This is a genomic window from Ruegeria sp. D7, assembly GCF_056534355.1.
This window is the reverse complement of record NZ_JBQFPG010000004.1, coordinates 284,292-386,249: the sequence shown is the minus strand read 5'-3', so window position 1 is coordinate 386,249 and position 101,958 is coordinate 284,292. Positions and strand designations below refer to the sequence as shown.

Annotated in this window: 102 protein-coding genes (1 of these 102 cut by a window edge); 40 read left to right on the top strand and 62 right to left on the bottom strand. The window is 58.0% G+C overall.

Annotation, left to right across the window (positions count from 1 at the left end; all coding sequences use genetic code 11):
- Positions 1-99: 99 nt before the first annotated feature.
- From ACRZ9U_RS08980 to ACRZ9U_RS08955, 6 genes are all read right to left on the bottom strand, one after another.
- Positions 100-642, bottom strand: a complete 543-nt coding sequence (locus ACRZ9U_RS08980) for an RSP_2648 family PIN domain-containing protein (protein ID WP_170402974.1) — start codon at positions 640-642, stop codon at positions 100-102.
- Positions 639-1,841, bottom strand: a complete 1,203-nt coding sequence (locus tag ACRZ9U_RS08975) for an RSP_2647 family RNA methyltransferase (RefSeq protein WP_170402977.1) — start codon at positions 1,839-1,841, stop codon at positions 639-641. The genes ACRZ9U_RS08980 and ACRZ9U_RS08975 overlap by 4 nt, the downstream gene beginning before the upstream one ends.
- Before the next feature lie 41 nt (positions 1,842-1,882).
- Positions 1,883-2,155: a hypothetical protein gene (locus ACRZ9U_RS08970; RefSeq protein WP_170396636.1), complete on the bottom strand. Its 273-nt coding sequence runs from the start codon at positions 2,153-2,155 to the stop codon at positions 1,883-1,885.
- Complete coding sequence (locus ACRZ9U_RS08965; protein ID WP_170402980.1) at positions 2,142-4,934, bottom strand: [protein-PII] uridylyltransferase family protein; 2,793 nt, start codon at positions 4,932-4,934, stop codon at positions 2,142-2,144. The genes ACRZ9U_RS08970 and ACRZ9U_RS08965 overlap by 14 nt, the downstream gene beginning before the upstream one ends.
- Positions 4,931-5,320 carry a nuclear transport factor 2 family protein gene (locus ACRZ9U_RS08960; protein ID WP_170396632.1) on the bottom strand — a complete coding sequence of 130 codons (390 nt, stop codon included), beginning with the start codon at positions 5,318-5,320 and terminating at the stop codon, positions 4,931-4,933. The genes ACRZ9U_RS08965 and ACRZ9U_RS08960 overlap by 4 nt, the downstream gene beginning before the upstream one ends.
- Before the next feature lie 112 nt (positions 5,321-5,432).
- Positions 5,433-6,356 carry a hypothetical protein gene (locus ACRZ9U_RS08955; protein WP_170402983.1) on the bottom strand — a complete coding sequence of 308 codons (924 nt, stop codon included), beginning with the start codon at positions 6,354-6,356 and terminating at the stop codon, positions 5,433-5,435.
- A gap of 347 nt (positions 6,357-6,703) precedes the next feature.
- Between ACRZ9U_RS08955 and ACRZ9U_RS08950 the strand changes: the two genes are divergently transcribed.
- The 5 genes from ACRZ9U_RS08950 (at position 6,704) to ACRZ9U_RS08930 (ending at position 10,539) form a co-directional block, all read left to right on the top strand.
- On the top strand, positions 6,704-7,126 hold the full coding sequence (locus ACRZ9U_RS08950) for a DUF2852 domain-containing protein (RefSeq protein ID WP_170402986.1): 423 nt from the start codon (positions 6,704-6,706) through the stop codon (positions 7,124-7,126).
- 65 nt (positions 7,127-7,191) lie between these two features.
- A complete protein-coding gene (locus tag ACRZ9U_RS08945; RefSeq protein WP_170402989.1) occupies positions 7,192-7,623 on the top strand; it encodes an RDD family protein in 432 nt (143 codons plus the stop codon).
- A gap of 74 nt (positions 7,624-7,697) precedes the next feature.
- Positions 7,698-8,522, top strand: coding sequence for an arginyltransferase (locus ACRZ9U_RS08940; protein WP_170396602.1), 825 nt, complete (start codon positions 7,698-7,700; stop codon positions 8,520-8,522).
- 6 nt (positions 8,523-8,528) lie between these two features.
- On the top strand, positions 8,529-8,936 hold the full coding sequence (locus ACRZ9U_RS08935) for a VOC family protein (RefSeq protein WP_170396600.1): 408 nt from the start codon (positions 8,529-8,531) through the stop codon (positions 8,934-8,936).
- A 244-nt stretch (positions 8,937-9,180) separates the two neighbouring features.
- On the top strand, positions 9,181-10,539 hold the full coding sequence (locus ACRZ9U_RS08930; protein WP_170402992.1) for a dicarboxylate/amino acid:cation symporter: 1,359 nt from the start codon (positions 9,181-9,183) through the stop codon (positions 10,537-10,539).
- A 53-nt stretch (positions 10,540-10,592) separates the two neighbouring features.
- On the opposite strand, the gene ACRZ9U_RS08925 is transcribed toward ACRZ9U_RS08930, so the two are convergent.
- From ACRZ9U_RS08925 to ACRZ9U_RS08915, 3 genes are all read right to left on the bottom strand, one after another.
- Positions 10,593-12,947, bottom strand: a complete 2,355-nt coding sequence (locus ACRZ9U_RS08925; RefSeq protein WP_170396596.1) for a TRAP transporter large permease subunit — start codon at positions 12,945-12,947, stop codon at positions 10,593-10,595.
- 17 nt (positions 12,948-12,964) lie between these two features.
- Entirely contained in the window at positions 12,965-13,891 is a 927-nt protein-coding gene (locus tag ACRZ9U_RS08920) for a TRAP transporter small permease subunit (protein WP_170396594.1), read from the bottom strand.
- A 117-nt stretch (positions 13,892-14,008) separates the two neighbouring features.
- Positions 14,009-15,091 (bottom strand): TRAP transporter substrate-binding protein, encoded by a 1,083-nt coding sequence (locus ACRZ9U_RS08915; RefSeq protein WP_170396967.1) that lies wholly within the window; start codon positions 15,089-15,091, stop codon positions 14,009-14,011.
- A 246-nt stretch (positions 15,092-15,337) separates the two neighbouring features.
- Here ACRZ9U_RS08915 and ACRZ9U_RS08910 point away from each other — a divergent pair, with 246 nt between their 5' ends.
- Both ACRZ9U_RS08910 and ACRZ9U_RS08905 read left to right on the top strand, forming a co-directional pair.
- A complete protein-coding gene (locus tag ACRZ9U_RS08910) occupies positions 15,338-16,771 on the top strand; it encodes a cache domain-containing protein (RefSeq protein WP_170402995.1) in 1,434 nt (477 codons plus the stop codon).
- On the top strand, positions 16,771-17,418 hold the full coding sequence (locus ACRZ9U_RS08905) for a response regulator transcription factor (protein WP_170402998.1): 648 nt from the start codon (positions 16,771-16,773) through the stop codon (positions 17,416-17,418). The genes ACRZ9U_RS08910 and ACRZ9U_RS08905 overlap by 1 nt, the downstream gene beginning before the upstream one ends.
- 74 nt (positions 17,419-17,492) lie before the next feature.
- Here the strand turns inward: ACRZ9U_RS08905 and ACRZ9U_RS08900 are convergent, their stop codons facing one another.
- Together ACRZ9U_RS08900 and ACRZ9U_RS08895 are read right to left on the bottom strand one after the other, a co-directional pair.
- On the bottom strand, positions 17,493-17,879 hold the full coding sequence (locus tag ACRZ9U_RS08900) for a bleomycin resistance protein (protein WP_480885860.1): 387 nt from the start codon (positions 17,877-17,879) through the stop codon (positions 17,493-17,495).
- Positions 17,880-17,922: 43 nt separating this feature from the next.
- Positions 17,923-18,768 carry a HalD/BesD family halogenase gene (locus ACRZ9U_RS08895; RefSeq protein ID WP_170403004.1) on the bottom strand — a complete coding sequence of 282 codons (846 nt, stop codon included), beginning with the start codon at positions 18,766-18,768 and terminating at the stop codon, positions 17,923-17,925.
- 425 nt (positions 18,769-19,193) lie between these two features.
- Between ACRZ9U_RS08895 and ACRZ9U_RS08890 the strand changes: the two genes are divergently transcribed.
- The 3 genes from ACRZ9U_RS08890 to ACRZ9U_RS08880 all read left to right on the top strand — a co-directional run bounded on the left by ACRZ9U_RS08890 (position 19,194) and on the right by ACRZ9U_RS08880 (position 22,611).
- Positions 19,194-20,945 carry an acetolactate synthase 3 large subunit gene (locus ACRZ9U_RS08890; RefSeq protein ID WP_170403007.1) on the top strand — a complete coding sequence of 584 codons (1,752 nt, stop codon included), beginning with the start codon at positions 19,194-19,196 and terminating at the stop codon, positions 20,943-20,945.
- A 69-nt stretch (positions 20,946-21,014) separates the two neighbouring features.
- Positions 21,015-21,575, top strand: a complete 561-nt coding sequence (gene ilvN, locus ACRZ9U_RS08885; RefSeq protein WP_010442156.1) for an acetolactate synthase small subunit — start codon at positions 21,015-21,017, stop codon at positions 21,573-21,575.
- Between the two features lie 340 nt (positions 21,576-21,915).
- Positions 21,916-22,611 carry a helix-turn-helix domain-containing protein gene (locus ACRZ9U_RS08880; RefSeq protein ID WP_170404700.1) on the top strand — a complete coding sequence of 232 codons (696 nt, stop codon included), beginning with the start codon at positions 21,916-21,918 and terminating at the stop codon, positions 22,609-22,611.
- Here ACRZ9U_RS08880 and ACRZ9U_RS08875 read toward each other — a convergent pair.
- From ACRZ9U_RS08875 to ACRZ9U_RS08845, 7 genes are all read right to left on the bottom strand, one after another.
- The gene (locus ACRZ9U_RS08875) at positions 22,608-23,405 is read right to left on the bottom strand and encodes a DUF2189 domain-containing protein (protein ID WP_170403010.1); all 798 of its coding nucleotides are present in this window, start codon (positions 23,403-23,405) and stop codon (positions 22,608-22,610) included. The genes ACRZ9U_RS08880 and ACRZ9U_RS08875 overlap by 4 nt on opposite strands.
- A gap of 28 nt (positions 23,406-23,433) precedes the next feature.
- Positions 23,434-24,831 (bottom strand): amidase, encoded by a 1,398-nt coding sequence (locus ACRZ9U_RS08870; protein ID WP_170403014.1) that lies wholly within the window; start codon positions 24,829-24,831, stop codon positions 23,434-23,436.
- Positions 24,832-24,949: 118 nt separating this feature from the next.
- Positions 24,950-25,657, bottom strand: a complete 708-nt coding sequence (locus tag ACRZ9U_RS08865) for a M50 family metallopeptidase (protein ID WP_480901612.1) — start codon at positions 25,655-25,657, stop codon at positions 24,950-24,952.
- Positions 25,658-26,785, bottom strand: a complete 1,128-nt coding sequence (gene prfB / locus ACRZ9U_RS08860; RefSeq protein ID WP_170403025.1) for a peptide chain release factor 2 — start codon at positions 26,783-26,785, stop codon at positions 25,658-25,660.
- 89 nt (positions 26,786-26,874) lie between these two features.
- The gene (locus ACRZ9U_RS08855) at positions 26,875-29,361 is read right to left on the bottom strand and encodes a PBP1A family penicillin-binding protein (protein WP_170403028.1); all 2,487 of its coding nucleotides are present in this window, start codon (positions 29,359-29,361) and stop codon (positions 26,875-26,877) included.
- Positions 29,362-29,456: 95 nt separating this feature from the next.
- Complete coding sequence (locus tag ACRZ9U_RS08850) at positions 29,457-30,677, bottom strand: N-acetylmuramoyl-L-alanine amidase (RefSeq protein ID WP_170403031.1); 1,221 nt, start codon at positions 30,675-30,677, stop codon at positions 29,457-29,459.
- A 66-nt stretch (positions 30,678-30,743) separates the two neighbouring features.
- Positions 30,744-31,907, bottom strand: a complete 1,164-nt coding sequence (locus tag ACRZ9U_RS08845) for an aminotransferase class I/II-fold pyridoxal phosphate-dependent enzyme (protein ID WP_170403034.1) — start codon at positions 31,905-31,907, stop codon at positions 30,744-30,746.
- Between ACRZ9U_RS08845 and ACRZ9U_RS08840 the strand changes: the two genes are divergently transcribed.
- The 3 genes from ACRZ9U_RS08840 (at position 31,906) to ACRZ9U_RS08830 (ending at position 35,139) form a co-directional block, all read left to right on the top strand.
- Positions 31,906-33,291: a M48 family metalloprotease gene (locus tag ACRZ9U_RS08840; protein WP_170403037.1), complete on the top strand. Its 1,386-nt coding sequence runs from the start codon at positions 31,906-31,908 to the stop codon at positions 33,289-33,291. The two genes, ACRZ9U_RS08845 and ACRZ9U_RS08840, sit on opposite strands and share 2 nt — an antisense overlap.
- Positions 33,288-34,046: a DsbA family protein gene (locus tag ACRZ9U_RS08835; protein ID WP_170396556.1), complete on the top strand. Its 759-nt coding sequence runs from the start codon at positions 33,288-33,290 to the stop codon at positions 34,044-34,046. Before ACRZ9U_RS08840 ends, ACRZ9U_RS08835 begins: the two co-directional genes overlap by 4 nt.
- 67 nt (positions 34,047-34,113) lie before the next feature.
- Entirely contained in the window at positions 34,114-35,139 is a 1,026-nt protein-coding gene (locus ACRZ9U_RS08830) for an agmatine deiminase family protein (RefSeq protein ID WP_480901609.1), read from the top strand.
- Between the two features lie 6 nt (positions 35,140-35,145).
- Here ACRZ9U_RS08830 and ispG read toward each other — a convergent pair whose 3' ends face one another.
- From ispG to hemA, 3 genes are all read right to left on the bottom strand, one after another.
- Positions 35,146-36,267, bottom strand: coding sequence for a flavodoxin-dependent (E)-4-hydroxy-3-methylbut-2-enyl-diphosphate synthase (ispG, locus tag ACRZ9U_RS08825; RefSeq protein ID WP_170396552.1), 1,122 nt, complete (start codon positions 36,265-36,267; stop codon positions 35,146-35,148).
- Positions 36,268-36,337: 70 nt separating this feature from the next.
- Entirely contained in the window at positions 36,338-37,552 is a 1,215-nt protein-coding gene (locus tag ACRZ9U_RS08820) for a helix-turn-helix domain-containing protein (protein WP_170403043.1), read from the bottom strand.
- 130 nt (positions 37,553-37,682) lie between these two features.
- The gene (hemA, locus tag ACRZ9U_RS08815) at positions 37,683-38,906 is read right to left on the bottom strand and encodes a 5-aminolevulinate synthase (RefSeq protein WP_170403046.1); all 1,224 of its coding nucleotides are present in this window, start codon (positions 38,904-38,906) and stop codon (positions 37,683-37,685) included.
- A gap of 302 nt (positions 38,907-39,208) precedes the next feature.
- Here hemA and ACRZ9U_RS08810 point away from each other — a divergent pair, with 302 nt between their 5' ends.
- Entirely contained in the window at positions 39,209-40,594 is a 1,386-nt protein-coding gene (locus tag ACRZ9U_RS08810; protein ID WP_480901607.1) for a dipeptidase, read from the top strand.
- A 135-nt stretch (positions 40,595-40,729) separates the two neighbouring features.
- Here ACRZ9U_RS08810 and lpdA read toward each other — a convergent pair whose 3' ends face one another.
- Entirely contained in the window at positions 40,730-42,124 is a 1,395-nt protein-coding gene (lpdA, locus tag ACRZ9U_RS08805; RefSeq protein WP_170403052.1) for a dihydrolipoyl dehydrogenase, read from the bottom strand.
- 212 nt (positions 42,125-42,336) lie between these two features.
- Between lpdA and ACRZ9U_RS08800 the strand changes: the two genes are divergently transcribed.
- Positions 42,337-42,771: a hypothetical protein gene (locus ACRZ9U_RS08800; protein ID WP_170403054.1), complete on the top strand. Its 435-nt coding sequence runs from the start codon at positions 42,337-42,339 to the stop codon at positions 42,769-42,771.
- Here ACRZ9U_RS08800 and ACRZ9U_RS08795 read toward each other — a convergent pair.
- From ACRZ9U_RS08795 to ACRZ9U_RS08780, 4 genes are all read right to left on the bottom strand, one after another.
- A complete protein-coding gene (locus tag ACRZ9U_RS08795) occupies positions 42,768-43,346 on the bottom strand; it encodes a DUF924 family protein (RefSeq protein ID WP_170396541.1) in 579 nt (192 codons plus the stop codon). The two genes, ACRZ9U_RS08800 and ACRZ9U_RS08795, sit on opposite strands and share 4 nt — an antisense overlap.
- Before the next feature lie 107 nt (positions 43,347-43,453).
- Positions 43,454-44,725, bottom strand: coding sequence for an MFS transporter (locus ACRZ9U_RS08790; protein ID WP_170403056.1), 1,272 nt, complete (start codon positions 44,723-44,725; stop codon positions 43,454-43,456).
- Between the two features lie 106 nt (positions 44,726-44,831).
- Positions 44,832-45,878, bottom strand: a complete 1,047-nt coding sequence (gene queA / locus ACRZ9U_RS08785; protein ID WP_170404706.1) for a tRNA preQ1(34) S-adenosylmethionine ribosyltransferase-isomerase QueA — start codon at positions 45,876-45,878, stop codon at positions 44,832-44,834.
- Between the two features lie 44 nt (positions 45,879-45,922).
- The gene (locus ACRZ9U_RS08780; RefSeq protein ID WP_480901604.1) at positions 45,923-49,306 is read right to left on the bottom strand and encodes a YhdP family protein; all 3,384 of its coding nucleotides are present in this window, start codon (positions 49,304-49,306) and stop codon (positions 45,923-45,925) included.
- Between the two features lie 68 nt (positions 49,307-49,374).
- On the opposite strand from ACRZ9U_RS08780, the gene ACRZ9U_RS08775 reads away from it, so the two are divergent.
- The 4 genes from ACRZ9U_RS08775 to ACRZ9U_RS08760 all read left to right on the top strand — a co-directional run bounded on the left by ACRZ9U_RS08775 (position 49,375) and on the right by ACRZ9U_RS08760 (position 52,734).
- Entirely contained in the window at positions 49,375-49,836 is a 462-nt protein-coding gene (locus ACRZ9U_RS08775) for a peroxiredoxin family protein (protein WP_170396533.1), read from the top strand.
- 85 nt (positions 49,837-49,921) lie between these two features.
- Positions 49,922-50,740, top strand: coding sequence for a ferritin-like domain-containing protein (locus ACRZ9U_RS08770; RefSeq protein ID WP_170404710.1), 819 nt, complete (start codon positions 49,922-49,924; stop codon positions 50,738-50,740).
- A 178-nt stretch (positions 50,741-50,918) separates the two neighbouring features.
- Positions 50,919-52,244: a DUF5930 domain-containing protein gene (locus ACRZ9U_RS08765; RefSeq protein WP_170403063.1), complete on the top strand. Its 1,326-nt coding sequence runs from the start codon at positions 50,919-50,921 to the stop codon at positions 52,242-52,244.
- Positions 52,234-52,734 (top strand): bactofilin family protein, encoded by a 501-nt coding sequence (locus ACRZ9U_RS08760; RefSeq protein WP_170396528.1) that lies wholly within the window; start codon positions 52,234-52,236, stop codon positions 52,732-52,734. The genes ACRZ9U_RS08765 and ACRZ9U_RS08760 overlap by 11 nt, the downstream gene beginning before the upstream one ends.
- A 175-nt stretch (positions 52,735-52,909) precedes the next feature.
- Here ACRZ9U_RS08760 and ACRZ9U_RS08755 read toward each other — a convergent pair whose 3' ends face one another.
- The gene (locus tag ACRZ9U_RS08755; RefSeq protein ID WP_170403066.1) at positions 52,910-53,275 is read right to left on the bottom strand and encodes a cupin domain-containing protein; all 366 of its coding nucleotides are present in this window, start codon (positions 53,273-53,275) and stop codon (positions 52,910-52,912) included.
- A gap of 239 nt (positions 53,276-53,514) precedes the next feature.
- On the opposite strand from ACRZ9U_RS08755, the gene aqpZ reads away from it, so the two are divergent.
- The gene (aqpZ, locus tag ACRZ9U_RS08750; protein ID WP_170403069.1) at positions 53,515-54,204 is read left to right on the top strand and encodes an aquaporin Z; all 690 of its coding nucleotides are present in this window, start codon (positions 53,515-53,517) and stop codon (positions 54,202-54,204) included.
- A gap of 52 nt (positions 54,205-54,256) precedes the next feature.
- On the opposite strand, the gene ACRZ9U_RS08745 is transcribed toward aqpZ, so the two are convergent.
- Positions 54,257-54,805, bottom strand: coding sequence for a peptidylprolyl isomerase (locus ACRZ9U_RS08745; RefSeq protein WP_170403072.1), 549 nt, complete (start codon positions 54,803-54,805; stop codon positions 54,257-54,259).
- The gene (locus ACRZ9U_RS08740) at positions 54,798-55,304 is read right to left on the bottom strand and encodes a peptidylprolyl isomerase (RefSeq protein WP_170396522.1); all 507 of its coding nucleotides are present in this window, start codon (positions 55,302-55,304) and stop codon (positions 54,798-54,800) included. The genes ACRZ9U_RS08745 and ACRZ9U_RS08740 overlap by 8 nt, the downstream gene beginning before the upstream one ends.
- A 135-nt stretch (positions 55,305-55,439) precedes the next feature.
- Here ACRZ9U_RS08740 and ACRZ9U_RS08735 point away from each other — a divergent pair, with 135 nt between their 5' ends.
- From ACRZ9U_RS08735 to ACRZ9U_RS08710, 6 genes are all read left to right on the top strand, one after another.
- Positions 55,440-56,630: a phosphoglycerate kinase gene (locus ACRZ9U_RS08735; RefSeq protein WP_170403074.1), complete on the top strand. Its 1,191-nt coding sequence runs from the start codon at positions 55,440-55,442 to the stop codon at positions 56,628-56,630.
- Between the two features lie 130 nt (positions 56,631-56,760).
- Entirely contained in the window at positions 56,761-57,060 is a 300-nt protein-coding gene (locus ACRZ9U_RS08730) for a septum formation initiator family protein (RefSeq protein ID WP_170403077.1), read from the top strand.
- A 172-nt stretch (positions 57,061-57,232) separates the two neighbouring features.
- Complete coding sequence (pdhA, locus tag ACRZ9U_RS08725; protein ID WP_170396516.1) at positions 57,233-58,222, top strand: pyruvate dehydrogenase (acetyl-transferring) E1 component subunit alpha; 990 nt, start codon at positions 57,233-57,235, stop codon at positions 58,220-58,222.
- Between the two features lie 15 nt (positions 58,223-58,237).
- Positions 58,238-59,611 carry a pyruvate dehydrogenase complex E1 component subunit beta gene (locus ACRZ9U_RS08720; protein WP_170396514.1) on the top strand — a complete coding sequence of 458 codons (1,374 nt, stop codon included), beginning with the start codon at positions 58,238-58,240 and terminating at the stop codon, positions 59,609-59,611.
- Positions 59,611-59,871 carry a hypothetical protein gene (locus ACRZ9U_RS08715; protein ID WP_170403080.1) on the top strand — a complete coding sequence of 87 codons (261 nt, stop codon included), beginning with the start codon at positions 59,611-59,613 and terminating at the stop codon, positions 59,869-59,871. Before ACRZ9U_RS08720 ends, ACRZ9U_RS08715 begins: the two co-directional genes overlap by 1 nt.
- Position 59,872: 1 nt before the next feature.
- Positions 59,873-61,174: a pyruvate dehydrogenase complex dihydrolipoamide acetyltransferase gene (locus tag ACRZ9U_RS08710; RefSeq protein WP_170403084.1), complete on the top strand. Its 1,302-nt coding sequence runs from the start codon at positions 59,873-59,875 to the stop codon at positions 61,172-61,174.
- Positions 61,175-61,246: 72 nt separating this feature from the next.
- On the opposite strand, the gene cysE is transcribed toward ACRZ9U_RS08710, so the two are convergent.
- A complete protein-coding gene (gene cysE / locus ACRZ9U_RS08705; RefSeq protein ID WP_170396508.1) occupies positions 61,247-62,056 on the bottom strand; it encodes a serine O-acetyltransferase in 810 nt (269 codons plus the stop codon).
- 86 nt (positions 62,057-62,142) lie between these two features.
- On the opposite strand from cysE, the gene ACRZ9U_RS08700 reads away from it, so the two are divergent.
- Positions 62,143-62,481, top strand: a complete 339-nt coding sequence (locus ACRZ9U_RS08700; protein WP_170396506.1) for a TraR/DksA C4-type zinc finger protein — start codon at positions 62,143-62,145, stop codon at positions 62,479-62,481.
- On the opposite strand, the gene ACRZ9U_RS08695 is transcribed toward ACRZ9U_RS08700, so the two are convergent.
- From ACRZ9U_RS08695 to ACRZ9U_RS08615, 17 genes are all read right to left on the bottom strand, one after another.
- Positions 62,462-62,758: a DUF7742 family protein gene (locus ACRZ9U_RS08695; RefSeq protein WP_170403088.1), complete on the bottom strand. Its 297-nt coding sequence runs from the start codon at positions 62,756-62,758 to the stop codon at positions 62,462-62,464. The two genes, ACRZ9U_RS08700 and ACRZ9U_RS08695, sit on opposite strands and share 20 nt — an antisense overlap.
- A 2-nt stretch (positions 62,759-62,760) precedes the next feature.
- Positions 62,761-66,741: a baseplate multidomain protein megatron gene (locus ACRZ9U_RS08690; RefSeq protein ID WP_170403091.1), complete on the bottom strand. Its 3,981-nt coding sequence runs from the start codon at positions 66,739-66,741 to the stop codon at positions 62,761-62,763.
- A complete protein-coding gene (locus tag ACRZ9U_RS08685; RefSeq protein WP_170396502.1) occupies positions 66,741-67,181 on the bottom strand; it encodes an NlpC/P60 family protein in 441 nt (146 codons plus the stop codon). The genes ACRZ9U_RS08690 and ACRZ9U_RS08685 overlap by 1 nt, the downstream gene beginning before the upstream one ends.
- Positions 67,181-68,065 carry a baseplate hub domain-containing protein gene (locus tag ACRZ9U_RS08680; protein ID WP_170403095.1) on the bottom strand — a complete coding sequence of 295 codons (885 nt, stop codon included), beginning with the start codon at positions 68,063-68,065 and terminating at the stop codon, positions 67,181-67,183. The genes ACRZ9U_RS08685 and ACRZ9U_RS08680 overlap by 1 nt, the downstream gene beginning before the upstream one ends.
- Complete coding sequence (locus tag ACRZ9U_RS08675; RefSeq protein ID WP_170403098.1) at positions 68,065-68,697, bottom strand: DUF2460 domain-containing protein; 633 nt, start codon at positions 68,695-68,697, stop codon at positions 68,065-68,067. Before ACRZ9U_RS08675 ends, ACRZ9U_RS08680 begins: the two co-directional genes overlap by 1 nt.
- Before the next feature lie 12 nt (positions 68,698-68,709).
- Positions 68,710-69,372 carry a phage tail tape measure protein gene (locus ACRZ9U_RS08670; protein ID WP_170403101.1) on the bottom strand — a complete coding sequence of 221 codons (663 nt, stop codon included), beginning with the start codon at positions 69,370-69,372 and terminating at the stop codon, positions 68,710-68,712.
- The gene (locus ACRZ9U_RS08665) at positions 69,359-69,568 is read right to left on the bottom strand and encodes a rcc01693 family protein (protein WP_170403104.1); all 210 of its coding nucleotides are present in this window, start codon (positions 69,566-69,568) and stop codon (positions 69,359-69,361) included. Before ACRZ9U_RS08665 ends, ACRZ9U_RS08670 begins: the two co-directional genes overlap by 14 nt.
- On the bottom strand, positions 69,565-69,879 hold the full coding sequence (locus tag ACRZ9U_RS08660; RefSeq protein ID WP_170403106.1) for a gene transfer agent family protein: 315 nt from the start codon (positions 69,877-69,879) through the stop codon (positions 69,565-69,567). Before ACRZ9U_RS08660 ends, ACRZ9U_RS08665 begins: the two co-directional genes overlap by 4 nt.
- The gene (locus ACRZ9U_RS08655) at positions 69,879-70,292 is read right to left on the bottom strand and encodes a phage major tail protein, TP901-1 family (RefSeq protein WP_170396490.1); all 414 of its coding nucleotides are present in this window, start codon (positions 70,290-70,292) and stop codon (positions 69,879-69,881) included. The genes ACRZ9U_RS08660 and ACRZ9U_RS08655 overlap by 1 nt, the downstream gene beginning before the upstream one ends.
- Positions 70,293-70,312: 20 nt before the next feature.
- A complete protein-coding gene (locus ACRZ9U_RS08650; RefSeq protein WP_170403108.1) occupies positions 70,313-70,726 on the bottom strand; it encodes a DUF3168 domain-containing protein in 414 nt (137 codons plus the stop codon).
- Complete coding sequence (locus tag ACRZ9U_RS08645) at positions 70,723-71,061, bottom strand: phage head closure protein (RefSeq protein WP_170403111.1); 339 nt, start codon at positions 71,059-71,061, stop codon at positions 70,723-70,725. Before ACRZ9U_RS08645 ends, ACRZ9U_RS08650 begins: the two co-directional genes overlap by 4 nt.
- Positions 71,058-71,657: a head-tail connector protein gene (locus ACRZ9U_RS08640; protein ID WP_480901599.1), complete on the bottom strand. Its 600-nt coding sequence runs from the start codon at positions 71,655-71,657 to the stop codon at positions 71,058-71,060. Before ACRZ9U_RS08640 ends, ACRZ9U_RS08645 begins: the two co-directional genes overlap by 4 nt.
- 172 nt (positions 71,658-71,829) lie before the next feature.
- Positions 71,830-73,008: a phage major capsid protein gene (locus ACRZ9U_RS08635; protein WP_170403117.1), complete on the bottom strand. Its 1,179-nt coding sequence runs from the start codon at positions 73,006-73,008 to the stop codon at positions 71,830-71,832.
- Between the two features lie 35 nt (positions 73,009-73,043).
- The gene (locus ACRZ9U_RS08630; RefSeq protein ID WP_480759188.1) at positions 73,044-73,589 is read right to left on the bottom strand and encodes an HK97 family phage prohead protease; all 546 of its coding nucleotides are present in this window, start codon (positions 73,587-73,589) and stop codon (positions 73,044-73,046) included.
- A 26-nt stretch (positions 73,590-73,615) separates the two neighbouring features.
- Positions 73,616-73,834, bottom strand: a complete 219-nt coding sequence (locus ACRZ9U_RS08625) for a GTA head formation protein, RCAP_rcc01685 family (RefSeq protein WP_170403123.1) — start codon at positions 73,832-73,834, stop codon at positions 73,616-73,618.
- Positions 73,827-74,987, bottom strand: coding sequence for a phage portal protein (locus ACRZ9U_RS08620; RefSeq protein ID WP_170403126.1), 1,161 nt, complete (start codon positions 74,985-74,987; stop codon positions 73,827-73,829). The genes ACRZ9U_RS08625 and ACRZ9U_RS08620 overlap by 8 nt, the downstream gene beginning before the upstream one ends.
- Before the next feature lie 412 nt (positions 74,988-75,399).
- Positions 75,400-75,612: a hypothetical protein gene (locus ACRZ9U_RS08615; protein ID WP_170734841.1), complete on the bottom strand. Its 213-nt coding sequence runs from the start codon at positions 75,610-75,612 to the stop codon at positions 75,400-75,402.
- 423 nt (positions 75,613-76,035) lie between these two features.
- Here ACRZ9U_RS08615 and ACRZ9U_RS08610 point away from each other — a divergent pair, with 423 nt between their 5' ends.
- Positions 76,036-76,290, top strand: a complete 255-nt coding sequence (locus ACRZ9U_RS08610) for a hypothetical protein (RefSeq protein ID WP_170396475.1) — start codon at positions 76,036-76,038, stop codon at positions 76,288-76,290.
- 73 nt (positions 76,291-76,363) lie between these two features.
- On the opposite strand, the gene ACRZ9U_RS08605 is transcribed toward ACRZ9U_RS08610, so the two are convergent.
- From ACRZ9U_RS08605 to ACRZ9U_RS08595, 3 genes are all read right to left on the bottom strand, one after another.
- Complete coding sequence (locus tag ACRZ9U_RS08605) at positions 76,364-77,734, bottom strand: DNA-packaging protein (protein ID WP_480885818.1); 1,371 nt, start codon at positions 77,732-77,734, stop codon at positions 76,364-76,366.
- Entirely contained in the window at positions 77,643-77,987 is a 345-nt protein-coding gene (locus ACRZ9U_RS08600) for a hypothetical protein (protein ID WP_039536221.1), read from the bottom strand. Before ACRZ9U_RS08600 ends, ACRZ9U_RS08605 begins: the two co-directional genes overlap by 92 nt.
- Positions 77,988-78,166: 179 nt before the next feature.
- Positions 78,167-79,054 (bottom strand): DMT family transporter, encoded by an 888-nt coding sequence (locus ACRZ9U_RS08595; RefSeq protein ID WP_170403131.1) that lies wholly within the window; start codon positions 79,052-79,054, stop codon positions 78,167-78,169.
- A 325-nt stretch (positions 79,055-79,379) separates the two neighbouring features.
- Between ACRZ9U_RS08595 and ACRZ9U_RS08590 the strand changes: the two genes are divergently transcribed.
- The gene (locus ACRZ9U_RS08590; RefSeq protein WP_170403133.1) at positions 79,380-80,639 is read left to right on the top strand and encodes a DEAD/DEAH box helicase; all 1,260 of its coding nucleotides are present in this window, start codon (positions 79,380-79,382) and stop codon (positions 80,637-80,639) included.
- Between the two features lie 113 nt (positions 80,640-80,752).
- On the opposite strand, the gene mltG is transcribed toward ACRZ9U_RS08590, so the two are convergent.
- The 7 genes from mltG to fabD form a co-directional block, all read right to left on the bottom strand.
- Positions 80,753-81,910 carry an endolytic transglycosylase MltG gene (gene mltG / locus ACRZ9U_RS08585; protein ID WP_170403136.1) on the bottom strand — a complete coding sequence of 386 codons (1,158 nt, stop codon included), beginning with the start codon at positions 81,908-81,910 and terminating at the stop codon, positions 80,753-80,755.
- Complete coding sequence (fabF, locus tag ACRZ9U_RS08580) at positions 81,911-83,176, bottom strand: beta-ketoacyl-ACP synthase II (RefSeq protein ID WP_170403139.1); 1,266 nt, start codon at positions 83,174-83,176, stop codon at positions 81,911-81,913.
- Between the two features lie 203 nt (positions 83,177-83,379).
- The gene (locus ACRZ9U_RS08575; RefSeq protein ID WP_170396463.1) at positions 83,380-84,123 is read right to left on the bottom strand and encodes a 1-(5-phosphoribosyl)-5-[(5-phosphoribosylamino)methylideneamino]imidazole-4-carboxamide isomerase; all 744 of its coding nucleotides are present in this window, start codon (positions 84,121-84,123) and stop codon (positions 83,380-83,382) included.
- A 123-nt stretch (positions 84,124-84,246) separates the two neighbouring features.
- Positions 84,247-84,786 (bottom strand): GNAT family N-acetyltransferase, encoded by a 540-nt coding sequence (locus tag ACRZ9U_RS08570; protein ID WP_170403143.1) that lies wholly within the window; start codon positions 84,784-84,786, stop codon positions 84,247-84,249.
- Between the two features lie 141 nt (positions 84,787-84,927).
- Positions 84,928-85,161: an acyl carrier protein gene (locus tag ACRZ9U_RS08565; RefSeq protein WP_008756330.1), complete on the bottom strand. Its 234-nt coding sequence runs from the start codon at positions 85,159-85,161 to the stop codon at positions 84,928-84,930.
- Between the two features lie 210 nt (positions 85,162-85,371).
- The gene (gene fabG, locus ACRZ9U_RS08560) at positions 85,372-86,109 is read right to left on the bottom strand and encodes a 3-oxoacyl-[acyl-carrier-protein] reductase (RefSeq protein WP_170396459.1); all 738 of its coding nucleotides are present in this window, start codon (positions 86,107-86,109) and stop codon (positions 85,372-85,374) included.
- Positions 86,110-86,153: 44 nt separating this feature from the next.
- A complete protein-coding gene (gene fabD / locus ACRZ9U_RS08555; protein ID WP_170403147.1) occupies positions 86,154-87,092 on the bottom strand; it encodes an ACP S-malonyltransferase in 939 nt (312 codons plus the stop codon).
- Positions 87,093-87,264: 172 nt separating this feature from the next.
- On the opposite strand from fabD, the gene ACRZ9U_RS08550 reads away from it, so the two are divergent.
- Complete coding sequence (locus ACRZ9U_RS08550; RefSeq protein WP_170403150.1) at positions 87,265-88,494, top strand: cytochrome b/b6 domain-containing protein; 1,230 nt, start codon at positions 87,265-87,267, stop codon at positions 88,492-88,494.
- A gap of 55 nt (positions 88,495-88,549) precedes the next feature.
- On the opposite strand, the gene ACRZ9U_RS08545 is transcribed toward ACRZ9U_RS08550, so the two are convergent.
- Both ACRZ9U_RS08545 and ACRZ9U_RS08540 read right to left on the bottom strand, forming a co-directional pair.
- Entirely contained in the window at positions 88,550-89,122 is a 573-nt protein-coding gene (locus tag ACRZ9U_RS08545; RefSeq protein ID WP_170403153.1) for a YceI family protein, read from the bottom strand.
- Between the two features lie 126 nt (positions 89,123-89,248).
- Positions 89,249-89,758 (bottom strand): hypothetical protein, encoded by a 510-nt coding sequence (locus tag ACRZ9U_RS08540; RefSeq protein WP_255612061.1) that lies wholly within the window; start codon positions 89,756-89,758, stop codon positions 89,249-89,251.
- Positions 89,759-90,036: 278 nt separating this feature from the next.
- Between ACRZ9U_RS08540 and rpsF the strand changes: the two genes are divergently transcribed.
- From rpsF to ACRZ9U_RS08510, 6 genes are all read left to right on the top strand, one after another.
- Complete coding sequence (rpsF, locus tag ACRZ9U_RS08535; protein ID WP_068332653.1) at positions 90,037-90,390, top strand: 30S ribosomal protein S6; 354 nt, start codon at positions 90,037-90,039, stop codon at positions 90,388-90,390.
- A gap of 27 nt (positions 90,391-90,417) precedes the next feature.
- Positions 90,418-90,645 (top strand): 30S ribosomal protein S18, encoded by a 228-nt coding sequence (rpsR, locus tag ACRZ9U_RS08530; RefSeq protein WP_005608650.1) that lies wholly within the window; start codon positions 90,418-90,420, stop codon positions 90,643-90,645.
- Between the two features lie 12 nt (positions 90,646-90,657).
- Complete coding sequence (gene rplI, locus ACRZ9U_RS08525) at positions 90,658-91,278, top strand: 50S ribosomal protein L9 (RefSeq protein WP_170396450.1); 621 nt, start codon at positions 90,658-90,660, stop codon at positions 91,276-91,278.
- 153 nt (positions 91,279-91,431) lie between these two features.
- Entirely contained in the window at positions 91,432-91,917 is a 486-nt protein-coding gene (locus ACRZ9U_RS08520) for a lytic transglycosylase domain-containing protein (protein ID WP_170396448.1), read from the top strand.
- Positions 91,918-92,195: 278 nt separating this feature from the next.
- Positions 92,196-92,897, top strand: a complete 702-nt coding sequence (locus ACRZ9U_RS08515) for an autoinducer binding domain-containing protein (RefSeq protein WP_170396446.1) — start codon at positions 92,196-92,198, stop codon at positions 92,895-92,897.
- A 119-nt stretch (positions 92,898-93,016) separates the two neighbouring features.
- Positions 93,017-93,871, top strand: a complete 855-nt coding sequence (locus ACRZ9U_RS08510) for an acyl-homoserine-lactone synthase (RefSeq protein WP_170396444.1) — start codon at positions 93,017-93,019, stop codon at positions 93,869-93,871.
- A gap of 95 nt (positions 93,872-93,966) precedes the next feature.
- Here ACRZ9U_RS08510 and tig read toward each other — a convergent pair whose 3' ends face one another.
- The 3 genes from tig to ACRZ9U_RS08495 form a co-directional block, all read right to left on the bottom strand.
- Positions 93,967-95,298, bottom strand: coding sequence for a trigger factor (gene tig / locus ACRZ9U_RS08505; RefSeq protein ID WP_170396960.1), 1,332 nt, complete (start codon positions 95,296-95,298; stop codon positions 93,967-93,969).
- A gap of 184 nt (positions 95,299-95,482) precedes the next feature.
- Positions 95,483-96,607: a porin gene (locus ACRZ9U_RS08500; protein WP_170403159.1), complete on the bottom strand. Its 1,125-nt coding sequence runs from the start codon at positions 96,605-96,607 to the stop codon at positions 95,483-95,485.
- Between the two features lie 300 nt (positions 96,608-96,907).
- Positions 96,908-98,491, bottom strand: a complete 1,584-nt coding sequence (locus ACRZ9U_RS08495) for an NAD(P)H-hydrate dehydratase (protein WP_170403162.1) — start codon at positions 98,489-98,491, stop codon at positions 96,908-96,910.
- 169 nt (positions 98,492-98,660) lie between these two features.
- Between ACRZ9U_RS08495 and ACRZ9U_RS08490 the strand changes: the two genes are divergently transcribed.
- From ACRZ9U_RS08490 to ACRZ9U_RS08475, 4 genes are all read left to right on the top strand, one after another.
- Positions 98,661-98,999 carry a P-II family nitrogen regulator gene (locus tag ACRZ9U_RS08490; RefSeq protein ID WP_170396438.1) on the top strand — a complete coding sequence of 113 codons (339 nt, stop codon included), beginning with the start codon at positions 98,661-98,663 and terminating at the stop codon, positions 98,997-98,999.
- Between the two features lie 33 nt (positions 99,000-99,032).
- Positions 99,033-100,439: a type I glutamate--ammonia ligase gene (glnA, locus tag ACRZ9U_RS08485; RefSeq protein ID WP_170396436.1), complete on the top strand. Its 1,407-nt coding sequence runs from the start codon at positions 99,033-99,035 to the stop codon at positions 100,437-100,439.
- Positions 100,440-100,567: 128 nt separating this feature from the next.
- Positions 100,568-101,215 carry an MSMEG_1061 family FMN-dependent PPOX-type flavoprotein gene (locus ACRZ9U_RS08480; RefSeq protein ID WP_170403165.1) on the top strand — a complete coding sequence of 216 codons (648 nt, stop codon included), beginning with the start codon at positions 100,568-100,570 and terminating at the stop codon, positions 101,213-101,215.
- A gap of 67 nt (positions 101,216-101,282) precedes the next feature.
- A protein-coding gene (locus ACRZ9U_RS08475; protein WP_170396432.1) for a lytic murein transglycosylase crosses the window boundary here: on the top strand, positions 101,283-101,958 show its 5' portion. It continues 119 nt past the right edge of the window; 676 of the gene's 795 nt are visible here — the first part of the coding sequence; it begins with the start codon at positions 101,283-101,285; its stop codon lies off the right edge, out of view.

The window sequence follows — 101,958 nt, the reverse complement described above, 5'->3', positions numbered from 1 at the left end:
GATAGCCGGTTGGCTTCAGCAAGGACCGCTTTGGAAACCTGCGTCATGCCTTCGGGGTCGGACAGCCAGAGTTCATGCAGCAGCCCGTCCGACCCCGAATTAAGTACTCAGGGCTTTGCCAAGGCGCGGCAGGCGGGCTTTTTTCATTAAGCTGCGCAAGGTCCATTGAGCACCGGATAGCCGGTTGGCTTCAGCAAGGACCGCTTTGGAAACCTGCGTCATGCCTTCGGGGTCGGACAGCCAGAGTTCATGCAGCAGCCCGTCCGGATCGCGCCGCTCAAGCCCTTCGTCGGCCAAAATATTCTTGGGAAAGTCCTTGGCATTGACGGTGACAATGACATCTGCCGAGCTTGTGACCGCCGTTGCGAGAACGTGGATGTCGGCGGCATCCGGCAACCATAGGCGCTGTTCAACACCGAGGTTGGCGGGTTGCTCGGCATTTGGCCAATGGGCCTGAACCAGCGCGATTTCGGCGTGCGCCTGCGCCTCTCCCTCGGGGCCGAGTTTGCGGGCAGCACGGGCCCATTCTTCGAGGATACGTGCAGACCAGACGGGCGTGAAATAACCAAGCCTCGCTGCGCCCAACAGCATCTCTCGCATCACCGTGGGATAGATGACGCAGGTATCAAGAACCGCCTTCACAGACGGTAAAACACGGCTTTGAGGTAGCCGCTTTCTGCCAGCTGCGGCAGTTGTGGATGGTCCGGCCCGGCAAAGCCAGTTCGGATCAGTTGGGCCTGTCGTCCTGCCCGTCCGATCCCACGGGATGAGGCATCGCGGAAACGGCCCAGATCAGCGGCATGAGAACAGGAGCAGAGGCCAAGATACCCGCCCGGTTTGACCAGCGGAGCCGCCAGACGTGCGGTACGCTCATAGGCGCGCAAACCTGCATCCAACGCCTGTTTCGAAGGTGCAAAAGCCGGGGGATCACAGATGACGACGTCGAACAACGCGTCCTCTTCGCCGAGTTTGGTCAGTATATCAAAGGCGTCGCCTTGTCGGGTCTGGAAACGGGCAGAAAATCCTGAGGCTTCAGCGCCCTTCGCCGCCAGTTCGAGCGCCGCTGCCGAGCCGTCAACGGACAATGCCTGTGCTGCTCCGCCCGCTAACATGGCCAGACCAAAGCCTCCGACGTGGCTGAATACATCCAGCACCTGCGCCTCGGGGTGAACCAACTTGGCGGCAAACGCGTGATTGGGGCGTTGGTCATAGAACAGGCCGGTTTTCTGCCCACCAGTCAGGTCAGCCATGTAGGTTGCGCCATTCATTGGCACTGGCAGAGGCTCATAAGGCACAGTTCCACGCAAGGTCAGATTGGTGTCGTCCAACCCCTCGAGCACACGCGTGCGCCCCGAGGCGTTCTTCAGCACTGTGTCGACCCCGGTCACCTTGACCAGCGCGTCGGTCAGTGATTCAAGATGTGCCTCAGCCCAGGCTGCGTTGGGTTGGATCACGCAGGCGTCGCCGAACCGGTCGATGATCACCCCGGGAAACCCATCCGCCTCGGCATGGATCAGGCGGTAGTACGGCGCATCGAACAGTCGCTCGCGCATCTCAAGCGCGCGGCGCAGACGGGTTTCAAACCAGTCCGCATCCAACTGCGCGCCGATATCGCGATCAAGTACCCGGCACATGATCTTCGAGACCGGATTCACCGCGACCAGAGCGATTGGCGCGCGCTTCTCGTCTTCCAGCACAGCCAAGGACCCCGGCCCGATTTTGCGGGTCCGGCGGTCGGTGACGATGTCATTGGCATAGACCCAGGGAAACCCGTGGCGCAGGCCACGCGCATTGGCCTTGGGTTTCAAACGGATACGGGGGCGATCAGCTGTGGTTGTCATGGCGCCCTCATAATCGTGAATGCGCGTGGGTGAAAGCCCCGTTAACGGTTGCGCTTGCGCCAGCCGCCACGACGCTTGGGGGCTTGGGCCGCCTGCAAACCCTCGGTCAGGACCTGCGTCATCGGATGATCAGCAGCCTGTTCCGAATAGACTGCGTGCAGGTTGGTCAGGGCCTGATTTTGGTCAAGCTCTCCGGGCAGGCTCAGCGCCCAATCCAGAAAGATGCTGCGACACTCGGGCAAGGTGATGCCTTCAATGCGATACGCCTCGCGGATCAGGCCTTTGTGGTCATTCGGATCATCACTGCGTGCCATCTTCAACCCCTCCGACAACTGCGCCAATCAACGAGGCCGCAGTGCTGTAATTGTCTTGCAACGCGGATTGCAGCTGTTCGACCTGATCGAACCCGGTCGCCCGACACAGAAAGGCCGTACCGCCTTCACCGATCTTGTCGGCCTCGATCACCTTTCCCGACAGCAGACGCGCCGCACATTGCACCGACCAGCATAAATCGTAACAACCCTTCAGGGTTTGCGCCTGCGCGACATCCAGCAGCCCGACAGCGACCGCCCCGTCCAGACCCCAGTGTACATCGCGCTGGGGCAATCCGGCCAGCAATGCGCCCGTCTCTGCCATCAGCTCGATATCCATCATGCGGCCCGGCCCATTCTTTGCGTCCCAAACGCCCGCTGGTGCTTTGGCTGCGGCCAGTCTTTCGCGCATCGCGGCCACTTCTTTCAGCACCTTCTGGTGGTCGCGCGTTTGCGACAGGAATTCAGCGCGGAAGTTTTCGATATCCTCGGCTAAACCGGCTTCACCTGCGACCACATGGGCGCGAGTCAAAGCAAGGTGTTCCCACACCCAGGCCTCATTCTGCTGATAGTTAGTGAAGCTGGCCCAGCTTGTAGCCACCGGCCCCTGATTGCCCGACGGGCGCAGACGCATGTCGACCTCATAAAGCCGTCCCTGCGACATTGGCGCGCTGAGCGCCGTGATCAGAGCCTGGGTGAAACGAGCGTAGTATGTCCGCGTTGCCAGCGGGCGAGGGCCATCGGACATGTCCTGATCCTGAGGATCGTAGATGACAATCATGTCCAGATCGGATTGCGAGTTGATGCGCCCTGCCCCAAGTGACCCCATGCCCAAAACCGCGGCGCCGCGCCCGGGCGCCGGTCCATGCTTTTTGGAGAACTGGTCGACAACGCAGGGCAGAACCGCCGCAATCACGGCCTGCGCCAGTTCGGCATATTGCTGCCCGGCCTGCGCCCCATCGATCAGTCCGCGCAGATGATGCACACCGATGCGAAAGTGCCACTCCTTGCACCAGCGACGAGCGAAATCGAGCTGTGTTTCATAGTCGCTTTCCTCTGCCAAGGCCTGCGTCAAGTCCGACTGCAAGGTCGCCTGCCCGGGCCAATCGCTGAAGAAACTGCCACCAATCACCGCATCAAAAACCGAGGCGTTGCGCGACAGATGGGTGGCGAGCGCATGTGACGTTCCAACGATATCGACCAGCAGATCGATCAGATGCGGGTTCGCCTCGAACAGGGAAAACAGCTGCACTCCGGCGGGTAATCCCGCCAGAAAACCATCCAGTGCCAATAGCGCTTCGTCGGGTTTCGCAGTTTTTGCCAATCGCGCCAGAAGTTCCGGCCTGAGCCGCTCGAATATCCGTGCACCACGCTGCGATCGAAGCGCCGGATAAGTCGGCCAGCGGGCCAGCACACCCTTGTCAAACTCAACCTCCTGAAGCGGCACGGGTGCCGCGCCTGGTCCAGGGGCGAAGAACCCTTCGGTCAGTTCGTGCACTTCGGTCAGGCGGCGGGTCAGTTCGGCGGTCAATTCGGCGCTGCTGATCCCCATCAGGCACGCGACCCGTTCGAAACCGTCCTCTGAATTTGGCACCTTATGGGTCTGTGCGTCGTGCACCATCTGGATGCGATGCTCGACCTCGCGGTGGGCGCGGTAGTGGTCAGTCAGTTTCTCTGCGACGTCTTCGGGCACCCAGCCCTTCGACGCCAACGCCGCCAGACCGGGAACGGTACCCCGGACGCGAAGGTCGGGATCACGTCCGCCCGCGATCAATTGACGGGTCTGAGTAAAAAACTCGATCTCTCGAATACCGCCCTGCCCCAGCTTCATATCGTGGCCGGGAATCGAGAGACTTCCGCCCGTTCCCTTGTTCTCGCGAATGCGCAAGCGCATGTCATGGGCGTCTTGAATGGCGGCAAAATCCAGATGCCGCCGCCAGACGAACGGGCGCAATGCATCAAGGAATCTCTGACCTGCCGCGATGTCCCCGGCGCAGGGGCGTGCCTTGATATAGGCCGCGCGTTCCCACGTGCGCCCAAGGCTTTCATAGTAGCGCTCAGCCGCTTCCATCGCCAGACACACGGGTGTGACTGCCGGGTCCGGGCGCAGTCGCAGATCGGTGCGGAATACATACCCATCCGCCGTCTTGTCGCTGAGCGTGGCACAGAAATTCCGCGTGGCGCGCACCATTCCCTGACGGGCTTCATAGAAATCATCGGGATCGAAACGGGTTTCGTCGAACAGCACGATCAGATCGATATCCGAGCTATAATTCAGCTCATATGCGCCCATTTTGCCCATCGCCAGAATGACCATACCAGCTGCGGTTTCGACATCATTCTCGGTCATACCCGGCAGCTTGCCGCGCCGGATCAGCGCAGCAATTTCGGCCTTCGCTGCCACATCTACGGCCAAAGCGCCAAAGTCAGTCAGCGCAGCAGTTACCTTTTCCAACGGCCACGCACCCGCCAGATCGGCCAGCGCCGTCAGCAAGGCCATGCGCCTCTTCGCTTGCCGCAAACCGGGTTTCAACTGATCCGACGGCAGCGCGCGCGCCGCGTCCATCACTTCCGACAATGCCTGCTCCGGTTGCTGCAACGCGTGTGGCAACCAGTTCCTTTCTTGGTCAATCAACCCTTTCAGGTAGGGGCTAGAGCCCGCAGTTCCCGCGATCAACTCCCCCTGCTCGGCAGTCAAATCGGGCAGCGCCGCGCGTGTTTCGTCACCCAGATCGGTATGAAAAGCGCGCGGCAAGCGGTTGATAACAAGAGGCTGGCTCATGACCGTTCCAGTGGTGTGTCCTGGCTGAAACTGTTGATCCAGACATCGTGACGCCGCTCCCATAGGGATGAGATCAGCATCGCCTCCCATTCCTGTGCTTCGGGGCGTAGATAATCTGCCCTGTATGAGAGCAAAACCACATCCGCCGATAAGACGCGCAACCTGGTATCGCTGAGTTCATATTGCGCCATCGTAGGCGCATCGGCGAACTGGCCAACATGATCGTCGCGGTTGGCAAAACCCGTTGGATACACGCCCAGAAAATCGGGGCTCAGAAGTGCCCGGTCGGCCTGTGCATTGCCTTCAACCAGCGCAGTCCATACCTGTTTTTCCAGCGAGAGGATCTGATCGAGTGACGGTGGGCTGGTGTTTTCAATATCTTCCATTTGCCTATGACTTGTGACGGCCGAAAATCAGATGCGGCCAGCGCACATGATCGGACAGAGTTGGCTTAGCCCTGTCCGATTGAACAGCAGAAAGGGCCTAATGTCCAAATCGTTATAGCCACTGATCCACTGGCGGCAAATCGAAAGTGAACGGATTTTCAATCCCCTGCCCGGCCAAATCCCACTCGTCATAGTGCTCGTCTTCACGAAGCTGCAAAAACACCGCCTCAAGCTGATCGTTCAAACTCACCAACTCGTCCCAGGCGTCACCCATATGAGCCTGAAACATCGCCAGTTGTTGGAACAGGCCATCTGGCAGAGGGCCAAATTCCACACTCCCCAGATTGCGAGCTGGGAAATACATATCCTCTTCAAACTCAAAAAAGCGCGACATTCCGTGGTTAAAGTCAATTTGGCCATCGAACGAGACCGCAGCAAATACTTCATAAAGACCGGTCTCATTCATTTCGAGCTCGAACGACACCTCAAAACTCAGCGCAAAATCAGAAATACCGTTTTGATGAAGCTTGCCTGCGATCTCGACGACCTCGTAATAGCCGAATGACGCCAGAACCAGATCGCCATTTGCATCGACCCCATGCACATCGAACATCTCCCCCTGTTCGCTGGCTATAGACAGATGCTGAAACTGTGCTGCTTGACCAATGTGAACGCCCTCAAATCCAAAGGCGGACCGGGCCTCGTAAGAAACAGGTATGGCCGTTCCATGCATGCTCATGGTTTCAAGCGCGACTTGCTGTGTATGGTACAGCTCCGAAATGAGCGTGGCGCTTCCGCGTGTCGCGATCTCGTGGTTCACCATCAAAAGACTGAACTCAACCTCGTGAGACCCAGCGCCCTGATACGCGCTGACCGTGCTGTCGATCATCCCGTCCCAAAACCCGCGCGGTTCGAAATCCGGCAGATCTTCTTTCCCTTCGAGATCATGGGGATCGAGGTTCAAAAAAGGCAAATCGACTTGATCAATCGATCTAGATACGCCGCCTTGCGAAGCTAGGCCTGGTTCGGTCGACAAGATGAAACTCTCCTCTGGCCCGAACGGCCAATGAGTTGTGTTCACAACATTCATTTCCGCGACCTCCCATGATTGCTCCTCGGAAAACTATGTATGCAGCCATTGCGCAAACCCTATGGAAGGGTTTGATTATTAAGCGTTCTTAATGAAACGTTTAACCGATGGGCTGCGTCGCTTGGCCTGAATTACTGAGACGCAAATCCGCCTTACCCCGCTGATTGATCCGCCCGGTTAGACGCTGGTTTCCGAAAAATGTAAATCTTTTTCACATACCCCCTTGCAACCACCTATCCCCCCTCCCATCTTGGTAATGTGAAAAGCATTTACATCCTAGCTGGAGAGAGCACATGACCGCATTGTCCGACCACGCCGTTCCCCAAAATCCGGGATGGCTGCACCGAAGCGAAGCCTGGCTTGATAGCAAGGGAAAAGGCGCCTGGATCGCCGCAATGGTCCTTGGCTTTATCTTCTTCTGGCCCATCGGCCTGGCCTTTCTTGCCTATATGATCTGGAGCAAACGCATGTTCAGCAAATCCTGCAGCCGCCGTTCGTCGTGGAACAGCCACATGAGCGCCATGAAACCTTCGGGCAACAGCGCGTTTGACGCCTACAAGGCCGACACACTGGCGCGTTTGGAGCGTGAACAGAAAGACTTTGAGGCGTTCCTGCACCGCCTGCGTGAAGCCAAGGACAAGGCCGAGTTCGACGAGTTCATGGATGAACGCGCCCGCGATAATCGTGATGACGAAAACGGCGAACAATCTGCCTAATCGTGGCTTGCCCTGTCCCCCCCATCGGGACAGGGTGTTTCTGCACAATACCCGGATTACAGTCTATGCCTCATCTGCCTGACCCTGACAGCCAACCCGAATTCTACCAATCCGTAGCGACCAAGCGCTTTTTTGCCTGGCTGTTCGACATCGCCTTTATCTCATTGCTCTGTACAGTTGCGATTCTGCTGACCTTTGGCATGGGCTTCTTCATATTGGCGCTGATCTACGCAGTCATCAGCTTTGTCTATCGCGTCGTTACCATCGCCAACGGCTCGGCCACACTGGGGATGCGCTTCATGGGGATAGAGTTGCGTGACGCCTTTGGCGCCCGAATGGATACGGGGAAAGCCATTGCACATACAGCAGGGTATTTCGTCAGCATGGCGATCCCGGTACTACAGATCATTTCGGTCATCATGATGATGACCAGCGCCCGCTGTCAGGGCCTGACCGATGCCTTCCTCGGCACCGTGATGATCAACCAGCGCGCCTAAAAACACCTGAGTGAAACACTTGGCTGCGCCAAAAACCGTTGCTATCATCGGTTCCGAGGAAATGCGGGACCTTCATGCGACACACGCTGCCAATTGCGCCACAATTCTATGTGACGGCACCCCAGCCCTGCCCTTACCTTGAGGGCAGGATGGAGCGCAAACTGTTCACCGCCCTACAGGGGGAAGGTGCGGATCAATTGAACAATTGCCTTTCGCAACAAGGATTTCGCCGCTCGCAGAACGTTCTGTATCGCCCGTCCTGCACCGACTGCGCCGCCTGTCTGTCTGCCCGTATCGATGTGTCAGCCTTTCAGCCAAGCAAAAGCCAAAAACGGGCCCACAAACGCAATTCCTACTTGATCCGACGTGCAACATCGCCCTGGGCAACGGATGAACAGTTCGACCTGTTCCGTCGGTATCTGGACGCGCGCCATGCGGATGGCGGCATGGCCGATATGGATGTCTTCGAATTCGCCGCGATGATCGAGGAAACCCCGATCCGCAGCCGAGTCGTAGAATATGCCGATCCCGAAACCGGCGAGCTGATCGCCGTCAGTTTGACCGATGTACTGGATGACGGGCTGAGCATGGTTTACTCATTCTACGATCCAGAGTTCCAGCAAAGCTCGCTGGGCACTTACATGATTCTCGACCATATCGAGATCGCGCGCGAGGCTGGGTTGCCCTATATTTATCTGGGCTATTGGGTGCCCGGCAGCCCCAAGATGGGGTACAAGGCCAAATTCGCGGGCTTGCAGGTCTATATGCAGGGTGAATGGCAGCGAATTAAAAATCCCGAGCAGTGTGACCATACGGCCCACCACCCCCTTTCGTCGGCCCCGATTGCCGAGCAGGTGGCCAACATCCAGCTGCCTGACCGCCACCCCACCAAAGGTTAATCTATCATGCGTCAGAGCCTTCATGCGGTGACGCTGGTCGTCCCGGATTATGACGCAGCGATCGCGTTCTACACCAAAGTGCTGTGCTTTACTCTGACGCAGGATATTGATCTGGGCGATGGTAAACGCTGGGTGCGGATCACGCCTCCGGGCTCGGATGGTGCTTCGTTGTTGCTGGCCAAGGCGGTGGGCGCGGAACAGATCGCATCGGTCGGCAATCAAACCGGTGGGCGCGTTGGCTTTTTCCTCGAAACAGATGATTTCTACCGCGATCACGCAGCGATGCTGGAAGCAGGCGTAGGGTTTGAAGAGCGCCCGCGCCATGAACCCTATGGAATTGTCGCCGTCTGGCGGGATCCTTTCGGAAATCGTTGGGATTTGATCGAATTTTCAGCACCTGTATCGACAAAATAAATACATTTTTTTCATCGCTTTAAACTACCTTCCGCCATGCTGCGCCCAATTGTTAAGCAATCTTAATCGACCTTCCCCCGCCCGTGTGATTGAAAGTTGACGCAAGGTCACCAAATTAGCCGCACTTCTAAACGTCCAGCCCAAACCTGAAACCCGTAGCTCAATCAGACGCTGACCGGGCTGGCTTTATCGTCGCTACGGCAGGCCTCCCACCCTGTCGCAGAGGTTCTGAAGGAGGGGGAAAATGACATATGCCGCACGCCGACTGGTTTCGGCCACGCTGACGACCCAGATTCTGGTCGCGCTCGCCTTGGGCTCGATCTTTGGTCTGGTCTTGAACTATCTCGATATCGCTGCGCTCAACGCAACACTTGTGCAGGGTGTGCTGTCCATGTTTGGGCAAATGTTCCTTAATGCACTTCAGATGCTTGTTGTGCCGCTGGTTGTGTTCTCACTGCTGTGCGGCGTTGTCGGCATTGGCGATGTCAAATTGCTGGGCCGTGTCGGAGGGCTGACCTTCGTTACCTATCTGGCCACCACCGCCTTGGCCGTGACAACTGCCTTGATCTTTGCGGGCCTCATTGGGCCGGGTACCGGATTCACGAGCCTGCATCTGGCCGGTGATAGCGTAAGCGTCGCCAACCCGCAGACCACTTGGGAAATACTGGCGAACATCATCCCAAAGAACCCGATCAACGCTCTGGCCAATGGTGAGATGCTGCAGATCATCTTCTACGTGATGGTCGTTGGTATTGCAGTGCTAATGATGGGCGGCCGCGCCAAGGCCTTTGTGGAAGGCTGCGAGTTCATGAATGAACTGGCGATGAAGATCGTCAATATCGTCATGGCCTTCGCCCCCATCGGCGTCTTCAGCCTGATTGCCAAAACCTTTGCGATGGAGGGCTTTGGCCTATTCGGACCGGTGATCGGCTATCTGACCACGATCAGCCTGACGCTGGTATTCCATCTGTGTGTCACGTTGATGGCGCTGCTGTATTTTACGACCGGGCTGAGCCCTCGGGTATTCCTGCGCAAGATGCGCTCGGCGCAGGTGTTTGCGTTCTCGACCTCAAGCTCGAACGCGACAATTCCGGCCAGCTTACAATGCGTTACGCAGCGCGTCGGTGTTGATCGTTCGGTCGCATCTTTCGGTATCCCACTGGGGGCGACGATCAACATGGACGGCACCGCAATTATGCATGGTGTGGCAACGGTATTCCTGGCCAACGCCTATGGCATTGATCTGGGGCTGAGCGGATACCTGACCGTGATCTCGATCTCGGTTCTGGCTTCGATCGGCACCGCAGGTGTGCCGGGCGTGGGGATAGTGATGCTTGCGATGGTTCTGAACCAGTTGGGTATGCCGCTGGAAGGCATCGGCATCATTCTTGCCGTGGACCGGATCCTCGACATGATGCGGACGGTTGTGAATGTCACCGGCGATGCTGTTGTCACCACTATCGTCGGGCAAAAGGTTGGCAAGCTGGACAAGGCTACCTTCGACAATCCCAATGCCGGACTTGTCGAGGCCACAGACCTAGCAATCGATCATGCCACTGAAGCGGAGTTTGAAAGGCTGACACACCCACAGCCGAATTCCTGAAAAACAAACGGAGGCCCTAATGGGCCTCCGTATTCGTCAGTCTAAGCGACAGATCAGTTCGGGATCAGGTCAGGAACGATGGTTACAATCGACGGGAAGAACCACAGGATTGCGATGCCCACAACCTGAATGATCACGAACGGTATGATGCCGCGATAGATGTGGCCAGTGGTGACCTCTTTCGGCGCAACACCCCTGAGATAGAACAGCGCAAATCCGAACGGAGGCGTCAGGAACGAGGTCTGCAGGTTCACCGCCACCATGATGGTCACCCATTTCGGATCAAACGATCCGCCATAGATCACGGGGCCCACGATCGGGATCACAATGTAGATGATCTCAAGGAAATCCAGCACAAAGCCAAGAATGAACAGCACCAGCATCACGATCAGGAAGACCGTGAATTCATTATCAAAGCTGCGCAGGAACTGCTGTATATAGTGCTCTCCACCAAAGGAAATCACCACCAGGTTCAGCAGTTGCGATCCGATCAGGATGGTGAAGACCATTGACGTCACCTTCGCTGTCTCACGCACCACCGGTGTCAGAACCCCACTTGAGAACAGCACCCAGCAACCGTAGATCAAGCCGAACAGCGCATAGAGGTAGGCCGAATAGGCGATGATGAACGCGATCCAGCTTTCAACCGAAACATTGCCCTGATTGATGCGCAGATCAAAGTTCACTCCCATCACCAGTGCGATGATCACTGCGAAGGTTGACCAGATGATCACTTTGCCCGACCGGTTCTGATCCTGAAGTTTCCGATAGGCGGCTAGCATGATCGCTCCACCCGCCCCCAGTGCCGCAGCCGGCGTAGGGTTGGTGACACCGCCAAGAATCGAACCCAACACCGCGATGATCAGCACCAGCGGTGGGAAGACCACACGGATCAGATCATTGGTCGCGCAACGGGCGGCAGCTTCTTTGCACCCATGCATTGCGAGCGCAAAAGGTATGGCGAGTATCAGGAACGTAGCCCCGGACGAAGTCGTTGGCGCTATCAGCAACACGTCGACCAACAGCATCAGCAACAGGCCAATCGCTCCGACGATCAGAGGCTGCGGCGCTTGCGACGGTGCGATTCCGCGACCCAGCACCAGTGTCAGACCCAGCAGTACCACAATCACGGCGACACCGTTGCCAATTGGCGCTGCAGCGGCGATCTTGGCCTCTTGCGCAGCAGCCAGTTCCTCTTCGCTCAGACGCTGCGCTTCGGACGAACCACCTGCTTCGTCAATCGCTTCCTGCTCGGCCACGGCCTGATCCCAGGCTGATTGCCCATGCAGTTCGATCATCGAAGCCTTACACTCTTCGGACACGTTCGTGCGCAGCGAGGCGCCCTGCCCGATATCCGTAAATGCCGAGACCGAGATGTTCTGGCTGCCAATCACTCCCGCGCTTCCCAAAAGCACCGCGCCAACAATCAGAGCAACCGGAGCGCCCAGCAGCCAGGTCAGCCCTTCCGAGCGCGTGATGGTTTCACCCGAGCCTCCCGACAATTCAACTGCCGGGGCCTTTTCCGGGTTCAACAGCGCATAGCCAAAGGCATAAAGCGCGTAGAGCAGCGCCAACATGATCCCAGGCAGCAACGCCGCCTGGAACAATGTACCCACCGAAACAACTGCAGGCTCGCCCAGATAGGTCAGCGCGTCGGTGCACCCGGCCTCAACCGCGCGCGTTTCCTGCGCGGTCGAATAGAGGTCGCCAGCCAGTGTACCTAGCAGAACGATCACGATGGAGGGTGGAATGATCTGCCCCAACGTACCCGAGGCCGCGATCACACCTGTCGCCAATTCCGGCGAATAGTTGTTCCGCAGCATGGTCGGCAGGGCCAACAGTCCCATGGTAACAACGGTCGCGCCGACGATTCCGGTCGAGGCAGCAAGGAACGCGCCCACGACCACAATCGAGACCGCAAGGCCACCGGGCAGCGGGCCAAAGACGCGCGCCATCGTGGTCAGCAGGTCGTTTGCAATTTTTGAACGCTCCAGCGTGATGCCCATCAGAACGAACATCAGCACCGCCAGCAGCGTCTCGATCGACTGCCCGGCCAGAACACGTTCGTTCATGCGGTTCACGATGAAGGAAACATTCCGGTCCAGCGCGGTTTCCCAGCCTTGTACAAAGACCGGCTCGGCGATCCTTGGCAAATCCGGGTATCGGAACACGGATATCACATCAGGTTTGACGCCAGAATTCACCACGTCGCGGTAGGCTTGCGAGCCGGTGTCGATCGCCTGGTGGATCAACAGTCCGGCACTATCCAATGCAGCGATAATCCCGAACGAAATCACCCCGGCCCCACCGATGGCAAAGGCCACGGGGAAACCCGAAAGAATGCCTCCGAAGAGGCAGAAAAATACGATAATGAGGCCTATCTCGACGCCATCAAGTCCGAATAGCATTGTCTGGTTCTCCGTCCCTAATGCGCGCCTTCGTAGGCTTCTTCACCCTCGCCAAGGCTGTCCTTGTCGAGGTATTTTCCTTCACTTTCCGGCCCTTCCACGTATTCCAGATACGAGCGATACAGGAACGCAATCGCGTGCAGGAATACCATGGCGGCAAAGGCCACCAGCAGGATTTTGAACAGGAAGTAGGCGTTGAACCCGTTGGGACTAAACCCGATGGTTTCCACGTTCCAACGCAGCGCTCGGGACTTGGCCACAAGCCTATCCAGCGTGTCACTGGCCGAGGGTTTCGGCACGATCAGGTGCCGCCACATGAAGTACCATCCATACATCCAGGTCAGAACGGCCATGGGCATCATGAACAGAACCGCCCCGCACATATCAACGACGCGTTTGGCCTTGTGACTGATGCCCGCATAAATCAAGTCAACGCGCACATGGCCGCCCTGCACGAATGTGTAGGTGCAGCAAAGGCACACAACCATGGCGTTGTAGAGTTTAAGTTCTTCGGCGAACCAACTGATATCCATTTGAAAAGGGATACCCAGCCCAAAGGACATATCCGGCCGTGTGAACACCCGCTGCATGAATACGATAACGATCTGCTGAATTACCATCAGCAATCCCGCCCACGCAAAGAAGCGTCCAGTGGTATTGGCGAAGCCCTCGAGCCCGCGCACCATTCCCCACATGAAGTTCCGATAGTAAAGACCAATGGCCGTCAGCACCAGAAACAGCGCGAAGATCACGAAGAAGAACTCGACCGACCCGCCATAATAAACAAAGCGCATGATTGCTTCTTTGTTCGACCAGTCCAGCCAGAGCTGCGGATGCGTGATGGCGTATCCGAAATTATAGAAGGCTTCGGCAATGTTCTGAATGAACCAGACCAGTCCATTCCACAGGGCGCCGAAGAACGAGATACCGTTTTCGTCCTGCATGTTGTCCCCAGGTCGCATCGGTTGCACGTTTGGTTATGACGGCATGTCCGGGCCGCTTATGTGCAACAGGAAAGGCTCCCCCGATGACGGGGGAACCGATTGCATTGAGCGGATTGCTTAGCCGCGTACGCGGTCACGCTGCGAGGTGTAGACACCCGACGACAGGTTGTTCCATGCCGACGATGCTGCCATCGACTCCATAGCGCTGTCGTGAATGCGCTTGAACAACTCATCACCCATGTTTTCGTCCAGAACTTCTTGGCTGGCTGCGCCAAACGCGTCCCAAACGCTGTCCGGGAATTCCATGACCTTGACACCACCGGCCTGCAGACGCTGCAGCGCTGCACCGTTGTTGGCCAGGAATTGTGCCAGGTTCCACTGGTGGCACTCGGCAGCTGCGATCTCGATGATCTTCTGCTGCGCGGCGGACAGGCTGTCATAAACCTCGCGGTTGGTGGCCAGCGACAGACCCGCACCCGGCTCATGGAAGCCCGCGGTGTAGTAGGTTTTGGTGATTTCCTGGAAACCCGCTTTTTCGTCAGCCCAGGGACCGATCCACTCGGTTCCGTCAATAGCACCGGACGACAGCGCCTGATACACTTCCGAACCCGGAATGTTCTGAACGGATGCGCCCAGTTTGCCCAGCGCCTTGCCACCCAGACCCGGCATGCGGAATTTCAGGCCGTTAAAGTCTTCGGGGCTGTTGATCTCTTTCGAGTACCAGCCACCTGCCTGCGCGCCAGTGTTACCGGCCAGGAAGGATTTCAGGCCGAAGATTTCGCCCAGTTCATCATGCAGCTCCATGCCGCCGGCATGGTAGTACCAGTTCACCAGTTCCTGTGCGGTCATGCCGAACGGAACAGCGGTGAAGAATGCATAGCCCGGGTGCTGACCCACAAAGTAGTAGTCTGCCGCGTGGTACATATCGGCCTGACCGGACGATACCGCGTCAAACACCTCAAAGGCACCAACCAGTTCACCGGCGGCTTTGATTTCAACGTTCAGGTCGCCATCCGACATTGTGGTAATGCTGTCGGCGCAACGCTGCGCGCTGTCGAACACACCTGCGAGGCCACGGCCCCACGAGGTGACCATAGTCAGCGTGCGCTTGCCTTGCGCATAGGCGGGCGCTGCCAGCGTGGTGGCTGCAGCGGCCGAGCCGCCCAGTGCTGATGTTTTCAGAAACTTACGACGATCCATATGAGTGATCCTCCCCTTCATATTCATTCCCCGGGTGATGCCGGGTCGATCGTTTCTAGTGCGCGTTAGCCTAGTTCCACACACATGAATGTGAATACCTACTACTACGTAGCCAGTCGGGTTTTTCCACATTCAAAAGCACAAATCCGGTTGATTTTACCCGCTCGCGCCCAAATCACTGTGGCCGAGCACTGTGTTCTTCCAAATTTTTTGCAATTTGCCGGCAGCTTGCGTATCGATTCGAACATGGGAGGAATCCGGAACCTAATCTCGCTAACCTATGCGCAAAAACTGTCGCTGGTTGCCGCAATCCCGCTGATCGCAGCGGTTGCGGCCATTGCAATGGTGGTCGCTTATGAATCGCGCGCGACCGCCGAGAGTGAGATACAGGCCCTCGAGCGCCGCCTGATCGAAGCCAAAAAAGAAGAGCTGCGTAATTACGTGACCCAGGCGCGGAACGGGTTTGCCTATATTTACGGTCGCGCCTCCCCGGATGACGAAATCGCAAAAAACCTCGTGACCCAGATTCTGTCGGCGATGATTTACGGCAAGGACGGGTTCTTCTTTGTCTATGACTATGACGGCAACAACCTCGTCAGCCCGCGCCAGACTGAATTCATCAATCGCAACTGGGCCGATCTGACCGACAGCGATGGCACCCCGATTGTGGATGAGTTCATCACGCTCGCCCGACAGGGCGCGGGCTGGCACAGCTTTATGTGGCAAAAACCATCGACCGGTGAAGAGGCTCAGATGATCGCCTATGTTGTTGGCCTGCAGGACTGGCGCTGGGTGGTGGGCACGGGTGTGTTCATCGATGACATCGTCGCCACCGTCGCCAATGCCCGGGCTGAGGTTGAGGCGCGCGTGCAGCGCACATTCCTTTATATCGGAGGCATTGTTCTGGCCGCTGTTCTGATCGTCTTTGCCTCGGGCATGTTGCTGAACTTCCGCGAACGGCGGCTGGCTGATGCCAAGCTTAAAGAACTGACACAGCGGGTACTGGACGCTCAGGAAGAAGAGCGCGGGCGCGTCGCCCGCGAATTGCATGACGGCATCAGCCAGATTCTGGTTGGCGTACGCTATGCTCTGGACAACGCCCGACGACGTCTGATCCGCGGGAATGACGAGTCGGCGCAGGAACCATTGCAAACAGGTATCGACAATCTGGCAACCGCCATCACCGAGGTTCGCCGCATCAGCCGCGACCTGCGTCCGGGTGTTCTGGATGATCTGGGGCTTGGGCCAGCGCTCAAGGCTTTGACCGACGATTTCAGTGAACGCACGGGTATTGAAACCGATTTCTCAACCGTGGTGTTCCGAAACCGATTGGATCAAGACAGCAAGATTGCCCTCTACCGTATTGCGCAGGAAGCCCTGACCAATATCGAGCGCCACTCGGGAGCAACTCGTGTTACCATTGACCTGCGAGGTCATAAGAAAGGCGCCACGATGCGGATTACGGACAATGGTCGCGGGTTGCGGAACGAACCAGGCCATGTCAGCACCGGAATCGGGCTACGAAACATGCAGGAACGGATCGAACAGCTTGACGGCACTCTACGCATCCTCTCATCGCGCGGCGGGCGCAGCGGCACCGTGATTGAGGTCAGCTTGCCGCTCAGTCATATGCTGCCACCACAGGAAGACCCAACGCCAAAACGAAAGGCCGGTATCTGATGTCCGGCTCAATCATCCGGGTCCTTATTGTCGACGATCACCCCATGGTCGCCGAAGGCATTCAGTCTCTGCTGGAAAGCTATGATGAGATCGAAGTTGTCGGCACACTTTCCAACGGACAAGAAGCTGTCGATCGAGCAACCCACCTGCAGCCGGACGTGATCCTGATGGATCTCAATATGCCCGGCCTGAGCGGGTTGAACGCCACCGAGATCATTTTAGAGCGCCTGCCCAAAACCCGCGTTCTGATCCTGTCGATGCATGACAGTCCCGAATACATCTCAACCGCGCTCAGCCACGGCGCCAAAGGCTATATCCTCAAGGACGTTCCCACCGAAGAGATCAAGCAAGCCATCGATGCCGTGATGCGGGGCGAGCGGTATCTTTGCACCGGGGCCAGCGGCTCGCTGGAGCCCAAGGACGGCAACACGCGCGAGGCGCTGACCGGCCGGGAACAGACAATCCTGCTGGAATTGGCGCAGGGTAAATCCAACAAAGAGGTGGCACTGGCGCTGGACATTTCGGTGCGCACGGTTGAGACGCATCGCAAGAACATCAAGCGCAAACTTGGCATCTCCTCCACCGCCGGCTTGACCCGCTATGCCCTGGAGCATGGCGTCCTGCAGGGCACCAGCCCCGGGCTATGACCGCAGCGCGAAACGCGCTGCCCGGCCCAACCGAAGGAGATGTGCCAACGGCACATTGAAGTCGGGCGGGAGCACTACCCGCTGCCGCGTTCACTGATATCTTCACCAAAGAACACCAAAGTCCCGTCTTCATCGAGGACATGAAATTCGCGCTGCTGATAGGGCTGATCGAATGGCGGGCGCACCCGCCCTTCAGGCAGTTCCTCCAACCCGGGGCGCAGGATTTCGAACAGGCTGTCGATTCCTTTGACGTCAACATAGAACGACTGCTCATCCCCCAATGCGCGCCCATCCTGACGCGGTGGACATTCCAATAATCGGATCGCCACAGGATCACGGCGCAAAAAGGCATAATTGTCTTGCCTGAATGTGCAGGAAAACCCAAGCCGCCGAGTGTAGAACTCAATCTGCGCGTCCAAAGAAGAACAAAGGACAAATGGTGTAAGTTGTAATATCTGCATCAAAACAGCCCTCTTCCAACCTCGGGCCCGAGACTAGCACATATCAGTCAAGCAGTTGATCACCCCGCAACCCTTCACGCTCATAATGATGCGGCAGCACACGGCCATAGAGTTGACGGGTCCGCTCCACCCCACCACACATGCCTTCGGTTTCGACAAACGAAAAGATACCAACATAGCGTTTCCGTTGTCCTTCAACCGGCGCAACCCGGTGCAAGGCATAGCGCCCCTTGAATATCTGCAGGTCGCCCGGTTGCAGTTCCAGTTGGTGTACGCCCCTCCTGCTGCCATCCAAAATCGCAGCGACGCCCTTGAAATTCTCGTCTTCACTGGTCCGCAGATTGGGTGCGTATTCGAATGCACCGCCCTCCTCGCCATTCTGGATTGCCAGCGTCACGGTGTAATTATTGGTGTCAAAATGCCACGGAAAGCCGCCTCCCTTCTCGACCACATTGATGATCACATCCGCCAAAGGGTCATCATATCGGAAGAACCGATCCTCCGGCTCGTTCAAAGCCGTGCGGATGAAAGGCATGAAACCTTCATACTCATAAATACGCCGCAGCGGGCTTGTGACAGGGAAGTTGTCAGCCGGAACAAAGGCGTTGGATCGGTCATAAAACCGTCGGATTGGATGACCGATCCCGTAACTGGGATCATCCTGCGTAAAATAGGCATTCGTGCGATTGAACGATCGATGGGCTTTGGGAGCGACGTGATCGGCCTCAGCGATCAGTTTCCCAAGGCCATCTTCGTGCACAAAGCCGGGGAGGACCGCGCATCCATCAACTTCCAGATCCCGCCTCAGGTCCGCGATCAGCTGCATGTACCCGTATGAATCAGGCCGATCGATCGGATAGCGCCCCAGATCCACAAGATCGTGCAGCATGTCTGACCTCCCGATTTAGCGCTGTTTTCACCAGCCTGCCTCAGCATCGGGCGCTGCTCTGGTCTGTTTCAGACATGGGCCTGACGCAATCAGACCACTGTTGATCACCCGATCGCCCACCAATTTGCGGCGAATTTTCGCGGATATTTCTCGACCTGCGTCATTTTGCGCAACAAAATATCAAATCCCACAAGCCCAGACTTACAATATTTTTGTATTTGCCTGTTGACGCCCCTTCCCCTCAACCATAATGTCCCTGCACGCAAAGAAGGAGCCTCTGGCGATGAAAGCGCTAGTCGTAATCGTAGGAAACACGCGCATGGGCCGGTAACGGTAAACCATAATCGAACCCATGCGCCTCCGAAAATCTCGGGGGCTTTTTTTTGGCAACACGCAAGACACATGTCGCGAACGGAGCAAAGCAGATGACACGTGAGATGACCGGCGCAAAGATGGTAGTTCAAGCCCTCAAGGATCAGGGCGTGGACACGGTATTCGGATACCCCGGTGGCGCCGTCCTACCGATCTATGACGAGATCTTTCTGCAAAATGACATCCGTCACATTCTGGTGCGCCACGAACAAGGTGCTGTGCACGCAGCCGAAGGTTATGCCCGGTCAACCGGCAAGCCGGGCGTTGCGCTGGTAACCTCGGGCCCCGGCGCGACCAATGCGGTGACCGGCCTGACCGATGCGTTGCTGGACTCGATCCCGATTGTCGTTCTGACCGGGCAGGTTCCGACCTTCATGATTGGCTCTGACGCCTTTCAGGAAGCCGACACTGTGGGCATCACGCGCCCCTGCACCAAGCACAACTGGTTGGTGAAGGATACGGACTCGCTGGCGGCAACTATGCACGAGGCCTTCCATGTGGCCACTTCCGGTCGCCCCGGCCCCGTGCTCGTTGACATTCCGAAGGACGTTCAGTTCGCCTCGGGTGAATACACGACGCCAAAACCGTCGACCTCTCACTATCAGCCAGTATTGAAGGGCGATCTGGAAGAAATCACGGAGCTTGTTGCAGCAATCGAGACCGCGAAGAAGCCAGTGTTCTACACCGGCGGCGGCGTCATCAACTCGGGCCCGGCTGCCAGCCAGCTGCTGCGCGAACTGGTGGACGCAACCGGCTTTCCGATCACATCGACCCTGATGGGGCTTGGGGCCTATCCGGCCTCGGGCGAAAACTGGATCGGCATGCTTGGGATGCATGGGCTCTACGAGGCCAACATGGCGATGCATGATTGCGATCTGATGATAAACATCGGCGCGCGATTTGATGACCGTATCACCGGCCGGATCGATGCGTTCTCGCCGAACTCAATCAAAGCCCATGTAGATATCGACCCGTCGTCGATCAACAAAGTTATCCGTGTCGACATCCCAATAGTTGGCGATGTTGCCCACGTGCTTGAGGATATTCTGAAAGTCTGGAAAGCACGCGGTCGCAAAACAGACGCTGCCAATATCAAGCAGTGGCAGGACCAGATTAACGAATGGCGCAAGGTCAACTGCCTTGCCTTCACAAACAGCGAAAAGACCATCAAGCCGCAATACGCGCTGCAACGGCTTGAAGAGCTGACGAAGAAATACGACCGCTATGTCACAACCGAGGTTGGACAGCACCAGATGTGGGCGGCGCAATATCTGGGTTTTGAAGACCCCAACCGCTGGATGACTTCGGGCGGGCTGGGCACTATGGGCTATGGTTTCCCCGCCTCGATCGGTGTGCAAATGGCACATCCCGATGCGCTGGTCATCAACGTGGCCGGTGAGGCCTCGTGGCTGATGAACATGCAGGAAATGGGCACGGCCGCGCAGTACCGCCTGCCCGTGAAGCAGTTCATCCTAAATAACGAGCGGCTGGGAATGGTGCGCCAATGGCAAGAGCTGCTGCACGGCGAACGCTATTCGCATTCGTGGTCCGAGGCCCTGCCCGATTTCGTCAAGCTCGCTGAAGCCTTTGGTGCCAAGGGTATCCTGTGTTCCGACCCGGCCGATCTGGACGACGCGATCATCGAGATGATCAATTACGACGGTCCGGTCATCTTCGACTGCGTGGTCGAAAAGCACGAGAATTGCTTCCCGATGATCCCATCGGGCAAGGCCCACAATGAGATGCTGCTGGGCGAAGCCGAAACGCAGGGCGTGATCGATAGCAAGGGGTCGGTTCTGGTTTAACAAAATTCGACTAACTTTATCGGGCGCAGGATGGCGCCCGGCTCTCTCAAGATCATGAAAGGGACATGAATGTCTGCCCTGCAAATCAAAAAAGGTGCAACCCGCCATTCTGCATATAACCTACGCCCGACATTCTCGGACGTGCAGGAACAACACACGATCGCGGTGCTGGTTGAAAACGAACCGGGGGTTCTGGCCCGCGTAATTGGTCTGTTCTCGGGTCGTGGCTATAATATTGAAAGTCTAACGGTTGCTGAGGTTGACCATACCGGGCATCTCAGCCGAATTACCATCGTCACCACCGGCACCCCGCAAGTGATCGAGCAGATCAAGGCGCAGCTTGGACGCATCGTGTCGGTCCGTGACGTGCATGATCTGACCGTCGAAGGTGCTTCGGTCGAGCGCGAGCTGGCGATCATAAAGGTTGTGGGTGAAGGCGATAAACGGGTCGAAGCCCTGCGACTGGCCGACATTTTCCGGGCCAATGTCGTCGATAGTACGCTGAATTCGTTCATCTTCGAGATCACCGGTGCACCGGACAAGATCGATGCCTTTGCCGATCTGATGCGCCCTCTTGGCTTGATTGAAATCGCCCGTACCGGAGTTGCAGCCCTGTTGCGCGGTGACTAAGCCCCATTTCCGCCCCGGGACTGAATTCATTCTCGGGGCGGCGGCCTGCTTGGCCATTGTGCCCTGCTAACCTCAAAAAGGCTTAATGCGTTCATCAAATATGAGCAACAGCATGAAAAAGATCATGCAAATAGGCTGAAAGCCTATTGATTTTGCTTATCATCAGACTAGCCTGTGACGCGTAGCGAGGCGCTTTGCAGCGCCCGTTGGGGTCAACTTTACGATTTCTGAATACTGCGCGGCCGCTGTGCCGCCGCAAACCTGTTTTTGCTGAAGATACAAACGGAAATCTGGGACAGAAGTGACCGACATCAATCGCAGCCCCGCAGAATTGCGCAGCATGTTCGGAGCCAACCTTAGGCAGCTCGCAAACAGTTATCGGTCGGTTTCAGAGCTTTGCCGCCAATTGGGTATCAATCGAACTCAGTTTAATCGCTATCTGTCAGGTGAAAGTTTTCCCAGGCCGGATGTGCTGGACCGGATGTGTCGATTCTTCGATATCGACGCGCGTATCCTGCTGAAACCTTTGGATGAAATAGAACCGGTCGCCGCTCATCCCGCATCAGAAATCATCGATCGATTTCTCGTCACCGGGTCAGAAAAAACTATGGCGACCGGATTTTATCACGCCGCTGAGGCCTCACCAAACCGACGCGAACCAACACTTCACCGGCTACTGTTTATGCGCCGCATTCGGCATTGCACCTTGCTGCGCAGCTATGAACCCTTGTCGCATATGCCGAAATGCTCCGCGCCCATGCGTGAGGTTCAGGGCATCGTTTCTCACATCGGCGGACAAGTCTGCGCATTGATGTCCCGGCCCGGCGCACAGGATTGCAGAATGATGGTTCTGAACCTTCCGCCTGAATGGGCACCTCAGGAATGGTCGGGTTATGTGTATCGGTTGGCCGGTGGCAGTGGATCCGATGTAAGACGGCTTACGCTGCATCACCTTGGGCATGATTTGTCCGCAGCACTGCAATCGGCACGAAAGGCGCACAATTCATCAGGGCCTGACTTAAACGGACAGATTTAAGAGGGTGTCGGCTGAGCAGCCCCGGACGGATCGTTGTCCAAGATCAAGCGATAAAGATGCCAGCTGGCATGCCCCAGCAAAGGCAGGACGATAAACAGACCCAGGAACCAAGGGATCATCGCCAAAAAAGTGATGATCGCGATGAAGGCCCCCCACGCCAGCATCACACCCATGTTCGCTTTGACATAGGCAAAGCTGGTGATCATCGCGGTCACAAAATCCAGCTCACGATCCAGCAGCATAGGAATCGACAGCACGGTGATCATGTACAGAATGATTGCAAATACGGCCCCGACCAGTGTGCCCAGTACCAACATGCTCAGCCCATTCGTGGTCAGGAACACCTCAAATGATGTTGAAATATTGGTCATCGTCGACAGCCCCATGAACAGGGCAAAGATCATGTGGCCCAGAAAGAACCAGAACAGAAAGATCACCACGATAATGGCGCAGATCGACGGCAGTTGCCTTCGGCTTTGCTGTATGACCACGCCGAAGATCGCACCGGGATTCAACGGCTCTCCCCGTTCCAGCCGGTGCGAGACCTCATATAATCCCACGGCAGCAAACGGCCCGATCAGGGGAAAGCCGATCGCGGCCAAAACCAGCCAGAACGACGTTCCCGTCTGCAGCGTGACCCACGCCATCAGCCACCCGGCCAGCACGTAGAAGCCCGCAAACAGAAGCCCAAAAAGCGGCGCGCGGCGATAATCCTGCCACGCTCGACGCAGTGCCTCTTTCAGTATCGCGGAATCGACGGGTTTCAGCGTCGGCACACCAAAGGGTTTGTCCATTCTTGTTTTCTCCTCCCGGGCGGTTGTTCTACATGGCGGGTCGTTTCTGAGGCCAAAGCGTTGCAGAATGATATGCCGCCCCAATCGACAAGATCCGCGCATCTGCACCACGCGGACCGAACAGCTGCATTCCCATCGGCAGCCTTTGTGGTCCGAAACCGACAGGCGCACCCAGACAGGGCAACCCTAAAAGGCTGACGGGTATCACGACCTGCATCCAGCGATGGTAGGTATCCATCCCCTGCCCCTTGATTTCGGTTGGGTACGGCGTTTCGAGCTCGAACGGCCAGACCTGCGCTACGGGCAACACCAAGGCGTCATAGTCTTCGAAAAGCTCCACCGCCCGCTTGTGCCAGTCAGACCGGTTCACACTGGCCCGGTGCACATCCATCGCGCTGAGCGCCAGGCCGCGCTCCAATTCCCATTGCGCGGTGTCTTTGAGTGACGATTTCTTCTTGGCCAAAGGCTCCAGCCCTGCGGCCACTGACCAGGAGCGCAGAGTAATCCAACTGTCCCAGATCAGGTCCGCGTCAAACGGGGGGGCAAGCGCCTCAACGCGCGCACCGCGTTCTTCGAATACGTGCAACGCATCGCGGCATAGCGCGAGGATACCCTCTTCGCACGGAAACGCCCCGCCCCAGTCGCCCAACCAGCCTATGCGCATCCCTGTCAGATCAGCCGCTTGAACGGGCGACACGCGCTCGACCTCTGTGCTTAATGGCATCCTTGGATCGGGGCCGGATATGACGTCAAGCAATAGCCCGATGTCTTCAGGGCTGCGCGCCATGGGCCCCAGAGTTGAAAGCTGATGCAGATAACTGTCCCCCACTGGCTCAGACGGAACGCGCCCCCAACTTGGCCTGAACCCGTAGACGTTGTTCCAGGCAGCCGGGTTGCGCAGGCTGCCCATCATGTCCGAGCCGTCTGCCAGCGCCAGCATTCCAGTCGCCAACGCCACTGCTGCACCGCCCGACGAACCTCCACAGGTTTTCGTGGGATCATAGGGGTTGTGTGTTGCACCATAGACAGGATTGAACGTGTGCGAACCCAGTCCGAATTCCGGCGTGTTGGTCTTACCGATCAGAATTGCCCCAGCAGCCCTTAGCCGGGCGGCCAGCAGATCGTCAGTTTGCGGCACATGATCCTTGAACAATGGCGAACCCTGTGTCGAAGTGATCCCTGCCACATTTACCAGATCTTTCACCGCTATCGGCACCCCGTGCAGCGCGCCGCGAGGTGACACGGCATCCGCCGCCCGCGCCTCGGCCATCAAAGCGTCTTCATCCCGCAGCGCGACAATCGCGTTTACCTCACCGTTCACCTGGGCGATCCGATCCAGCGTCGCGCGCATCAGTTCTGCAGCTGAAAGCTGTCGGCTGGACAAGGCGTCAAGAATGTCCGTCGCGGATGCTCTGGTCAAATCCATGCGGGTTGGTCCTTTGGCTGCTCGTCATCAGCCTAGCGACGTGCTCGGACCATTTAAAGCCACTGTTTAAATGTATCTTTTTAGATTTTCGCAAAGAAGAGCGGCGCAAGAGCGCGCATCATCTGATCCTGAGGTCGATCCGCACATTGCTGTCGCGGCCCAGCACATTCTTCAGACCAAAGACGATCATCACCAGACTAAGCACCAGCCACAACCCGCCCCACATCATGGTGGTTCCCCCGAATTCTTCAGCCAGCATATATGCATCTGATCGCAATCCCGCGCGTCGGATCGTGTCATCGAAAATGTCAAACGGAACGTAGATCATGCTGGTCAGCCCGATGACCCGTAGAATCAGATCACACAGGTTGCGGTCCAGGAACCACGCGGTGGCCAGCATCACCGCTCCACAGCCCGCGCTGAACGCCATGGCAAACGGTTCCCGGATATACAGGAGCGCAACAATCAGCATGACTCCCCCAAAGAGACCAAGCGCAGCCCGATCGGCATTGGTTCGCAGGGCGATCATCAGCAGGCCCATCCCAAGCATCAAGGACCCAAGATATCCCGCTGACAGACTGACAAACCGATTGCCTCCTCGGCCAATAACCAGACCACCTTGTTGTGGAGAGACCGAGAAACTTTCAACCGAACCACCGGTCAGGATAATGGCACCGGCATGTGAAAGCTCATGCAGGAACACAACCAGGATTTTCAACGGAAGCACCAGCATCGTGTTCCAGAACACAAACACCAACGCGACAATTGCGATCAATTGCCAGTGGCCCTTGATCAGGTTCACAGCCGAGGTCAGGGACTGCCGCAATTAGCCCTCGCCCTGCGCCTCGGACCGGCTTTTGCCCGAGACATTCAGGGCCAGTGTCGCCGCCATGAAACCATCCAGATCGCCATCCAGCACACCCTTGGTGTCCGATGTCTCGTGATTGGTCCGCAAGTCTTTGACCATCTGATAGGGCTGCAGCACGTAAGACCGGATCTGGTTGCCCCAGCCCGCATCACCCTTTGCTTCGTGGGCGGCGTTGATCTCGGCGTTTCTGCGATCCAGCTCTTGCTGGTACAGCCGGGACTTGAGCGCCTTCATGGCAATATCTCGGTTCTGGTGTTGCGATTTCTCGGAACTGGTCACCACGATTCCGGTTGGAATATGCGTGATCCGAACGGCCGAGTCCGTCGTGTTCACGTGCTGACCGCCCGCGCCGGACGAGCGATAGGTGTCGACGCGGATATCGGCCGGGTTCACCTCAATCTCTATATTGTCATCCACCACAGGATAAACCCAGACCGAACTGAACGAGGTATGACGCTTGGCCGCCGAGTCGAACGGAGAGATACGCACCAGACGGTGCACGCCACTTTCCGATTTCAACCAGCCATAGGCGTTGTGGCCAGTTATCTTGTAGGCGGCGGACTTGATCCCCGCCTCTTCCCCCGCTGTCTCGGATTGCAGTTCGACCGTATAGCCTTTTTTCTCGGCCCAGCGGACATACATCCGCGCCAGCATCGAGGCCCAGTCGCAGCTTTCCGTACCGCCCGCGCCCGAGTTGATCTCAAGGAAGGTATCATTGCCGTCCGCTTCGCCATCAAGCAGCGCCTCAAGCTCTTTCTTTGCGGCCTTGGTCTGCAGCTTTTTGATCGCTTCTTCGGCGTCGGTAACGACCTCTTCGTCCTCTTCCATCTCGCCCAGTTCGATCAGCTCAATATTGTCGCTGAGATCGGTCTTGATAGATTCGTAGGTCTCGATGGCATCGACCAGCAACTGCCGCTCGCGCATCAATTTCTGCGCGTTCTCGGGATTGTCCCACAGGTTCGGATCTTCAACACGCGCGTTGAATTCCTCCAACCGGTGCGGCGCTGTTTCATAGTCCATGCGCTGCGCCAGCAGCTCCAGCGACTTTTCGATTTCCGCCACGATATTCTGGGTTTCGGCGCGCATGGTCAGGTCCCAACTTGCTCAATCAGGTGTGCGTGATAGCAAGAGGTGCGAGGCACCACAAGACGACTGAGCCGGGAAACTTGGGCGGATCAGTAAAGCCCGCCGCCCTGCAGATCGCCCTGGCTGGCATTGGGGCCAACCGTGATCGTATCCCCGGTTGAGGTGGTCACCTGACGGCCCGAACTTGCCTCTTCAAACAACGGCAGGTCAGATCCCATCGCGAAGCCACCGTCATAGACGCGATCGATAAAACCATCCACGCCATCACGGAAATACTCGGCGACCACATATTCTCCACTCGCGTCTTCTGGCAGGCGCGCGCCGCTGAAACGGTCAATCTTGATGAAATGGCCACCCGGAGGCACCTCGAACGGGCCACCGCCGTATTTCTCGACTGCTTTTTCCATAAAGCTTTGGAACACAGGACCGCACAAGGTGCCGCCGTAGGCTCCTCGGCCCATCGGGCGCGGGCGGTCATAACCGATGTAGCAACCGGCCACGATATTTGAGGTGAAACCGATGAACCACGCATCCTTGGATTCGTTCGTGGTGCCGGTCTTGCCCGCTGTGGGCACGGGCAGGTTCACAACACGTGATGCAGTGCCGCGATCAACCACGCCCTTCATCATCGACGTCAACTGGTAGGCGGTGATGGCATCCATGACCTGGCTGCGATCGGTGAGGATCGTCGGCGATTCATCAGGCTCAAGCCAGCTAGAGTTACAATCGACACACTGGCGATCGTCATGGCGATAGATGGTCTTGCCGAACCGGTCCTGAATACGGTCAACCAGTGTGGGTTCAACCCGCTCGCCACCATTGGCGAACATCGCATAGGCAGCGACCATTTTGTACAGCGTAGTCTCTTCAGACCCTAGCGAGTTCGCAAGGAACGCCCCCATCCGGTCATAAACGCCAAACCGCTCGGCATAGCCTGCGACCACGGGCATTGTGACTTCTTGCGCCAGACGGATGGTCATCAGGTTCCGCGACTGTTCGATCCCGGTACGCAAGGGCGTTGGACCGTAAAACTTGTTCGTCGAGTTCTTGGGTCGCCACAGTCCCTGCGGTGTATTCACTTCAATCGGCGCATCCACAACGATCGTTGCGGGGCTGTATCCGCTGTCTAGCGCCGCTGCATAAACGAACGGTTTGAAGCTCGACCCGGGTTGGCGCTGTGCCTGAGTGGCGCGGTTAAACACGGTATCCTGATACGAGAACCCGCCCTGCATCGCCAGAACACGGCCCGAATTCACGTCCATCGCGACAAAGCCGCCCTGCACTTCTGGCACCTGACGGGCAGACCACTGCCCCTCTTCGCCAGCCATTACCAGAATGACATCGCCGCGTTCGAAATTGTCCTGGAAATTGCCCTGCATCCACTTGATGTCTTCGCGCGGGACGGTGCCATCTGCTGGGCCATCTTCGATACCAACGGTCAGGGATTGGTCGGCCACGTTCAGAACAACGGCAGGATACCACTGCGTCGGCAGCACCACGTCGCGGGGGATTTCCATGATCGCCAGCGCCTCGCGCCACTGTGCTTCATCCGCCAGCTTCTCCTCGGCGATGACCTCGCCTGTGCCGCGCCACCGCCCGCGAGAGCGGTCGTATTTCTGCAGCGCCGTGCGTAGGGCTTTCGCCGCTTCGACCTGCATTTCCTCATCCACCGAGGCGCGTACGGTGAAACCGCCAGTGAAGAACTCACCCTCGCCAAAATCCTCGCTCAACTGGCGTCGGATTTCGTCGGTGAAATAGTCACGCGGCGGCAGTGCAGTGCGGAAGCTTTCAAAATCCCCGTTCTGAACCGAACGCAAAGGCATCTCGACTTCGGTCTCATAGGTGGCCTGATCGATATAGCCGTTCTGCTGCATCTCGCGCAGCACATAGTTGCGGCGGTTCAGCAAACGTTCTTTCTGCCGCACAGGATGGTAGTCCGATGGTGCCTTGGGCATCGCCGCCAGCATCGCGGCTTCATGCGGGGCCAGTTCCTGCAGAGTTTTGTTGAAATAGGTCTGCGCAGCAGCGGTCACACCATAAGAGTTCTGGCCCAGAAAGATCTCGTTCATATACAGCTCGAGGATCTGTTCCTTGTCCAAGGTATCCTCAAGCCGGGTGGCGAGGATAATTTCCTTGATCTTGCGCTCGGCCCGGCGATCACCGGACAAAAGGAAGTTCTTCATCACCTGCTGCGTGATGGTTGAAGCACCACGAACGGTTTCGCCTTTAGTGCGCACTGCCTCGACCCCGGCAGCAATGATCCCACGCGGGTCATAACCCTGATGAGTATAGAAGTTTTTATCTTCCGCCGAGATAAAGGCCTGTTTTACCAGATCGGGAATTTCCTCGGACGGCGTAAACAGGCGGCGCTCCTGCGCAAATTCGTCGATCAGCTGGCCCTCACCCGAGTAAATCCGGCTGATCGTCGGTGGTTTGTATTGTGCCAATGATTCATGACTGGGCAGGTCTCGGCCATACATCCAGAACACCGCACCAACGACCAGCGCGGCCATAAAAATACCTAATGTCACGAGACTGAAAATTGCCCCGAAGAACGAAAGAATGAACCGGATCACGTTACTGCCTTTTACTCGCGATGACGCCTATATAGTGTCGCCCCCGCGCAGGGTCAAAACACGAAAGGCTACAATGGCTGTTTTGCGCCGCTGCGTCATTGTCTGATCAGAGATCGCTTCACCAGATCGTCCCGGCGCCAGTTCTCAAGCCCCTGCACAAGCCCATGCGCCATGGATGCGCGCCAGTTTGGATCAGAGATGTTCTTGAAATCGCGCGGGCTGGACAAAAAACCCAACTCAACCAGAACCGATGGGATATCTGCTGCCTTCAACACCGAAAACGACGAAGAACGTAGCGGACGCCGATTCATCGGGCCTCCCTGCTGCGTCATTCCATCCACCAGCGAGCGCGCCAGTGCGCTACTGCGTGGCACCGTCTCTTGCCGAGCCAGATCCAGCAACACATCAGCGACCTGATCGTCCGCACCGCTGAGATCAATACCTGCGATCAAATCACTCCGGTCATGCCGTTCGGCCAGCTTTTGACTGGCAACGTCTGAAGCTTCCTCTGAAAGAGTGTAGACGACCGACCCATGCGCCAGCCCTTCGGAAAGCGAATCCGCATGCAGTGAGATAAACACGTCGGCCCCGGCCTGATGTGCCAGCGAGATACGGCGTTCGAGCGAGACGAATTGATCGTCAACACGCGTCATCACCACTTCGAAACCGCCGGTACGCAGCAGCGCCTCTCGCAGCTCTCGCGCGAAGGTCAGCATCAGTGTTTTCTCATTGGTATCAGCGAATTCTGCCCCGGGATCAATGCCGCCATGCCCGGGATCCAGCATGACCCTAACCGCCCGCACACCGTCGCGCCGCGGCAGTGCCGGTGTCACTGCGGGTTCCGGCAAATCCCAGCCGGGTTGACGGGGGGCACCTGCGCTGGCTGCAAAACTGTCAAAATCAATGCCTTTCAGGTGCAGCGATAGTTGAGCAGTGCCCATCGCCTGATCAACCCGCAGATCAGCTGTTTCCACCGCCAGCGGAGCGCCCAGCTCCAACACCAGACGCGACCAACCGGGCACGTATGCCCCGAATTGAACACCGCTGATCCGGCTGGTTTGCAGGAAGGTCTCGCGGTTCAGGCCAGACCAGTCGACCTCTTGGAAATCCAGAACCACGCGGTATGGATCGCGCAGCGTGAACACGCGGTATGGCACGCCTTGAGTCAGCCCAAGTTCGACCCTTACGCCGGTATTGCCATCATCGACGATGCTGCTCTGGTCCGGAAGGACGCGTGCGAGCGCGCTGAAGTCCTGCGCGACAGCGACACCGTTCAACGCCCAGATCAGGGCGATTGCGTAGAAAATCCTGCTCATGGCCTCAAGTTATCCCGAGATCGTTTGAGGCAGAGCCTATCGCATGACGCCGCCTTTGTGAACGCTTTAGGCCGATTGCGGGATCGCACCTCGCTTGGCCATAAAACGTTGCAGCCGATCCAGTCCCTCCTGAATGTCTTCGGTCGATCGCGCATAGGAAAATCGCAGCGTCGTGTGCCCGCGCACCGGGTCGAAATCCAGCCCCGGCGTCACGGCAACCCCGGCTTTGTCGAGAATCTCGGCTGCAAATGCCCGGCTGTCATCGGTCAAGTCTGAGACATCCGCGTAAACATAAAACGCCCCATCCGGCGGTGCGATATTGGTAAAACCGGCCTTGGGCAACCCGTCCAACATCAACAGACGATTGCGGCGGTATACATCCAGATTGGCCTGCAATTCGTCGTCACAATCCATAGCTACCAATGCGGCCACCTGACTGGCGTGAGGCGCGCAGATGAACATGTTCTGGGCAATCCGCTCGACCACGCGCACCTGATCTTCGGGCACAACCATCCAGCCAACACGCCAACCGGTCATCGAGAAATACTTGGAGAATGAGTTGATCACATAGCACTCATCCGTCAGCTCGAGCGCAGTGACGGCTTTGGCCTCGTATTCCAGCCCGTGATAAATCTCGTCACTGATGAACGATGCACCCTGCGCGTGCGCCGCATCGATCAGCGCCTGCATCGCCGCATGATCCAGCATTGTCCCAGTCGGGTTGGCAGGCGAGGCAACCATCAATCCCTGCAAATCAAGCCCCGTGAAATCGGCGGGCACCGGCTGCAGCCGGTTTTCCGGTGCTGTCGGCAAGTCTACCGGCACCAAACCCAATGCTTTCAGGATTTGCCTATATGAGGGATATCCCGGGGCACCAATCCCCACCCGATCACCGCTGTCGAACAGAGCGGTAAAGGCGAGCAAAAACCCGCCCGATGATCCCGGTGTGATGACCACCCGTTCTGGATTGAGATCAACGCCATACCATTCACCATACATCTGCGCGATCCGCTGACGAAGAGCGGGCAAACCCAAAGCCACCGTATACCCAAGCGGCCCTTGTTCCATGGCCTTCGCCAATGCTTCGGTTGCCCCTTTGGGTGCGCCGGTCCCCGGTTGACCTACTTCCATGTGAACGACATGCCGCCCGGCTTCTTCCGCCTTGCGCGCGGCCTCCATCACGTCCATCACGATGAAGGGATCGACCCCGGAACGGGTTGAGTTTCTCATGGCCATCTCCCATGTTGCAGCCATGGCTTTTGAACGCTTATCCCGGCTGGCGTCAATCCCGGCCGTGTTGCTGCTGGCAGTGACATGGTCGATCAGCGCCATGCAGGCCAGCGCGCAAAGCCTTATCCGCGATCCCGACATTGAACACGGGCTGCAAGAGCTTGCCTTTCCGATCCTGCGGGCCGCTGGCCTGAACACCAACCGGGTGCGCGTACTGATCGTCAATGATGGTACGTTCAATGCCTTCGTGATCGATTACAACACGATCTATATCAACTATGGCTTGATCCTGAGCGTCGATACGCCCGAGATGCTGCAAGCGGTGATCGCACACGAGGCCGCGCACATCGCCAACGGCCACTTGGCCAGACGCTCAGAGAACCTGCGCGCGGCACAACGTAACGCGCAGCTTGGGACACTTTTAGCGCTTGCAGCCGCAGCCGCAGGTGGCGGAGAAGCTGCTGCAGGAATTGCAGCGGGCACACAAGCCTCGGCGCTGCGCAGCTTTCTGGGCCATACGCGGGCCGAAGAAGCCTCGGCGGATCGAAGTGCTGCCAGCTATTTGCGTTGGGCGGGAGTATCTCCGCGCGGGATGGTCAACCTGCACCGTAAGTTCGCGGGGCAAGAGCTGTTGAACCCCGTCAATCAAGACCCCTACATGCGCTCACACCCTACCAGCCGCGAACGTTTGCGCGCGGCCGAGGCCTTTCTGAACGAATTCGGCGACAAGGCAGAGCAAAACGCAAATGCCGATTACTGGTTCGCGCGGATCAAAGGTAAGTTGTCAGCCTTTCTTCGATCCCCGACCTGGACCATGCGTCGCGCGGGCGAAGAAAAAGATCGTGACATACGCCTGATGCGCGAGGCATCGGCCCATCATCAAAATCGCGATCTCGCCCGTGCCCGCGCCGCAATCGATGATGCGCTGGAGATTCGCCCTGACGATCCGTTTTTTTATGAATTGAAGGGCCAGATTCTATTGGAGAACCGGCGCGTGCGCGAAGCTGTGGATGCCTACGGTGCAGCCGTTGATATGGCGCCCAACAATGCCCTGATCCTCGCCGGTTACGGACGTGCTTTGCTGGCGGATGGCAAGACGAAGAAAGCCCTGCAAGTGCTTGAAAAGGCACGCGCACGCGACTATCGCAATGCCCGGCTGATGCAGGATCTGGGTTCTGCCTATTCGCAGGTGGGCAACAACGGAATGGCGTCTGCGGTGACTGCAGAACGCTATGCGCTGCAGGGCCGACTTGATGATGCGGGCATACATGCTAAACGGGCTGTTGCACAGCTCCCCGAAGGCTCTCCGGGTTGGCAAAGGGCACAGGATGTGTTGATTGCCTCGGAGCGCGCAAAGAAGAAGAAAAAGAGGAAACGGAAATGATCCTGAGACATGCTGCACCGGCCCTATTGGGTCTTTCCCTGATCACTGGTCCTGCGCAGGCGCTGGAATTGAACGCGATGAGCGACGCCGAGAAGGCCGAGTTTGGCGCACAGGTGCGCGAATACCTTCTGGAAAACCCCGAAGTGATCCTCGAGGCGATCAACATCCTTGAGGAACGCAATGCCGTTGCCGAGGCTCAGGCTGACAAGGAGCTTGTCGCGGCCAACGCTGACGAGCTTTTTAATGACGGTTACAGCTGGGTCGGTGGCAATCCGGACGGCGATATTACTCTGGTCGAGTTCATGGACTACCGTTGCGGTTACTGTCGACGCGCCGTGCCCGAAGTGGCCACCCTGCTGGCCGAGGACGGCAATATCCGTCTTGTGATTAAGGAATTGCCGATCCTGGGCGATGCCTCTGTAGCGTCATCCCGCTTTGCCATCGCAACAAAACAGGTGGCCGGAGACGATGCCTATAAGCAGGTCCATGACGCTCTGCTGGAATTCAGCGGCGAGCCCTCCGAGGTGACCCTGCGCCGGATTTCAGATGGGCTGGGTCTGGACAGCGACGCGATCATCGCGGCAATGAACAGCGATGAGGTCACCGAAGAAATCGCAAAAACCCGCGATCTGGCGCAAAAGCTGCGGATTTCAGGCACACCGTCCTTTGTTCTGGGCACCGAAATGATGCGCGGGTACCTGCCCGCAGACCAAATGCTCCAGATCGCAAATGGTGTTCGGGCAGAACAGGGTTAAGTCATCACTGTGGGTTTCCAGCATGGATCGACGGAACCTCTTACTCACTGGAGGTGCGCTGAGTTTTATGGGCCTGTCTAAGCAAGCCCTCGCTCAGCGCACCTCAAACTTCTTTGTACCGGCGGAAGAAGCGCCCCACGAACGCACATTTATGCAATGGCCGGTCAGCCGCAAAGTTTACCGTGACCAGATCTTTCTGGATATGGTGCAACAAACCATCGCGGAAATCGCGAACGCCATTTCCTCCTTTGAACCCGTGACAATGCTTGCGGCGGCAAAGCACCATGCGGATGCGCGTCAAAAACTATCCTCATCAGTCGAGCTCTGGGATGTTCCAACCGAAGATTTGTGGTGCCGCGACGCGGGTCCAATCTTCGTGATCGACAATCGAGGCGGGATTGCGGTCACTCATATCCAGTTCAACGGCTGGGGTCGGAAACAGGTGCACAAACACGATGCGCGGATCGCTGCCAAGGTTGCCGACCATCTCGGTCTGCCCCTGCTTCCGACCGGCTTGAAAGGCGAGGCCGGCGGTGTAGAACAAGACGGTCATGGGTTGATCATGGCCCATGAAAGCTCATGGGTGAATGAGAACCGCAATCCAGACCTGTCACGCAATGAAATTGAATCTCGATTACTGGCTGCATATGGGGCCGACCGCATGGTCTGGTCCGATGGGGTCTGGGGCGAGGATATCACCGATTACCACATCGACAGTCTGGCGCGCTTCACCGGCCCTGGGCGCGTTTTGATCAACCTGCCAGACGAGCCGGATATGGATGATCCGTTTCATGTCGCGGCCCTTGATACTCATGACCGTCTCGTCGCCGAAGGATTGCAGGTTGAGGTGATCCCTGAACCCAATAGGCGCCGAGTTAACGATCCCGAATTCGTGGCGTCTTATGCGAATTACTATGTTTGTAATGGCGGCATCGTGATGGCCCAGTTCGGAGACCGCGAAACCGATGAGATTGCACAGATGGCCCTAGCTCGTCACTACCCCGGGCGCGAGATCATTGCATTGAATGTCGACGTATTGGGCGAGCTGGGCGGCGGCATTCACTGCGCAACACAGCAAATGCCTGTTGCATAGGCCTTGTTACTCAGCAGCTTCAGCTGCCGCATCTAGCTCTGCTGCCTTCTTTTCGACCTCTTCAACGATGTGATCAATCATCTGGTCGTTTGACATCTTGTGGCTGGCTTTGCCTGCCAGATAGACCATGCCCGAGCCTGCCCCGCCACCGGTGAAACCGACATCGGTCATCAGCGCCTCACCCGGACCGTTCACGACACAGCCGATGATCGACAGGCTCATGGGTGTCTTGATGTGTTCCAAGCGATGCTCCAACGCCTCAACCGTTTTGATTACGTCAAAACCCTGTCGCGCGCAGGAGGGGCATGAGATGATGTTCACGCCGCGATGGCGCAGGCCCAGAGATTTCAGGATCTCATAGCCGACCTTGACCTCTTCCACCGGATCAGCAGACAGGCTGACGCGGATCGTGTCGCCAATGCCCATCCACAGCAGATTGCCCAGACCGATGGCCGATTTGATGGTGCCGCTGACCAGCCCTCCGGCCTCGGTGATGCCCAGATGGATGGGCGCATCCGTCGCCTCGGCAATGCCCTGATAAGCCGCGGCTGACAGGAATACGTCGCTGGCCTTCACACTGATCTTGAAATTGTGAAAGTCGTTGTCTTCGAGAATACGGATATGCTCCAACCCGCTCTCGACCATCGCTTCGGGGCACGGCTCGCCGTATTTCTCAAGCAGGTGCTTTTCCAGGCTCCCTGCGTTCACCCCGATCCGGATCGAGCAATTGTGGTCTCGCGCGGCTTTGATGACCTCTTTCACCCGTTTTTCATCGCCGATATTGCCCGGATTGATCCGCAGACAGGCCGCACCGGCCTCGGCGGATTCGATTCCGCGACGGTAGTGGAAATGAATATCAGCCACGATAGGAACAGGGCTTTCGCGCACGATCTCTTTCAGCGCTTTTGACGAGGCCTCATCCGGGACCGAGACCCGCACGATATCCGCCCCCGCCTCTGCTGCCGCCTGCACCTGTGCCACGGTCGCAGCCACATCGGTGGTCAGCGTGTTGGTCATGGTCTGCACGGCAATCGGTGCGTCACCTCCGACGGGCACATTGCCAACCATGATCTGGCGGGATTTGCGGCGATAGATATTGCGCCAAGGGCGCACGTGATTGAGCGACATGAGGATCGATCCGGATCAGCCTGAATTGACCCTTAGATAGTTCGCCATCCCTTGGGGAGCAATGCCAAGATCACTCGGCGGGCGCTTCTGCCGCCTCGGTCTGCAACTCGGCCACCAGTTGCTTGAGTGCGCTGTTCTGATCGGCCTCAAGATCGGCAACTGCGAAGGTTTCTGCAACGGCATCCTTTGACAGAACAACACCTTTGGCCACCGTACCCGGCGCGCCCACAGGACCAAAGTGTTCGCCATTCATCGAGAAATAGACCGACCCCGCGGCTCCTGCTCGCAGTTGCGGGGGTTCCTCGGTGAGCGGCACTTCAAACGTGCTGCCCTGCTCAACGGTACCCAGAGTTCCTTCGAAAATCACGCTGCCATCGGCTGCAGTGACACGCATCCAAGCAGGGTTCACGGCCACGATCTTCAGCGTCGTATCCAGCTTTTCAACCACTTGAGGCAAGGCCGGGCGTTCAACCGTATGAACTTCGGTCACTTTGATTTGCGGAGGTTCAGGCGCGCGGAACGTTCCGACATTGCGCGGATCAAGGGTGGAAATCGGCGCATCGCGCGCCACCAGCACCGGCACATCAAGTGCCTGCGGACGATACAGACGATCCAGCGCTTCAGAGCTTGGCACCTCGGCGCTGGCCAGTTCCGTTGCCTCGGGCCGGGCCTGCGCGGCATCCAGCGGGTCAAGGTCTGTAAGCACGACGGGGGCCTGCTCAACCGGGCTGACCTGCACCTGCTGAATGCGGTTCAGAACCGACCAGCCCCCATAACCGATGCCGCCAATGACGGCCAACAGCACCAGCGTCGATCCAATAGCACGCGGTTCAATCTGGCTGACTACGGATTCGCGGCCCGGAATATAAGGCGTATTGGGCGAGACAAACGGATCACGTCCCATCGGCCCGCGTGAGGGCAAACCACCTTGCGCCTTTTTGACCACCGACGCCTCGGCCGACATGCCATGCGCAACCTCGAAACCGCTTTCCTGACAGAAGGTCGCAAAAGTCTCATCGGGGTTCATGCCCAGATAGCGGGCATATGAACGCACATACCCGGCGATGAAGCCGGGTGTGTCAAAGGCATCGGGATCTGCATTTTCGATGGCGGCGATGTAGTTGGCTTTGATTCGCAGTTCACGCTGCACATCCAGAAGCGACTTGCCCATCGTTGCACGTTCGCCGCGCATGACATCGCCAAGCCGTACCTCATAGTCATCAAAACCCTTGGGTCTGACGTCCATGTCTTCTTCGGAATCGCGCTGTGATCTGCGCCCAATCATTCCTGCTGCCCCATCTTTGCCTGTCGCGTGTTACGCGCAAACGTCGAATCGCCCCTATAACGATTCGTCCGCTTCTTTTGTTAGCGTAAGCTTAACACGCAGCAAACTCGTTGCACACTTTAGCGTGAGGTTATCCAGCAAGTTCGGCGCGATTTAGCGCACAATGTGACCAAAGTTCGTCCATCGCCTGCACCAGACGGTTCATTTCGTCGGGTCCATGCACCGGAGATGGCGTAAACCGCAGACGTTCGGTGCCGCGCGGAACGGTCGGGAAATTGATTGGCTGCACATAGATACCATAGTCATCCAGCAGCATATCGCTCAACTTCTTGGTGTGGACGGGGTTGCCAACGATCACCGGCACAATGTGGCTGCCGTGATCAATCAGAGGCATGCCAAGTCCTTTCAGCCTCAGCTTAAGAATGCTGGCCTGGGTCTGGTGCTGCTCGCGCAGTTCAGGCGCGCGCTTGAGATAGGCCACCGAGGCTGCCGCCCCTGCCGCAACCGCAGGTGGCAGCGAGGTAGTAAAGATAAAGCCCGGCGCATAGGACCGGATGGCGTCACACATCTTGGCACTCGCCGCGATGTAGCCGCCCATGACACCGTAGGCTTTGGCAAGCGTTCCGTTGATGATGTCAATGCGATGCGCCAACCGATCACGCTCGGTTACACCCCCGCCGCGGGGGCCGTACATGCCAACTGCGTGAACCTCATCAATATAGGTCAAAGCACCGAATTCATCGGCCAGATCGCAAATCTCTTCAATCGGTCCGAAATCGCCATCCATCGAATAGACCGACTCAAACGCGATCAGCTTGGGGGCTGCAGGGTCATCAGCCTCAAGCAACTCACGCAGATGTGCCACGTCATTGTGGCGGAAGATGCGTTTGGCACCCCCGTTGCGGCGCACGCCTTCGATCATCGACGCATGGTTCAGTGCATCGGAATATATAATCAGGCCGGGGAACAGTTTTGGCAGAGTGCTGAGTGTCGCGTCATTGGCGATATAGGCACTGGTGAATAGCAGTGCGGCTTCTTTGCCGTGCAAGTCCGCCAATTCAGCTTCCAGCCGTTTGTGATAGACTGTCGTGCCTGAAATGTTGCGCGTTCCGCCCGAGCCTGCGCCTGCGGCCTCCACCGCCTCGTGCATGGCCTCCAGAACAACAGGATTCTGACCCATGCCCAAATAATCATTGCCACACCACACGGTGATGTTCTGCTGCGAACCATCGGGACAAGTCCGTACCGCATGCGGAAAATGACCGTTCCGGCGTTCAATATCGATAAAGGTCCGATAACGTCCTTCGTCATGCAGCCTGGCAATCGCTGTATCGAGCTGAGCAGTATAGTCCAACGGACCCTCCTTGGATGCCCGGTTATTATAGCCCCGGGCGACTTTTTTCGCCACTTCACAAGCCGGGCTGGAAGTATGGCGTCGCGTTCATCTGTCCAACTGGCCTACAGCCGAACAGCCGAACCCAACTTTGATTTGCATCAAATAACGCCAAACGCCTAAACCGACAAGCAAAGTTACGACCACAAGACGCGAGGAAACGCCGCAGGCCTTTCCCCCAGATCCAGCACAGAAACCTGCTGGACGGTACCGCCCATGCTGATAGGCTCTGCCCAATTTCAAGACCTTCCCAGGAGACCCCTATGTCGCTTGACGCTGTACTGAGCCGGATCGACGCCGATCTGACCACCTCCATCGACCGCCTGATGGAGTTTCTGCGCATTCCCTCCATCTCGACTGACCCGGCCTTCAAGGACCAAGTCGACCAGGCTGCCGATTGGCTGGTGGCGGATCTGAAAAGTATCGGTATTGCAGCCGAAAAGCGCGAAACTCCGGGACATCCCATGGTCGTTGGCCATGTCGGTGAGGACAGCGGTGGGCCGCATGTTCTGTTCTATGGACACTATGATGTGCAACCTGTCGATCCGCTGGAGCTGTGGACACGCGATCCTTTCGATCCGGCTTTGGAAGACACTCCACACGGACAGGTGATACGCGGGCGCGGCGCTTCTGACGACAAAGGCCAACTAATGACCTTCGTCGAGGCCTGCCGCGCCTGGAAAGCAGTGCATGGCACCCTGCCCTGCCGCATCACGTTTTTCTTCGAAGGTGAGGAAGAATCCGGGTCGCCCTCACTCGTGCCATTTCTCAAAGCAAACAAATCCGAGCTTCAGGCGGATCTCGCGCTGGTCTGTGATACTTCGATGGTGTCGCGGGGGGTGCCTTCGATAGCGTCGCAATTGCGCGGCATGCTCAAGGATGAATTCACAATCATCGGTCCCCGCATCGACCTGCATTCGGGCCACTATGGCGGGCCGGGTCTGAACCCGCTGCGGGAACTGTCGCGCATCGTCGCATCCTTCTATGATGAAGAAACCGGCCGCGTCGCAGTCGAAGGTTTTTACGAAGGCGTACACGAAGTCCCGGCCGAGCAATTGCGCCAATGGGAGAATTGCGGGTTCGATGAAGCGGAATACCTGAATTCGGTTGGCTATACCGAGCCGCACGGTGAAACAGGCTATTCCACGCTGGAACAACAATGGGCGCGACCCACGCTTGAAGTGAATGGCCTTTGGGGAGGTTACAACGGCGCGGGCTCCAAAACCGTTATCCCGTCCGAGGCACATTGCAAGATCACCTGCCGCCTGGTCGGCGACATGGACCCGGACGCGCTCCGCAAAAGGATCCGCAAACATGTCGAAGAGCGCCTGTCTACGGATGCTAAAGTGGTCTGGGACAGTGATCTCGAAGGCTCGCCTGCTTCGGTGATGAACCTTAGCCGCCCAGAATTCGAAGCGGCCCGCGGAGCACTTTCGGACGAGTGGAATCGCGAGGCCGTTTTCACCGGGATGGGCGGATCAATCCCGGTGGTTGGATATTTCAATACAGTGTTGGGGCTGGATTCGATGCTGGTTGGGTATGCCAACGACGATGATGCCATCCACTCGCCGAACGAGAAATACGACGTCAAAAGCTTCCACAAAGGCATCCGCTCGTGGGCCCGTATATTGGAAGCAACAAATAAATGAGGATCCTTTGCGAGGCTCTGCCTCGCGCTCCGAGGTATTTTCGGCCAGATGAAGTACGGATCCCCTGCTTCATCTGGCTATAAATATCTCGGGGGAGTCGCGGCTTGCCGCGGCGGGGGACAGAGCCCCCTGTCCTTACATGTGGATCACGCGTCCATAGGCATCCAGCACGCTTTCATGCATCATTTCAGACAGCGTCGGATGCGGGAAGACGGTGTTCATCAGGTCTTCTTCAGTGGTTTCCAACTGGCGACCGACCACATAGCCCTGAATAAGCTCTGTGACTTCGGCACCGATCATGTGTGCACCTAGCAGTTCCCCAGTCTTGGCATCGAAGACGGTCTTGATCAGTCCCTCGGGCTCACCAAGCGCGATGGCCTTGCCGTTGCCGATGAACGGGAAGCGTCCGACCTTGATCTCATAGCCCAGCTCTTTGGCCTTGGCTTCGCTATACCCAACCGAAGCGACCTGAGGCTGGCAATAGGTGCAGCCCGCGATGCTTTCAGGCTTCACCCGATGTGCGTGTTTGCCCGCGATCAGCTCAGCTACCATCACGCCTTCGTGGCTGGCTTTGTGTGCCAGCCAGGGCGCCCCGGCGATATCACCTATAGCGTAAAGCCCGTCTACCCCAGTGCGGCAGTATTCATCGGTGACCACGTGCGTGCGGTCGATCTTCACACCCAAGGCTTCAAGCCCGAGGTTTTCCACATTGCCGACGATGCCCACGGCCGAGATCACCGTATCAAAATCGTGTTTCTCAACCTTGCCTTTCACCTCGATATGCGCAGTCACCTTGCCCTTGGCGCGGTCCAATTGTTTAACCATCGCCTTTTCCATGATGGTCATGCCCTGCTTGGTGAAAGCTTTCTTGGCAAATGCACTGATCTCGGCATCTTCTACAGGCAGCACTCGATCCATCACCTCGACCACGGTCGTGTCCGCGCCCAACGTGTTATAGAAGCTGGCGAATTCGATCCCGATCGCACCCGAGCCGATGACCAGCAGTTTCTTGGGCATCCGCGGCGGTTGCAGCGCGTGTTTGTACGTCCAGACCAGATCGCCATCCGCTTCAAGGCCCGGCAGTTCGCGCGCCCGGGCACCGGTGGCCAGAACGATATTCTTCGCGGTTAGGTCTTCCGTGCCTTTGTCTGTTTTGACGCTGACCTTGCCCTTGGCGGGGATCGATGCCTCGCCCATGACAACAGCGACTTTGTTCTTTTTCAGCAGATGACCTATACCGCCGGACAACTGCGCGGCAACACCGCGCGAGCGCTTCACAACCGCATCCAGATCGTAGCCGACCTTGTCTGCTTTCAAGCCAAAATCCTTGGCACGCTCCATCAGGTGAAACACTTCCGATGACCGCAGTAGTGCCTTTGTCGGGATACAACCCCAGTTCAGGCAGATACCACCCAGATGCTCGCGCTCGACAACAGCGGTCTTCAGGCCCAGTTGCGCCGCGCGAATAGCGGCTACATAGCCACCGGGGCCAGCCCCGATTACGATCAGATCATAAGATTGTGCAGCCATGTTTCCCTCTCGGCACAGGTCAGTTCAAAAACTAGTTTACCGTTAAACTATTTTTTACAACGCATCAACATCAGAGCCCGCGACATATGTGACGCGGGGTCAAATCAGGTATTTGGAGCTGAATTCAGCCTATACCCACGTTACCGCAAAGGCTAGAACTGACGAATATGCACTTCCAGTTTTTGACCTTCCCGATTTTCGAAAGGCGTATCATGGCTAAAACGCTCAAAGATTTACTGCTCGCTCTTTTGAACGCGACATTGATATTGTTGGCTTTATGCCTGTTTTTGGGGTGGAAACTTGCGCAGTCTGTCGATCAGATCCGGGTCGGGTTTGCTGAGAACCTGCAGGTCGTGGCGCCGCTACGAGATCAGGCGCAGGGAATTCGTGGGGAACTGGCCGCGTTGCGCAGCGATCTTGCAACCCTTGGCAGTCAGGGCACGCAACTCGATGCGGTTACGCGCCAACAGTTGAATGCGGCATTGCGACGTTTGGGTGATCTGGAGGGGAAGCTGGAAGACACTCAGGCCCGATTGGCGGGCCTGGTCGAAGAACCAGAAGACTTGATCGACTATGCCATCACGACATCCGCCGACACTGTCACCGACCGCCTTCTGATCCTAAAAGGCTGTGAGCCCGCGACCTAGGTCGCGGCCTGCAACTCACGCACAGTCGAACCATATCCGCCATTACTGACATATGCGGCTTCGTGTTCAGTGGTCGCGCGTTCCAGCGCATCGTTTCGATACGGGAAACGACCGAACTTGCGGATCACCTCACGATGAGCGCGCGCATGAAGCAGATTGCTCTCGCCGCCTTCCGGCATCCGTTCGATCATAAGGCGCACACAGCGCTCCTGATCGCACAGATTTTCCGAATGCATCATCGGCAAATAAAAGAACTGCCGCGCCGGTTCGTCGATCTTAAGATCCCAGCCTTTGTCGACCGCGCATTTCGCTGCAGCCAGTGCTGCCCGATCCGATGCAAAGGCCTGTTTGCTTCCTCGGAACATGTTGCGAGGCAACTGATCCATAAGAATAATATAGGCCAGCGAACCGCTAGGATAGGTCAGCCAAAGCGAGAATTTACCCTCACACGCGGCTTCCCATGTTGAAAGAAATTTATCCCGGATCCGCGCATCCAGCGCTTCATCCTGCAGGTACCACCCCTCGGGGCCAACCTCATCTAACCAAAAACTCAATACTTCTTCAGGACCTACCATTGCCCTAGACTCCGTAATTGCCCTCCCCAGGACGTAACGTCATTAAAATCACTTTTACAGATTTGTGACAGTAACATATTGCAACACAAAAGTCACATTTCCGGCGCTCAGGCGGGTTCTTGCGTATCCTGCTCGTCCTGGGCTGCCTCAATGGCGACCTCTTGCGCAACTTCCAGGGCAACGGGCGAAGATGTCGGGTAGATCGGGGCAATCGATCCGGTTTCATCCACGGGTTTGTAGACGCGCTGGGTCATACGATAGGCCGCATAGGCGGCCATGATGAACATCAGCGCCGCGATGAACAGGAAAAAGCCTTGTGGGCCGAGCACGCCAGCCCCCATTAGCCAACCGGTGATAATTGGACCTGCGATTGCGCCCAAGCCGTTAATAAAAACCAGACCGCCCGAAGCCGCCGACATATCGTCATACTCCAAGTAGTCATTGGTATACGCGATCAACAGAGAATAGAGCGGGCTTGTCATGCCGCCGATGATAAAGGCAGCTACGAGAAGCATGGTGAAAGTGACGCCCAGTATCATGCCTATCACGGCGCCTACCCCACCAACAGCGGCCACCAGCATGATCAGCAGACGGCGGTCCATTCTGTCGGACATCCAGCCCAACGGATATTGCAGGACTACGGCGCCGATATAAAACACCGCGACGAAGGTCGAAATCTCGACCAGACTCAACCCCACCTGAGCGCCATAAACGGCGCTCATCCCGAATTGCGCTGAGAATATCCCGCCCAACAAGAACATGCCGACACAGCCCAGTGGCGATGTTTCCATCAGTTGGCGTAATGTCATCGGTTTGGTGGTATCGAACGCCGGTGTTGGAGAGATGGACAGCAGAATAGGCGCAAATGAGATCGAAACCAGAATAGAAGCGATGACAAAGGTCTCATATCCCGCCGGGTCACCGACCAGCAGCAATGCCTGAGCACTCACGACCCCCGTCATCTGCACCATCATATAAAGCGACAGCGCCTGTCCCCGATTCTCGTTGTTGGCCGCGTTGTTCAGCCAGCTTTCCGCCGTCACGTACACGCCCGAGAAACAGAATCCGATAATCACACGGCCCAGCGACCATGCAATCGGATCCGTGAGCATCGGATACATGATCATGACGGCTGAGATAAAGGAAGCCAGCGCTGCGAATACGCGCACGTGACCAACTCGCCGGATCATCTCGGGGGCCAAACGCGAACCACCTAGGAAGCCAAGGAAATAGGCCGACATAACAAAAGACATCTCGAGGGTCGAAAAGCCCTCGATTTCGCCGCGCACACCCAGCAACGTGCCCTGCAGGCCGTTGCCGACCATCAGCAATCCCATTCCCAAAAGAAGCGCCCAAGCGCTGGAAAGAACCTGAAGCATTCTGTCTATCCAAAATTGCCGGTGTGTTTTGTCCGCTTTGCCGTCAATGACGAAGCACGTCGCGCTTGTCTACGACATTGTAAGGGCGCAGATGGCCAAGATACGACTATGGTATAAGCAGAGATCCGTCGCCGTATGAGAAAAAGCGATATTCTTCTGCGATAGCGTGGTCATAGACCGACTTGACCCGATCCTGCCCAATCAACGCCGAAACCAGCATCAGCAATGTGGATTTCGGCAGGTGGAAGTTGGTCATCAGCGCATCAGTGACGTGAAATTCAAAACCTGGGTATATGAAGATATCGGTCTCGCCTTCCCACGGCGCGATCCGGCCGCGTCGTGCTGCGCTTTCGATCAGTCGAAGGGCAGTTGTGCCCACCGGGATAACGCGCCCGCCCGCTTCTTTGGTCGCCGCAATCTCGGCAGCGGCCTGCGCGCTGACCCGTCCCCATTCGGCGTGCATCTTGTGGGTGGTCACGTCTTCCACTTTGACCGGCAGAAATGTGCCTGCCCCCACATGCAGCGTGACATGCGTGAACTCGACACCGCGCTCCGATAGCGCCTGCAAAAGCGCATCATCAAAATGCAAGGACGCGGTTGGGGCCGCTACGGCTCCGGAGTTTCGCGCCCACACAGTTTGGTAGTCGGTCTTGTCTTGTTCATCCGCCGCACGTTTCGCTGCGATGTAGGGAGGCAACGGCATCGCGCCGGCCTGCTCCAACGCTTGATCGAAATCCTCTCCGGTCAGGTTAAAGCGCAGATAGGCTTGGCCATCGGCAACTCGGTCCAGGGTTGCGCTCAGATCGTCTGAGAATACGATCTCTTCGCCCGGTTTGATCTTCTTAAGCGGCTTGATCAGCGCGGCCCAACAACCATCAGATTGCGGGTCCAGCAATGTCGCCTCAATCGCGGCAGATACCTGCCCTTGCGCGCTGTCACGGTGGCGGCGACCGCTGAGGCGAGCGGGAATGACGCGGGTGTCGTTCAGCACCAGACGGTCCCCGGGCTGCAATATGTCCGGCAGATCGAACACGCGCCGGTCCTGAACAGCATCACCCTGCGCAAGCAGCAGTCGCGCGGACGAGCGCGGGCTGGCGGGACGCGTGGCGATCAGGTGTTCAGGCAGGTGGAAGTCAAAGTCGCTGAGTTTCATGGCCGCGCCATACATCGGCCCGACAGATTCGGCCACAGCTCAGATCAGCGATCCTCACCACGTGTCTGGAAGGCGGGATTGGGTTCGCCAGATCGATCCGGTGTGGCATTCGGGCCATCCGAGACCGTTGGCGCAGGCTCGCGCAACAGGTTGCGCAGAAACAGAGGTGCGAGACCAGACAGAGGATTGACCGAAACTTGCGGGTCGGACAGCGGTCCGGACAAAGTGTAGTTGAAGGCAAAGATACCTTCCCCCTTTTTGGTCAGAACGCTGCCAATTGCATTGACCAGATAGATCGGTGAAATCGCGCCGCGCAGGTTCAGCATCCCGGCTACAGTGTCGACCGTACCATCAAAGGACAGCCCCATTGATGGCCCCACGGCACTACCGCTCAGCACTTTCACCTCGGTCGGAGTGATACGCATTTTGCTGTCGATGGCTGCGAAGAAAATACCTTGCCCCGCCATTTCATCCAGCAACCCCACCAGACTGATCGCGTTCAATATCGCTGCCATGGCCGGGGCGTCCGTGATCCGCGTATTTTTGATTTTCAGGTCGACGTCATAGTTTCCAGGCTCTGCGATCGGATCCAGCTGCAATTGCATTGTTCCACCGCGTGCCTGCGTCAGAACCCCTGCTGATCGCAGAACTGCCCCTGCATCGTCCGAGGTTAGACCAACCGCAGATCGGGACGCGCGCGGGGTGACCTGACCGCGGATCGCTGCACCGCCATTGACTTGCGACGCAAAGCTGCCGGTCAGTCCGCCAGTGGTTTGAAACGAGCCAGTCAACCCGGTCAACGCAACGGATTCAGTGACTTGTAGTCGGTCCAGCTTCACATCCAGCTTTGGCCCGGGCCCGGCAGCACCACCGCTGCTACCTCCCTCACCGATGGTGGATTTTCCCAGATCAAGCACGCCGCCCAACACACGGATATCTGGCAGCGCGGCACCACGCCCAATCAATTCCGCCGGAACTGCAAGCCAGTCGCCCAGTTCGAACGTGCTGAACCGTACCCTTTCGAACCCGCCATCCCGGAACGAGATCGCTGCAGTTGTCCGTAGACCAGCAGCGTTGATCCGAAGGGAATCGACACTTAGCTGAGCGCCCAGCGTGGCCTCGGCAGTCAGAGAGCCGCCAGTGCTGGCTGATTTGCGCCATCCAAGCTCAGGGATCGCCAGCGCGACACCAACCAGATCGGATTGTGCGGACAAGCGCGGGGGCTCACCCGCACCAAGACTCAGGCTGAAATCGGCGATCCCCTCTCCGGTCAACATGCCGCGCGGCAGTCCGGCATTGATTTGTTCCATCAGACGCGGGGAGAATTCGATTTGACCTGTCAGTTCGCTTTGCTGCGGGGTTTCGCCTCCGATCGGCTGCCGCCAAAGCGCTTCAACCGGTACGACGCCAAACAGCCCCTCGCCCTGGATGGCCACTTGCGTCTGGTCGCCGCTCAGGTCCAATCGGTCTGCGCTGACTTCAAATCCGGGTACCAGCTTGCTGCTGTCCAAATTCGACAACTCGCCAACAAAATGGAACCTGGTATCTTCCAGCTTCAGGCCCTTAATCAACGGCAAGGAAAGCGTTCCACTCAGACTGACCTGACCGTCGGCCAGATCCACCGGCAGATTGGCCTTGGTCAGCAGTTGCAGCGGCGGCCGGTCCAGCAATGACATGGCTGCGGTTACACTGCCGCTGGCCTTAATCCGCGCAATGGCCGGGGTGGTTTTTTTGATGCCGGTATCGGGGATGATGAACGAGGTGCCCGAGGCATCAACGGTACCTCCTTCATCCGCGATCACAATCCCCTTTTGCGCCGAGACGGTAAAGCGCCGGTTGAGCAGGCTGGCCTGCCCCTGCGCGTCTTGGATAGTTGGCAACGTCTTGGCGAACCGAATCTCGGTCTCGTCAAATTCGAAATCCGCATAGATGTCCGGCTTTTCGCCGGGCCGTAGACGCAGGGCGAAATCCAGATCGGACATTTCTCCGTGATAGAGGTTATCGGTGACCCAAAGGCGCGGTTTCGGGGCAAGTCGTTCGGGCCAGTAGTTCAACAGCTGATCAGAGCTCATCCGATCAATCTGCGCGTCAATGGCTGCGACCCAGCCGTCGGTCAAACCAGCCAGAGACCCGCTGAGCCGTGCGCGATGTGCACCGTCTTCAACCGTCATTTGCCCCAGCTGTATACGGAACGGCGCAAGTTTCATCTGGAAATCAACATCGGCCCGCGTCAGATTCAGTGCTTCGGGGAACAGATTGGCCGGGTTGATCTCAATCCCGCTGAGGCGGAACTGCCCCGACATACTGTCCAACCCGCCAGCTTTGACCCCATGTAGAAAGGCCTTGCCATCTGCCTGCACCGTACCCCAGGCAGACTGGATCGAGACTTCATTGAAATCCAGCGCCTGTTGTTTCGGGTCGTAGGTAAAATACGTCCGCGCCGCGTCGAATTTGATCGGTGTTGTTTCAGGCGTGGGCTGCACGGCGCCTGCACCCAGATTCAACGTGGCAAAGACCGGCCCCAGCGCGCCCTCAGTATCAATGCCACCCCTCAAAGCACCTGAGATCGGTGTGCGAAGTACCTGCATCCATGCCAGCGCCGGGCTGTGGCCTGCGATATCCTCGGCGGGAAGATCGGTGATCGAGATGCCGAACTGCGCAGCGGGACTGCCCAGCAAACTGGTATAGTTGGCCTCGATCGTGCTGACATAATCGCGACCGGCCAGCACCGAGAAACTGGTGGCCAGACGAACCTCACCCGCGCTGCGGTTGGCCTGAATACGCCCGCCGTCCAGCACCCAGGACCGGCCCAACCGCAGGTCCTGATAGTCCAGTGTAATTGCATCCAGTTCGACCGAGGTCAGGGCTGACAAAATAGGTGCCTGGAACACCTCGTCCGATGATTCAATCAGCTGCGCCAGGTTCCGGGCCTGACCGACCGGCGCACTTCCGGCACCGACGGTCAGCGACAGCGCTCCATCGACACCCCGTGTCAGTGCAATCTGCGCGCCTTGCAATATGATCCGCTTCGGGCGCACATGCCCGCGCAACAGCGGGCGCATCGACAGGCTGGCCCGCAGGTCGGACACTTCGGCAATCTGCCGTCCGTCCGCATCGCTGATACGAACATCAGTCAGTCGCAGTCGCGGACGCCAGCCTTCATGAATGATGAAACTGACATCGCCGAACCGAACTTTGACGCCACCCAATGTCTGATCAAGGCGCGCCTCGACCCGGTCGCGCAACCAATCCGGCGCGTGCATGCGCTGGCCGACAACCATAAAGCCGGTGACCAGTGCCAGAAATCCAAGGATGAAGACACCGCGCAATGTCCACAGCCCTGCGGTCCGACGCCGCGACCGACGGCGGGGTTTCTTATCCGCCTTCGTGTCATCCTGCTGTTCTTGCTGGACCAATTTGCGTCTCACGCCTTTCAACCTGTCAACGGAGCCCTATGATATGCGGCAACCGTTAATTTCTCAGCCGGAGTTTGAATATGCCCGAAGTCTCAGACATCGCACCCGACTTTACACTGCCTCGCGACGGCGGCGGCGAGGTGACCCTGTCGGAACAACGTGGCCGCGCGGTCGTTCTGTTTTTCTATCCCCGCGATGATACGCCGGGCTGCACCAAGGAATCCATCGGTTTCTCGGAACAACTACAAGCCTTTGCGGATGCGGGTGCTAACGTTTTCGGCATCTCGCGCGATACCGTGGCCAAGCATGACAAATTTGTCGCCAAGCACGGCCTTACGACGCCGCTTTTGTCCGATGAGGGTCAGAGCGTGTGCGAAGATTATGGCGTCTGGGTCGAAAAGAACATGTACGGACGCAAATCCATGGGGATCGAACGCTCGACCTTTCTGATTGATGCGGATGGAAAAATCGCCCGCGTCTGGCGCAAGGTGAAAGTGCCGGGTCATGTGGACGAAGTGTTGGAGGCCGCACGCGCGCTCTAGCCCTCTCGACCCGCGCGGGCATCAAGGGTATGACCCGCGCGGAGTGAAGCGTAAGGGGGCAAGCGTGTCAAAAACACTGACCGAAATGGCGACCGAGGTTTTGACCACATCAGTCGGTCGCGAGAAAACCGCCCTGTCCAAACGATACGCCGCTGCCTGGTTCGCAGCCCGGCAAGGCGACGCGCCCAAGATCGAAGTGGGCACCGCAAAGCCACCGCTATACCCTGCGCGACCTGAAAAGCCCGAACTGTTGTCGCCTCGTGATGTACCGCGCCGAAGGGCGGGGTCCGAGGCCGGCCGCATCGCACTGTTGCACGCTGTCGCTCATATAGAGTTGAACGCCGTGGATCTGCATTGGGATATCATTGCCCGGTTTGGCCATGTGCCCATGCCCATCGGCTTCTATGACGATTGGGTGAAATGCGCCGAAGAAGAATCGCGCCATTTTGAGATGGTCTGCGACTGCCTCGAACAGATGGGGAGCCATTATGGCGCCCTGCCCGCCCATGCAGGCATGTGGCGCGCCGCCGAGGACACTGCCGAGGATCTTATGGGTCGTCTTGCCGTCGTCCCAATGGTGCTTGAGGCACGTGGGCTGGACGTGACCCCCGGAATGATCGACATTTTCCGCAAGGCCAAGGCTGACGACGCAGTCGCTGCACTGGAAGTGATTTATGCCGAGGAAGTTGGTCACGTCGCCTATGGCTCGAAATGGTTCCACTTCTTGTGCGGGCGCGAGAATGCCGACCCCAAGGATGTATTCCACGCCCTCGTCCGCCGCTATTTCCACGGCGCGCTGAAACCACCATTTAACGAAGAGAAACGGGCCGAGGCCGGACTGCCGCCAGATTTCTATTGGCCCCTGACCGAAGACCTGCCACCACCCGGAGTTGTGTCGGACTGACAGCAAATGCTCGCTATCGGCAAGTTCTCGCCGATCACGTGCGGTAATTCTCCGTTCATAGCTCTTGATTGGTTAACAAACTTGCCCGAATGCCTCGACCGCTTTATGCAATCGCGTCAAGGAGCGGCTACTCACTCACGACCGGCTCCGAGATATGGGGACAATTGAGGTAGGACGCGTGCGGACACGTCTGGCAATTAAACTACACTCACTGCTCGAGCGGCACTTTCCAGAGCGCCGTGTTTTTCTGAAATCTGACAACGACACGCGGTTCATCCGACTGAGTTCTGAAACTCAGATCGCTGCAGTCGCCGGTGTGTCGGTGATGGTCGCCTGGACCGCGATTGCCACGTCAGTTCTGTTGATGGACAGCATCGGATCGGGCAATTTCCGGGAACAGGCCAAGCGCGATCAGGCTACGTATCAAGAACGTCTGAACATCCTGTCGGAAGAGCGCGATGCGCGTGCGGCCGAAGCGCTGGCTGCACATGACAGGTTCAACGCAGCTCTGGAACAGATTTCGGTCATGCAGTCCGAATTGCTGGAATCCGAGAACCGCCGGCGCGAGTTGGAAACCGGCATCGAGGTGATCCAAACCACGCTGCGTGCCACTATGAAGCAACGCGAAGACGCGCGGACCAAACTGGCCGAACTGCAACCCAGCAATGATGCGGACGCGGCTTATGCGATGGCATCGGCAAACCCGGAACAGATGGCATTTATGACCGATGCCCTGGCCCGGACCGCGGCGCAGCGCGACCAGATCGCTGCCGATGCGCAAGGCGCATTGGACCAGCGTGACGAGCTCGAGCTTGAAATCCGCCTGATGCAGGAGCGCAGCGACGAGATTTTCCGCCAGTTGGAAGAGGCGATGCTGATCTCGGTCGAACCTCTCGACAAGATGTTCCGCAGCGCGGGCATGCCAACAGATCGTATCCTCGACGAAGTTCGGCGCGGATATAGCGGTATGGGCGGTCCGCTGACCCCTTTATCCTTCAGCACCCGCGGTGAGGAACTGAGCCCCGACCAGATCCGCGCCAATATCCTGCTGGAACAGATGGACCAGCTGAACCTCTATCGCATCGCTGCGGAAAAGGCCCCCTTCGCCAGCCCGGTGCGTGCAGCGGTTCGTTTCACCAGCGGCTACGGTACGCGGCGCGACCCAAAGACCGGCGGTCGCCGCATGCATAATGGCGCTGATTTCGCCGGCCCCTCGGGCACCGATATCTTCGCGACTGCTGATGGTGTTGTCACTCATGCAGGCTGGCAATCGGGTTTCGGACGGCTGGTAAAGATCAAGCACGCCTTTGGGATTGAGACACTTTACGCTCATAACACCAAGGTACGCGTAAAGGTTGGTCAAAGGGTCTCGCGCGGGGATCATATTGCTGATATGGGTAGCACCGGACGGTCGACCGGCACACACCTGCACTACGAGGTCCGTGTGAACGGAAAACCTGTTAACCCAATGACTTACATCAAGGCTGCGAGAAATGTTTTCTAAGAGCAAAATCAACGAACCCGGATCGAAAGAGACTGAGGCAGCAAAACCAGCCGCTCCGGCCACTCCGGCAACACCTGCACCGGCTGAAACAAAGGCCAGCACCCCTCCCAAGCCCAAGCCACCCGCATCGGTGCTGTCCTCGGATTTGCACATCACCGGTAACATCAAGACCTCGGGCGATATCCAGGTCGAGGGCACCGTCGAAGGCGACATCCGCGCCCATCTGCTGACCATCGGCGAGACTGCCACCATCAAGGGCGAAGTCACTGCAGATGACGTAGTGGTCAACGGCCGTATCGTGGGCCGCGTCCGCGGCCTGAAGGTCCGCCTGACCTCGACCGCCCGCGTCGAAGGCGACATCATTCACAAGACCATCGCCATTGAAAGCGGCGCGCATTTCGAAGGTTCGGTGCAGCGTCAGGACGACCCGCTGAACCCGGGCCGCAGCGGCAAATCGGGTGCCAACCCGGCGGCGGAAGTGAAGCAGTAAACACTTATCGGCAAGACCAATCAGCAACGCCGCAGGATACCCTGCGGCGTTTTTTTGTTTTAGGGTGTTCGTCTAGATCTAACAATGACCTCAATGCGGGACGTAGCGGCCTTACACCGCGCAAGTGCCGCAATGCGCTTGGTTGATCAGGAGGGCTTGGTCTGCGCTGCCCCCGCTACTCGTACTGCACGATCACCGAAAGAAAATCATCATCGCTTGTTACTACTGTGTGGTGGCCTTTGCCGTGTTTGTCTTCCATATGCCAGACGTCACCCGGACCAATATCTCTGAATTCCCCGTCGCTCGCGGTCACGCGCACTGAGCCAGAAAGACAAATGAGCTTTTGAGCGACAGGTGTGGGATGAATTGGCTCATCCCAACCCTTCTTGAGTCTCAAGAACATGGTTTGCTTGACAGCTTCTGGCTTTGAAATCTCGATTGCTTTCGCAGGTGGTGCAAAGCTTTGCTCTTCAAGTTCGACTTCGATGTCTTTCCAATGGCTTTCGCCTTGAGCATCCGAATACAGTTTTTTGAACTTCACTTTGATACCCCCACCACATCGCAAGCCCACAACCGATACCGGACATTGGGGCGCAAAGGAGAAAAACGCAAGTTGGGCCGAGTGTGTCGTTCTCAATCGCCAGCTCACCGGAATAAGCATATTCCCTAACAGTCCCCCTATCTGACGTGTCTTGAAGGAAAATTCCCCGCATTCTCACAGTTTCACAAAAAGCGTTTTTTGAATTAACCTTAAAGTCATTGATTTCTGGAGGGCTTTTCATGTCATCAAAACTCATGGCCGAATTCTTCGGTACATTCTGGCTGGTTCTGGGCGGCTGCGGCAGCGCGGTGCTGGCTGCAGGCGTAGCCGATGTGGGTATCGGCTGGCTGGGCGTTTCATTCGCTTTCGGCCTGACCGTGCTGACCATGGCCTACGCGGTCGGTCATATCTCTGGCGGGCATTTCAACCCGGCGGTCAGCCTTGGGCTGATGATCGGCGGGCGGTTCGATGCCAAGGATCTGATCCCCTATTGGATCGCTCAGGTGATCGGCGCGATCGCGGCGGCAGCCGTGCTGTATCTGATCGTCAGCGGAGCGCCGGGTTTTGAGGGCGTTGGAGGGTTCGCGTCGAACGGGTATGGCGAGGCGTCACCCGAAGGCTATTCGATGATGTCCGCATTGATCATCGAAATCGTCATGACCGCGTTCTTCATCGTGATCATTCTCGGTGCGACCTCCAGCGGCGCGCCTGCCGGGTTCGCCCCGATTGCGATTGGATTGGGGCTGACGCTGATCCACCTGATCTCGATTCCGGTGACCAACACCTCGGTGAACCCTGCCCGGTCAACCGGCGTGGCGTTGTTTGCCGATGGTCCGGCACTGGCGCAGCTGTGGCTGTTCTGGGTGGCACCTTTGATCGGCGGTGCGATTGGCGCGCTGATCTGGCGGGCGATGTCGGACGACGATTGATCCGGCCGCATCAAGACCCCCCGGCCCGCAGAAGCGCGCCGGGGGTTTTCTTTTATTCGGTCACAGTGACCTTTTTCATCGCATCCGGTTGTCCGATCACTGCGCCATTGGGGCCATCGCCCCGCTTGATCGCATCGACCACGTCCATTCCGTCTGTCACCTGACCCACAACGGTGTACTGACCATTCAGGAACGGGCCGGGCTCGAACATAATGAAGAATTGCGAGTTCGCGCTGTCTGGATCCTGCGCCCGCGCCATGCCGACAACACCCCGGTCATAGTTGAAATCCGAGAACTCGGCAGGCAAATCAGGGCGATCCGATCCACCCGTACCCGCACGACGCATGTCGCCACCGACACGGCCAAACTCAACATCGCCGGTCTGCGCCATGAACCCATCGATCACACGGTGGAACACAACCCCATCGTACTGACCAGCAGCGGCCAGAGCGGTGATCTGCTCTACATGCTTGGGTGCAATATCCTCGAATAGATCAACGGTGACGGTGCCATTGGCCCCCTCGCCCTCGATCTCAATCTCAAGCCCGGTTGCCAGCGCAGGGCTGGCCAGCAAGGTAAAAACTGCGGCCAGCTTATGCATCAGCAGCCACCTTAACGCTGATCATGCGGTCGGGGCTCGCTGGCGGCTCACCACGCACAATCGCGTCTACATGCTCCATCCCGTCGATGACGCGGCCATACACGGTGTACTGGCCGTTTAGGAAATGGTTGTCCTTGAAGTTGATGAAGAACTGCGAGTTTGCCGAATCCGGGTTGGCCGAGCGTGCCGCACCCAACGTGCCGCGATCATGAGGCAGTTTCGAAAACTCGGCAGGTACGTTCGGCAGCGACGATCCACCGGTGCCCGCCATACGAATGTTGAACCCGTCTTCCATGTCGCCATGCTGCACATCGCCGGTTTGCGCCATGAACCCGTCGATCACACGGTGGAAGGCGACGTTGTCATACTCACCACCACGGGCCAGCTCTTTCATACGGGCCGAATGCTGAGGGGCCACATCAGGCAGCAATTCGATGACGACATTGCCGTCTTTCAGCTCAATGATGATCGTGTTTTCGGGGTCTTTGATCTCGGCCATCTGGCCCTCCTGTCTTTGAAACTTGCGCAAATACCTATGACGCGGGCGCGCGAATGCCAAGTGACGCATTGACCTGAACGCAAAATGCAGGAAAAGAACCGCTGAAACTGGATGCAATGGGCAAGGATGAGCGCGATGGGCTGGAAATCTCTGGACGATATGGATCTTGGCGGTAAGCGGGTTCTGGTACGCGTGGATATCAACGTACCGGTCGCGGATGGCGTGGTGACCGACGACACCCGCATTCAACGGATCGTGCCAACCGTGCGCGATATCCTCGCCGCAGGCGGTAAACCCATCTTGCTGGCCCATTTCGGACGCCCCGGTGGTCAGCATGTACCCGAGCTGTCATTGAAGCAGCTTGTGCCAGCACTTGAATCCGCTTTCGGGGTTCCCGTGCGCTTTGCAGATGATTGCGTAGGCTATGAGGCTGAAACCGCAGCCTCCGCCCTGACGGAAGGTGAGGTTCTGCTGCTGGAAAACACCCGCTTCCATGCCGAGGAGACCAAGAACAGCGTCCCACTTGCCCAAGGCATGGCAAAGCTGGGCGACATCTATTGCAACGATGCCTTCTCGGCCGCGCACCGCGCCCACAGCTCGACTGAGGCGCTGGCCCGTCTGCTGCCCGCCTGTGCCGGACGCCTGATGCAGCAGGAACTGAGCGCGCTTGAAGCCGCCCTGGGCGCACCCAAGCGGCCTGTCACAGCGGTTGTCGGGGGCGCCAAAGTGTCGACCAAGCTGGACCTGCTGGGCAACCTGATCGAGAAGGTTGACTATCTGGTCATCGGTGGCGGGATGGCGAATACATTCCTACTGGCGCAGGGGATCGATGTCGGCAAATCACTGGCCGAGCACGCCATGACCGATACCGCCGCCGAAATCCTCGGCAAGGCCGAAGCCGCTGGCTGCACGATCGTCCTGCCGCGCGACATCGTCGTGGCCGAAGTGTTCGAGGCCAACGCGCCGCATCAGGTGCTGCCCGCTGATCAGTGCCCTTCTGACTCGATGATCCTAGACGCCGGTCCCGAAAGCGTATCAGCCGTGTCCGAAGTGCTGGAAAAAAGCCAGACCCTGATTTGGAACGGCCCACTGGGGGCGTTTGAGCTGACACCGTTCGATGCCGCAACCAATGCGGCGGCGCTGAAGGCCGCAGCACTAACCCGCGATGGCAAGCTGACCTCGGTCGCGGGCGGGGGTGACACGGTGGCCGCACTGAACGCCTCGGGCGCGGCAACGGATTTCTCATATATCTCTACTGCTGGTGGTGCCTTCCTTGAATGGATGGAAGGCAAGACCTTGCCGGGTGTGGCTGCGCTGGAACTATAAGCGCTCAAACCTCAGGTCTCAGCTTTTTCTACTCAGGGGATTCACAACCCGAATCACCTGTGACATAGTGCGTCGAGACATCCAAAAAGGGTGCGTTTCTGAGGCAGTATTTCACACGGCGGTTAACACAGTGTCCCGTTCCAATCGGCCCGGTTTAGGGGCTTTCATTTTCTTCTCAATCGCCTTCATGCTGGGGGTGTATTTCACCTTTGCCGCCGTTCAAGGGGATTACGGTCTGTTTCGCCGAGTCGAGATTGCCGCCGAACGCGATGTTTTGTCTCGCGATCTGGCGCAGCTGAACGCCGAGATCGAGCGGATGGAGAACCTGACCCGCCGACTGTCAGACACCTATCTGGATCTCGATCTGCTGGATCAACAGGCCCGCTCAGTGCTCGGCATGATCCGCGCGGATGAGATCGTCATCCGCTGACGAAATTTTTGACTAAGAATCTCTGTACCTTAACGCCCGGAAGATAAGCTGTGGCAGGCCGCAACTCGCGTATCCTGCCCTCGCGTAACATTAGTACTCGCCAGAACGTGTGAAATGCTCTATGAGATAGTTTAACGCTAAACTATCTTGCCGAAAGGGGGAGATCGCCACTATGGCTGCGCGAAAAACCACAAAGAAACCAAATGTTTCTGCGGAAGAACTGACCACATATTACCGCGAGATGCTGCTGATCCGCCGATTCGAGGAAAAGGCAGGTCAACTCTACGGCATGGGTCTGATCGGGGGTTTCTGCCACCTCTACATCGGTCAGGAAGCGGTTGTTGTCGGCCTTGAGGCCGCGGCCAAAGAAGGCGACAAGCGCATCACGTCCTATCGCGATCACGGCCACATGCTGGCCTGTGGAATGGACCCGGGCGGCGTAATGGCCGAATTGACCGGTCGCGAAGGCGGGCTGTCCAAAGGCAAAGGCGGCTCGATGCACATGTTCTCGAAAGAGAAGAATTTCTATGGCGGCCATGGCATCGTCGGCGCACAGGTTCCGCTGGGTGCGGGTTTGGCCTTTGCTGACAAGTACAAAGAAAACGGCGGCGTCACCTTCACCTATTTCGGTGACGGCGCGGCCAACCAGGGTCAGGTCTACGAGACCTTCAATATGGCTGCTCTTTGGGAACTGCCGGTGGTATTCGTGATCGAGAACAACCAGTATGCCATGGGCACCGCGCAAGCACGCTCGACCTCTTCGGCCGACATCTACCACCGCGGTCAAGCCTTCGGAATACCGGGTGAAATGGTGAATGGCATGGATGTGCTGGCCGTCAAAGCCGCAGGTGAAAAAGCGGTCGCCCACTGCCGTGCGGGCAAAGGTCCCTACATCCTCGAGGTGAAAACCTACCGCTATCGCGGCCACTCGATGTCTGACCCGGCCAAGTACCGTACACGCGAAGAGGTTCAGAAGGTCCGCGAACAAAGCGACCCGATCGAGCACGTGCGCGAGCTGCTGCTGACCGGCAAACACGCGACCGAGGATGACCTGAAGGCGATCGACAAAGAGATCAAAGAGGTCGTCAATCAGGCCGCCGAATTCTCGAAAGAAAGCCCCGAGCCGTCGCTGGACGAGCTCTGGACTGATATCTACGCCTGAGAGGACGAATAAGACATGGCAACCGAAATTCTCATGCCCGCCCTTTCGCCCACGATGGAAGAGGGCACATTGGCCAAGTGGCTGGTCAAGGAAGGCGACACCGTATCCTCGGGCGACATCATGGCCGAGATCGAAACCGACAAGGCTACGATGGAGTTCGAAGCCGTCGATGAAGGCATCGTCGGTAAGATTCTGATCAGCGAGGGCACCGAAGGGGTCAAAGTAAACACCCCTATCGCGATCCTGGTCGAAGATGGTGAAGACGCCTCCGCCCTTCCCGTGGCTGCGCCCGCAGCCGCAGCGGAGGCCGAAGCCGCCCCTGCGGCGGTTGAGGCCCCCGCTCCTGCCGCAGCAGCCCCCGCTGCTCCGGTTGTGGACCTGTCGCCCGATTGGCCTGCCGACGCCGAGATGGCGCAGCAAACCGTCCGCGAAGCCTTGCGCGACGCGATGGCCGAAGAAATGCGCGGCGACGAAGATGTCTATCTGATGGGCGAAGAAGTCGCTGAATATCAGGGCGCCTATAAAATCTCTCAAGGCCTGCTCGATGAATTCGGTGCCAAACGTGTCATCGACACCCCGATCACTGAACACGGCTTCACAGGCATCGCCGTCGGCTCGGCCTTTGGCGGGCTGAAACCGATTGTCGAGTTCATGACCTTCAACTTCGCCATGCAGGCGATTGATCAGATCATCAACTCTGCCGCCAAAACGCTTTATATGTCTGGCGGTCAGATGGGCTGTCCGATTGTATTCCGTGGCCCTAACGGTGCCGCTGCCCGCGTGGCCGCGCAACACTCGCAGGACTACGCCGCATGGTACATGCAGGTGCCAGGTCTCAAAGTGGTGATGCCCTATTCCGCAGCCGATGCCAAAGGTTTGCTGAAATCGGCCATCCGCGACCCGAACCCCGTGGTCTTCCTGGAAAACGAAATCCTCTACGGCCGGTCCTTCGACGTGCCGCAAGTGGATGACCTGACCATCCCGCTGGGCAAGGCCCGCATCTGGCGCGAAGGCTCGGATGTGACCATCGTCAGCTTTGGCATCGGCATGCAATATGCGCTGGAAGCCGCAGACAAACTGGCCGAAGACGGCATCAGCGCCGAAGTGATCGACCTGCGTACTATCCGCCCGATGGACACCGGTGCGATCATCAACTCGGTGATGAAAACCAACCGTCTTGTGACTGTCGAAGAAGGCTGGCCGCAAGGTTCCGTCGGTAGCTACATCAGCTCGGTGGTCATGCAGGAAGCGTTCGATTATCTCGACGCCCCGGTCATCACCCTCACCGGCAAAGATGTTCCGATGCCATATGCGGCGAACCTCGAAAAGCTGGCGCTGATCACCACCGATGAGGTGATCGCTGCGGTGAAACAGGTGACCTACCGGTAATGGAGATCAGGGGCCGCGATCCAGCAACCGAATGCTACCGTGTCGAGATTGACATCGACAACCGCATCGTGCGGGCGCTTGTACCCGAGCGACTGGCGGCGGATATGCGGTTGATCGGCGCGCGCCCCTCACACCAGACCGCCTATGTCTGGATGGCGGAGAACAAAGACAAAATCGAGGCTGCGATTGCGACACTCGCACGCGGCACCGGGCGCCCCAAGGCGCCCTTTGACCAAATTACTCTGATTGAGGAGCGCTGAAATGCCCACCGAAATCCTGATGCCTGCCCTGTCCCCGACGATGGAGGAAGGCACACTTGCAAAATGGCTCGTCAAGGAAGGCGACACCGTCTCCTCGGGCGATCTGCTGGCCGAAATTGAAACCGACAAGGCAACAATGGAGTTCGAGGCCGTTGACGAAGGCACCGTCGGCAAGATCCTTATTCCTGAGGGAACCGAAGGCGTTAAAGTCAACACCGCCATCGCAGTCCTGCTGGAAGATGGAGAAAGCGCTGGTGATATCGGTGCAACGCCAACCGCTGCTCCCGCGGCTGCGCCAGCTGCCGCAGCGGGCAACGAGACTGCCGCACCAGCGGCACCCGAGGCGCCCGCCCCTGCCCCAGCGGCACCGGCCAAAGCGGATGGCGGTCGTATCTTCGCATCCCCCCTTGCTCGTCGGATTGCCGCACAAAAGGGTCTAGATCTGGCTCAAATCTCAGGTTCTGGCCCTCATGGCCGTATCGTCAAAGCCGATGTGGAAAGCGCCACAGCCGCACCTGCAGCGGCACCTGCGCCTGCTGCTGCTGCCGCCCCAACCGCCGCCGCTCCCGCAGGTCCATCGGCTGACGCCGTGGCCAAGATGTACGAAGGCCGCGAATACGAAGAGATCAAACTCGATGGCATGCGCAAGACCATCGCCGCGCGTCTGTCTGAGGCCAAACAGACCATCCCGCATTTCTACCTGCGCCGGGATATCAAGCTGGATGCGCTGCTGAAATTCCGCAGCCAGCTGAACAAGCAACTCGAAGGCCGGGGTGTGAAACTCAGCGTCAACGACTTTATCATCAAGGCCGTCGCCAACGCGCTGCAGCAGGTGCCCGAGTGCAATGCCGTCTGGGCGGGTGACCGGGTTCTACAACTGAAACCTTCGGATGTGGCTGTTGCCGTCGCCATCGAGGGCGGTCTGTTCACTCCGGTCCTGCAAGATGCCGACACCAAATCGCTGTCGGCGCTGTCGACTGAGATGAAAGACCTCGCCGGACGCGCCCGCGAGCGCAAACTGGCCCCGCACGAGTACCAAGGCGGTACTTTCGCAGTCTCGAACCTCGGCATGTTCGGCATCGACAATTTCGATGCCATCGTGAACCCGCCGCATGCAGGTATCCTCGCAGTTGGTACCGGCCTCAAGAAACCTATCGTGGGCGATGACGGAGAACTGACGGTCGCAACCGTCATGTCCGTCACCATGTCGGTCGATCACCGGGTCATCGACGGCGCGCTTGGCGCTCAGCTACTGCAAGCCATCGTCGACAATCTGGAAAATCCGATGGTCATGTTGGCCTAAGCCCAGAAGATCATGCACAAAAAAAGGCCGCCTCGAACCCCGAGGCGGCCTTTTTCGTCTACTCACTCCGAATTACTGGTCTTTCCCCAGCATATGATCCATCGAGATTGACGGCTGATCGCACCCGGCCTCGCCCACGATCTTGGCGGGAATGCCAGCGACCGTCGTGCACGGTGGCACTTCCTGCAGCACCACTGATCCGGCGGCGATACGGCTGCAATGGCCAACCTCGATATTGCCCAGAACCTTGGCACCCGCGCCGATCAGAACGCCGTCACCGATGGTTGGATGGCGCTGTTCTTCTTCCTTACCGGTTCCGCCCAGCGTCACCGAATGCAGCATCGAAACATTGTCCCCAACCACAGCGGTTTCACCGATCACGATAGAATGGGCATGGTCGATCATGATGCCTTTACCGATGCGGGCAGCTGGATGGATATCAATGCCGAATATCTCGGAAGATCGCATCTGGAAGAAATATGCCAGATCATGGCGCCCCTTGTTCCAAAGCCAGTGGGCCACGCGATAAGCCTGCATCGCCTGATACCCTTTGAAATAAAGGATCGGTTGCAGCAGGCGGTGGCAGGCCGGATCGCGTTCATAAACAGCCATCAGGTCCGCGCGCGCGGCTTCAATCAACGCTTTGTCGTCAGCATAGGCCTCATCCACGATCTCACGCAGTACCATCATCGACATCTCATTCGAGCATAGCTTGGCCGAGATGCGATAGGACAATGCCCTCTCAAGACTGCGGTGATGCAAGATACAGGCGTGTACCAACCCGCCCATCAGCGGCTCTTTCTCGACGGCTGCATGGGCTTCCGAGGTGATGCGGTCCCAAACCGGGTCCACAGGTGTCACTTGGCTGCGCGTTTCGAACATGGCTTTTCATCCTTTGCTGCGCTTAGAATAGCCATCTAGTCGTAAAATTACCAAACGCAAACCCTTGATATGCACTACAACAAAAAATGAACTCAGCCGATCTGGACCATTTTCGGAAGCTTATTCACCAGCGCCTTCGCGATCTCGCCGCGCAATCCGCCGCCGGTCAGGATGCGCAATCAGTTGTGGAGCTGGATCAACAGGCAGTGGGTCGGCTCAGCCGGATGGATGCGTTGCAAAATCAAGCAATGGCCAAGGCGCAACAGGCCCGGCGCGACACCGAAACGCATCGGCTTCGGGCCGCGCTGAACCGGATGGACGAAGACGAATTCGGCTATTGCGAAGATTGCGGCGAGGAAATAGCGCACGGAAGGCTAGAGCTGGACCTTGCCGCCTCAAAATGTGTCAGCTGCGCATCTGGCTGATTTGGAACCGGATCAGTTTTCGCAGAACCATCTCGAAACATTGGCAATATTGCAGATCGTCGAAATTTGGCTCGTCTGCCAAGGGCCGGCAGCGCGCGGCTGCCATCAACGAGCCATTTCCATAAACAGGATGCAACCGCCCTGTTCTGGCGACATGTCGATCCGCCAGTTCGGCCTCAGCAATCAGGAGGGTGCTTATCCTATCGCGGTCGGTTCGCGGCGCGGCCAGCAAAGCCCGCGCCGCCGCGCTGAGATCTCCGTGCAGGACTGGCCGCACGGCTAGCCGACCGAAAGGCGCGCAAACGCCCCGGGTCCGTAGGTAGCCGAAACCTGCGCGACTGCGATATCGTAGGGTCCGGCCAGCCCGTCATCGGCTTTCATCGCGGCAGAATACTGCCAAACCGGATCACTGGTGACAGTTTCGCGCAACAAAGCACCCTCAGTGAAGACGCGGATCAGATAGGATTCGCTTTCTTCGCCCAGTGGCACATCCAATGCGCTCCAGTCATCGCCATCAATCCGGGTGCGGCGCACCCACGAGATCTTGTCCCCGGTAGCCGACGCAGACGCCCGCAAATGCGCTGGCGCATAAGGCCTCAGCCCATTGCCATCGAACGCTTCAACCAGATGCACATATGCCGGGTCCTCGTAGCCGCGCGTTGCAGGGCCGATACGGTAATGCTTGGCCACGCGGCGTTCGGTGCGCAGCAATCCAGTCTGATAAACACGTTCATCCAGTAGGACAAAGGTAGACGCTTCAGGCCATACATCCGGCATCAGGGCATCCGTACCCAACTGACCACGCAAGCGGCCTGACAAATTGTAAACGCCAGTCTCCTGCAAGACCGCATCCGAGAACTGAAACACTTCCCAATTGCCCGGTGTTCCGTCACCGATGGCAGCCAGATTGGCACCACTCAGCAACGCCGAGCGTGGACGCGACTCCAAAACGCCATCGATCAGGTTGACACGCAACGCGGCCCCTTCGTCCCAGATCCCAGCGCCTGCGCGTCGCAGGGGTGTTTCCGTGAAGCCAATCACCGCCTGCCCCGCGATCACTTGATGCAAGGTATAGTCCTCATCCTGTGCAGCCGAATAGACAGCCACGTTACCGGGCCAGGGCTCGGCCGATATCGCCAGATACGGCGCATGGGGCGCTTCGGATCCAGTGATCAGCGGCAGATCCATGAACACCGGCAGAACTGGCACCGGAGCAATGAATGGCTTGGCTGCCGCTACATCATCCAAAACATCGGACGGGGTATAAACTCCGGGTTCAATCCGCACCGCATCCGCCAATTGCATCTCGGCCTGTTCCAGCCGGTCGATCCGATATAGCGTTCCGTCCCCGCCATCCGGCAAACGCACCACATCGCCGGCCCCGACATGCAGCAGCGAGGGCGGCAGAGCAAATCGCACAGTCTCGCGCGAGATGCGGGATTCGCTTAGCCAGCGCTCGACCGTCTGACGCCCTTCGGCGCGAGTCATCGACAAGGGCATTTCGTTGACGGCGACCGAATGGGTTCTGTCATCAGGCAAGACGGCCTCTTCCGCGACAACATCATGGTCCGCATCCGACTGGACGAACCGCAGACGCACACGCCCGGTCATCTCGGCCTCAGCCTCGCGGCGATTTTCCACTGGCCCGTCGATATCCGCGCTGATGGCGATCTGCTCGGGGTCGATGTCAACGGCCCGACGCCCGTCGCGGGTTCTAAACTTCAGCACCCCGTCCCGCTCGATCGCGTCGAACCCATAGCGCAGCATCAGTGGCTGCAAGGCCTGCCGAGCGTTCATTACGTCCTCAACCGCGTAACCACGTACCACGCCGTAGAGCTCGGACACATCAATCGCCGTCACCCCTGCCTCATGGCAGATTTCTGTCACGACCGAGGCCAGAGTCCGCGACCCGGACCGCCCGTTCAGCCAATGCCCACGTGCATAATTATCGCCGTCCGACCACTGCGTCCGCAGGTTCGGGAAAGTCGGGAACGGACGCGCATCCCAAGCCCAGACAAAGGCGTTCGACAGGTCCACCATCGGGCCGTCATAGATATCTGAAACCGGGTTGATCTCAGCATCACCCCAATAGCCAAGGACGGCCCGAAGGTACTGAACCATGATAAAATCGTCCCGTACCCCGTTGGAATACTGCGGCAAATTTGATTCAGACGACTTTGGGTCCAAAAATTTGTTCGGCTGGTTCGTGCCCTTGTCGATCGCCGCGCAGCCCAGTTCGGTGAACCAGATTGGCTTGGACCCCGGAACCCAACCCGTGGGTTTTTGCTGCCGCACGCCCCCGATCCGCTCATGATGTCGGTTTGCCCACCAGTTGCGCAGGTCCTTGTACCGCCAGACCCACGGCTCGCCATGATCGTCATCAGTGATCGGGCTTCGGATCTGCGCTTCAGCTTCCTCCGGTGAGGCATAGTACCAATCATACCCCTCGCCGCCTTCGATATTGCCGCGCAGATAGTCCAGATCGTAGATCGACCCATTCGACACCTCAGCGTCCAGATGCGAGGCCCTATCCCGCCAGTCGGACAGCGGCATATAGTTGTCGATGCCGACAAAATCTATGTTCTCATCGGCCCAAAGCGGGTCGAGGTGGAAATACCGGTCTCCGGTGCCGTCTTGCGGCAGATACCCGAAATACTCGGTCCAGTCTGCGGCATAGCCGACCTTAGTTTCCGGCCCCAATATCGCGCGCACTTCCGCGGCCAGAGACCGCAGCTCCGCAACTGCAGCGAAGCCAGACGCGCCGCGGATTTGCGTTAGCCCGCGCATCTCGGACCCGATGCAGAAGGACTCCACGCCGCCCGCCGCCTTGCAAAGTGCCGCATAGTGCAGAATGAACCGCCGTAATCCCCATTCGCTAGGGCCGCGATAGGTCACTTTGCTGCCGCTGGTCGAGAAATGTGACGCGCGCGCCGTACCAAAGAACGCCGCCACCTGCGCATCCGCATCGGCAGTTTGATCCGGCGAGCCTGGCCGCCCCGGAGCAACATCCAAAGTGATCCGCCCACGCCAAGGCAAATATGGCTGATCCGGCGCATCGGACCACGGATCAGGCAGGCCGTTGCCCTCTGATTGCTCCATCAAAATAAACGGATAAAACATAACCCGTTTGCCCGAGTTCTTCAGGTGCCGGATCGCCTGCACTACGGCCGCATCAGCCGGTGTGCCGCCATAAACCGGACGCCCATCCTGCCATTTCACCTGCCCCGCCGCAGTTCGGGACAGACCTGAAACACTCCAGGGCATGTTTGCGCCCTCGATATTCTTGCGTTCAACCTTGGGGCGGATCTGGCATTCTCCGCAGCGCAAATCATCGCCGAACCACGACACGATCAACGAAGCCGCCTCGCAGCCCGGCAATTCCTGGCCGAGCGCCCGGGTCGAGGTCACCAGATCGGACTTGCCCGATGGTGAATTGACATTCGCCGCCCAACTGCGCCCCCGGCCCTTGGTGTAATTAACCTGAGATGAAGCCAGCGCGTATTCACCCGTACCCGGCATCAAGGCCACCCCTTTGATGATCCGTGACAGCGCGTCCGCCGCATCCGGCATCTCTTCTTGTTCCTGCCGCACCACCTCGAACGAGAATTGCGGCACGCGGTTGCCAAAGGGGCCCAGCGCCAGATCTTCGATCACCACATAAGCCGTGCCGCGATAAGCGGGCACCGTGCCTGCCCCTTCGACCGCTTCAATGAGCGGGTCGGGCAATTGCTCGTGATCGCCGCGATATATCCGCATGTTCAGCGTTCGGCGCTCGACCTCTTCACCATCGGTCCAGACGCGCGTGATATCCGCGACCTGTCCCGCGCCCACCGCAATCGCCAAAGACACCGAATAGCTGTAGCTATGCGTGGTTGTTGTTGTCGTCACTTCAACGGGCTTGGGTTTCCCCTTGCCTCCACCGCCACCGCCTGATGTTTGCGTCGTCGTCGAGGTCGATCGGGTTTCCAGAAAGTCCGAAGCCCAGATGACCTGTCCTCCAACTCGCATCCGGCCGTAGACCGTCGCGACGGTCGCACCCTCACCGGTTTCGGTGAGACGGAAACGATCCAGACGCCCGGTCTCGACCACCTCGCTACCGCCACCCATTACGGATTGGCTGGCCATCAGCCGGTTGTCGATCACCCGCCCAAGCGTCGCCCCAACCGCGCGGCCAATCACCGCCGTGGACAGACCCGCAACCGAGCCCCCGATCGAACCACCTATTGCCGCACCTGCAGCAGACAGAACTATTGTGGCCATCAGAAATCCTCCAGCGGGAATTCGAAACAAGCGACCACGCGGCGACGCCAAGGCTCGCTCAGCGTGTTTTCAACAACACCATGCCCGGTATAGGCGTGGATGAATCGCATCGGGTCTTGGGCGCTGACGATGCCCAGATGCTTTGCCACTGCCGCATCCCGCATCCGAAACAGCAATACATCCCCCGGGGCCAAATCATCGGGCGATTTCTCGACTAGATGGCGACGGGCTGCGGCCCACATGCGTTCCTCACCCTGCGGCTCGGACCAATCCATGCTGTAGACCGGCACCGCCTCAGGCTCATGCCCCATCACCGCGCGCCAAACGCCCCGCAGCAAGCCCAGACAATCAGCGCCTGCACCCCGAACAGAGGCCTGATGAACATAAGGTGTGCCCAGCCATCCGCGCGCTTCGTCCACGATATCTTGTTTTGTCCGCATCACCGCCTACTTCCCCCTTTGTGTTGACTACTGCGCTTGGGTACGGCCATGACCCAATCCTCGTGCGGCAGGTCAGGGAAGCCCTGAAAATTCAGCATGTTGTTGAACTTCAGTTGGCAAGTGGTCATGCGCTTGTCACACCCGGCGATCAGCTGGACCCGGTCCCCAACCGCCAGCCCGCCGCCAATCGCCGACCAAAGCGTGACATCGCGGCCATCTCTGACCTGTTCATCCAGCTTGATCGAGGCCCACAGGCCCTGCGCAGCCCCGCCCAGCACATCCAGCCTGCCGCGTTCAAACCAACCCGCATCAGAACTCTCCGCGCCCTGCAAACGCAAAGCCGCGCCGTCCAGCGCGACAATTTCAGCCTCAGCGCGATAACCCGACGTCTCCAGGGCAAAGCGGCACGCCTTATCCCCCAACACTGCCGTACAGGGCTTCTGATAAATCCGCCCTAAAGGCCGGTTCAGCAGATCGGTCAACCCGCGCAATTCCGCATGAAACGCCCCGCCAGCGCGACGCAACTCACCAATCGAACCACGAAACTGCAGCATCCGCTGCTCAGGATCGGCCCAATTGACCAGCCAGGCCCGCACCTCGGCCCCATCAAAGCGCCCCGCCTCGATATCCTCTTCCCGGACCGAGGCATCAGACAGCGCGCCCATCGCCTCGGTATTATCGATCGACAGGCCGGTTGCCTGCTCGATCGCCGCAGCGGTCAGACCGGTGCTGGCTTTGAACACCAGCCCGTCAAAGCGCAACTCCATATCGTGATCCGTGAAACCATAGACCTGTGCGTCGCTGCGCGTGATCGCCCAGCAACGACAGGTGGTGGTCAGCCCGCTTTGCAAATGCGCCTGCAGCGCCTGCTTGTCCCCGCTCATCAGACCCGCACCTCGACCACCGGTACGTTCGGGACGTCACCGGCCTGAAAGCTGGCCACGCTGGTCTGGATCTTGTCGGTGTCGAACCGTACCGGAACGTCGAACTCAAACCCGGCCGTAATCTCGACCTGCTCAGGCGGCGGGGCCGAGAACATCACGCGTCCGGTCGCCAGATCGACTTCAAAGTCCACGCCTTCGCGTTGCGCGTCCTGATCCAGCCCCAGCGTCACGGTCCCCAGTACCGGCTTCAAAATCGGCCTTACATAACTGAATCCACCCGAGCTGTAGCTCTTGATCAGCTGAAAATCGGTCGTCTCGCCATCCCCGCGCGCAATCACCTGATCGCCCTTGTCGACTTCAGCCGTTGCTGCGCCCGACTTGAAATCCGACCAATCCTTCCAGCGGAATCCAAACATCTGGCCCTGCCGCGCCTCAAAAAACGAGATCAGCGTCTCGACATCGTCCAGCGACCGCATCCCCAGACCCGCATCATAGCGCCTGCGCGAATGCGCCCAGGGCGTGTTGCGCTCTTCGAACCCGTTGGCCAGCGTCACAATATCCGTGCGCCGTTCCGGCCCACCGACCGAGCCAAAGCTCAGGCTGGCGGGAAATCTCACCTCGTGGAAATTCATCGCCTGCTCCCCTTATCTGTTGCGATTGCCGCGGCCCAATGCGCGGCTCATCTGCGCCGCGATCTGGCCTTGAGAGCGGCGGAACCCCTGCACATCCGGTGTTGAGATATTCATCACCACGTTGACCGCTCGCGCGCCGCCCTGTGACCGCACACCCAGCTTGCCATCGGCCCCGCGCGCCAGTGGCATGATCGCCTCAGGCCCCGCCTCACCCATCAACCCGGTGCCGCCTCGCATCGGGAACATGGTTGGACTGCTAACGACCCCACCATTGGCAAACGGCATCACACGGCCCTGAGAAAAACTGCCTCCGTCCGCGAAGGGCAGAATCCCCTGAACCAACCCACCAACCCCGTTGGCCAGCATGCCGCCAAAATGATCCGTCACAGGTTTGATCGCCGCCGAATACGCCGTGCGGATCATCGAGTTCTTCAGCACATCCAGCGCGCCTGAAAGGTTCATTCCGTCCAGCACCACGCCATCAAACGCCTTGCGCAACCCGCCGGACATGCCACGCTCGAGCGTGGCCACATCCTTGCCGGTCTCTTCAAACGCGGCCTTGATCCGCCGCATCTGGCCATCAAATGCCGAGGCCATGGTCGCCGCATCGCCCAGCGCATCACCCAGCGCCTCTCCCCGCTCCTGCAGGTCGTCAAAACCATCACGATCCGTCATTACGCTCTCCTTGTGTCTTGTCCGGATAGGCCGCCAGCAGCGCATCCAGCCCTGCCCGGTTCATCGCGGGCATCCCGGCGCCCTGCCCCAGCATCAGCCGCAGCTCAGCCGGGGTCAGACGCCAGAACTGATCCGGCGTCAGGCGAAGGCCGAGGAACCCGGCCCGCATCAGTACGGCCCAGTCGAACCCGCTCACTCGGGCACCATGAAGGCCCGCGCCAGCAACTCGGCTGCCGCCTTGGCCCCCGCCATCGGCCCGCCCGCAATCTCGGCATGCAGCAGATCATCGCGGGTCACCTGAGACCCGCCGCCGCGCAGCCCGGCGACAAGCAAGGCGAGCACATCGCCGCTGGAATACGCGCCACCCTCGAACCGCTGCACCAGCTCGACCAGAGACCCGGCCTGCAACTCTTGTTCCAATTCCGCCAAAGCACCCAATGTCAGTTTGAGCACCCGCCGCTCCCCATCGATTGTCAGCGCCACCTCGCCCGTCCACGGATTGGCCATCAGAGCGCCGTAAAGCTCAGCGCGCCGGCGCTTGCCATGCTCATCTCATAAGTCGCCTCACCGTTGTGCGAGCCCGCATATTCGATGCTGCTGACCTGAAACGGGCCTTCGACAATACCGAAATCGGGGATGATCACCTGAAAGCCGGGCGTCTCACCGTCAAAGAACAGCTGGCGCGCACGCTCATCTGTGCCCGCATCCTTGAACACGCCCGAGCCCGAAATCGCGGCCGATTTGACCCCGGCCCCCGACAGCAGCTCGCGCCACCCGCCTTGGCTTTCCAAGCTGGTCACATCCACACTTTCCGCGTTGAAACTGATCCGCGTGGCGCGCAGCCCCGCGATGGTCTCGAACAGGCCGGTGCCGTTCATATCCACTTTGACCAACAGGTCTTTTCCGTTCTGGGCAGCCATATGCTCTCTCCGTTGATTGCTTAGTCGTCTTCCACGCGGGCGCGGAATCTCAGATCGATCTGGCGGATCGCGCCGCCGGTTCCCGTGCGTCGGGCGCTAGCGCGTTCGAACCACAGCCCCACCAGATGGCCCCGGTCCAAAGACAGCGCCGCGCCTTCCAGCACGTCACACACCGCGCCTGCCAGCGTCTTGGCCGCGCCAAAGCCCGCCGCTTCGGACACCACCGAGACCATGAACCGATGCACCGCACCCGAACCGGATCGGTCCGACGCCTCGCGCACCTCCTCCGGCCCCAAGGTCACATAGGTCTGCGGCAACACCCCCGAAGGCACGGCGTCATAGATCGCACCGCCCGACAGCGTGCTGACCTGCGCGTCGCCCGAAAGCTGTTGAAACACCGCCGCCTGCAAAGCGGCTGCAACGCCATAGCTCATGCCGCCACCTCTTCATCTGCGAAACAGGTCAGGTACTGGCCGCGCGGGTCACGCTCGGCCACGGCGCGGATGACGAACCGGCGCGCGCCTTCGCGAAAGCGCTGATCTGGCGCGGGCCGCATTGATGATCCCTCGGGCGCGCCTCGGACCACGATCCGATACCCGACCCGCGACACCGACGCGCCACCGATCGCGCGTTCCGCCCCGCTGCGCGCCGTCACCTCGGCCCAAAGCGCACCCAGCGCGGCCCAGGTCTCGGTATATCCCCCCGCACCATCGGCGCTGCGCACCGGAGCCTCCAGCACCAGCTTGCGGTTCAGTCGCGGCGCGCTCATTGCGTCACCCCTGCGCCGAAACGCACCGTGCGATAGCGCTGGATCAGGCTGGTCACGCCAAACGGCATGCACCCTGCGCCCAGCGCCGTCTCATCGCGATATTGGTAGTTATGCGCCGCCAGCAGCAGCACCGCCTGCCCCAGATCAGCGGGCAGCCCGCCCCAATCCGTGGCCATCCCGACAGTGAAGGCAATCTTCACCGAGCCGCCGGTCTGCACCCTTGGCAAACAAGCGCCAACCGGACGCAACCGAGGGCGCTGCATGTCGCGCTCCAAACGGTAAGCTTCGGCATCCACAACCGTGTCGGTCCCCGCCGCATCCGTCAGCGTGATCGCAGCAACCGAGACCACCGGGGCCACCGGCAGCACTTCACCTGCTGGATCGCGCCAACCGTTCAGGCTCCACGAGAAATCCCGTTCGATCAGCACCTTACCGGTGCGCGCCTCAATCGCCGCAATGGCCGCACGCAGAAAGCCATTCAACACCTCGTCCTGCACATTGCCCTCGGCAAACCCCGTGCCCAACCGCAGATGCGCCTTGAACTGATCCACCGGCAGCGCCGCATCCGCGATGGCGGTTTCTTCGATCAACATCATCCATTCACTCCGCAATCTCGGACCCCTCCGGGGCCGTATCCTTGGAAAATGACGGGCACGCGCCGCCCCACGTTGCTCGGACGGAGGGGAGCAGCTAGACAACGCGGGGGATCTCACCCCGGCCCGCGCCCGCCGCCCGAGGGGCCTTGCAGCCCCCCGGATCCGCCACCGCTTAGGCGATGCCGAATTTCAGCAGTTTGATTGCAGCAAAATCGCTCACATCACCGCCCACGCGCTTGGTCGCGTAGAACAGGACATGCGGCTTGGCGCTGAACGGATCGCGCAGCACGCGCAGATCGGGACGTTCGGCTATGGTGTAGCCCGACTGGAAGTCACCGAAGGCAATCGAATAGCTGTCGGTCGCCGCATCCGGCATGTCCTCGGCAATCAGCACCGGATAGCCCATCAGACGCGCAGGCTCACCAGCGGCTAGGCCATCCGACCAAAGGAAGCGGCCATCGCTGTCCTTCAGCTTGCGGATCAGACCCGCGGTTTTCGAGTTCATCACGAAAGTGCCGTTCACCCGGTACTGCGCGCCCAGCGCATAGACCACGTCCACAATCGCATCCGCATCGACGCCACCATCAATGCCCGACGCGACATAACCCAGGCTATCCCAGCCCCAGCTGCCGTTTTCCATCGTACGATGGGTCAGGATACCCTTTGGCTTGTCCACACCATCACCATTGATGAACGCCGCCGCCTCGGCCCGTGCAAACTTGTCGGCGATGCGACCGGCCAGCCAGCCTTCGACATCAAACGCACTGTCATCCAACAGACGCTGCGACGCTTTGGGCAGCGCGCTCAGCTCGTGCAGCGGGATCGAGATACGGTCAATCGACGGCGTACCAGTTTCCGCTGTGGCGGAGTTTTCATCAGCCCAGCCCGCACCCACATCCGTGTGGTCAATCAGAACGTCAAATGAGTTCGCCTCGACATTTACCACTGACACAATCGAACGGATCGAAGCGGTCGAATTCAGTACCGATTTGATCGCCTCAGCGGTCTGCGGATCAACCAGAAATCCGCCATCACTGTTCACCGCCGTCGACAAAGATTTCGATTCCATCTCCAGCCCGCGCAGCCCGTCATCCTCGCCCGAACGCACATAGGCGTCAAAGGCCTTCTGATGCGGTGCGCCGTCCTCGATCGAGGCCGCAAGATGCGGGCGCGCCGCGATGGTTGATTTACGATCCAGCATGGTCAGTCGCTCTTCTGTCTGTTGCAGTTTGGTTTTAACTTCAGCCTTCAGGCCCTTGAATTCATTCACGAAGCCAGCCATCGCCTGCTTCACCTCCTGAACCAGGGGTTCACCCTCTCCGGTCAAGGCCGGAGTCTCGGTCTTGCTCATCAGCACTTCCTTTTTCGGGGTGGATTTGAGGCGCGCTAGGTCCGCGCCAGCTCCTGCCGAGCGTCGTCGAACACCTCGGCAATACTGCGCCAGGTGTTCTCGGCCTCAGGGTCCGTCCCCTTCGCCGCCACCCGCGCACTGGGCAGCATCGGGAAGGTCACCAAAGACACCTCCCACAGCTCCAGTTCGGTCAGGACCCGCTGGCCCTTGTCATTTTTAACAGCCCGCTTGGTGCGATAACCAATCGACAGGCCATCGATCGCGCCCGCCCGGATCAACTCCGCCGCCTCGCGGCCCTTCTGCGTGCTCTCCAGCAAGCGCCCTTTGACCCACAGGCCAGTGTCGTCCTCGCGCACCTCGTCCCAGACGCCGATGGGCTGTGCCGGATCGTGCTGCCACAGCATCTTGACCCGCTGACCGGCCTTAGCGAGCCCGTCCAGCGAGCCGCGATACGCCCCGCGCTGCACCACATCACTGCCCTGATCAACCTGCCCAAACAGGCTGGCATAACCCTCGATCACCGCATCGTCGGACACCGACAAACCATCGCCAAAACGCGCGAATTTATGCTCCAACTCCATGAACTTCTCCATGTAACATACTGAACTTATGGCGTTACCACTAAGATAGACTGAAAGGCTTGCGCAAGGATCACGGCGGCCACGCCATAGACCGTCAGCCACAACCGCTTCTCCAGCCGCTCCATCATCTCTTCGATCTGATCCAGACGCCTGCACAGGTGCGCATGCTGGATCTCGGATACCCGCTCATGCGCCGCCAGGCGCAGACCCGGCGCGCAGTCGAACGGAGGATACCCCTCAGACATCCGCACGCTCAGGTAGCCCCAGCAACGCCCGCTTTTCAGCATCCGTCAGGAAATCGGCCCCATTGACCCGCGCCCATTGCGCATCGCGTTCCGCCGACAACGCAGGCACCTGATCCAGATCGGGTTTCAGCACCAGCTCTTCGCCGGTAAAGCCCACCAGCCATTCCGAAACCGCCGCCGCCACCCGCGTCACCAGGGGCAGCACGGTCAGGCGATAAAACGCCCGGTTGGCCTCCTGATAGTTCGAATAGGTCGCATCGCCTTGTATCCCCAACAACATTGGCGGGACCCCAAAGGCCAACGCGATCTCGCGGGCGGCGGCTTCCTTGGTCTTTTGAAACTCCATATCGGACGGTGAGAACCCCATCGGCTTCCAATCCAGCCCCCCTTCCAGAACCATCGGACGGCCCGCATTCCGCGCCCCGCGATAATTCTGCTCGATCTCATCGGACAGGCGGCGGAACTGATCCTCGGCCATTACCCCGTGGCCATCGCCTTTCCACACCAGCGCCCCCGAAGGCCGCGCCGCATTATCCAACAACGATTTCGACCACCGGGACGCGCTGTTATGCACATCAATCGCCATCGCCGCCGCCTGCATCGGCGAGAACCCATAGTGATCATCCTGCGGGTGGAACGACTTGATATGACAGATATTTTCCGCCGCAAACCGATGCGTCTTACCGCCCACTGCGTAATCATACGCCTTTGGCCACCCATCCGCCCCCGGCACCACGCTCATCCGGTCGGATCGCAGCACATGCAGTTCAACCGGCAGGCCCTCATCGGCCTGCACGGCCTCGACATAAGCATTGCCCGACAGCAGCAATTGCCCAAACAAGGCCTCCATCAACTCCGCCCGCCCCTGCGCCGCATTCGGACGACGCATCAGCGACAGGATCGGATGAACATCAAACCGTTGCGCTAGATCCTGCAACACCAAAGGCAACGCCGCCGCCGCCTCGGCAATCAACTTGACCGAGCGAAACCCCACCGGATTCCCCGAAAACCCCGTCCGCGTCAGCGACACCGCATCCCGAGGGCTCCACGCCACGCGCCCACCCGTCTGCCACGCCACAACCGGCCCCGCCGCGCTCGCCTTCACCTCGGGCGCCTCGCCAGCCGATCCACGACGCAAGAAATCGAATACCATCTGTGCTCCTTTCTGCCGCCGCTCTGCTCGGCTTGTTGAAAGGAGTTATGACGGAAAGAAGTTTAAGCCCCGGGAATGATGCGTACGGGGGGTGGGCAACGGACAGAAATGATCATTAATCTCGTCTACTAGAGCCAATTACTTTAGCCAGCATTTCCCTCCAACGGCTCGCCTCAAACCCGCCGATGTTTCCAAACTTGAAGTACCAAACACCCGCGGCAAAACACCGATAAGCATCCTCCATTTCGGCGTCAGTACTATCATGAACTGAAACGACCAAATTTTGTGTACGAGAGCCGTCTTGCACCAACAGTTTGAAGCCTTGAACATAACAAACGTCAGTATTGGTAGGCAGATTAACTACTGCATCAACCAATTCTCTAGGAAACTGCTCGAGGGCTTTGATAGAAACTCAATCATTCTCAATAAAACCGCGTCCGGAAGCAAAGAAAAAGCTAAGTTCAGCATCCTGGGCGTTAGGCTCAGATCCTACTTTTTCTTGATTGTCCAAAATCTGAACCGCAGTGGCGATGGAGTGAATACCAGCCTGATCACCGCTGTCCTCAACCCGCAAAACGAATGTGAATTTCCCGTAAGGGCTGCCCAGAAGTTGCGCCGATGCCAAGACGGGAAATACGGCGATGCACGTCAGAAGATAGCCCAGAATCCTATTGCTACTCATTTGACTTTACTCGCATTCAGCCCAATTCCGAGGCAGGTAAACGCTGCCGACAAAGATATGCAAGTCGGGACTAACAGTAACAGAACGCAGAAGAAGCATTATCTCTTACAAAGCCCTTACCCGAGGACGCCGATGCGCCCCTGCTGGCCCCACCACCAACTCATGCAGCGCCCTGACCGGCGCGTCGACCCGATCAGGCCAATCCTGTCCCTGAATCCATCATGGCCAATTGTAAGGCTTAGCGGCTTGCTGGACACTTAACTTAAATCCTTTGCAATCACCGCCAAGTTCTTGTGATTTCATGCCACGGCAATTGTCTGCGTTTCACATGCCCCCACGTGTGCTTCAAATTGAAGAGGCCACCCGATGACTGAAAACGAACCTGCACCGTCCGGACACTCCGATACGAACAATAACTGGACCAAGGAACCTACTGCTGCCGACAAACACGTCTACGAGGTGTTTGCCTCCAACGTAGTCGTTCTTGTGCAGCTGCTTGATGACTACAAAACAATGATGTCGCCGGATGTCCACGCAAGGCTGTTTTCTTCGCTGCTGACGTTGTCCCGGTTGCTCGGCGAATACGAGGACAGTTGGAATCAAGAATACCCAACGCCCTGAACCTGAATGCGCCCAGCTAAAGATCAGCCCTTTAGGAGAAATATGATTGTTTGTAGAGCACCCCTCAGAGTGCTCACAAACTCCGCACCCTCGGCCTTCTAAACGCCCCCGCAGGCCCCACAACTAACTCATGGAGCGCCCAGACCAGCGCGTCGACCCGGTCGGGTGAGCCCTGCCCTTCGAACCCGCGCGCGGTCATCTGGCACATCTGCTCCTCCAGCGAGTCCAACCCGGCCACATGGGCCACACGCCCCTGATCGTACAGCGCCGCTACAGGCTCGGCCCGCGCGACCTTGCCGCGTGACGCCCGCACCGCGCGATAAGGCACCAGAGGGTCCACCTGCCGCACGACCTCTTCCACCAGTTGCCCGCCCTGATTGACCTCGGCCACCAGCCGTTCGGCCCCGAACTCATCCATCGCGTCAATCGCCGCCTGCGCCCAGCCCGCCGGGCCAACGCCCTGCACCGTCCGGTCAGCCAGTACATAGGCCCGCCAGTCCTCGGGCGGCCCCTGTAGCTGAGCACCAACGACCACGATCCCGCAGGCATCCGCATCCGACCCCGTCGTCACCGCCGGGTCCAGCGCCACGACAACCCGGTCCAATGCGGGCACCTGCGCACAGCGCGCCGCCTCCAGCATCGAGCCGGTCCACAGCGCCCCTTCGGCATCCGACAGCAACACACCGTCCAACTCCTGCCGCCCCAGCCGCGTACCTGCATAACGCGCGCGCACCTCGTCCAAGAAGGACTCTGCCAGATTGGCCCGGTTCGCCTCGGTCGGCGCATGGGTCTGCACGGTCGACGGCGACGCCAGCAAATTCTTCAAAACCTTCACATTGCGCGGCGTCGTCGTCACACAGACCCGAGGCCGATCCCCCAAACGCAGTGCAAATTGCAACATATCCCAGGTCTCTCCAGCCTTCTTCCACTTGGCCAGCTCATCCACCCAGGCCGCATCGAATTGCGGCCCGCGCAACCCCTCGGGATCATGTGCCGAAAACGCCTGCGCCTCGGCCCCGTTAGGCCAAACCAGCTTGCGTTCGGACGCCTTCCAAACAGGCCGCCGATCCGGCGGTGAACACTGCAAGATCCCACTATCACCAAAGATCATCACATCGCGCACCTGATCGAAGGTCTCACCGACCAGAGCCACGCGACTGGCCTCACCCTTCTCCAACGGCAAAGACCCCTCGACCACCGACCGCACCCATTCGGCCCCCGCCCGCGTCTTACCGGCCCCACGCCCGCCCATGATCACCCATGACCGCCAGTCCCCCTCAGGCGGCAACTGATGCGGCAGCGCCCAGAACTCGAACAGGAAAGGGAGGGCACACAGCCCCCCCTCCCCGATCTCACTCAGAAATCTGTCCTGCACCGCAGCAGGCGCGGAGGCGAGCCAGCCTGCACCCGATCTCAGATCGTGCCCGATCAAGGTCGAGCGCATAGCCCCCTTGGGCAATTCCGGCTTGTCTGTGATGTTGTTCGACAAAGCTTGTCTCCACTTTCTGGCAACTGCGGATCAGCCCCTCTAGCTGACCCAGTTGCTTGCCTGTTCCGGCAAGGTCTGCATCCTCCCCGGCACCGATCTGTTTTCGCAGTTCTTCCGCTGCTTGGCGCAGATCGCGAATGGATCGCTCAAGCGACTGCAACAAATCAGCCGTCTGAGAAATCCGCTCTTCCGGGGTAATCAAAGTCATGTTTGCCTGTGACCTCATGCGTGAGTTTTTCCGCACGAGAGAAACGAAAAACGACCGCCGGGTCGCCCCGGGGCCGTTGCCCACCTCTTCTAGCATGACATAATTCATACCAAGAAAAGCGCGCAAAGTCAATGCGTTACGCAACCGGACGCAACACCCGGCGTCCGATCCGTTAACGATCAGCCCCGCATGACCTCAAGAAACGCAGCGCTTACGATCAAAGCCGCACCCAATGCTTCTCTCATCCCAAACGGCTCGCCCGAGAAGACCGCCGCCGAGATCAGGCCCACCACAACTTCGCTCATCAGCAGTAGACCAACGCGTGCCGGGGTCAGCTTGGTTGCGGGCCAAATCGTCAGAAAAAACATCGGCAAGGTGTACAGGACCGACAGCAACGCGACCGGGCCGATTCGTATAACCATCTCGCCGACTGCCTCTGATGACGCCAAACCGCCGCCGAATGGAAGGCTCAGCAGAGACAAAACCAAAGCGCCTGAAATAAAGGCAAAAACCTGCCCCGGAACAGAGATACCGGACGTCCGATAAAGCCCCAGCGATCCCATCGCCCAAGTGATCCCCGAGATCAGGGCCAGCCAGTCTCCAGTATTGCGCGGCCAGGGAAACCCCTGTTCTCCGCCAAGCACGATGAACATGCCACCCAGACCGCAGAGTAAGCCCAGCACTCGCGCCGGGCCAAGACGCTCACCCAGAAACACCATTCCAAGGATCGTTCCCCAGACCGGTGTCAGATAGAACAGCAGGATTGACCGGACGACATCTGTGTAAACCAGACTGATGGTAAACAAGCTGAACGCAGCACCGGTGAACATCCCGCTGAAGATCAGCCCGCGCCAATCTTTCAAAAGCGCTTGCCGTTCGCGCATCAGGAAAGGCGTCAGTACGATCAACGCCGAGGTGTACATCACAATACCCGGCCATGGGCCATCCAGTCCTTGGTCGACAAAGTAGCGAACCGGAATCCAGTACAGCCCCCACATCATCCCGCCGATGACAAGGGCGACGCTGGCGGTCCTCAAATCCGCTCCGTGTAAAGCTCTGAATGTCATGACCCGACTCATAAAACCTTCCGAACCGTATCTGGCAAACGCGCAACCCGCGCAAGCTTATGGCCGACACGGCGCTTGACAATCGCGACCGCAAGGCGCATGTGCCCCTCAAACAGCGCTACCGCGTGAGCACGTGGGCGACACCGCCCCCAACAGCGCCCGATTCACCCATAGTTCCCCATCACGCAGGGTTCTTGACGCGACAACCAGATGCTGCAGGGAACGCCTGCACGTCCTGAGGTTTCGCACAACCCCTGCCGGTCGCGGATGCGGCCCATCACGACTTGCCCGTGGACCTTTGCCTCGGGCTGTAAAGGATAGATATTTGTTCGACTTCGATATGCTGGGCCTTGCGCCCGCTCTAAATGATGCGCTCAAACGCGCCAACTTCACTCAACCGACCCCGATCCAGAACCAGGCGATCCCGCTGGCCCTGAATGGTCACGATATCCTTGGCCTCGCCCAGACCGGTACAGGTAAGACATTGGCCTTTGGCCTGCCGCTGATCGACCATCTGCTGGCCCAGCCCGGCAAGCCCGATCCCAAAACCGCCAAAGCGCTGATCCTCGCGCCCACCCGCGAGTTGGTCAACCAGATCGCCGACAGCCTTCGCAACTTGACCAAGAAAACCAAGATCCGCGTCGCGACCGTGGTTGGTGGTCAGTCGATCAACAAGCAGATCATGTTTCTGGCGCGCGGCACCGACATTCTTGTCGCCACCCCCGGTCGCCTGATCGACCTGATGGATCGCGGTGCGGTTAATCTGGGTTCAGTCAAGCACCTTGTGCTGGACGAGGCTGACCAGATGCTCGATATGGGCTTCATCCATGCCCTGCGTCGGATCGCGCCGGAACTGGGCACGCCGCGCCAAACCATGCTGTTCTCAGCCACCATGCCGAAGCAAATGGAAGAGCTCAGCCGCGCTTACCTGACCAACCCGCAACGGGTGCAGGTCTCGCCCCCCGGCAAAGCAGCCGACAAGATCACGCAGTCGATCCACTTTGTTGAAAAGCCTGCAAAACCCGCCAAACTGCGCGAGATCCTCTCGGCTGACATGGACGCGCTGACGTTGGTCTTCTCCCGCACCAAACACGGGGCCGAAAAGCTGATGAAGGGGCTGGTCGCGGATGGGTTCAACGCTGCTTCCATCCACGGCAACAAAAGCCAGGGCCAGCGCGACCGCGCCATCAAGGCCTTCCGCGCGGGTGAGGTGAACGTCCTCGTCGCTACCGACGTCGCCGCGCGCGGCATCGATATTCCGGGCGTAGCTTATGTGATCAACTACGACCTGCCCGAGGTACCGGACAACTATGTCCACCGCATCGGCCGCACCGCTCGTGCAGGCCGCGAGGGCGAAGCCATTGCCTTCTGCTCGGCGGAAGAGGTCGACCTGCTGCGTCAGATTCAGAAGCTGATGAAGATCGAAATCCCGGTCGCCAGCGGTGAGATGCCTGAAGCAATCTCACCAAAGAAAATCCCGCGCCGCCCAAGCAACCGCCGTCGCGGCCCGAAACCTCAGCACTCTGGTGCGCCCAAACCGGGCGGTCAGAAACGCCGCCGACCGCGTCGCGCGAAAGCGGCCTGAATAAGAAACGGCCCGGTCGATTGACCGGGCCGTTGCTTTATCGGGGTCAGAGCTTCGTGTTGTACAAGTCGGACAAAGTGCCGTTTCAAACCTGTACAACACGGACGATTGAATCAGTTCCCGGAATTCCGCTCAGCCTCGATCTCACGCCACTTTGCGACGTTGCGATTGTGCTCTTGCAGGGTCTCGGCAAAGGCATGACCACCGGTTCCGTCCGCAACAAAGAAGATGAAATCCGTGTTGTCAGGTGCCACCGCAGCCTCAAGGCTCGCAAGACCCGGATTGGCAATCGGGGTGGGTGGCAGCCCTTCGATGACATAGGTGTTCCAAGGCGTCGCACGGCGCAGTTCGCTTTGCCGCAAACCGCGACCCAAAGTACCCTGCCCTTTGGTTACACCATAGATCACCGTCGGGTCTGTCTGCAGCCTCATACCTTGGTTCAGACGGTTAACGAAAACGCTGGCTACCTGGCCACGCTCTTCCGGCTGACCTGTTTCTTTTTCGATGATCGAAGCCAAAATCAGCATCTCTTGGGGGCTGTTCAGAGGTAAACCATCCTGACGCCCCTCCCACGCTGCGTTGATTCTAAGCTGCTGTTTTTCCTGCATTTCAGCAAGAATTGCATTCCGATCTTCACCGGGTCTGACCTCATAACTGTCAGGGGCCAACATCCCTTCAGCTGGCAATTCGGCAACTTCGCCGGTTAGCAAATCCATCGCCTTCAGCGACTCGACAATCTGCCAACTGGTGACGCCTTCAGCTAACGAGATGCGATAACGCGTATCCGCCTCACCGCGTTTTTCTGCATAAACTTCCGGGGCGTCCTCTTCGCCGATCACAAAGGAAGCCACCTCATCAAAATCCAGAGTCGCCGGGTTCAGTTCCCGCACGCGGGTCTGCATACGGGTCACACCAATGCGGTATTCGATCTCGGTCCCGCAAGTGCTGGCGCCGCTATGAGTTATGTCGTCGACGATTTGCTCCATCGACGCTCCTTCGCGAACCAGAAAGCTACCCGCTTTCAGATGCTGAGATTTGTCTGTGTAATCAGCAGCTAAGCGGAAAATCAACCCGCTGCTGATCGCACCTTGATCCTCGAGGTCACGGCTGACCCGTGTCATGTTGGAGCCTGGCTTTACCTGCAGGCAGATCGCGGTTTCCAGCGGTCCTTCGGACTTGTATTGCGACTGCCCCCACAGGACGACACCGCCCATCAGGAACAGCCCAACGATCAGTATTGTCAACGCGTTCGAAGCGAGCGCTCGCCACATTTAGTTGACCTTTCCGAAGATCACACTTGCATTGGTGCCGCCGAAGCCGAACGAATTTGACAAGGCCACGTTGATCTCACGCTCGCGCTTGGCATTCGGGGCCAAATCGATCGGAGTTTCGACTGCTGGATTGTCCAGATTGATCGTCGGTGGCGCAACCTGATCGCGGATCGCAAGGATTGAGAAAATCGCCTCAATCGCGCCAGCGGCGCCCAGCAGGTGACCAGTGGCCGATTTGGTCGAAGTCATCGTCGCGTTGCTGGCGTGATCCCCCAGCAGGCGTTCTACCGCGCCCAGCTCAATCGTATCCGCCATGGTCGAGGTCCCATGCGCGTTAATGTAATCCAGATCCTTCGGCTCAAGCCCCGCACTACGCAGCGCTGCTTTCATCGAGCGTTCGGCCCCGTCGCCATCCTCGGACGGCGCGGTTATGTGATAAGCGTCACCCGACATCCCATAGCCCAGAACCTCGGCATAAATCTTGGCGCCACGCGCTTTGGCGTGTTCGTAATCCTCAAGAACTACAATGCCTGCACCTTCGCCCATGACGAAACCGTCGCGGTCGATGTCATAGGGGCGGCTCGCTTTCTTCGGATCATCGGCGTATTTGGTCGACAGCGCCTTGCAGGCGTTGAAGCCGGCGATACCGATTTCGCAAATACAGCCCTCGCCGCCGCCTGCGATCATCACGTCTGCATCCCCGGCGCGGATGATGCGGCTGGCATCACCGATCGCATGGGCACCGGTCGAGCAAGCAGTCACGACCGAGTGGTTCGGCCCTTTGAACCCATGACGGATCGAAACCTGCCCCGAGGCCAGATTGATCAGCGCGCCCGGGATAAAGAACGGAGAAACCCTGCGCGGACCTTTGTCGCGGATCAGGTTGGCCGTGTTGGCAATTGATCCCAGCCCACCGATACCGGACCCAATCAGAACGCCCGTGCGCAGGCGGTCTTCTTCGTCTTCGGGCAGCCAATTGGCATCCTTGCAAGCCATCTCGGCTGCAGCGATGGAATATAGGATGAAATCTTCAATCTTGCGCTGTTCTTTCGGCGGCATCCAATCGTCAGGATTAAACGTCCCGTTGGTGCCATCTCCGCGCGGCACTTCGCAGGCATAGGTCGTGGTGACCCCGCTTGCCTCGGCATCAAACTGCGTGATTGGTCCTGCGCCGGATTCTCCATCCAGCAGCCGTGACCATGTTTCCTCGACCCCACTGGCCAAAGGAGTGACCAATCCAAGACCGGTTACAACGACTCTGCGCATGAAGTGCCTCTTGCCTGCTTCCTGTTATGAGAACCGCTCATACCCCGGCCCGGGGTGCGGGGGCAAGAGCAACGGCATATTCTGAACCGGCATCCTTGTGCCGTAACCTGTTCAAATCCTCTGTCAATTGAGTTGAACGATGCCTGAAAGGCAAAAACCCGCCCTTCCTTCAACGGGAAAGGCGGGTCGTCTGGTACTGAAGTTTACTGGAACTCGGCGACTGGCTCGTGTGCCGATTGGGCGACCTCCAATGCTTCGGACAGATCGACGGACTTGCGGAACAGTGCCCGGCCTACGATCGCACCCGAAATATTCGAGATATAGGCGAGACGAGAGATATCGTCGCTGGTACGCACGACACCGCTGGCTATGATCGGCGTGCGTGATTTTTCGGCCAATCCTGAAATCAGACCCAGCTGCGCCTCGACGTCTTCCATATCGCTATCGATATCGGTCACCAGAATGGCTGCAAGCGGCGTATCCGCGAAAGCTTCGATGAAGGCTTCCGGGGTAAACGCACTTTGGCTGCGCCAACCTTCGGTCATCACTTGCCCTTGCCAAACATCGACCGCCAACACGATCTGATCGGGATAAAGCTTGGCCAATTCCTTAACCAACTGCGGGTCCCAGGCCGCAAGTGTGCCAATCACGATTCGGCCAGCCCCTTTGTTGATCCAATGTTCAACATGCTCGCGGGTCCGCATCCCCCCTGCCAACTGCACTGACATTTCAGAGGAGCGAATGATTTCTTCGATCAGTTCGGAATTGGTATCCCGGCCTTCGATCGCATCAAAATCCGTAAGCTGCATCCATTCCGCTCCAGCCGCAGACCAGCCGCGCGCGGTCTCGACCGGATCGACATGCCAGATCATCGCTTCATCCAGACGCCCCTTGTCCAGCGTAACGCACCGACCGTTCTGCAACTCCATCGTGGGGTAAATCATCATGATTCATATCCTCCGCTGAATCATTCCGTAATTCCACGATAGCATAGAGTCTCAGTTTGCCGCTTTATTTCACAAGATCGGCAAAGCTCGTCCATTTTGCGGCATCGCACTGCCCAATGCGTTTCACACCCGTGTCGGAGGTCCGTCACGGCGAAACAGATGAACGGGGGTGTCGCGGTATTCAGCTTCGCGCAACAGCTTGTAGCCCAGCTTTTCAGCCAATCGCTGTGAGGCTGCATGGTCCGCGTCGATCAGCGCAACCAACGGGCCCGGAATGATCCGGTCGAACCAGTCGTGCGCCGCCTGCGCGGCTTCACACCCGTATCCTTGCCCCTGCATGTCCGGGGCCAGAACCCAGCCGGCTTCGGGAAAACCATCAAAATCATCGCCCAGGGACCGGTTGCCATAAAAGAACCCGGCTTGCCCGATCAGAGTACGATTCGACTGCAGCATCACACCCCATTGACCGAACCCGGTCATCTGCCAATGTCCAGCGTTGCGCAGGAAAGAATCCCACGCCTCGCCGCGCGTTTTCGGGGTGCCTCCAATATGGCGTACAACCTCGGGGTCGCGCCAGATTTCGGCGAACCGGTTGAAATCTTCGGGGCGCATTGCACACAAGGTCAGACGCGCCGTGTTGATCATCGGGGTGGATCTTATCATGCCCTTGCCCGCTCAGAAACTTGCCTCAGGTGTCAGAGTGCGGAGCCTCAACGCCTCAAAGCAAGCGCGAAATGTGGCAGAGCATAAAAAAACGGCGCTTCCGTTGCCCGGAAGCGCCGTTTTTGTCTCAGTCAGGTCAGCTTAGGAAGCTTCGCTGATGAATTTGACCGCGTCGCCAAAGGTCTGGATGGTCTCGGCTGCGTCGTCCGGAATCTCGATGCCGAACTCTTCTTCGAACGCCATTACCAGCTCAACGGTGTCCAGGCTGTCTGCGCCCAGATCGTCGATGAACGAGGCGTTTTCGGCAACCTTGTCCTCTTCAACACCCAGGTGCTCAACAACGATCTTCTTTACGCGATCTGCGACGTCGCTCATGTCTATTCCTCATTTCAATTTCAGGGCTGTCCGCCCGGTTCTGCCCTTGCCCGTTCGGGGTGGACTTGTTTTGCCCTTTCCGGGCGGTTTGGGTCCCGGGTCCCCGGGAAATCAGAGAACCGGCCCTTGGACCGGTTCCTGCGCATATGCGCCGCCTATAGCACAGACAACGCACAAGGCAAACGCTTTCGCGCCCACCCTGAATTGCGATTACAACATGGCCATACCGCCATTCACATGCAAGGTGCTTCCGGTAACATAACCTGCTTCAGGGCTTGCCAGATACAGCACAGCGGCTGCGATTTCCTGCGGATCACCCATACGACCGGCAGGAACCTTGAGCAGCAGACCCTTCTTTTGCTCATCCGTCAGCTTCTCGGTCATCGCGGTGGTGATAAAGCCCGGCGCAACCGCATTAACGGTAATGCCACGGGTCGCAACCTCATGCGCCAGCGCCTTGGAAAAGCCGATCATGCCGGCCTTGGAGGCAGCATAGTTCGCCTGCCCTGGGTTTCCGATCGCAGCCACAACGGACGAGACATTGACGATCCGACCCCAGCGCGCCTTCATCATGCCCCTGATCACGCCTTTGCACAGCTTCATCGTTGCGGTCATGTTCACGTCGATCACGCTCTGCCATTCTTCATCCGACATGCGCATGAACAGGTTATCGCGTGTGATGCCTGCGTTGTTCACCAGAATATCAACCGAGCCCATCGCCTCAGCCGCTTGTTTCGGCAGGGCCTCGACGGCTTCGGGATCGCTCAGGTTACACGGCAAGACATGCGCACGATCGCCAAGGCTGTCGGCCAGAGCTTGCAGAGGCTCCACGCGCGTTCCGGAAAGGCCAACAGTTGCACCAGCGTCGTAAAGCGCGCGGGCGATATCGCCGCCAATACCACCCGAAGCACCGGTGATTAGCGCATTCTTACCTGTCAAATCAAACATCTATGTTTCCTCTCTGGCCGCCGAATCCGGCGGCTGTCCCTTGTTCATGCGCCGGGGTTAACGGCTTTTTGTACATCTTCAGGCGTCCCGACCGCTGTGCACGCCAATGCTCGATCGATCTTGCGGATCATTCCCGACAGAGCTTTGCCCGCGCCGATCTCCCACGCTTCGGTCACACCCTGCGCGACCATGTACTGTACGCTCTCACGCCACCGAACCGAGCCGGTGACCTGTTCCACCAGCAACTGACGGATCATATCTGGATCAGCCACAGCTTCGGCGCGAACATTCGCAACCAAAGGCACGGCAGGCGCTTTGATTTCAACCGAGGCCAAAGCCTCTGCCATTACATCTGCCGCAGGCTGCATCAGCGCACAGTGAAATGGAGCACTTACCGGCAACATAATTGCACGCTTGGCACCTTTTTCCTTGGCGATCTCGGCTGCGCGCTCAACAGCGGCCTTTGAACCAGAAACGACTACCTGGGTTGGGTCATTGTCATTGGCAGCCTGACAGACTTCATCTTGCGCGGCCTCTTCCGCAACGGCGCGCACCGCTTCAAGATCGAGCCCCAGAATGGCGGCCATTGCGCCCTCGCCCACCGGCACTGCACTTTGCATCGCCTGCCCGCGCGTCCGCAGCAGGCGGGCAGTATCGGCAACCGTCAAGGCTCCGGCCGCAGCCAGCGCCGAGTATTCACCCAGCGAGTGACCCGCCACATAAGATGCCATTGAAATCGAAACGCCTTCGGCCTCAAGTGCGCGCATTGCGGCCATCGAGGTTGCCATCAGCGCGGGCTGTGCATTCTGAGTCAGGGTCAGCTCTGCGATATCGCCGTCCCAGATCAGATCGCTCAGTTTTTCGCCCAAGGCCTCATCGACCTCATCGAAAACGGCGCGGGCGGCTGGATATGCCTCAGCCAAGGCCTTGCCCATTCCGATGGTCTGGGCGCCCTGCCCGGGGAAAACAAACGCGCGTGTCATTGGTGCCTCTTGCGTGACGTCAGATTTCGGCGGGGTTTAAACTGACAATCGGCGCGGCACAAGCATTGCCTGCGTTCTGCATCAGGACACCTTTACTGTGCATTTCTCTGTCTTGTGTCCACACGGCATCCATTTAACTTACCCTCAATTCAGAAACTCGGAGAGCCAATCGATGCCCCTTACCAACACCCGGTCCAGCTATGGTGGTGTAACCAAAGCATTTCACTGGCTGACCGCGCTACTGATCCTGACGGCTCTGCCGCTGGGCTGGTTCGCGAACCAATTGGCCCATGCGATTTACGATCCGAGCACTCCCACGACCGAGGATGACATCGCCCGCGCCGCCCAGCTGTTTTCACTGCACAAAACCATTGGTGTTACCGTGTTCTTCGTCGCACTGGCCCGAATCCTTTGGGCTGTTACCCAGACGAAGCCGGGCTTGCTGAACGCTGAAAACAAACCCGAGGCCTTCGCCGCCGAAACTGTGCACTGGCTGCTGTACGGCTCGCTTGTACTGGCTCCGCTCAGCGGCTGGATCCACCACGCCGCCACCGACGGCTTCGCGCCGATCCTATGGACCCTTGGTCAGAACCTGCCGCTTATTCCGAAGTCAGCTTTCCTTGCCGACATCAGCGCCAGCCTGCATTGGCTGTTCGTCTGGGCCCTGGGTGTGGCACTCGTGCTGCACATAGCGGGCGCGCTGAAACACCATGTCGTGGACAAAGACAGCACCCTGCGCCGTATGCTGCCCGGCCAATCGGACGCGCCGGAACCCCCGGCACAGCACCATTCCATTGTTCCCGCCTTCGCCGCCTTGGCAATCTGGGGCGCGGTGCTGGTTGGAGGTTGGTCCAACGGTGTCTTTGACGACCAGTCCAAAGCATCCGAAGACACGGCCGAACTTGCGCAAGTTCAATCGGAATGGGAGGTCGAAGACGGATCCCTGTCGATTACTATCTCGCAACTGGGCAGTCCCGTAAGCGGCGAGTTTGCAGACTGGACTGCAGCGATAGCGTTTGAGGATCCCGCCGAGCCGGGGTTGGCCGGTTCCGTCGATGTAACGATTGCCATTGGTTCACTCAGCATCGGCACAGTCACCGACCAAGCGATGGGTGCGGATTTTTTTGACAGTGCGCAGTTTCCTACGGCTCAATTTAAGGCCGACCTGTTCAAAACGGATGCGGGTTATGAGGCGCGAGGACCTCTGACAATCCGGGACAAATCTATCGATGTCGTCCTGCCATTTACGCTGGAACTAGCCGACGATGCAGCGACGATGTCGGGGAATCTGGAACTCAACCGAATGGATTTCGACGTTGGAACATCGCAACCCACCGAAGATTCGTTGGGGTTCACGGTTATCGTTGCAGTTGAATTGACGGCAGAACGCGACGACAAATGAAAAACCGCCGGGGCGCATAACCCCGACGGTTTCTTTTTTTGGGATCATGAAGGGATTAGTCGGCCTTCTGCGCCTCGATCGAAATATTGACCTCGACCTCGTCACCCACGAATGGAGCGAATTGGCCCAAATCAAAATCGCTGCGCACCAGCGTTGTGGTGGCGTCAAATCCGGCCCATGGCTTGCCCGCCATCGGGTGCTCACCCACCTGGTTAAGCTTGGCATCCAGAACCACGGATTTGGTGACACCATTCATGGTCAGATCACCGGTGATGTTGGCTGTGTTTTCGCCAGTGACCTCAATAACAGTTGAAGTGAAGGTCACCAGATCACCTTCGGCTGCGCCAAAGAAATCTTCGGTCATGAAGTGATCTTCGCGCGGTTTCCAACCGGTGATCATCTCAACGACCGGCATCGAAACAGTCACGCTCGATGCTGCCGGGTCTTCCTGATCAAACATGATTTCGCCCTCAAAGCCCGAAAACATGCCCGTGGTGGTCGAAAAGCCAAGGTGGTTATAGCTGAAGATGACCTGGCTGTGGCTGGGGTCCAGAACGTATTTCTCGGCGCTGGCAAACGCCGAGGTCGCTGATACGGCCAAAGCAGCAGCAAGAAGGGTGGATTTCATGACAATCTCCGCAAATTTGTGAATGCAAACCGAATGGGTTGCTCGATAACAAAAATGTGCTGCCCAAGGGCAGCACACAAGTTTTTTTGATTCACAACTTCTGTTCCTTTTTGAACAGAATAAAAGTCAGGCGAAAATTGTTACGTTTTGGCTGAGTTGACCTTTGAGCGCTGAGCCAACATCCGCCGATTCCAGTGGCAGCTTCATCAGCAGGCTTCCGTCTACATCGTACAGTTCGACCTGGTCGTCAGCGAAACGCGCGCCACCCAGCGAGTCGTAGCTGCGGCGCAATACCGTTTGCGGCCGACCGTTTTCGTTTTTCTGAAGAATGCGAACCTCGCGGCGGATTGGGTCAAAGTAGGCGTCTGGGCGCGCATCCATCACCTCGATGGTCAGCAGGCTGACGCCAACAATCAAGAACATCAGCGAAGCGACTAACTTGATAGGCCAAACCTCGGCCCCCATAACCGAACCCGGCATCAACCACATCGAAAAGGCCGACACAATCAGAAAGACACCAACGGCACGCAGAAGAAACATCCGAGCCCGCCAATTCGGCGCAAACGTAATCAGCACAGGGACGGATTTATCAAATACCGCGGCAGGTGCCGATTGTTCAAAAGTGTTTGTGTTCATGACGGCCATTGTCTTGCCCTGTCTATGTTTTCCAATCTACCGGGTTCTCCCGGCTTCATGAACAACCTCGGGGCGAAAAGCGTCAGGAATTGGGCGCACCAGTGGAAATAGGGCGACTTCACAAAGGCATATGTGGCAGGGCTTGCCCCGCCCGCTCAAACGTGTATACGGGGCCATCCTTCGCAGGAGTTATGAATCGCGCAGCCTCTCGTGGCAGGGTCGCGAAGGACCATATGGCCCCGCCTTTGAAATGCGCCTTGATATAAACAGGAGTGCACATGCCACTGTATGAGCATGTAATGATCGCGCGTCAGGATTTGTCCAACGCGCAGGCAGAAAGCCTTGTCGAACATTTCGGCACCGTTCTGGCGGACAACGGCGGCAACGTCGTCGAAAGCGAGTACTGGGGCGTCAAGACGATGGCTTACAAGATCAACAAAAACCGCAAAGGCCACTATGCCTTTCTGAAGACCGACGCCCCCTCGGGCGCGGTTCAGGAAATGGAACGCCTGATGCGGCTGCATGACGACGTTATGCGCGTTCTGACAATCAAGGTCGACGAGCATGCCGAGGGCCCTTCGGTCCAGATGCAGAAGCGCGATGAGCGCGAAGGCCGCCGCGAGCGCCGCTGATCAACGCCTGACGAAAGGACATAAACCATGGCCGCAAAACCATTTTTCCGCCGCCGCAAGGTCTGCCCGTTCTCGGGTGAGAACGCGCCGAAAATCGACTACAAAGACACTCGTCTGCTGCAGCGCTACATCTCTGAGCGTGGCAAGATCGTACCTTCGCGCATCACCGCCGTTTCGGCGAAAAAGCAGCGTGAACTGGCCCGTGCTATCAAGCGCGCCCGCTTCCTCGCCCTGCTGCCCTACGCCGTGAAGTAAGGAGAGACTGACATGCAAGTTATCCTTCTGGAACGCGTTGCGAAACTGGGTCAGATGGGCGACGTCGTTGACGTCAAGCCCGGCTACGCCCGCAACTTCCTGCTGCCCCAAGGCAAAGCGCTGAGCGCATCGAACGCCAACATCGCGTCGTTCGAAGCCCAGAAAGCGCAGCTTGAGGCACGCAACCTGGAAACTAAGAAAGAAGCTGAAGCGCTGGCTGAAAAGCTGGACGGTCAGCAGTTCATCGTGATTCGCTCGGCATCGGATGCCGGCGCTCTGTACGGTTCGGTCACCCCGCGTGACGCCGCAGACGCTGCAACCGAAGCTGGTTTCACCGTCGACAAGAAACAGATTGCCCTGATCGCTCCGATCAAGGAACTGGGTCTGCACTCGGTCGCAGTCAACCTGCACCCCGAGGTAGAAGTCGAGATCAAGATGAACGTCGCACGTTCGGAAGAAGAAGCCGAACTGCAGGCATCGGGCAAATCGATCCAGGAACTGGCTGCTGAAGAAGAAGCCGCTGCCGAATTCGAGATCGCCGAGCTGTTCGACGACATAGGCTCTGCCGCTTCGGAAGACGAAGATCTGGTTGCCGAAGAAGCTCCGGTCGAAGAAGACGAAGCAAAAGCCTGATCTGACTGCATATCCAATATCAAAGGGCCGCGCTTTTACGCGGCCCTTTTTCTTTTTGTTACATCGCAAGCAAAATTCGGCCCGATTGTTCGCCTGGCCTTGCAGACCGGCGAGGGTTTCATATCATCGCTATTCGCAATCAGGAGTATTTTGATGACCCCCCTCCTTCGTCGCCGCGTCTTAACCTTGTTGCTTATGGCACCGCTTGCAGCTTGTGGCAGTCCTGGCAGCTCGGGTTCCGGCGATACGTTCGATCCCCCCCTCTACCCCAATGAAACACCCGAGCTTCGCGCCTCGATCAATAAATGGGCTGACCACTACGAGCTCCCGCGGGAGTTGGTGCACAAGCTGGCGATCCGTGAAAGCACACATCGGCCGTGGGCGGTGAACCGCCCCTATTATGGGCTTCTGCAAATCCTCCCGGCCACTGCGCGATCAATGGGTTACACTGGAAATGCCAAAGGCCTGCTGGACGCCGATACCAATCTGGAGTTTGCCGGAAAATACCTGCGAGGCGCGTGGCTTTTGTCTGATGGAGATCAACAACGTGCCATCTTTCTTTATGCCAAAGGATATTGGCCCGAAGCAAAGGCCAGGGGCATGCTCGTCGAGACGGGTCTGGTTTCTGCCACAGAATAGGCATGTTTAATTCGCATTTCGATTGTAATGCACATACATAACCTTCGAAATGCCACGGCGAATCCCATGACCTACTGCACAACTCTGACGTTAAATCTTTTAAAGGTGCGTAATTGTGTGCCCGAAAGGCACATTTACCTATAAAAGGCAGACATTTCCCACATCTTCTTGTCTTGACAAGCGAAATGTGGTGTCCTGCTTGACGTCAGGGAAGACAGTATCATTTTCCTGGCCAAGGGGATCCGCCCGCTCACTCGGGTCTAACTGGTCGTTACCGTATGGATATTGTTGATCTCAGCACTCTTCCCGAACAGGATACTCGGTATGACGAGTTCCTGCGTCAGGTCTGTGACAAATATGAAATGGACCACGCAGCCTATGCGGGTATGAATCCTGCTGCAGGTACGATTCACGGCCATGTGACCTATGGGGACGACTGGAAAACCCACTATCAAGAGCAAGGCCTGCACCTGATCGATCCGACGCTGCACATGAGCCAGCGCAGTATCGCTCCGGTCGACTGGAGCCGTCTGGAACGCGGTAAAGATTTCCAGCGCGTTTTTCGCGATGCACATGATTTTGGCATTCCAGATCAAGGCATTACGATTCCGGTTCGCGGGCCGTACGGAGATATCGGCTTGCTTAGCGCAGTGCGCGAGTGCAGCCGGGATGAGTGGAAGAAACTGGTGCCCAACGTGATAAGTGACCTGCAATCATTGGCCGTACACATCCATGACAATGTCATGACATCAGATACGATCAGCCGAATGCTGTACCACCCGACCCTCTCCAGCCGAGAATTGGAGATTTTGCAATGGGCCGCAGCGGGTAAATCGCAACAAGATATCGGCGATATCCTGTCGATTTCGCACCGCACGGTTGAGGTGCACTTGCGCTCTTCTCGCGAAAAGCTTAATGCACTGACGACTCCGCAGGCTGTCGGTCGGGCCATCGGAATCGGCTTAATCTACCCAGGATAAAGCCAAATTTTGCCGAAAATGGGCTAAAAAAAGCCAATATTACGGGAAACCCCCAATAGATTCGCTGTGGAAACCGGGTAACGTTTTATCCACAGACAGATCACTCGAAGGGGGTTAACATGATTTTGGTAGTTGATGGGCTGAACAGACATCTGTTCACCGAAGTTCTTGACGATATGTTCGAACTGCGCGCTCGGGTTTTTGGTGGACGACTTGGATGGGACGTCCACATCGAAGACGGCAAAGAAATCGATCAGTTCGATCACCTGGATCCTGCATACGTAATTGGTCTCGACGATGAGGGGAACGTCGTAGCCGCAGTACGTGCACTCCAGACCACCGGCCCGCACATGCTTTCAGATGTCTTCTCGGACATCTTGTGCGGCGAAGCGCCAATGCGCAGCGCGACCATGTGGGAATCCACCCGCTTCTGTGTCGATACGCAGCGACTGACCCGAGGAAAAGAGAAGAACTCGGTTTCTTATGCGACCTGTGAGCTGATGATCGGATCTCTGGAATACTGCCGTAGTGCGGGTATCCAGGACATCATCACCGTGATTGACCCGGTTATGAACCGCGTTCTCAAACGCTCGAACTGTGCGCCTTACGACTATGTGGGCGAAACCGTTCCGATGGGCAAGGTACCGGCCATGGCGGCGTTGCTGGATTGCACAGAAGAAAGGATTTCGGGCCTTCGCGAATTCGCAGACATTCACCACGATGTCTTTATCGAAGAAGAAAAGGCGTTAGAGTTCTTCGAGGCCAAAAAGGCCGCCAAACTCAGCCCCGCAAATCGCGACCACAAGCCGCTCACCGATCTTGAGAAATACTTTGTCGAACAGATGAGTGCGGCCAAGACGGAAGAAGAAAGGCAGGCAGTGCTGAAACTGATCGAAGCGCTGTCCGACACATTCACCCCAGAGCAGAAGACCGCTCTGTTACAGACCCCCCGTGCTTTTGCTCATGAGGCCTGACCCCCTCACCTCATAGTACAAAGCCACCCATGCGGAGCCGTCTAATTCGAGACGGCTCCGCTTTTTTTTGACCCCTAATGGGGGAAGGAAGAGGATTATTCCTCTTCCAGTGCCTCAACGGCTTTTTGCAGATCGTCCTTGCTGACTTCTTTGTCCGCAACCTGAGCCAGTTCGAAGACGTAGTCGACAACCTTGTCTTCAAAGATAGGCGCACGCAGCTGCTGCTGCATTTGGGCGTTCTGCTGCACAAATTCAAAGAACTGGCGCTCCTGGCCCGGGTACTGACGCGCCTGGTTCATGATCGCTTGTGTCATTTCCGAGTCGGTCACTTCAACCTCGGCCTTCTGGCCCAGTTCGGCAAGCAGCAGGCCCAGACGCACGCGGCGTTCGGCAAGCTTGTTATGCTCGTCGGTTGGTTCGATCGGATCGTGATCGTGACCTTCAACGTCAGGGTTTTCCTCGTGCCACAGCTGGTGTGCGATCTGCTTGGCTTCGGCTTCTACCAGTGACGGCGGCAGGTCGAACGAGACTTTCTCGTCCAGCACGTCCAACAAAGCGCGCTTCATAACTGCACGGGACGCACCAGCATATTCGGCTTCCAGTCGCTCGGCGATCTGTGCCTTCAACCCAGCCAGATCTTCGGCACCAAATTTCTTGGCCAACTCGTCGTCGACCTCAGCCGCGACCGGCTCTTTCACCTCTTTGATAGTGCAGGTGAAAACGGCGTCTTTGCCGGCCAGATGCTCAGCACCGTATTCTTCGGGGAAGGTGACGTTGACGTCTTTTTCTTCCTCGGCCTTCACACCAACCAACTGCTCTTCAAAGCCGGGGATGAAGCTGTTCGAGCCCAGAACCAGCGGGTAATCTTCAGCCGAACCGCCTTCGAACTCTTCGCCGTCAACCTTACCAACAAAGTCGAACACGATCTGGTCACCGTCTTTGGCTTTCGAACCTTTGCGACGCGCTTTGAAGTTCTGCGCGGTCTCAGCCAGGTTGTTCAGCGCTTCTTCCACGGCTGCGTCGTCCGCTTTGACAACCAGCTTCTCCAGTTCGACCGATTTCAGGTCAACTTCCGGAATCTCGGGCAGCGCTTCGTAGGACATCGCAACTTCTACGTCGTCGCCTTCTTTCCAGTCCTCGTTGGTCATCTTGACCTCGGGCTGCAAAGCAGGACGTTCGCCGCTGTCCTCAAAGTGCTTGTTCATCGCACCGTCGATGGTTTCTTGCATCGCTTCGCCAAGCAGGCGCTGGCCGAACTGCTTTTTCAGCAGAGCCATCGGCACCTTGCCTTTGCGGAAACCCTTCATTTCAACCTCGGGCTGCGCTTCGGTCAGTTTCTCGTTGACCTTGTCGTCCAGCTCGGCTGCGGTCACAACGATGTTGTAGCCGCGCTTCAGACCTTCGTTCAGCGTCTCGGTAACCTGCATTTTGGTAGTCCCCATAGGATTCGGGGCGCGCAAAACGGGCGCGCCGGGCAAATTTGACGCCTTCTATTTGCACAGCCGCCTGCGTGCAAGAGGCAAAGGCCCTTTCAGGCTGGTTTTACCCCTATTACAGACGAAAAAACGCCCCGGCACAGGCCGGAGCGTTCGATCATCGAAAGCTGAGAAATCAGAACCTCCAGCGGGCCCCCAGCACCCACGCCTCATTGTTGTCGAACGAAGCGCCATCTTCGAAATCGTGATTGCGGTATTTCAGATATGCATCTGTATTGATGCTGTCGATACGCTGAACAACAGCGATGCCCCAAGCATCGGTGCTGGAACCGTCATTTACGAAGTCCGAGCCCGAGTAATAGTCGATCCCGATACCGGTTTTACCCCAGGATACCCACTGATCCTCATAGGCAATCTTGCCGTAGAAGTAGTTCGGGTCAGACGCACCATCCGCGTCATCGTCCCGCGTACCGGCGGCTACGGTGAAGCTCAGGCCGTTTTGCAGCATAACCGAGGCCGACCCGATCGTATCCTTGCGGTCCCCCGATCCATCGTCAGCCGAACGCACCGAGTATGCAACCGCCGCTGCAAATTCAACCCCGCCGCCGAAGGTGTTGTCATAGCGAAGGCCGATATCGTAATAGTCATCGTCATCGCTGCTGGACAGAATGTTCTGACCATAGGCGATGCCGGCCTTAAAACCGCTGAACTCCGGCGTGTCATACCGAACGCGGCCACGGCGCGCACCGTCAAAGTTGCTGCTGGAATCGCCAACGGTGATGTCGCTCAGAAAACCGTCAGTACCGCGATAGAAGAACCCGCCATTTTCATCGTTGGTAAAGGAATACAGCGCGGTTCCGACGTAAGACAGATCCACTTCGGCAGCGCCATCGGCCACCATGCTGCCCTGACCGGCCGAGAATTTACCCCAGTCACCGGCAAGTGCGAAATCCACGTGACGGATATCTTCACGCGTCCAGCCGCTGAAATCTGTGCCCAGCTGGTTCCACTCGCTCGAGCTCGGCAGACCAAGCCCGGTTTCAAAACGGAAGGTGAAATCGTTGTTACCGAAGGGCTGCAACAGTTCCAAACCGACGCGGCTGTTTGACAGGTCATTGTCCAGAACGCGCGTTTCGGTCTCTTCACCGTCGTCAACCGAGATTAAGGCCGGGTGCAACTGACCATAAAGCAGGACATAACCGCCCGTGTTGTTTTCGTATTTCAGTTCGGCGGCGGCGGGGATTGCCGTTGTTGCGACAAGCGCCGCTGCTATCGAAGTCAGCTTAAAATTCACTGTCATGTCATTCACCATAGATGGGTCAGTTTTTTTGATATTGCCGATATGCGCACCTGGATTAACGGTTCCAATGATTGCTAAAGCTTATTAGCCCGGCATTGCATTTCTGCCACAGGCGGAGGCGGGGACCTTCAGGGAAAGCGTTTTATAATCAATATTTTGACCTAGTTCGAAAGCAGCACCCAGCTAACCTGCAAGACAATTCTTGCGCTGCGTGTTGCAGCTTGCAAACACCCGTTATGCGCACAGGTAAATCATAAGGCGAAACATTGCCGCTTTGACCCGCGATCGGCCAATATTTGCCTATGACCCATTGATTTCAAGCCGTGCGAATACCGCTGGCACTTGTTCCGGCAGATCTTCAGCAATCAACCCCGGCCCAAATTGCCTGGCGCATTCCACATGTAACCAAGCTGCGGTCTTGGCTGCAGCCATCGGGTTGAAGCTCCGCGCCAGTAGTCCCGTTATGAACCCGGCAAGCACATCGCCCGACCCTGCTGTCGCCAGCCAGGGCGCCGCCCGGTCAAACAGCGCCGCATTGATCACACATTGCCCATCCGGTGCAGCAATCGCCGTGTCAGGGCCCTTGTATAGTACCACACAGCCAGCCTGCTTGGCCGCCTCACGCACGGCATCCACTTTGGAATAAGCCGGCCCTCTGCCCGGCTTGATCGAGAGCTTTTCGGAGATCTCCGGGAACAATCGCGCAAACTCGCCCCCGTGCGGTGTCAGAACACATCTGTCATGGAGCATGTCCAACAGCACCTCTGGCGCATCAGCAAACGCCGTCAAAGCATCCGCGTCCAGCACTGCTGGACGCCCCGAGGCCAGCACCGCAGGAACCAGCTCCTGCGCACGCGCCAACCCCAAACCAGGACCGAGGCATAGTGCATTCAACCGCGCATCCATCAGGACTTCCAACAGATCATCGCCGCTCTGGACCCGCTGCAGCATCAGCGCAGTGATGTGACTGGCAACCTCCATCTGAGCCGAGGGTGGAACACCCAGCGTCACCAATCCGGCCCCGATGCGTAATGCGCCACGTGCCGCCAGCCTTGCTGCGCCGGTTGCCCCCGCACCTCCGCTAATAATCAAGGCATGCCCATGCGCATATTTGTGTAAGGCAGTTGCCTTCGAAAAATCAGCATCCGGGGCGGTCACCAGTTTGACCGCACCCTGAACTCCCTCCTCCAAACCAATGTCCTTGACGACCAATCGGCCACTTCTGACCGGCCCCAGCCCCAGATAATGCCCCAGCTTTGCAGTATGAAACGATACCGTGAGCCTGGCCTGAACCGTCGCGGTCCCCGGGACCAGCTCACGCCCACTATCGGAACACAGGCCAGACGGCATATCAACGGATACTGTCTTTTCGGCGATGGCTGGATCCGAGGCAGTCATTTCTGCCCATTTTAGAACATCACCCTCAAGCGGTCGCTGTAAGCCCGTCCCGAATAACGCATCGACATAAAGGTCAGCCCCTTGATGCGCGGCAAACACTTCGGAAAATGGGTGAACCTCCCCCAATTCGCCCCACCTGTCATGATTCACACGCGCATCTGGTGGCAGCTTCGCCGGATCACCAAGAAGAAATGCCGCCACCTCCCAGCCGCGCTCCCGCAGCAAGCGTGCAACAACAAATCCATCCCCCCCGTTATTTCCTGGCCCGCAAAGAATTACCGCACGCAGCGGATCCTCTTCATCTGGCCCCAAATACCTCGGGGGTGCGGGGGCTGGCCCCCGCTGCAGCTCTAGCCATTCTTCAAATACGGCTTGAAGAACACCGCGCCCCGCCCGCTCCATCAGCTCCAGCCCGCTCACGTCGCCGGACTCAATCGCGGACTTTTCGATCGTCCGCATCTGTGCCGCTGTCAGCAACTCTGCCATATTGCGCCCTCACGCGATTCAATTCTGATTACATTTTGTGCACATCGATCAAAATTTAACCCGTTGCACGATTTCGCAGCACCACAAGGCGACCAAATTCGCAGTTCCATTGCCGCCCGATCTTAGACGTGATCATTGCCATCGAGACAACCATACAAGGTGAGCCGGAATGAAAAAGATCGAAGCGATCATCAAGCCGTTCAAACTGGACGAAGTGAAAGAGGCGCTGCAAGACGTGGGAGTCCAGGGCCTCAGCGTGGTCGAGGTGAAAGGCTTTGGTCGCCAGAAAGGTCACACCGAACTTTATCGCGGCGCAGAATATGTTGTCGACTTTCTACCCAAGGTAAAGGTCGAGGTCGTGCTGGATGATGATCAGGTTGACGCAGCGATCGAAGCCATCGTTAGCGCCGCAAAGACCGACAAGATCGGGGACGGAAAAATCTTTGTCTCACCTATCGAACAAGCCATTCGTATCCGCACCGGCGAAACCGGTTCGGAAGCCCTGTAACACAGCAATCTTCAAATCAGAGGAACAAATAGTATGAGCAAGGACGCAGTTCTTCAGCTGATCCGTGATGAAGACGCCGAATACGTCGACATCCGCTTTACCGACCCGCGTGGCAAACTTCAGCACGTCACCATCATGTCTGATCAGGTCGATGAGGACTTCCTGGAAGAGGGCTTTATGTTCGACGGTTCGTCCATCGCGGGCTGGAAGTCGATTGAAGCTTCCGACATGAAACTGATGCCCGACACCGACAGCGCCTATGTCGATCCGTTCTATGCGGAAAAGACCATCTGCCTGCACTGCTCGGTTGTGGAGCCTGACACTGGTGAAGCCTATGAACGTGACCCGCGAGGCACCGCTCAGAAAGCCGAAGCGTACCTGAAGGCTTCCGGTATTGGTGATGTGGCCTACATGGGTCCTGAGGCCGAATTTTTCCTCTTTGATGACGTTCGTTTCTCGAACAGTATCAACAAGGTATCCTACGAAGTTGATGCTACTGATGCATCGTGGAACACCGACACCGAATACGAGATGGGCAACATGGGCCATCGTCCGGGCGTCAAAGGTGGTTACTTCCCCGTAAACCCCGTTGACGAAGCGCAGGACCTGCGCTCGGAAATGCTGTCGACAATGAAGCGTCTGGGCATGAAGGTCGACAAGCACCACCACGAGGTTGCATCCTGTCAGCACGAACTGGGCCTGATCTTCGACAGCCTGACCAAGCAGGCCGATGAGCTGCAGAAATACAAGTACGTGATCCACAACGTTGCACATGCCTATGGCAAATCGGCGACCTTCATGCCGAAGCCAATCGCAGGTGACAACGGCACCGGCATGCACGTGAACATGTCGATCTGGAAAGACGGCAAGCCGCTGTTCGCGGGCGACAAATACGCCGACCTGTCTGATGAGGCGCTGTACTTTATCGGCGGCATCCTGAAACACGCCAAAACGCTGAACGCCTTCACCAACCCGGCAACCAACAGCTACAAGCGTCTGATTCCAGGGTTCGAAGCCCCCGTCTTGCGCGCCTATTCGGCCCGCAACCGTTCAGGCTGCGTGCGTATTCCGTGGACCGAAAGCCCGAAAGCCAAGCGCGTCGAGGCCCGCTTCCCCGATCCGGCCGCAAACCCTTATCTGGCGTTCGCCGCGCTGCTGATGGCCGGTCTGGACGGCATCAAGAACAAGATCGATCCGGGCGAAGCCATGGACAAGAACCTGTACGATCTTCCTGCCGAAGAACTGGCCGACATCCCGACCGTCTGCGGCAGCCTGCGCGAAGCTCTGGAAGCGCTGGCATCTGATCACGACTTCCTGCTGCAAGGCGACGTGTTCACCAAAGACCAGATCGACGGCTACATCGCGCTGAAGATGGAAGAGGTAGAAACCTACGAGCACACACCTCACCCGGTTGAGTACGGCATGTACTACAGCTGCTGATTAAGAATTTTCGACGAAAATTCTCAGGGGGCGCCCATCGGGCGCCCCTTTTTCTGTATCTCTGCGAGATTTGACGGATCGATGATGATCTTTCAAAATTTGAGCTCAACATCAGGCGGAGAGAGCACATGCCCGCAAGCGACGAACCCTTTTCTGAGTATTCAGGACTTGTAACCTCGGAGAAAGATCTGGAACGCATTTGCGGGCAACCCTTGCCGCAGATCATTGCAAAGGAATTGCCTGCACTTGATGAGATGTGTCGAGACTTCATCGGCATGTCCTCGTTCTGCCTGATCGCTTCGGCCAATCCCGATGGGCATCTCGATATTTCGCCTCGTGGCGATCCTGCGGGGTTTGTGCAGGTGCTCTCGAACTCGATGATTGCGATCCCGGACCGGCCCGGGAACAAGCGCGTGGATACGTTTCATAATGTGCTGAAAGATCAGCGCGTCAGCGTGATATTCTTTGTCCCCGGAAAATTGGAAACTCTGCGCCTGCGGGGATCCGCGAGAATTAGCGCAGATCCCGAACTTCTTTCAAACATGGCCGTTGGTGGACGCGTGCCCAAGCTGGCCCTGTTGATCCATGTCGAAACCGTCTTTGCGCACTGTCCCAAATGCATCATTCGATCAAACCTGTGGCAACCCGATGAATGGCCGGACTCATCCAGTCTGCCAAATATGAACGCGATGATGGTCAAACATGCCAAGATCGACAAAACCCCGGATGAATGGTTCGAATCCCTGAAAGGCACAGACGAGCTTGATCTCTATTAAACCACTTTGCGGTAGGTCGAACTCGGCTTAGGCTGAGCATGGTTTTTTTTGCACTCGGATTTCCTCTATGCCTCGTCTTCGCCTTTACGCTGCGCTCGCGTTCCTTCTGCCCTCAGTGGCACTGTCCGCCCCTTGTGGGAATACCAGCAGCGGGTTTGAGGCCTGGAAAGCCGACTTTGCCAAAACCGCCAAACGAGCGGGTGTGAAAAAGAAGGGTCTGCAAGCGCTCGCACAAACGCAATATGCAACACGTACGATTGCCGCGGATCGCAATCAGAAGAGCTTTAAATACTCATTAGACAAATTCATGCAGGTGCGCGGGGCAAACACCATCGTTGCGCAAGGGCGCAAGCGCAAAGCTCGCAATCCGCAGTTTTACGCCGCGCTCGAGCGTCAATATGGCGTACCGGCGGGTGTGCTAATTGCCATTCACGGCATGGAAACCGGCTTTGGAGGTTTCATGGGAGATAGTCAGGTTGTTTCCGCAATCACGACATTAGCCTATGATTGTCGCCGATCCGAATTCTTCATCCCGCACGCTATCGGCGCCTTAAAACTGGTTGACCAAGGTACCCTTACGATGGCGACAAAAGGGGCAAAACATGGCGAGCTGGGGCATACACAGTTCCTGCCCGGCAACGCCCTGACCTATGGTGTGGACGCCACCGGTGACGGTCGGGTCGATTTTTATAACATGACCGACGCGCTCGCCTCGACCGCGAATTTTCTACGTAAGAAAGGGT

Coding starts and splice junctions, on each gene's coding strand:
- ACRZ9U_RS08975 (WP_170402977.1), bottom strand. CDS start 1,841: ATGACAACCACAGCTGATCGCCCCCGTATCCGTTTGAAACCCAAGGCC.
- ACRZ9U_RS08970 (WP_170396636.1), bottom strand. CDS start 2,155: ATGGCACGCAGTGATGATCCGAATGACCACAAAGGCCTGATCCGCGAG.
- ACRZ9U_RS08965 (WP_170402980.1), bottom strand. CDS start 4,934: ATGAGCCAGCCTCTTGTTATCAACCGCTTGCCGCGCGCTTTTCATACC.
- ACRZ9U_RS08960 (WP_170396632.1), bottom strand. CDS start 5,320: ATGGAAGATATTGAAAACACCAGCCCACCGTCACTCGATCAGATCCTC.
- ACRZ9U_RS08950 (WP_170402986.1), top strand. CDS start 6,704: ATGACCGCATTGTCCGACCACGCCGTTCCCCAAAATCCGGGATGGCTG.
- ACRZ9U_RS08945 (WP_170402989.1), top strand. CDS start 7,192: ATGCCTCATCTGCCTGACCCTGACAGCCAACCCGAATTCTACCAATCC.
- ACRZ9U_RS08940 (WP_170396602.1), top strand. CDS start 7,698: ATGCGACACACGCTGCCAATTGCGCCACAATTCTATGTGACGGCACCC.
- ACRZ9U_RS08935 (WP_170396600.1), top strand. CDS start 8,529: ATGCGTCAGAGCCTTCATGCGGTGACGCTGGTCGTCCCGGATTATGAC.
- ACRZ9U_RS08930 (WP_170402992.1), top strand. CDS start 9,181: ATGACATATGCCGCACGCCGACTGGTTTCGGCCACGCTGACGACCCAG.
- ACRZ9U_RS08925 (WP_170396596.1), bottom strand. CDS start 12,947: ATGCTATTCGGACTTGATGGCGTCGAGATAGGCCTCATTATCGTATTT.
- ACRZ9U_RS08920 (WP_170396594.1), bottom strand. CDS start 13,891: ATGCAGGACGAAAACGGTATCTCGTTCTTCGGCGCCCTGTGGAATGGA.
- ACRZ9U_RS08915 (WP_170396967.1), bottom strand. CDS start 15,091: ATGGATCGTCGTAAGTTTCTGAAAACATCAGCACTGGGCGGCTCGGCC.
- ACRZ9U_RS08910 (WP_170402995.1), top strand. CDS start 15,338: ATGGGAGGAATCCGGAACCTAATCTCGCTAACCTATGCGCAAAAACTG.
- ACRZ9U_RS08905 (WP_170402998.1), top strand. CDS start 16,771: ATGTCCGGCTCAATCATCCGGGTCCTTATTGTCGACGATCACCCCATG.
- ACRZ9U_RS08900 (WP_480885860.1), bottom strand. CDS start 17,879: ATGCAGATATTACAACTTACACCATTTGTCCTTTGTTCTTCTTTGGAC.
- ACRZ9U_RS08895 (WP_170403004.1), bottom strand. CDS start 18,768: ATGCTGCACGATCTTGTGGATCTGGGGCGCTATCCGATCGATCGGCCT.
- ACRZ9U_RS08890 (WP_170403007.1), top strand. CDS start 19,194: ATGACACGTGAGATGACCGGCGCAAAGATGGTAGTTCAAGCCCTCAAG.
- ilvN (WP_010442156.1), top strand. CDS start 21,015: ATGTCTGCCCTGCAAATCAAAAAAGGTGCAACCCGCCATTCTGCATAT.
- ACRZ9U_RS08880 (WP_170404700.1), top strand. CDS start 21,916: ATGTTCGGAGCCAACCTTAGGCAGCTCGCAAACAGTTATCGGTCGGTT.
- ACRZ9U_RS08875 (WP_170403010.1), bottom strand. CDS start 23,405: ATGGACAAACCCTTTGGTGTGCCGACGCTGAAACCCGTCGATTCCGCG.
- ACRZ9U_RS08870 (WP_170403014.1), bottom strand. CDS start 24,831: ATGGATTTGACCAGAGCATCCGCGACGGACATTCTTGACGCCTTGTCC.
- prfB (WP_170403025.1), bottom strand. CDS start 26,785: ATGCGCGCCGAAACCCAGAATATCGTGGCGGAAATCGAAAAGTCGCTG.
- ACRZ9U_RS08850 (WP_170403031.1), bottom strand. CDS start 30,677: ATGAGCAGGATTTTCTACGCAATCGCCCTGATCTGGGCGTTGAACGGT.
- ACRZ9U_RS08840 (WP_170403037.1), top strand. CDS start 31,906: ATGGCCATCTCCCATGTTGCAGCCATGGCTTTTGAACGCTTATCCCGG.
- ACRZ9U_RS08845 (WP_170403034.1), bottom strand. CDS start 31,907: ATGAGAAACTCAACCCGTTCCGGGGTCGATCCCTTCATCGTGATGGAC.
- ACRZ9U_RS08835 (WP_170396556.1), top strand. CDS start 33,288: ATGATCCTGAGACATGCTGCACCGGCCCTATTGGGTCTTTCCCTGATC.
- ACRZ9U_RS08830 (WP_480901609.1), top strand. CDS start 34,114: ATGGGCCTGTCTAAGCAAGCCCTCGCTCAGCGCACCTCAAACTTCTTT.
- ispG (WP_170396552.1), bottom strand. CDS start 36,267: ATGTCGCTCAATCACGTGCGCCCTTGGCGCAATATCTATCGCCGCAAA.
- ACRZ9U_RS08820 (WP_170403043.1), bottom strand. CDS start 37,552: ATGATTGGGCGCAGATCACAGCGCGATTCCGAAGAAGACATGGACGTC.
- ACRZ9U_RS08810 (WP_480901607.1), top strand. CDS start 39,209: ATGTCGCTTGACGCTGTACTGAGCCGGATCGACGCCGATCTGACCACC.
- lpdA (WP_170403052.1), bottom strand. CDS start 42,124: ATGGCTGCACAATCTTATGATCTGATCGTAATCGGGGCTGGCCCCGGT.
- ACRZ9U_RS08800 (WP_170403054.1), top strand. CDS start 42,337: ATGGCTAAAACGCTCAAAGATTTACTGCTCGCTCTTTTGAACGCGACA.
- ACRZ9U_RS08795 (WP_170396541.1), bottom strand. CDS start 43,346: ATGGTAGGTCCTGAAGAAGTATTGAGTTTTTGGTTAGATGAGGTTGGC.
- ACRZ9U_RS08790 (WP_170403056.1), bottom strand. CDS start 44,725: ATGCTTCAGGTTCTTTCCAGCGCTTGGGCGCTTCTTTTGGGAATGGGA.
- queA (WP_170404706.1), bottom strand. CDS start 45,878: ATGAAACTCAGCGACTTTGACTTCCACCTGCCTGAACACCTGATCGCC.
- ACRZ9U_RS08775 (WP_170396533.1), top strand. CDS start 49,375: ATGCCCGAAGTCTCAGACATCGCACCCGACTTTACACTGCCTCGCGAC.
- ACRZ9U_RS08770 (WP_170404710.1), top strand. CDS start 49,922: ATGGCGACCGAGGTTTTGACCACATCAGTCGGTCGCGAGAAAACCGCC.
- ACRZ9U_RS08760 (WP_170396528.1), top strand. CDS start 52,234: ATGTTTTCTAAGAGCAAAATCAACGAACCCGGATCGAAAGAGACTGAG.
- aqpZ (WP_170403069.1), top strand. CDS start 53,515: ATGTCATCAAAACTCATGGCCGAATTCTTCGGTACATTCTGGCTGGTT.
- ACRZ9U_RS08745 (WP_170403072.1), bottom strand. CDS start 54,805: ATGCATAAGCTGGCCGCAGTTTTTACCTTGCTGGCCAGCCCTGCGCTG.
- ACRZ9U_RS08740 (WP_170396522.1), bottom strand. CDS start 55,304: ATGGCCGAGATCAAAGACCCCGAAAACACGATCATCATTGAGCTGAAA.
- ACRZ9U_RS08735 (WP_170403074.1), top strand. CDS start 55,440: ATGGGCTGGAAATCTCTGGACGATATGGATCTTGGCGGTAAGCGGGTT.
- pdhA (WP_170396516.1), top strand. CDS start 57,233: ATGGCTGCGCGAAAAACCACAAAGAAACCAAATGTTTCTGCGGAAGAA.
- ACRZ9U_RS08720 (WP_170396514.1), top strand. CDS start 58,238: ATGGCAACCGAAATTCTCATGCCCGCCCTTTCGCCCACGATGGAAGAG.
- ACRZ9U_RS08715 (WP_170403080.1), top strand. CDS start 59,611: ATGGAGATCAGGGGCCGCGATCCAGCAACCGAATGCTACCGTGTCGAG.
- ACRZ9U_RS08710 (WP_170403084.1), top strand. CDS start 59,873: ATGCCCACCGAAATCCTGATGCCTGCCCTGTCCCCGACGATGGAGGAA.
- cysE (WP_170396508.1), bottom strand. CDS start 62,056: ATGTTCGAAACGCGCAGCCAAGTGACACCTGTGGACCCGGTTTGGGAC.
- ACRZ9U_RS08700 (WP_170396506.1), top strand. CDS start 62,143: ATGAACTCAGCCGATCTGGACCATTTTCGGAAGCTTATTCACCAGCGC.
- ACRZ9U_RS08690 (WP_170403091.1), bottom strand. CDS start 66,741: ATGGCCACAATAGTTCTGTCTGCTGCAGGTGCGGCAATAGGTGGTTCG.
- ACRZ9U_RS08685 (WP_170396502.1), bottom strand. CDS start 67,181: ATGCGGACAAAACAAGATATCGTGGACGAAGCGCGCGGATGGCTGGGC.
- ACRZ9U_RS08680 (WP_170403095.1), bottom strand. CDS start 68,065: ATGAGCGGGGACAAGCAGGCGCTGCAGGCGCATTTGCAAAGCGGGCTG.
- ACRZ9U_RS08675 (WP_170403098.1), bottom strand. CDS start 68,697: ATGAATTTCCACGAGGTGAGATTTCCCGCCAGCCTGAGCTTTGGCTCG.
- ACRZ9U_RS08670 (WP_170403101.1), bottom strand. CDS start 69,372: ATGACGGATCGTGATGGTTTTGACGACCTGCAGGAGCGGGGAGAGGCG.
- ACRZ9U_RS08660 (WP_170403106.1), bottom strand. CDS start 69,879: ATGGCCAATCCGTGGACGGGCGAGGTGGCGCTGACAATCGATGGGGAG.
- ACRZ9U_RS08655 (WP_170396490.1), bottom strand. CDS start 70,292: ATGGCTGCCCAGAACGGAAAAGACCTGTTGGTCAAAGTGGATATGAAC.
- ACRZ9U_RS08650 (WP_170403108.1), bottom strand. CDS start 70,726: ATGAGCTATGGCGTTGCAGCCGCTTTGCAGGCGGCGGTGTTTCAACAG.
- ACRZ9U_RS08645 (WP_170403111.1), bottom strand. CDS start 71,061: ATGAGCGCGCCGCGACTGAACCGCAAGCTGGTGCTGGAGGCTCCGGTG.
- ACRZ9U_RS08640 (WP_480901599.1), bottom strand. CDS start 71,657: ATGATGTTGATCGAAGAAACCGCCATCGCGGATGCGGCGCTGCCGGTG.
- ACRZ9U_RS08635 (WP_170403117.1), bottom strand. CDS start 73,008: ATGAGCAAGACCGAGACTCCGGCCTTGACCGGAGAGGGTGAACCCCTG.
- ACRZ9U_RS08630 (WP_480759188.1), bottom strand. CDS start 73,589: ATGGAGTTGGAGCATAAATTCGCGCGTTTTGGCGATGGTTTGTCGGTG.
- ACRZ9U_RS08625 (WP_170403123.1), bottom strand. CDS start 73,834: ATGTCTGAGGGGTATCCTCCGTTCGACTGCGCGCCGGGTCTGCGCCTG.
- ACRZ9U_RS08620 (WP_170403126.1), bottom strand. CDS start 74,987: ATGGTATTCGATTTCTTGCGTCGTGGATCGGCTGGCGAGGCGCCCGAG.
- ACRZ9U_RS08610 (WP_170396475.1), top strand. CDS start 76,036: ATGACTGAAAACGAACCTGCACCGTCCGGACACTCCGATACGAACAAT.
- ACRZ9U_RS08605 (WP_480885818.1), bottom strand. CDS start 77,734: ATGCGCTCGACCTTGATCGGGCACGATCTGAGATCGGGTGCAGGCTGG.
- ACRZ9U_RS08600 (WP_039536221.1), bottom strand. CDS start 77,987: ATGACTTTGATTACCCCGGAAGAGCGGATTTCTCAGACGGCTGATTTG.
- ACRZ9U_RS08595 (WP_170403131.1), bottom strand. CDS start 79,054: ATGACATTCAGAGCTTTACACGGAGCGGATTTGAGGACCGCCAGCGTC.
- mltG (WP_170403136.1), bottom strand. CDS start 81,910: ATGTGGCGAGCGCTCGCTTCGAACGCGTTGACAATACTGATCGTTGGG.
- fabF (WP_170403139.1), bottom strand. CDS start 83,176: ATGCGCAGAGTCGTTGTAACCGGTCTTGGATTGGTCACTCCTTTGGCC.
- ACRZ9U_RS08575 (WP_170396463.1), bottom strand. CDS start 84,123: ATGATGATTTACCCCACGATGGAGTTGCAGAACGGTCGGTGCGTTACG.
- ACRZ9U_RS08570 (WP_170403143.1), bottom strand. CDS start 84,786: ATGATAAGATCCACCCCGATGATCAACACGGCGCGTCTGACCTTGTGT.
- ACRZ9U_RS08565 (WP_008756330.1), bottom strand. CDS start 85,161: ATGAGCGACGTCGCAGATCGCGTAAAGAAGATCGTTGTTGAGCACCTG.
- fabG (WP_170396459.1), bottom strand. CDS start 86,109: ATGTTTGATTTGACAGGTAAGAATGCGCTAATCACCGGTGCTTCGGGT.
- fabD (WP_170403147.1), bottom strand. CDS start 87,092: ATGACACGCGCGTTTGTTTTCCCCGGGCAGGGCGCCCAGACCATCGGA.
- ACRZ9U_RS08550 (WP_170403150.1), top strand. CDS start 87,265: ATGCCCCTTACCAACACCCGGTCCAGCTATGGTGGTGTAACCAAAGCA.
- ACRZ9U_RS08545 (WP_170403153.1), bottom strand. CDS start 89,122: ATGAAATCCACCCTTCTTGCTGCTGCTTTGGCCGTATCAGCGACCTCG.
- ACRZ9U_RS08540 (WP_255612061.1), bottom strand. CDS start 89,758: ATGAACACAAACACTTTTGAACAATCGGCACCTGCCGCGGTATTTGAT.
- rpsF (WP_068332653.1), top strand. CDS start 90,037: ATGCCACTGTATGAGCATGTAATGATCGCGCGTCAGGATTTGTCCAAC.
- rpsR (WP_005608650.1), top strand. CDS start 90,418: ATGGCCGCAAAACCATTTTTCCGCCGCCGCAAGGTCTGCCCGTTCTCG.
- rplI (WP_170396450.1), top strand. CDS start 90,658: ATGCAAGTTATCCTTCTGGAACGCGTTGCGAAACTGGGTCAGATGGGC.
- ACRZ9U_RS08520 (WP_170396448.1), top strand. CDS start 91,432: ATGACCCCCCTCCTTCGTCGCCGCGTCTTAACCTTGTTGCTTATGGCA.
- ACRZ9U_RS08515 (WP_170396446.1), top strand. CDS start 92,196: ATGGATATTGTTGATCTCAGCACTCTTCCCGAACAGGATACTCGGTAT.
- ACRZ9U_RS08510 (WP_170396444.1), top strand. CDS start 93,017: ATGATTTTGGTAGTTGATGGGCTGAACAGACATCTGTTCACCGAAGTT.
- tig (WP_170396960.1), bottom strand. CDS start 95,298: ATGCAGGTTACCGAGACGCTGAACGAAGGTCTGAAGCGCGGCTACAAC.
- ACRZ9U_RS08500 (WP_170403159.1), bottom strand. CDS start 96,607: ATGACAGTGAATTTTAAGCTGACTTCGATAGCAGCGGCGCTTGTCGCA.
- ACRZ9U_RS08495 (WP_170403162.1), bottom strand. CDS start 98,491: ATGGCAGAGTTGCTGACAGCGGCACAGATGCGGACGATCGAAAAGTCC.
- ACRZ9U_RS08490 (WP_170396438.1), top strand. CDS start 98,661: ATGAAAAAGATCGAAGCGATCATCAAGCCGTTCAAACTGGACGAAGTG.
- glnA (WP_170396436.1), top strand. CDS start 99,033: ATGAGCAAGGACGCAGTTCTTCAGCTGATCCGTGATGAAGACGCCGAA.
- ACRZ9U_RS08480 (WP_170403165.1), top strand. CDS start 100,568: ATGCCCGCAAGCGACGAACCCTTTTCTGAGTATTCAGGACTTGTAACC.